Consider the following 114,340-nt stretch of genomic DNA (forward strand, 5'->3'; position numbering starts at 1 on the left):
CGGGCGCCCCTCGGGGCCGGCGGGGGGGGGGGGGGGCGCGGGGGGGGGGGGCGCCCCCCGCCCCCCCCCCCCCGCGGGGGCCCCCCCCCCCCCGCGGGGGGGGGGGGGGCCCCCCGGGGGGGCCCCCCCCCGCCGCCGTGGTCGCGCTGGCCCGGTGCTGGGCTCAGCGGGCGAACACCTCGCGGACGAGGACGTCGCCTTCGGCCGAGTGCCGCTTCATCGAGCCCGCGCTCGTCGCGGCCGAGGCGGCACGCGAGACGAGGCGCAGCTCGCGCCCGAGGGACGGGATGAGGCGCACGGCCATGTACATCCACGGGCCCTGGTTGGCCGGCTCGTCCTGCGCCCAGATGACCTCGGCGTTCGGGTACTTCGCGAGCTCCGCCTTGATCTCCTCCTCGGGCAGCGGGTAGAGCTGCTCGACCCGGACGATCGCCGTGCGCGTGTCCTTGGCCTTCGTCCGGGCGGACAGCAGGTCGTAGTACAGGCGGCCGGAGACGAGGACCACGCGGTCCACGGCGCTCGCGTCCAGCTGCTCGTGCTCGCCGATGACCGGGCGGAACGTGCCCGAGGTGAAGTCCTCGACGGTCGAGGCCGCGGCCTTCAGGCGCAGCAGCTGCTTCGGCGTGAAGACGATGAGCGGCTTGCGCGGGCGGCTGTACGCCTGGCGGCGCAGCAGATGGAAGTGCGACGCCGGCGTGCTCGGCTGGGCGACGATCATGTTCTGCTCGGCGCACAGCTGCAGGAAGCGCTCGATGCGGGCGGAGGAGTGGTCCGGTCCCTGGCCCTCGTAGCCGTGGGGCAGGAGCATGACGAGCGAACTGCGCTGGCCCCACTTCTGCTCGGCCGAGGAGATGAACTCGTCGATGATCGTCTGGGCGCCGTTGACGAAGTCGCCGAACTGCGCCTCCCACGCCACGAGCGTGTCCGGCCGCTCCACCGAGTAGCCGTACTCGAAGCCCAGGGCCGCGTACTCCGACAGCGAGGAGTCGTAGATCGCGAGCTTGGCCTGATCGTCGGAGATGTGGGCGAGAGGAGTCCACTCGTCGCCGTTGCTGCGGTCGTGGAACACCGCGTGACGCTGCACGAACGTGCCGCGGCGGGAGTCCTGGCCCGCGAGGCGGACCGGGACGCCCTCGGCGATGAGCGAGCCGAACGCCGCGATCTCGCCGAAGCCCCAGTCGATGCCGCCCTCGCGGGACATCTGCTCGCGCCGCTCGAGGAGCTGCTTGAGCTTGGGGTGGACGCCGAAGCCCTCGGGGACCGCGACGTGGGCCTGGCCGATGCGCGCGAGCGTCTCCGCGCTGATCGCGGTCGAGCGCTGCGAGGCGCCGGCGGCGTCGTCCTCCTGCTGGGCGAGGGGACGCTCGAGGTCCGAGACGGCCTTCGCGTCCCCGGTGACGATCGGGATCGGCGAGGTCTGGGCCGCGTGGGTCTCGGCGAAGACGCGCTCGAGGCGCTCCTGGTAGTCGCGCAGGAGCTGCTCTGCCTCTTCCTGCGTGATGTCCCCACGGCCGATCAGGCTCTCGGTGTAGAGCTTCCGGACCGAGCGCTTCGCCTCGATGAGGTTGTACATCATCGGCTGGGTCATCGACGGGTCGTCGCCTTCGTTGTGGCCGCGGCGGCGGTAGCACACGAGGTCGATGACGACGTCCTTGTGGAAGCGCTGGCGGAACCGGTAGGCCATCTGCGCCACGCGTACCACGGCCTCGGGGTCGTCGCCGTTGACGTGGAACACCGGCGCCTGGACCATCTTCGCCACGTCGGTGGAGTACACCGACGAGCGGGAGGCCGAGGGCGAGGTCGTGAAGCCGACCTGGTTGTTCACCACGATGTGGATCGTGCCGCCGGTGCGGTAGCCGCGCAGCTGTGAGAGGTTCAGCGTCTCCGCCACGACGCCCTGGCCGGCGAAGGCCGCGTCGCCGTGGACCAGGATCGGCAGCACCGGGAACGCCTCGCCCCGGTCGAGGCGGTCCTGCTTGGCGCGGACGATGCCCTCGAGGACCGGGTCGACGGCCTCGAGGTGCGAGGGGTTCGCGGCGAGGTAGACCTTGGTCTGCTTGCCGTTCTCCGCGGTGAAGGTCCCCTCGGTGCCGAGGTGGTACTTCACGTCGCCGGAACCCTGCACGCTCTTGGGGTCCTGGGTGCCCTCGAACTCGCGGAACACCTGGGCGTAGGTCTTGCCGGCGATGTTCGTCAGGACGTTGAGGCGGCCGCGGTGGGCCATGCCGATCGCGACCTCGTCGAGGCCGTCCTCCGCTGCCTCGGACAGCGTCGCGTCGAGCAGCGGGATGAGGGACTCGCCGCCCTCGAGGGAGAAGCGCTTCTGGCCGACGAACTTGGTCTGCAGGAACGTCTCGAACGCCTCGGCGGCGTTGAGCCGCGACACGATGCGCAGCTGCTCCTCGCGGCTGGGCTTCTTGTACGGGTGCTCGAGCTCGTCCTGGAACCACTTGCGCTCGGCGGGCTCCTGCAGGTGCATGTACTCGATGCCCGTGGTGCGGCAGTAGGCGTCGCGGAGCACGCCGAGGATGTCGCGGAACTTCATCTTCGGCTTGCCGCCGAAGCCGCCCGTGGGCCACTCGCGGTCGAGGTCCCACAGCGTCAGGCCGTAGGTCAGCACGTCCAGGTCCGGGTGGCGGCGCTGGACGTACTCGAGCGGGTTCGTGTCCGCCATGAGGTGCCCGCGCACGCGGAACGCGTGGATGAGCTGCTGGATGCGCGCCACCTTGTTGATGGCGTCCTCGGGGTTGACCTGGAGGTCGGGGCTCCAGCGCACCGGCTCGTAGGGGATGCGCAGCGACTCGAAGATCTCGTCGTAGAAGCCCTGCTCGCCCAGGAGGAGCTGGTGCACGATCCGGAGGAACTCGCCCGAGCCTGCGCCCTGGATGACGCGGTGGTCGTACGTCGAGGTCAGCGTGATGATCTTGCCGACCGCCTGGAGCGCGAGGATCTTCTCCGAGGCGCCCTGGAACTCCGCGGGGTACTCGAGGGCGCCCACGCCGATGATGGCCGCCTGGCCCTTGGAGAGGCGCGGAACCGAGTGCACCGTGCCGATGCCGCCGGGGTTGGTCAGCGAGACGGTCGTGCCGGCGTAGTCGTCGGCCGTGAGCTTGCCGTCGCGGGCGCGCTTGATGAGGTCCTCGTAGGTGTGCCAGAAGTCCGAGAAGTTCAGCGTCTCGGCCTTCTTGATGTTCGGCACCACGAGCAGGCGGCTGCCGTCCGGCTTGGGCAGGTCGATCGCGATCCCGAAGTTCACGTGCGCATGCTGGATCGCGGCGGGCTTGCCGTCCACCACGTCGTAGGAGACGTTCATCGACGGCATGAGCTTGAGCGCGCGGATCACGGCGTAGCCGATCAGGTGCGTGAAGGAGACCTTGCCGCCGCGCACACGGGTGAGGTGGTTGTTGATCACGATGCGCTGGTCCATGAGGAGCTTCGCGGGCACGGCGCGCACGGTGGTCGCGGTCGGGACCTCGAGGCTCTGGACCATGTTGGTCGCGATGGCCTTGGCCGGGCCGCGGAGCGTCGAGACGACATCCTCCTCGATCGTCTCGTCCTTGGCCGTCTTGGGCAGCTGGGCGGGGATCAGGCCGGTCGTGGACGGGCGGGCACCGTCGCGCACGACGGCGGCGGCGCCCTTCTTCGGGGCCGCTTCCGGCTGCTTCGGGGCCGGTGCAGGAGCCTGCTTCGGCGCTGCCGGCGCGGGCTGGGCTGCCGGGGCCTGGGCAGCCGGCGCCGCCGGGGCCTGGGCTGCCGGCGCAGGAGCCTGCGCCGCGGAGGCCTGGACCGCCGGAATCTGCCGGGTCAGCGTGTCAACGGCCGGCCCCTTCGCCGGCCCGTTGGACGTGTGGCCGCTGTCCGAGTCGAAGGACTCGAACAGCGGCCACCACTTGGCGTCCACGGAGTTCTTGTTCTGCTGGTACTGCTCGTAGAGCTCGTCCACAAGCCACTCGTTGCCGCCGAATTCCTCGGGCAGGCGGTGGGTTGGCAGTTCTGGCACTGGAGATACGCCTCTTCCATCGATACTTAGGCCCGCGTGTCAGCGGCTCCGCGCCTCGGCCCCGTACCGCGCGCCCGCGTGCTCCACCGGGCGATACTCGGGGGCTGGCCGTATCCGCCGACCGCCGTGGGCGCCGTCAGGAGCCCACACTCAAGGGTCCAGTCTAGTAAAGACCGGCGCGAATCGGGCGATTGTGAGTCCGCCGTCACACGCGGGTCGCCCCGCCGGCGCGCTCGGGAGGCGCTGATAGGCTGGACTCACTATGGACGGCACCTCTAGATGCCGGCCTGGTCGCGGGGGCCTCACTGGCGCCCGCCGCCCCAGAGCCGGCATGCACCGTGTACTTGCCCACCTGGTTCCCGCGCGAGCGGCCATGTCATGGCGCGAGGAGCTCGAGCACTGACGTGGAATGGCTCCTGCTGGCTGCCGGCCTGCTCCTCATCCTCGGCACGGGCTTCTTCGTCGCCGTCGAATTCTCCCTCGTGGCGCTCGACCGCGCCACGGTCCAGCGCAGTGCCGACGCGGGCGAGCCCGGTGCCGAGGCCCTCCTGCGCTGCCTCAAGACCCTCTCAACCCAGCTCTCGAGCTGCCAGCTCGGCATCACCCTCACCACGCTCCTGACGGGCTACGTCATGGAGCCCTCGGTGGGCAGGCTCCTTGAGGGGCCGCTGCGCGCGCTGGGGGTGCCCGGGGCCACCGCGGTCTCCCTCACGGTCGCCATGGTCTTCGCGACCCTGCTGTCCATGCTCATCGGCGAGCTCGTGCCCAAGAACCTCGCGATCGCCCGGGCGCTTGCGGTGGGGCGCGCCGTCGCCCGTCCCCAGCTGGTCTTCACGGCGGCCTTCAAGCCTGCGGTGATCCTCTTCAACGGCTTCGCCAACCGCGTGCTCGGGCTCATGGGCATCGAGGCCAAGGAGGAGATCTCCGGGGCCCGCTCGCCCGCCGAGCTCTCGTCCCTCGTGCGGCGCTCCGCCGAGCTCGGAACGCTCGATGCCGGCACGGCGCGGTTCGTGTCCAGGACGCTGCGCTTCTCCGAGAAGACGGCGGCGGACGTCATGACCCCCCGCATCCGCGTGACGACCATCGACGCCGACGAGCCCGTCGACGCGATCGTCGAGGCGGCCCGGACCACCGGCCATTCCCGCTTCCCGGTGATCGGCGACTCGCCGGATGACGTGCGCGGCGTCGTCCACGTGAAGAAGGCCGTGGCGGTGCCGGCGAGGAAGCGCCGCGGCGTCCCCGCGGCCGCCATCATGACCGACATCCTCCAGGTGCCCGAGACGATTCACCTCGACGCGCTCATCTCGCAGCTGCGGGACGGGAACCTCCAGCTCGCCGCCGTGCTCGACGAGTACGGCGGCACCGCGGGGATCGTCACGCTCGAGGACCTGGTGGAAGAGATCGTCGGCGAGGTCGCCGACGAGCACGACCGGCGCGCACCCGGGGTCCTGCAGAGCTCCGCGGGGGACTGGTACTTCCCCGGACTCATGCGGCCCGACGAGGTCTCCGAACAGGTCCCCGGCCTCCGGGTCGTGGACAGCCCCGCGTACGAGACGGTCGGCGGCTACGTCATGAGCGCGCTGGGCCGCGTCGCGCAGACGGGAGACTCCCTCGAGGTCGGGGGCGGGACCCTCACGGTCGTGCGCATGGACGGCCGCAGGGTGGACCGCCTCCGGTTCACACCGCCGCCGCCCGAGCCGGGCGACGCCGAGGCGGCCGGCACCCGGGACGCCTCCGGCCGTGGCTCGGGGAGGGCAGCCTGATGGGGGACTGGGCAGGAATCCTCTGGCTGGCGGTGCTGCTGCTCGGGAACGCCTTCTTCGTCGCGAGCGAGTTCGCGATCATGAGTGCGCGGCGCAGCCAGATCGAGCCGCTCGCGGACGCCGGGTCCGGGCGGGCGAGGACCACGCTCCACGCGATGGAGAACGTCTCGCTCATGCTGGCCGCCGCCCAGCTGGGCATCACCGTGTGCTCCCTGCTGATCCTCCAGGTCGCCGAGCCGGCCATCCACCACCTCATCGGCGACCCGCTGCACTCTGTGGGACTGCCCGTCGAGCTCGCTGACACCGTGGGGTTCGTCGTCGCGCTCGCAGCGGTCACGTTCCTGCACGTCACGATCGGCGAGATGGTGCCGAAGAACATCTCCGTTTCGGCGGCGGATCGCGCCGCTGTGCTCCTCGCCCCGGTGCTGCTGAGCATGGCCCGCCTCGTCCGGCCCGTGATCTTCTTCCTCAACGGCAGCGCCAACGCCGTGCTCCACCTCCTGCGGGTCGAGCCGAAGGACGAGGTGACCTCGAGCTTCACCCTCGAGGAGGTCGCCTCGATCGTCGAGGAGTCGACCCGCAGCGGCCTGCTCGACGACGAGTCGGGCCTGCTCTCGGGCGCGCTCGAGTTCTCCGACCAGACGGCGGAGTCGATCATGGTCCCGGTCGCGGACCTCGTCTCGCTCCCGACCAGCGCCACCCCTGCGGACTTCGAGAAGGCCGTCTCGCACACGGGCTTCTCCCGCTTTCCCATGGTCGACGACGACGGCGAGCTCGTGGGCTACCTCCACCTCAAGGACGTCCTGGCCATCGGGCCGGACGGGCGCGGGAAGCCGATCGGGGAGAGCCGCGTGCGCTCGCTGGCGAACCTCGGGCTCGACGACGGAATCGAGGACGCCCTCTCTGCGATGCAGAAGTCGGGCTTCCACCTCGCCCGGGTGATCGGGCCCGAGGGGTCGACCCGCGGGGTGCTGTTCCTCGAGGACGTCATCGAGAAGCTCGTGGGCGAGATCCGGGATGCGACACAGAGCCAGGCCTTCCGCCGCCAGCGGGGCTGAGGGCGCGAAGGCCGCGACCGCGGGCAGTGACCCCCGGGGTGCCCCCCCCTGGGCTGACGAGCGGTCCTGATGGGAATTGTTCGCAAGAGGCGCTACAGTGGTCCTATTGCGACCGGTTCTCACCGGTGGCCCGTGACAATCCGCAGAACTGAGGCCCCCTTGCGCTCGATCTCCTCTGCCCGCGCCGTGGTGCGGACCGCCGCCCGGGGCGCCGTCGCCGTGGCGGCGGTCGCCCTGGCCGCCTGCTCGTCGGGCGGCCAGGGGGCCCCGGCGGCGTCGGGGCAGGGCGGGGCCGTCCGCATCGTCGCCTCGACGAACGTCTACGGCGACCTCGCCAGGGCCGTGGGCGGTGACCGCGTCACGGTCACCTCGATCGTCTCCACGACGAGCCAGGACCCCCACTCCTACGAGGCGACGACGCATGACAGGCTCGCGGTGTCCAAGGCCAGCCTCGTGATCGAGAACGGCGGCGGCTACGACCCGTACGTCGACCCTCTGGTGCGCGAGGCCAACCTCGGTGCGGACAGCGTCATCACCGCGGTGAAGACCGCCGGGCTCGAGGGCGGCGGGTCCGCCGGCCGCCCGGCGTTCAACGAGCACGTCTGGTATGACGTCAGCGCCATGAAGAAGGTCACGGACGCCATCGCCGGACGCCTCTCTGCCCTCGACCCGTCCGGAACCGAGGGCTACACGAGCAGGGCGAAGGATGTCGACGCCCGCCTCACCCAGCTCGAGTCCACCCTCGCGGCGATCAAGGCGGCCGGCCCAGGCAAGAAGGCCGTCATGACCGAGCCGGCCCCCCTCTACCTCTTGGCCGCCGCGGGCGTGCAGGACGCCACGCCCGAGGCATACACCTCGGCCGTGGAGGAGCAGCAGGACGTGCCGCCGGCGGCGCTCAGGGCGACCCTTGACCTCGTCTCCTCCCGGTCGGTCGCGCTCCTGGCCTACAACCCGCAGACCGAGGGCCCGCAGACCCAGCAGCTGCGGAACGCCGCCGAGGCGGCCAAGGTGCCGGTCGTCGACTTCACCGAGACCGTGCCCGACGGCGAGGACTACCTCGGCTGGATGCAGGAGAACGTCGCCGCGCTGAAGAAGGCGCTCGCATGACGCCGCCCGCTGTGCGGCTCCGCTCGGCGGCGCTCGCGTTCGGCCCGCGGACCCTGTGGTCCGGCCTCGACCTCGACATCCGCCCGGGCGAGTTCTTCGCCGTGCTGGGCCCGAACGGCAGCGGCAAGACCTCCTTCCTCAAGGCGCTGCTCGGCCTCGTCCCCCTCAGCGAGGGGACGGCGGAGGTCGCGGGCCGCCCACCGGGCCACGCCGGGGCCGGCATCGGCTACATCCCGCAGCAGAAGTCCTTCGCCCCGGACACCCCACTGCGCGCGCGGGACCTCGTCTCGCTCGGCGTCGACGGTCACCGCTGGGGCGTCCGCCTGCACCGGCGCGCCGTCGACGCCCGCGTCGACGACCTCCTGGCCACCGTCGGAGCCTCCGACTACGCGAAGGTCCCCGTCGGCCAGCTCTCGGGCGGGGAGCAGCAGCGGCTCCGCGTCGCCCAGGCCATCGCCGGGCACCCCAGGGTCCTCCTGTGCGACGAGCCGCTGCTCTCGCTCGATCTGGGCCACCAGCAGGCGGTCAGCGGCCTCATCGACCGCCAGCGGCGCGAGGAGGGGAGCGCCGTCGTCTTCGTCACCCACGAGATCAACCCGATCCTGGACTACGTCGACCGGGTCCTCTACCTCGCCGACGGACGCTTCCGCGTCGGCACCCCCGAGGAGGTCATGACCACGGCCGTGCTCTCCGAGCTGTACGGCTCGCCGGTGGAGGTCTCCCAGGTCCACGGCCGGATCGTCGTCGTCGGCCTCCCTGACGCCACGACGCACGGCCACCGCGGTGCGCACCACCACGAGGAGGACACCCCGTGACCATCGATGACTTCTGGGCCAGCGTGTTCTCGTTCCAGGACTACGGGGAGATCCTCGCGCTCGTCCAGAACTCGGTGTGGGCAGGGGCTGTCCTGGGCCTCCTCGGGGGCGTCGTGGGCACCTTCGTCATGAAGCGCGACCTCGCCTTCGCCGTCCACGGCATCTCGGAGCTGTCCTTCGCGGGGGCCTCGTTCGCCCTGCTGGTCGGCGCCGACATCGTGACCGGCTCGCTCGTCGGCTCGGTCGCCGCGGCGCTCCTGATCGGCCTCATGGGCGGCCGGGCGCGCGAGAAGAACTCGGTCATCGGCGTGATCATGCCGTTCGGGCTGGGGCTCGGCATCCTGTTCCTCGCGCTGTACCAGGGACGGGCGGCGAACAAGTTCGGCCTGCTCACCGGCCAGATCGTCGCGGTCGACACGGTCCAGCTCCAGCTGCTCGCCGTGACCGCCGCGGCGGTCATCGCGGTCCTCGTCGCCGTGTGGCGCCCCCTGACGTTCGCGAGCGTCGACCCCGAGATGGCGCACGCCAGAGGTGTTCCGACCCGGGCGCTCTCGATCCTGTTCATGGTGGTGCTCGGGGTGAGCGTGGCCCTGTCGCTGCAGGTGGTGGGCGCACTCCTGGTCCTCGCCCTGCTCATCACACCGGCGGCCGCCGCGCTGAAGGTGACCTCCGCCCCGCGCCTCGTGCTCCTGCTCAGCGTGCTCTTCGCGGTGGCGGCCACGGTGGGCGGGATCATGCTCGCCCTCGGCGGACGGCTGCCGATCAGCCCCTACATCACCACGCTGTCGTTCCTCATCTACGCGGTGTGCGCGATCCTCGGCTGGATCCGGCGCCGCCGCGGCGGGAACGGGAGGGTGCTCCGGTCCGGATCCGCGCAGGGCGAGCGGCGCACGACGTCGGCCGCCGCCTGAGGCGGGACCCCCGCCGCCGGGGGGCTCACCCGCCCTCCTCAGCCTTCCTGGGGAGAGCCGCCGTCCGCGTCCGCGGCGCCCGCGCCGAGGGCTGTGCACTCGGGGCAGAGCCCGAAGACCTCCACCGTGTGCTCGACCGCCGTGTAGCCGTGCTCCCGGGCGACGCGGCTGGCCCAGGTCTCCACCGCGGGCGCCTCGATGTCCACGGCCTTGCCGCACCGGCGGCAGACGAGATGGTGGTGGTGGCCGGTGGCCTCGCAGCGGCGGTACACCGCCTCGCCGTCGTCGCTGCGCAGCACGTCCACGAGCCCGTCCTCGGCCATGGACTGCAGGATGCGGTACGTCGTCGCGAGTGAGACGGATGCCCCCTCGCCCCTCAGGAGCCGATGCAGCTCCTGGGTGCTCACGAAGTCCTCGAGGCTGTCGAGGGCTGCCGAGACAGCGACCCGCTGCTTCGTCACGCGCTGCTCGCGCGGCTTCTCGGCCAACGACTCCTCCTGCACCTGCCTATCGGGTCTTCTAGCCTAGCAAGAGGCGGTCCTAGACTGGCGCCATGCGCCTGACCAAGTTCACGCACGCCTGCGTCCGCCTCGAGAAGCCCGCCGACTCGGGGACGGGGCAACGGGTCCTGACCATCGATCCGGGCAACTTCTCGGAAGTCGAACAGGCCCTGGACGGCGCCGAGGCGTTCCTCGTCACGCACGAGCACGCGGACCACATCGACATCCCGCGCGCCGCCGCGGTCCTCGAGGCCAGCCCGCGGCTCGAGGCGTGGGCGCCCTCCGCCGTGGCCGCCGCGCTCGCGGAGGCCGCGCCGTCCGCCGCGGGCCGCATCCACACCGCCGAGACCGGCACCGAGTTCGAGGCCGCGGGGTTCCGCATCCGCACGTTCGGGAGCCAGCACGCCCTGATCCACCCCAGCGTGGCGATGGTCGCCAACCTCGGCTACCTGGTCGACGGCAAGGTGTTCCACCCGGGCGACTCGTTCACCGTCCCGCCCGGGGCCGAGGTGCCGACCCTCCTCGTTCCGATCCACGCGCCCTGGAGCAAGGTCGGCGAGGTGCTCGACTTCATCATCGCCGTCGGGGCCCAGCGCGCCTACCCGATCCACAACGCCCTCCTCAACGAGCGCGGCACCGGGATCGTGGAGAAGCACGCCCAGCGCATCGGAGACCTCTACGGGACCCGCTACGAGCACCTCGACCCCGGGGACGCGGTAGACCTCTGAGGCCTCAGCCGCCCCAGCGTCCGGTCGCGAAGAACTCCTCGAGCACCTGCGCGTGCGGTGCGGGGTCCAGGCCCTGTTCGGCGAGCCAGCCCTCGTCGCCGTAGGACCCCCGGTAGCGCGAGCCGGCATCGCACATGAGCGTGACGATGCTGCCCCGCTCCCCGGCGGCCGCCATCTCCGCCACGAGCTGCCAGACGCCCCACAGGCTGGTGCCCGTCGACGGCCCCGCGTCGAACCCGAAGCGCGCGGCGAGGTCGCGCATCGCGGCGACCGAGGCGGCGTCGGGCACGCGGAACATGCGGTCCACGATCCTGGGGTTGAAGCTCGGCTCGAGCCGCGGCCGGCCGATGCCCTCGATCCGCGACGCCCCGCCCTCGGCGGGGGCGCCGGAAGCCCAGCTCGGATAGAACGCGGAGTTCTCGGGGTCCACCACGACGAGCTGGGTCGCGAGCCGCCGGTACCGCACGAAGCGCCCGATCGTGGTGCTCGTCCCCCCGGTCCCCGCACCGACCACGATCCAGCGGGGCACCGGGTGCGGCTCGAGCTGAAGCTGGTCGAAGATCGTCTCGGCGATGTTGTTGTTCCCGCGCCAGTCCGTGGCCCGCTCGGCGAACGTGAACTGGTCCAGATAGTGGCCGCCGCAGGACTCCGCGAGCCGTGCCGCCTCGCCGTACACCTCGGCGGGCGAGTCGACGAAGTGGCACGAGCCGCCGTACTGCTCGATGAGCGCGATCTTCTCCCGGCTGGTCCCGCGGGTCATCACTGCAGTGAACGGGACCCCGATGAGACGGGCGAAGTAGGCCTCGGACACGGCGGTGCTCCCGCTCGAGGCCTCGACCACGCGCGTCCCCTCGCGGATCCATCCGTTGACCAGGGCGAAGAGGAACAGGGACCGCGCCAGGCGGTGCTTGAGGCTGCCGGTGCGGTGGGTCGACTCGTCCTTGAGGTACACGTCGACGCCCCACTCCTCGGGGAGGGGGACGCGGTGCAGGTGGGTGTCGGCGCTGCGGCGCCCGTCCGACTCGAGCCGGCGGATGGCCTCGTCGGCCCAGGCCCGGGCCCCGACGCCCGGCCCACGGGGGGCGTCGGTGGTGCTTGCGTCCATCCGGCCAGCGTACGCGGCGCTAGGGTGTGGCCATGAACGCAGAACAGGTCCTGATTTCGGCCGCGGAGCTCGCCGGGCGCCTCGAGCGGGCCGAGCGCATCGTCCTGCTCGACGTCCGCTGGGCCCTCGGCGGCCCGGACGGTCGCGAGGAGTATGCGGCGGGGCACCTGCCCGGCGCCGTGTTCGCGGACCTCGAGACGGAGCTCGCGGTGCCGGTGGCCCCGGGCAGCGCGGAGGAGGCGGCGGGCGGCCGGCACCCGCTCCCGTCGAGGGCGGTGTTCGAGGAGGCCGCGCGCGCCTGGGGCATCGACGACGGCGACGCCGTGGTCGTCTACGATGCGACCTCCGGGCAGGCCGCCGCGCGGGCGTGGTGGATGCTCCGGGATGCGGGCCTGGAGTCGGTGCGCCTCCTCGACGGCGGCCTGGCCGCCTGGACGGCGGCGGGTGGGCCCCTCGAGCAGGGCGTCACTGTCCCGGACCGGGGGAACGTCACCCTGGGGGAGGGCCGCCTGCCCCGCATCGACGCGGACCAGGCGGCCTCGTTCTCCCAGCCCCGGCCGGAAGCCCCCGCCGGAGGCGTGCTGCTGGACGCCCGGGCTGCCGAGCGGTACCGCGGCGAGGTCGAGCCCGTCGACCCGCGTGCCGGCCACATCCCCGGCGCGAAAAGCGCACCGACGGCCGCGAACCTGGCCGCGGACGGCACCTTCCTGCCGCCGGCGGCCCTGCGGGAGCGCTTCGCCGCGCTCGGCGCCGACGGCCGCCGCCCGGTCGCCGTCTACTGCGGGTCCGGCGTCACAGCGGCCCACGACGTGCTCGCCCTGGCCGTCGCCGGCATCGACGCGGCCCTCTACCCGGGCTCGTTCTCCCAGTGGTCCCGGGACCCGTCCCGTCCCGTCGCGGTGGGCAGCGAGCCCTCCGCGGCAGGGGCGGGTCGGGCTGACCTGTCCGAGAACAGCACGCGGGCGTGAGCGGCCGGCATGCGATAGCGTCGGTGGCATGACCCCCGGACGCCCCGTCATGCCGAGTGCGGACAAGATCCGCGCGAACCTCGTCGAGGAGCTGCGCGCCGGCACCGAGGGCGGCGACGGATCCGAGGTGCGCGCGTACGGCGCCACCTCCGCCTCGAGCGGCCTCGTGCCCCTCACTGTCGCACGCCGCGAGCCGGGGGCCGACGACGTCGAGATCGACATCGAGTTCTGCGGCCTGTGCCACTCCGACGTGCACGCGACGCGCGGCGAGTGGGGGGAGCGGCCGTGGCCGCTCGTCCCCGGCCACGAGATCGTGGGGCGCGTGCGGCGCGTCGGCTCCGCCGTCCACGGGTTCGCCGTCGGGGACCGCGTGGGCGTCGGGTGCATGGTCGACTCGTGCCGGGAGTGCGCGCACTGCCGGGCCGGGCTCGAGCAGTACTGCGAACGCGGCATGGTCGGCACCTACGGTGCCCGGGACCCGCGTCACGGCGGGGAGGTCACCCAGGGCGGCTATTCCGAGAGGATCGTGGTCGCCGCGGCCTACGTCCTGCGGATCCCGGCGGCCCTCGACCCCGCTGCGGCCGCCCCGATCCTGTGCGCCGGCATCACGACCTACTCGCCCCTGCGGCGCTTCGGGGTGGGCCCCGGGCGCAGGGTGGGCGTCGTGGGGCTCGGCGGGCTCGGGCACCTGGCCGTCAAGCTCGCCGCCGCCATGGGGGCAGAGGTCACCGTCTTCACGCGCACCGCGGCCAAGGCCGCGGATGCCGCCCAGCTCGGTGCCCACCGCGTCGTGGTGACCACCGACGCGGCCCAGCTCGAGGCAGCGGCGGGGACGCTCGACGTCGTCCTCGACACCGTCGCCGCGCCGCACGATCCGAACGACTACCTCTCCGCGCTGCGCTTCGACGGCACCCTCGTGGCCCTCAGCCTGCCCTCCGGCGACATGCCGCCCGTGCGGCCCGGGGCGCTCATCCGGCGGCGGCTGACGTACACGGGCTCGCTCATCGGCGGCATCGCCGAGACCCAGGAAGCCCTGGACTTCTGCGCCGAGCACGGGGTGGCCCCGCAGATCGAGATGGTCACGGCGGATTCGCTGAACGAGGCCTACGACCGCATGGTCGCCTCCGACGTCAAGTACCGGTTCGTCCTCGACGCCGCGAGCCTGCGCGGCCCGGGGGCCCCATCGAGGAGAGAGCAATGAGCACGCTGTTCACGCGCATCATCGAGGGCGAGCTGCCCGGCCGCTTCGTGTGGAAGGACGACGACGTCGTCGCGTTCCTGAGCATCGGCCCCCTCGCTGAGGGCCACACGCTCGTGGTGCCCCGCGAGGAAGTCGACCGGTGGACGGACGCGTCGCCCGAGCTCATGACGAAGCTCACGCTCGTGGCCCAGACGATAGGGCAGGCGCAGGTGGAGGCCTTCGGGGCGCCGCGCGCCGGGATGATCATCGCCGGCTTCGAGATCGACCACCTGCACCTGCACGTCTGGCCGTCCCGCAGCGAGGCCGAGTACGACTTCAAGCGCGCGCAGCAGAACCCGGATCCGGCCGTCCTGGACGCCGCAGCCGAGCGCATCCGCGAGGCGCTCCGCGCAGCCGGCCACGGCGAGCACGTGCCCGCCGCCTGACGCCGAGGTCGCCCCGTGGGTGGGCGAGGTCGCCCCGTGGGTGGGCGAGGTCACCCCGTAGGTGGGCTACGCCGGAGCGAGCGCCTCGTTGAGCGCCTGCCGCACCCGCTTCTCCGAGACCTTGCCGGCGGTGCCGAGCTCGACGGCGAAGAGGCTCACCCGCAGCTCCTCGATCATCCACCGCACGGTGGACAGCTTGGCCTGGTTCCGGCCCGTCGGGGCGAGCGCCGCCACGGCGTCGTCGTAGTCGTCCTCGAGCCGCTGGACCGTGGCCATCGAGACGGCGTCGCGCTGGACGTTGGTCGGGAGCTTCTCGAGCCGGCGCTCGATCGCCCGGAGGTAGCGGGGGAGGTGCTCGAGCTGCGCGTAGCCGGTCCTCGCGACGAAGCCCGGGTAGACGAGCTGCTCGAGCTGGGCCTTGACGTCGTTCAGCGCGCTCACGAGCGCGAGGCTCGTGGAGCCCTTGAGGGCCTTGCCGATCCGCAGCGAGGACGCAAGGACCTGCTCGACGATCGCGGTCACCTTGAAGACCGTGTCGATGAGCTCGGCGCGCACCTGGTCGTAGAGCGCGTCGAAGGCGGCGCGGTCCCAGGGCAGCTGGGCCGGCACGAGCCTGTCGATTGCGGCGACCGCGCAGTCGGCGATGAGGTCCGCGACCGAGCCGTGCGGATTCTGGCTGAACGTGAGCTTCTCGCGGTTGTTGAGGTGCTCGAGCACGTACCGGTCCGGCGCCGGGATCCGTAGCGCGAGCAGGCGGATGACCCCGCCGCGGTGCGCCCGCAGCTGGTCCTCCTCGGTCTGGAACACGCGCAGCCCGGCGGTGCCGCGCGGCGCCGTCGCGGTGCGCTGCTCGTCGACGAGGGCGGGATAGCCGGTCACGGTGTGGCCGGCGACGACGGTGCTCGCCGTCCGCGGGATCGTCCCCACGCTCCACTCCGTCAGTCCGCTGCGCTCGGCCAGGCCAGAGCCGCCGCCGGCCGGGCCGCCCGAGGCGCCCGCCGCCGTCGTGCCTCCACGGGGTGACGTCGCGTGTCCACCGGGTGACGTCTCGGTCCCACGGGGTGACTTCGCGCCTCCGCGGGGTGACTTCGCGCCTCCGCGGGGTGACTTCGGCGACGTGGTGGCGGGGGTCGCGCCGAGGGACTCGGCGATCGCGCGCCGGGTGGCCGGGGCGAGCTGCTCCTGCAGGGCGGCGAGGTCCTTCCCGGCGCCGAGCACGGTGCCCTTCGGGTCGACGACGTTGAAGGACATGAGCAGGTGGGGCGGGACGGCGTCCCAGTTCCACGAGCCCGGCGGGATGATCTGCCCCTTGAGCCGGCGCAGGACGAGCTCGAGCGACTCCTCGAGCGCGTCCGTGTCCGGGTCGAAGTCGGCGTCGAGGGCCGCGACGGCCTGCCGCGCCACGTCGGGGGCCGGCACGAAGCCCTTGCGCACCTGCTTGGGCAGCGACCTGATGAGCGCGGTGACGAGCTCGGTGCGCAGCCCGGGGATCTGCCAGCGGAACGGCTCGGGGTCGAGCTGGTTGAGGAACAGCACGGGGACCTCGGCGGTCACGCCGTCGGCCGGGTCCGGGGTCCCGCCGGGGGCGACGGGATGGAACTCGTAGGCCAGCGGCAGGTCGAAGCCGCCCTGCCGCCACGCGGTCGGGTAGGCGGTGTCGGCGGCCGCGGCCGAGCCTTCGGCGTCCTCGCCCAGCAGCAGCGCGCGGTCGAAGTCGAGCAGGTGCTCGTCCTCGTGCCGGGCCTTCTTCCACCACGCGTCGAAGTGCCGCTCCGAGACCACGGACGCCGGCACCCGCGCGTCGTAGAACTCGAACAGCGCCTCGTCGTCCACGCGCAGCCCGGGGCGGCGCATGCGCGTCTCGAGCTCCTCGACCTCCGTCAGGAGCGCCTGGTTCCGCTTGAAGAAGTGGTGCCGCGTGTGCCAGTCGCCCTCGACGAGCGCGTGCCGGATGAACAGCTCGCGCGCGAGCGCCGGGTCGATGCGGGCGTAGTTGACGCGGCGCTGCGCGACGAGGGTGACGCCGTAGAGCGTGACCTTCTCGTACGCCATGACCGAGCCCGAGCGCTTGGACCAGTGCGGCTCGGAGTAGGTGTGCTTGACGAGGTGCGGGGCCACGAGCTCGGCCCAGGCCGGGTCCATCTTCGCCGCGGTCCGGGCCCACAGGCGGCTCGTCTCGACGAGCTCCGCGGCCATCACGTACGTGGGGCTCTTCTTGAACAGGGCCGACCCCGGGAAGATCGCGAACCGGGTCCCGCGCGCGCCGACGTACTCGCGCTTGCGCTCGTCGAGGAGCCCGATGTGGCTCAGGAGGCCCGCGAGGAGGGCCTGGTGGACGGCGTCGTGCCGTCCCACCGGATCGGTGTCGCGCCCCTGCCACAGGGAGATCCCCAGCGGCCGGGCGAGCTGGCGCAGCTGCTGGAACAGCTCCTGCCACTCCCGCACCCGCAGGTAGTTGATGAACTCGGCCTTGCACAGGCGCCGGAACGCCGAGGAGGACAGCTCGCGCTGCTGCTCCTGGAGGTAGTTCCAGAGGTTCAGGTAGCCCGTGAAGTCGGAGTTCTCGTCCTTGAACCGGGCGTGCTTCTCGTCGGCGGCCTGCCGCTTGCCGGTCTCCTGCGAGGGGCGCTCGCGGGGGTCCTGGATCGTCAGGGCCGCGGCGAGGACCATCACCTCGCGGACGCAGTCGCGCCGCGCCGCCTCGACGATCATGCGGCCCAGCCGAGGGTCCACCGGCAGCTGGGCGAGCTGGTGGCCGACGGCGGTCAGGCCGCCCCGCGCTGTGCTCCCACCTGCCGTACCCCCGCCCGGGGTGCGGTGCCCGCGGCGGCCGCGCCCGCCGTCGTGCGCAGGTTCCGCGGAGGGCGCACCACCGGCATCCTGGTCCTTGCCGTCGGCGAGGGCGCCGAGCTCGCGCAGGAGGGTCACGCCGTCGTTGATCGCGCGCGACTCGGGCGGCTCCACGAAGGGGAAGGCTGCGACGTCCTTGGGCCCGCGGGCGATCCCCATCGCGGTCATCTGCAGGATCACGGCGGCGAGGTTGGTCCGCAGGATCTCGGGGTCGGTGAACTCGGGGCGGGAGAGGAAGTCCTCCTCGGAGTACAGGCGGATGCAGATGCCGTCCGAGACGCGCCCGCAGCGGCCGGCGCGCTGGTTGGCCGAGGCCTGCGAGACCCGCTCGATCGGCAGGCGCTGGACCTTGGTGCGGTGCGAGTAGCGCGAGATGCGGGCCGTGCCGGTGTCGATGACGTACTTGATGCCGGGGACGGTCAGCGAGGTCTCCGCCACGTTCGTGGCCAGCACGATCCGCCGCTTCCCGCCGGGCGTGAACACGCGGTGCTGCTCGGCGAGCGAGAGCCGGGCGAACAGGGGCAGGATCTCCGCCCCGGCCATGCGGGGGTTCTTCTGGATCGAGCCGGCCAGGGCCTCGGCCGCGTCGCGGATCTCCCGCTCGCCCGAGAAGAAGATGAGGATGTCGCCGGGCGCCTCCCGGGAGAGCTCGTCGACCGCGTCGCACACCGCGTCGACAGGGTCCCTGTCCTCCTCGAGGGCGTCGTCGCTCCGGGCGACGGAGTCGTCCTCATCCTCGGGGCCGGCCGGTTCGGCAACGAGCGGGCGGTAGCGGATCTCCACCGGGTACGTGCGGCCCGAGACCTCGACGATGGGGGCGGGCTCGGGCTCTGCCCCTGGCACCTCCCGCGCGAAGTGCCGGGCGAAGCGCTCCGGGTCGATGGTCGCGGAGGTGATGATGACCTTCAGGTCCGGCCGCTGGGGGAGCACCCGCTTGAGGTAGCCGAGGATGAAGTCGATGTTGAGGCTGCGCTCGTGGGCCTCGTCGATGATGATCGTCGAGTAGCGCCTCAGGAGCCTGTCGCGCTGGATCTCGGCGAGCAGGATGCCGTCGGTCATGAGCTTGACCTTGGTCTCGGGCCCGACCTCGCCCGTGAAGCGGACCTGGAAGCCGACCTCGGCGCCGAGCTCGACGTCCAGCTCCTCGGCGATGCGCTCGGCGACGGTGCGCGCGGCAAGCCTGCGCGGCTGGGTGTGGCCGATCAGGCCCTTCTCGCCCAAGCCGAGCTCGAGGCACATCTTGGGGATCTGCGTGGTCTTCCCCGAGCCGGTCTCGCCGGCGATGATCGTGACCTGGTTCGCGGCGATGGCCTCCATGAGCTCGTCGCGGCGCTCGGAGACCGGGAGGGCGGCGGGATACGTGATCGTCAGGGCCATGGCTGACCCAGTCTAGTGCTGCCGGTCCCGTGGGCCGCTGCGGACATGCCCTGTCCGCAGGGCGCCATAGCGTGGCGGCATGGAGACGGAATCTGGACGTCAGAGTGCACCGCCGGCCGAGGGCGGCCGCGGCCTGCGGGTGCTGGTCTATCTGCCCGAGGGCATGGCCGACTGGGAGGTCGGGCACCTCATGAGCGAGCTGCGCCAGCACGGCGTCACGGCGCTGCCCGCCGTCGTCGTGACGGCCACGGCGGCCGGGGAGGCGGTGACGAGCATGGGCGGCCTCCGGGTGGGGCCCGACGCCGCGCTCGCGGACGTCGCCGACGAGCCGTTCGACGCGCTCGTGCTCTGCGGCGGGACCTCGTGGTACGACGATGACGCCAACGGTGCCGCCCTCGCGCTCGCCGCACGGCGCAAGGAGCAGGGCGCGCTCGTGGCGGCCATCTGCGGCGCCGTCGACGCGCTCGGCGGCGCGGGGCTCCTCGACGACGTCGAGCACACGGGCAACGACCTGGGCCAGCTCGAGCGCTGGCCCGGCTACGGCGGCAGCTCGCGCTTCACGGCGCTTCCGCACGCCGTCCGCGGCAGCACCCCGGAGGGCGGGACGATCGTCACGGCGGGCTCGTGGGCGCCGACGGACTTCGCCGCCGCGGTCATGGCCGAGCTCGGCGCGCTTTCGGACGCCCGGGCCCGCACCTGGCTGCGGTTCTGGCGGGACCGCGACCCGGCCGCGGTCCCGGAGCTGTTCGGCTAGACCGGGCCCCGGGCTCGCTCGTCTTGGACGGGCGGGGACGGGGGACACAACAGAGCACCCCCGGTCCATCGGACCGGGGGTGCAGCGGTGCCCTCGATAGGATTCGAACCTACGGCCTTCTGCTCCGGAGGCAGACGCTCTATCCACTGAGCTACGAGGGCAACTCGTGTTCCCTCGCGGGAACTCACCGAGCTTATCAGGTGCTGTGGGGCGCCGCGCAAACCGGGGCGGCCGGCGCTACTCCTTGTAGTTCTCCACGACGTCCGCGGGGCGCACGCTGGCCTCGTCGGGGTCCTCGCCGAACTCGCGCTTGGCGCGGCGCTGGCGCAGGAGGTCCCAGCACTGGTCGAGCTGCGCCTCCACCTCGCCGAGGCGGCCCGTGCCCCTCTCGGCGCTGCCCGCCCCCGGCGTGCCGCGGAGGGAGTGCTCCTCGTCGATGAGCTGGCGGATGCGGTCCTGGATGTCCTTGTCCATGACCAGCACGATAGCGTCAGGGGGTGGCAGAAGAACATGGGGGGACCCGGGGGCGCAGGCCCTGGCGGGGCCGCATCCTCGTCCTCGTCGGCCTGCTGGCCGTGGCATTCACCCTCCGCATCGCCGTGACGAGCGTGCCGGCGCTCACCGACCGCATCGCGGGGGAGATGTTCCTGCCCTCGTGGCTCGTGGGCATCCTCGGCATGCTCCCCACCGCGCTGTTCGGCGTCGCCGGCCTCCTCACGCCGCTGCTCATGCGCGCCTGGACCGTCGAGGCCATCGCGGTCGCGGCGATGGCGGCCGCGGCGGCCGGCCAGGTCATCCGGGCAGTGGCCCCCGGGACGGGGCTGTTCCTCACGGGGTCCGCGCTCGCGCTCGCCGGCATGGGCGCGGGCAACGTGGTCCTGCCCCCCATGGTGCGCAAGTACTTCCCCGACCGCGTCGGGCTCCTCACGGCCCTGTACGTGACGGTCATCAACGTCGGGACCACCGTGCCGCCGCTGCTCTCGGTGCCCGTGGCCGACGCGGCCGGATGGCGGGCCTCCCTGGGCTGGTGGGCGGCCGTCAACGTCCTCGCGGTCCTGCCCTGGCTGACCGTCTGGCCCGCCCGCCGCGGGGGCGGGGCGAGGGCGGCCGCCGCCGGGGCTGCCGCTGCGGCGACCCCGGCGGGGGCCGCGGACGACGGCGGCCGCCCGCCGCGCGCGGTCGTCCGCCCGTGGCATTCGCCCGCCGCCTGGGCGCTCGCCCTGCTGTTCGGCTGCACGTCGCTGAACACCTACGCGATGTTCGCGTGGCTGCCCTCGATCGTCGGCGCCGCGGGGCTGGACGCCGCGGCCGCGGGGTTCCAGCTCTCGCTGTTCGCCGGGCTCGGGCTGCCGCTCAGCCTCGCGGTCCCGGTCCTGGCGGCCAGGCTCCGCAACCCGTTCCCGGTCGTCGCCTTCGGCGTCGCGACGTTCGCCGCCGGCTACCTGGGCCTGGCCCTCGCCCCCGGCGCCGCGACCTGGCTGTGGTCCACGCTCGCAGGGCTGGGCCCCGCCACGTTCCCTCTCGCGCTCGTCCTCGTCAACCTGCGCACCCGGTCCCACCAGGCGGCCGGCGCCGTGTCGGGCTTCGCCCAGGGGGTCGGCTACGTCGTGGCCTGCGCGGGCCCGCTCGCCGTCGGCCTCCTCCACGACGCGACCGGCGCCTGGACGGCCTCGTTCGCGTTCCTCGGCCTCACCCTCGCGGTCCTCGGCGTCTCGGGCTGGGTCATCAGCCGCCCGCACTTCATCGACGAGCACCCCGGCGTGGTCGTCCGGCGGGGAACCGAGCCCGCGGCCTCCGGGCGCGGACGGCCGGGACCATGACGGGCGCAGTTTCAGCGCGGACACGCCGCGCCGGTAGGCTAGGGGGGTGACTCCCGAAGAACTTTCCTCCGCCATTTCTGCCTGCCTCGCCGACGCCGTGCGCGCCGGCGAGATCTCTGTGGACGTGCCGGAGGAGATCCGCGTGGAGCGCCCGAAGAACCGCGACCACGGGGACTGGGCCACCAACATCGCGCTCCAGCTGGGCAAGCGGGCCGGCATGCCTCCGCGGCAGCTCGCCGAGCTCATCGCCGGGCGCCTCGCCACGGTGGAGGGCGTCGCCTCGGTCGACATCGCCGGGCCGGGCTTCCTCAACGTCACCCTCGACGCCGCCGCCGCCGGCGCGCTCGCCAAGGCGATCGTCGAGGCCGGCGCCGCCTACGGCACGAACGAGGCGCTCGCGGGCCACGTCATCAACATGGAGTTCGTCTCCGCCAACCCCACCGGCCCCCTGCACATCGGGCACACCCGCTGGGCGGCCCTCGGCGACTCGATCGCGCGCGTCCTGCGGGCCTCGGGAGCGGACGTCACCCGCGAGTACTACATCAACGACGCGGGCAACCAGATGAACGTCTTCGCGAACTCCGTGCTCTCCCGCCTGCACGGGCGCGACGTCCCCGAGGGCGGCTACCCGGGCCAGTACATCGTCGATCTCGGCCACGAGGTGCTCTCTGCCCATCCGGACGTGCGCGAGCTGACCGACGAGGCCGCGCTGCCGATCGTGCGCGAGGCGGCCTACGCCGCGCAGATGAAGGACATCAGGGCCACCCTTGCAGAGTTCGACGTCACGTTCGACGTCTACTTCTCCGAGAGGGAGGGGCTGCACGGGTCCGGCGCGATCGAGACCGCCGTCAAGCGCCTGCGCGAGCAGGGCCACGTGTTCGATGCCGACGGCGCGGTGTGGCTGCGCACCACCGACTTCGGCGACGACAAGGACCGCGTCCTCATCCGGGCCAACGGCGAGCCGACCTACTTCGCCGCCGACGCCGCCTACTACCTCTCGAAGAAGGACCGCGGCTTCGCCGAGAAGGTCTATCTCCTCGGCGCCGACCACCACGGCTACGTCAACCGGCTCAAGGCCATTGCGGCGTGCGCCGGCGACGACCCCGAGGCGGCCATCGAGGTGCTCATCGGCCAGCTCGTCTCCGTCAACGGGGCCAAGCTGTCCAAGCGCGCGGGCAACATCATCGAGCTCAAGGACCTCATCGAGTGGCTCGGCAAGGACGCGGTGCGCTACTCCCTCGCCCGCTACCCCGCAGACTCGCCCCTCACCCTCGACCCCGAGCTGCTGAAGAAGAACTCGAACGAGAACCCCGTGTTCTACGTCCAGTACGCCCACGCGCGCTCCCGCGGCGCAGCCCGTAACGCCGAGGCCGCCGGGGTGGCCCGGACCGTGGACGGGACGGATGTGTTCGACGCCGCCCTGCTGACCCACCCGAGCGAGAACGACCTCCTGGCCCACCTCGCGGCGTACCCGTCGATCGTGGCCAAGTCCGCGGAGTTCCGCGAGCCGCACCGCGTGGCGCGCCATCTGGAGTCGATCGCGAGCGCCTACCACTCGTGGTACGACAACTGCCGGATCGCGCCCCAGGGCGACGAGGAGGTCACCGACCTCAACCGCACGCGCCTGTGGCTCAACGACGCCACGAGCCAGGTCCTCGCCAACGGGCTCGGCCTCCTGGGCGTCTCCGCACCGGAGAGGATGTAGCCCGTGGCCGAGACGACGGCCGCCGGCGCCGCCTCGCCGCTCGCCCCCTCCTGGCTCGGGGTCCCCGACGACCCCAACCGGCTCGTCCCCGCGCTGTGGGCGCACGACGCCGAGCGCGGCCCGGACGGCCAGCTCACCGTGGCAGGGCTTCCGGTGGGGAAGATCAAGGCCGCCCACGGCTCCCCGGTCTTCGTCCTGAGCGAGGCCGATTTCCGGGCCCGGGCACGCGCCTTCAAGAACGCCTTCGACACCGCGTTCGCCGACCTCTGCGGGGGAGTGGACGTCTACTACGCGGGCAAGTCCTTCCTGTGCACGGCCGTGGCCACGTGGGTGCGCGAGGAGGGCCTGCGCCTCGACACCGCCTCTGGCGGCGAGCTCGCCGTCGCCGCCCGCGCCGGCACGCCGGGCGAGCTCATCGGGCTGCACGGCAACAACAAGTCCGACGCCGAGATCGCCCGCGCCCTCGAGCTGGGCGTGGGCCGCATCATCGTGGACAGCCTCGACGAGCTCGAGCGCGTCGCGGCGATCGCGGCGGCCCGAGGCACCGACACCCCCGGCAGCGAGGCCCCGCGCGCCAAGGTCATGCTCCGGCTCACCCCGGGGGTGCACGCGCACACGCACGAGTTCATCGCCACCGCCCACGAGGACCAGAAGTTCGGCCTCTCCATGGCCCCGGGGACGGCCAGCGCGGACTTCGCCGGCGCAGCCTCCGAGGCGGCCGCGAGCATGGCCGAGGAGGCCGTCGCGGCCGCGGCCGGCCACGACAGCATCGAGCTCCTCGGCGTCCACTGCCACATCGGCTCGCAGATCTTCGAACCCGAGGGCTTCGAGGCAGCGGCCGTGCGGCTGCTCGAGTTCGTCGCCGCGATGCGCGCGGCGTACGGGGTCGCGCTGCCCGAGCTCGACCTCGGCGGCGGCTACGGCATCGCCTACCTCCCCGGGGACGCGCCGCGGCCGGCGGCCGAGATCGCCCAGGCGCTGGCCGGCGTCGTGCGCGCCACGTGCGAGCGGCTCGCCATCGCCGTCCCGCGCATCTCGATCGAACCGGGCCGTGCGATCGTCGGGTCCACGACCTTCACCCTCTACGAGGTGGGGACCATCAAGGACGTCGTCGTCGATCGTCCCGAGGGCGGCGGCACGGCCGTGCGCCGCTACATCTCGGTCGACGGCGGCATGAGCGACAACGCCCGCCCCGTCCTGTACGACGCCGACTACTCCGTGGTCCTCGCCAACCGGACCTCAGACGCCCCGGCGCAGCTGGCCCGGGTGGTGGGCAAGCACTGCGAGAGCGGCGACATCGTGGTCCGCGACGCCTACCTGCCCGCGGACGTGCGCGCCGGCGACCTCCTGGCCGTGCCGGGGACCGGGGCCTACTGCTGGGCGCTGTCGAGCAACTACAACTACCTCGCGCGCCCCGGCGTGCTGGCCGTCCGTGACGGCGCGGCCCGCTGGATCGTGCGGGGCGAGACCGAAGAGGACCTGCTCTCCCGCGACATGGGAGCATGACCGCCGCAGGCGGGAAAGCGAGGCCAGGAACCGTGGGAGAGACGACGATGGGAGCGACCATGACGGAGATCAGCGAGGCCCCCCAGCCCGGACTGCAGCCGGAGGCCGGGACGCGGCGGGTGCTGAAGGTGGCGCTGCTGGGCGGAGGCACCGTGGGCTCCCAGGTGGCCCGCATCCTCCTGGACGACGCCGAGGCGCTCGCCGCCCGCGCCGGGGCAAGGCTCGAACTGGTCGGCATCGCCGTGCGCAACGTGGACGCGCCCCGCGACGTCGAGCTCCCGCGCGAGCTCTACACGACCGACGCCGAGGGCCTCGTGGGCTCCGCCGACCTCGTGATCGAGCTGATGGGCGGTATGGAGCCCGCGCGCACCCACATCCTCGCGGCCCTGCGCCGCGGCGCCTCCGTCGTCACCGGGAACAAGGCCCTCCTCGCGCAGGACGGCGCAACGCTGTTCGACGAGGCCGACGCCAACGGGGCCGAGCTCAACTTCGAGGCCGCCGTGGCCGGGGCGATCCCGATCATCCGCCCGATCCGGGAGAGCCTCTCCGGCGACCGCATCACGCGCGTGCTCGGGATCGTCAACGGCACCACGAACTTCATCCTCGACGCGATGGACACGACCGGCGCGCAGTTCGCCGACGTCCTGGCCGAGGCCCAGCGCCTTGGCTACGCCGAGGCGGACCCGACCGCCGACGTCGAGGGGCTCGACGCCGCGGCGAAGGCCGCCATCCTCGCATCGCTCGCGTTCCACACCCGCGTCTCGCTCGACGACGTGCGCTGCGAGGGCATCACGAACGTGAGCGCCGCCGACATCGCCGCAGCCCAGGACGCCGGTCTGACCATCAAGCTCCTCGCGATCGCCGAGCTCGTCCCGCTGGAGCCCGCGGGCAGTGCCGAGCGCGCGGCCGACGGCGCCGCCCCTGCCCCGCGCGAGGGCGTCAGCGTGCGCGTCCACCCCACACTGCTGCCCCGCACCCACCCGCTCGCCGCCGTCAGAGGGGCGTACAACGCAGTGTTCATCGAGGCCGAGAACGCCGGCTCGCTCATGTTCTACGGCGCCGGCGCCGGCGGCGCCCCGACCGCGTCCGCGATCATGGGCGACGTCGTCACCACGGCGCGGCGCCTGCTGGCCGGCTCGCCCGGCCGGACCGGCACGGCCACCCGCACGCTCCCGCTCGTCGGCCCTGAGGCCGTGACCACCAGCTACAGCATCGGCCTCGAGGTCGCCGACCAGCCGGGCGTCCTGGCCCGCGTCGCCGCCGTCTTCGCCGAGCACGGCGTCTCCATCGAGACGATGCGCCAGCGGATCGACGGGGCCGAGCCCGCCGCCGAGGGCGCCGACGGGCGGCAGGGCCGCCGTGCCGAGCTGCGCTTCGTGACCCACCGTGCCTCGGAGGCCGCACTCGCGGCGACCGTGGCCGACATCAAGAACCTGGACGTCGTCGAATCCGTGACGAGCGTCCTGCGAGCCGAAGGAGTCTAGTGGCCCACCAGTGGCGCGGAGTCATCCGCGAGTATGCAGACCGCCTGCCCGTCACCGCCTCGACGCGCGTGATCACGCTCGGGGAGGGCGGCACCCCGCTGGTGCACGCCCAGAAGCTCTCCGAGCTGACCGGATCGACGGTCTACCTCAAGGTCGAGGGCATGAACCCGACCGGTTCGTTCAAGGACCGCGGCATGACGATGGCGATGACGGCCGCCGTCGAGGCCGGGGCCAAGGCCGTGGTGTGCGCATCCACCGGCAACACGTCGGCGTCCGCCGCCGCCTACGCCACCTCCGCCGGACTCACGTGTGCGGTCCTCGTGCCCGAGGGCAAGATCGCGATGGGCAAGCTCAGCCAGGCGATCGCGCACGGCGCCACCCTGCTCCAGGTCGACGGCAACTTCGACGACTGCCTCGAGATCGCCCGCAAGCTCGCCGACTCCTACCCGGTCTTCCTCGTGAACTCGGTGAACCCGGCCCGCATCCAGGGCCAGAAGACCGCGGCCTTCGAGATCGTCGACGCCCTCGGCGACGCCCCGGACATCCACGTCCTCCCGGTGGGAAACGCGGGCAACATCTCCGCGTACTGGAAGGGCTACAAGGAGTACGCCACGGCGACGGAGTACGCCTTCGACGGCGGGGCCCCGCGCACGCTGGAGGCCGTGTCGACGAGGCTGCCCGTGATGTGGGGCTTCCAGGCCGCCGGCGCCGCGCCCTTCGTGGCCGGGCACCCCATCACGCACCCCGAGACCATCGCCACCGCGATCCGGATCGGCAACCCGGCCTCGTGGGAGACCGCTGTCGCCGCCCGCGATGAGTCCGGCGGCCTCATCGACGCCGTGACCGACGAGGAGATCCTCTCCGCGCACCGCTGGCTCTCGGCGCGCGAGGGCGTGTTCGTCGAGCCCGGGTCCGCCGCGAGCGTCGCGGGCCTGATCAAGATGCAGGCGGCCGGCCGCGTCCCGACGGGGAAGACCATCGTCTGCACCGTGACCGGGCACGGCCTCAAGGACCCGCAGTGGGCCCTCCGCACCGCCGACGGCGGCGAGGTCGAGCCCGTCAAGGTGGGCAACGACGTCGTGAGCGTCGCGGCCGCGCTGGGCCTGGCCTAGGTCCGCCGATGACGGCACCGACGACGGCGGCCGCCGAGTCGCTGCGCACCGTCGCCGCCGGGCAGCGCGTCACCGTGCGCGTGCCGGCGACGAGCGCCAACCTCGGCCCGGGCTACGACAGCCTCGGCCTGGCCCTCGCGATGTACGACACCGTGACCGTCGAGACGACCGACGGCGGCGGCCTCGCCTTCGAGCTGCGCGGCGAGGGTGCCGACACCCTCCCGCGCGACGAGACCCACCTCGTGGTCCGCACACTCGAGGCCGCGCTCGCGCGCCTGGGCTACCGGCACGGTGGACTGGCGCTGACCGCCGAGAATGTGAGCCCGCACGGCCGCGGCCTCGGCTCGTCCGCCTCGGCCACGGTCGCCGCTGTCCTCGCGGCCGCGGCGCTCGTCGCCCCCGAGGACCGCCCGGACCGGGCCTGGGCGCTCCAGCTCTGCAGCGAGATCGAGGGGCACCCCGACAACGTCGCGCCCGCGATCCACGGCTCGCTCGCCCTGTCGTGGCAGGACGGAGAGGCCTTCCGGACGGCCATCGCCGAGGTGGCGCCCAGCGTGGTGCCCATCGTCGCGATCCCCGACTTCGAGCTCTCGACCGAGCTGGCCCGCTCGCTCCTGCCGTCCTCGGTCCCGCATCACGCCGCCGCGGCGAACGCCGGCCGCGCGGCCCTTCTCGTGCACGCGCTCACGAAGGACCCGTCGCTGCTCCTGCCGGCTACGGAGGACTACCTCCACCAGAGCTACCGCTCCAGCGCGATGGAGCCGAGCGCTCGGCTCATCGCCGCGCTGCGGGCTGAGGGCCACGCCGCCGTCGTCTCGGGCGCAGGGCCGACCGTGCTGGCCCTCGCCGACGGCGAGGACGAGGCCCGCGAGGTGCAGGCCGCCGTCGAGCGCTTCGCCCACGGCGTGCTCGACGCGGAGCAGGGCGCGGTCTCAGTGACACGCTGGCGTGTTGCGCGTCTGGCCGTGGACCGCGAAGGTGCTAGAGTGGACGTGCACCCACGGTAAATCTGTTCAGCGGTAAAATTTCCATCGGTGAAATTTCCAGTGGTGAATCTGCCCTCGGCGACTAGGCCCGGGCACTGCGCGCCGCCTCCGTGATCCAGCTTCGTGCCAAGGGTGCCGCCCCTCCAGCTCTGTGCCTCGGTCCTGCTGCCCGCGCCTCTCCGCGCGCCAGCAGCGGCATCGACGGCAGCTCATGCTCGGGGCGGGCTGAATGACTACGACGCTGCCCGGCCATCTGGCCTCGCAGCGCCACAGCCTGGCCGCCGCTCTCGTCGGCGGCCACGACCACGATGCGCCGGCCCATGAGAAGCCGGCGTCTCGACTCCGGAAGGACCATCCGTGACACAGACCACTGAGCTGAACCCAGCAGTGGAAGCCTCCTCCGCGTCCGAGTCCAAGGGGATCGCCGGCCTCAAGCTCGCGCAGTTGCAGGCCTTGGCGTCCCAGCTGGGCATCACCGGTGGGTCCCGCATGCGCAAGGGCGACCTTGTCGCCGCGATCACCGCCCACCAGAAGGGCGAGCCGCTGGGCCGTCCCGCCGAGCGCCGCCGCCCAGCCGCGAAGGCCGAGGCCACCGCCGAGCTTCCCCTGCCCGAGACGCAGGCCCCCGCCCCCGCTCAGGAGGCCCCTGCGGCCGAGGCCCCCGCCGAGGCTGCTGCCCCGGCCCGCGGCCGTGGGCGGACCCGCCGCCGCGCGGGCAGCGACGGGGTCGTGACCCCCGCCGCCGGCGAGCAGGCCGCCCAGCCCGAGGCCGCGCCGTCGGCCGCTGCCCCCGAGGCCGCGCCGTCCGCCCCGGAGGCCGCCCCCGCGCCGCAGGAGGCCCCCGAGGCCGGCACCCGCCCGAGCCGCACCCGCAACCGCAACCGCCGCGCCGAGGCCGTGCAGGGGGCCGCCGAGGGCGCCCAGCCCGCCCGCGAGGAAGCCGCGGCCGAGGCCGCCGCCCCCGAGCGCGCCGAGGCCGGCCAGGCCGCACCGGCGGAGACCGCCGGTCGCCCCGAGGAGGCCGGCGAGGGCCGCGGCCGCCGCGAGCGCGGCCAGCAGGACCGTTCCGAGCGCCAGGAGCGCCAGGAGCGCCGCCGCGACGAGGGCGAGCGCCAGCAGGACCGTTCCGAGCGCCAGCAGGACCGCCGCCGCGACGAGGGCGAGGGTGACGAGGGCGGCTCGCGCCGCTCGCGCCGCAACCGCCGTGGCCGCGACCGCGACGAGGCCCAGCAGGGCGGGCGCAACGACCGCTTCCGCGACCGCAACGAGCGCCGCCGAGGCCGCAGCGCCGGCCCCGAGTTCGACGAGACCGAGGTGACCGAGGACGACGTCCTCCTTCCGGTCGCCGGCATCCTCGACGTGCTCGAGAACTACGCCTTCATCCGCACCTCCGGCTACCTCCCGGGTCCGAACGACGTCTACGTCCCGCTCACCCAGGTCAAGAAGTACGGCCTGCGCAAGGGCGACGCGGTGGTGGGCGCGATCCGCGCCCCGCGCGAGGGCGAGGAGAACCAGGGCGGCGGCCAGGCCGGCGGCGGACAGGGCGGCCGGCACGGCAACCGCCAGAAGTTCAACGCCCTTGTGCGCGTCACGAGCGTCAACGGCAAGAGCCCCGAGGAGATGAAGAACCGGGTCGAGTTCACCAAGCTCGTCCCGCTCTACCCCTCGGAGCGCCTCCGCCTCGAGACCGACCCCAAGAAGATCGGCCCCCGCGTCATCGACCTCGTGGCGCCGATCGGCAAGGGCCAGCGCGGCCTCATCGTCTCCCCGCCCAAGGCCGGCAAGACGCTCATCCTGCAGTCCATCGCGAATGCGATCACCATCAACAACCCTGAGGTCCACCTCATGATGGTGCTCGTGGACGAGCGGCCCGAAGAGGTCACGGACATGCAGCGCTCCGTCAAGGGCGAGGTCATCGCCTCGACCTTCGACCGTCCGGCCGACGACCACACGACGGTTGCCGAACTGGCGATCGAGCGGGCCAAGCGCCTCGTCGAGATGGGCATGGACGTCGTGGTGCTCCTCGACTCGATGACCCGCCTCGGCCGCGCCTACAACCTCGCCGCGCCGGCCTCGGGCCGCATCCTCTCCGGCGGCGTCGACTCGGCCGCGCTCTACCCGCCGAAGCGCTTCTTCGGCGCGGCGCGCAACATCGAGAACGGCGGCTCGCTCACGATCCTCGCCACCGCGCTCGTGGAGACCGGCTCCAAGATGGACGAGGTCATCTTCGAGGAGTTCAAGGGCACCGGCAACATGGAGCTCCGCCTGTCCCGCGCCCTCGCGGACAAGCGCATCTTCCCGGCCGTGGACGTCAACGCGTCCGGCACGCGCCGCGAGGAGAACCTGCTCTCGCCGGAAGAGGTCAAGATCATGTGGCGCCTGCGCCGTGTGCTCTCGGGCCTCGACACGCAGCAGGCCCTCGAGCTGCTCACCACGAAGATCCGCGAGACCGGGTCCAATGTCGAGTTCCTCCTGCAGGTGCAGAAGACGACGCTCGCCGGCAAGGGCGAGAGCGACCGGCACTAGCGCCCACCACGGCGGCCGGGCCCGGGAGTCCCCGGGCCCGGCCGCCGTCGTCGTCCCTCCTCGAGCCGGCACCGGCTCCCCAGACCAGTTGCACCGTCCCCAGAAAGGCCCCTGACATGTTCGAGTCCGTGCAAGGACTGCTGGACGAGCACGCCGAGATCCAGAAGCAGCTCAGCGACCCCGCGGTCTACCAGGACCAGGCGCTGGCTCGGAAGCTCGGGCGGCGCTCCGCCCAGCTCAACGGCATCGTCGAGGCCTACAACCGCTGGAAGCAGCTCGGCGACGACCTCGAGGCGGCCGAGGAGATGGCCGAGGAGGACCCCGACTTCGCCGCCGAGGTCCCCGTCCTCAAGGAGGGGCACGAGAGCGCCCAGGAGAAGCTGCGCCGGCTCCTCATCCCGCGCGACCCCAACGACGCCCGCAACGTGATCCTCGAGATCAAGGGCGGCGAAGGCGGCGACGAGGCGGCACTCTTCGCCGCCGACCTCACGCGCATGTACACCCGCTACGCCGAGTCGAAGGGCTGGAAGACGGAGGTCCTCTCCTCGACCGAGTCCGACCTCGGCGGGTACAAGGACATCCAGATCGCGGTCAAGGGCTCCTCCAACGACCCGGCCGAGGGCGTGTTCGCCCACCTGAAGTACGAGGGCGGTGTGCACCGCGTCCAGCGCGTGCCCGTGACCGAGTCGCAGGGCCGCATCCACACCTCCGCGGCCGGCGTCCTCGTCTTCCCCGAGGTGGACGAGCCCGAGGAGATCGAGATCAGCGCCAACGACCTCAAGATCGACGTCTACCGCTCATCGGGCCCCGGGGGCCAGAGCGTCAACACGACCGACTCCGCCGTGCGCATCACCCACCTGCCCACGGGCATCGTCGTGGCGATGCAGAACGAGAAGTCCCAGCTGCAGAACCGCGAGGCCGCGATGCGCGTGCTCCGCTCACGCCTGCTCGCGCACCAGCAGGAGCAGATCGACGCCGAGAACGCCGAGGCGCGCAAGTCCCAGGTGCGCACCATGGACCGCTCCGAACGCATCCGCACCTACAACTACCCCGAGAACCGCATCGCCGACCACCGCACGGGATACAAGGCCTACAACCTCGACACGGTGATGGACGGCGAGCTCGGCCCGGTCATCCAGTCCTGCATCGACATGGACGAGCAGCACCGGCTCGAGGCGCTCGGCGAATGACCGACGCCGCCGGGAGCAGGGCGGGCGGGGGAGTGCGGCCGGGGACGGAGGACGACCTCGGCGCCGCGCTGCGCCGCGCGGCCGCGGTCCTCGCCGAGGCCGGCGTGCCCAGCCCGCGCGTCGACGCCGAGCTCCTCGCGGAGCACCTCCTCGCCCACTCTCCCGTGGGCGACCAGCTGGGCGGCGGCGGCCTCGGGCGCCTGCGGGCTCTCGCGATCTCCGGCCATCCCGTCCCGGAAGGGTTCTGGGACCTGGTCGCGGAGCGCGCCCGGCGCGTGCCGCTGCAGCACCTCACCGGGACGGCCCACTTCCGGCACCTCACCCTCGCCGTCGGCCCTGGCGTATTCGTCCCCCGGCCCGAGACCGAGGGCGTCGTCCAGGTCGCCCTGGACTGGATCGGGGAGCACTTCCCGGCAGCGCTCGCCGCGGAGCCTGCGGGGACGGCCGACGCCGCCGGGCCGGCCCGGGCGCGTCGGCGCCCCGTCGTCGTCGACCTCGGCACCGGATCGGGGGCGATCGCCGCATCGGTCGCGCACGAGGCGCCCGGCGCCGTCGTCCACGCCGTGGAGCTGTCCGAGCTCGCCCACGCGTGGGCCGCGCGGAACCTCGCGCTGCCCGAGGTGGGCGGGCGCGTCCGGCTCGTGCGCGGCGACCTGCGCACCGCGCTGCCGGAGCTGGACGGAACCGTGGACGTGGTCGTGACGAACCCGCCCTACATCCCCCCGGACATGGTGCCGCGGGACCCGGAGGCAGCCCTGCACGACCCCGAGATGGCGCTCTACGGGGGCGCGGACGGCGGCCTCGAGCTCCCGCTCGCCGCTGCGGCCACGGCCGCGCGGCTCCTCGTCCCAGGCGGGTTCCTGGTCATGGAGCACGCCGAGGTGCAGGCCGGGCGCATCGCCGAGCGCCTGTCGTCGAGCCCGGACTGGACCGCGGTGCGCTCCCATGCCGACCTCAACGGGCTCCCGCGCGCCACGAGCGCCGTGCGGCAGTGAGGCACGGACGGGACACGGCGGAGCCCGTGGAAGAATGGTCGCCGTGACGACCGCGACCTACAACTGCACCGATCCCCAGCAGCGCGCCGAGGGCCTCGCCCACGCACAGCGCGCGATCGCCCAGAAGCAGTGCATCGTGATGCCGACGGACACGGTCTACGGCATCGCCGCCGACGCCTTCTCCGCCCAGGCCGTCGCCACGCTCCTGGCCGCCAAGGGCCGCGGGCGCTCCATGCCGCCGCCCGTGCTCATCCCGCGGCTGCAGACCATGGACGGCCTCGCGACCGAGGTCCCGGCCGCCGGCCGTGCCCTCGCCGAGAGGTTCTGGCCCGGGCCGCTCACGCTCATCTTCCACGCCCAGCCCTCGCTCACCTGGGATCTGGGGGAGACGAAGGGCACGGTGGCCCTGCGCATCCCGGACGACGAGCTCGCCCAGGCACTCCTGACCATCACCGGCCCGCTCGCCGTCTCGAGCGCGAACCGCACCGGCCACCCCGCGGCCCAGACCGCCGCGGAGGCCCGCGAGCAGCTGGCCGAGAGCGTGGAGGTCTACCTCGAGGAGGGCTTCCGCCCGGCGGACGGAGGCTCCGGCGCCTCCGCAGGGCTGCCCTCGACGATCATCGACTGCACCGGCGATCACCTGCGCGTCGTGCGCCAGGGTGCCCTGAGCCTCGAGGCGATCCGCGAGGTCGCCCCGGGCGTGCTCGGCCTGGGCGAGGAGCCGGCCGGCGCACCTGCCGAGGAAGCACCTGCCGAGGCACCGGGGGAGCCCGTCGAGGCCGCCCGCGACCAGGCAGACCTCCCGCCCGCATGAGCGCCACGGAATCCGCCCCCGCGCACCGTCCGGCCGAGACGGCGGAGGCGCCTCCGCGCGTCGTCGCCGTCGTCGTGAGCTTCAACCGCCGGGAGCTGCTCGGGCGCACCCTCGCGGGCCTCGCGTCCGGGACCATGCTGCCGGCGGCGGTGGTGGTCGTGGACAACGCCTCGACGGACGGCTCGGCCGAGTTCGTCCGCACGCTCGAGACTCCGCTGGCGATCGACCTCGTGGAGCTGGGCGCCAACGTGGGCGGCGCCGGCGGCTTCACCGTGGGGATCGAGCGGGCCGTGCTCGACCACGATGCGGACCTCGTCTGGGTCATGGATGACGACACGGAGCCGCACGCCGACACCCTCGCTGCGGCCGTCGACGCGTGGACACGGTACGCGCAGGCTCCGGAGCACCGGCCCACGGTGCTTGCCAGCCACGTCGTCTGGACCGACGGGCGCGAGCACCCCATGAACTCCATGCGCGAGCGGCTCGGCGTGACGGCCGCGCAGCGCCGCCGTGCCGCGGCCGTCGGAGCGCGCCCGATCCGCAGCGCGTCCTTCGTCTCGTGCTTCCTCGCCGGCGACGCGGTGCGGGCGCTCGGGCTGCCGGTCGCGGACTACTTCCTCTGGGGCGACGACTTCGAGTACACGACGCGCCTCGCCCGCTTCCACGACGCGATCCAGGTCCCGGCCTCGGTGGTCACGCACCACACCAAGAAGTTCGGCACGACCGACGTCGACCCGGGACCGCGGTTCTACTACGAGGTCCGCAACCGGTTCTGGCTCTACGGGCGCACGCACTCCCTGGCTCCGTGGGAGCGGCTCGCGTACACGTACGCGACCGCACGGATCTGGGCCCGGACCTTCGCCAAGTCCGCCGATCGGCGCCTCCTCGCCGGATGCCTCGCACGGGGCATGCGGGACGCGCTCCGCGCGCCGCGCAGCAATGCCGAGGTCCTCGCGGGCGTCTACCCGCTCCGCCCCGTGCCCGCGCTCCCGCCCGCGGCGCCGCTCGCGGCGGGGGAGCCGTTCAGCCTGCTGCTGCCGGTGTACGACGGCGACACCGCCGACCGCTTCCGGCGCGCCCTCGCTTCGAACACCGCCGAGCAGGAGCGGCCGCCGGCGGAGGCCGTCATCGTGCGCGACGGACCGGTGCACGCCGAGCTCCAGGGCGCCCTCGACGACGCGCAGGCCATCGCCGGGCCGGCCACCGCGGTCAGGGTGCTGGCCCTGCCGGCCAACGTCGGCATCACCGCCGCCCTCGACCTCGGCCTGGCGGCGTGCAGCCACGCGGTCGTGGCCCGGGCCGACGCGGACGACATCTCCCTGCCGCGCCGGTTCGCGGCCCAGCTGCCCGTCATCGAAGCCGGCGCCGACCTGGTCGGCAGCGCGATGGAGGAGATCGGCGACGACGAGGCGGTGGTCCTCGCGACTCGGTCGGTCCCCACCTCGCCGCCCCAGATCCGCGCCGCCGCCCGGGCTCGGAACCCGATCTCGCACCCCACCGTGGTCTTCCGGCGCGCCGCTGCCGAGGCGGTGGGCGGGTACCAGTCGGTGCCGGCTGCCGAGGACTACTGGCTGTGGGCCCGCATGATCGCCGCCGGGGCCTCGGTGCGCAACCTCGCCGAGCCGCTCGTGCGCTACCGGGTCTCGGGGGGTGCCTACGAGCGGCGCGGCGGCCTGCGGGTCCTCGCGAACGACGTCGCCACCCAGGACCAGCTCCTGGCAGGCGGCTTCATCACCCGTTCCGACTGGCTGCGCAACGTGGGCATCCGCGCGGTCTACCGCTTCCTGCCCACGTCCGTGCGCGCCGGCCGCTACCGGCGCATGGTCGCGCCGCGCAGCTGAGGCTGAACGCGCCGTCCGGCACGGCAGAGTATCTTGGACACGCACGCGGGGCACACGCCGGACGCCCCCATGGAAGAGAGTCACTGAAACGCGCATGAGCTTCTCCGCAACAACGCCGGAGGCCCCGAGGCCGGTGCTGTGGCGCTGGATCCAGTTCGTCCTGGATGCCGGAGCATGGACGCTGGCCATCCTCGTCGCCGTCGTCCTCCGCTACGAGCTCACCGAGCAGACCCTCACGCCCAACGGCGTCGCGGCGTTCAGCCTGCTCGCCATCCTGTGCCAGGCAGTCGTCGGGTTCAGCATGGCCCTGTATCAGGGGCGGTACAGCTTCGGCTCGTTCGAGGAGGCCCGGCTCCTCGTCTCGGTCACGCTCATCGTGGCGACGATCCTCGTGCTCCTGAGCACATTCCTCGGCTTCAGCCTCCAGATCCCGCGCAGCACGGGCGTCATCGCATTCCCGTTCGCAGCGCTGTTCATGGCGGCGAGCCGGTACGCGAAGCGCATGTTCGTGGAGAGCCGGCAGAAGCCCGGCGAGAACGCCCAGCAGGCCCTCGTCTACGGCGCCGGCTTCCTCGGCTCGAACCTCGTCACCCGCATGATGCAGGACCCCAAGTCGCCGTACTACCCGGCCGGCTTCATCGACGACGACCCGGCCAAGAAGCACCTGCGGGTCTCCTCGGTCCAGGTCCTCGGGACCGGCGAGGACCTCCCCGAGATCATCCGCCGGACGCGGTCGACGGCGCTCATCCTCGCCTTCGCCTCGGCTGACGCGGCCTTCATCCGCGGGGTCTCCGACCGCGTCGCCGGGCTCGGCGTGAAGGTGCTCGTGCTCCCGCCGCTGAAGGACATGCTCGGCGGCGGTGCGCACAGCGTCACCGACTTCCGCGAGGTCGCGGTCGAGGACCTCATCGGGCGCCGGCCCGTGGACATCAAGGTCGAGGAGATCGCCGGGTACATCACGGGCAAGCGCGTCCTCGTCACCGGTGCGGGCGGCTCGATCGGCTCCGAGCTGTGCCGCCAGATCCACCCGTTCGCCCCGGCCGAGCTGATCATGGTCGACCACGACGAGACCGCCCTCCAGGCCACCCAGATCTCCCTGACCGGCAGGGGCCTGCTGGACGGCCGGGACACCGTGCTCGTGAGCATCCGCGACGCCGAAGGCCTCACCCGCGTCTTCCGCGACCGTCGCCCCGAGGTGGTCTTCCACGCTGCCGCGCTCAAGCACGCGCCCCTGCTCCAGCAGTACCCGGCCGAGGCGTGGAAGACCAACGTCGTCGGCACGCTCAATGTCCTGCGGGCGGCCGAGGCGGTAGGAGTCGAGGCGTTCGTGAATGTCTCCACCGACAAGGCCGCGGCGCCCACCACCGTCCTGGGGCACTCCAAGCGGATGGCGGAGCGCCTCACCGCCTGGATGGCGGGGCGCACCGGCCGGCGCTACGTCTCGGTCCGGTTCGGCAATGTCATGGGCTCGCGCGGCTCGATGCTCCCGCTCTTCTCCGAGCAGATCCGCACCGGGGGTCCCGTCACGGTCACCCACCCCGAGGTCACGCGCTTCTTCATGACCATCCCCGAGGCCTGCCAGCTCGTCATCCAGGCGGGTGCGATCGGCAGCGGGGGAGAGGTGCTCATCCTCGACATGGGCGAGCCGGTCCGCATCCTCGACGTCGCCGAGCGCATGATCGCGATGTCCGGCAAGGACATCGACGTCGTGTTCACGGGGCTGCGCCCCGCAGAGAAGCTGCACGAGGACCTCGTGGACCCTGACGTGGCGGACGTGCGACCCCTCCATCCCAAGATCTCCCACGCGACCTCGTCCGGCATCGCCCCGGACCGCCTCGACTACGACCGCTGGCTCGCCGAGTGCGCGCGCACCGAGGAGGCGATGATCGAGGCCCAGGTGCAGGAGGAGACAGAACTCTCGCACGAGGCCGTCCCGGGGTCGGGGGCGGCGTGATCGTCGTCGCCGCGGCGCTGGCGTTCGCCGTCAGCGCGGCGCTGCCCGTCCTCGCCCGGCCCGTGCTGACGCGCCTCGGCGTCATCGACGTCCCGGGGGAGCGCTCCTCCCACACCCGCCCCACCGTGCGCGGGCTCGGGCTGACCATCGGGATCGGCCTCCTCGCGGGCTGGGCCGTCGCGTTCGCAGCGGGCCTCGCGGCCGACGGCGCCGCCCTGGCCGCGTGCGTCGTGGCGGGCACCGTCGCGGCCGCCGCCGTGGGGTGGGCTGAGGACCTGAGGGGCCTGCGCATCGCGAGCCGGGCCGGGCTCCAGCTGGCGGTCGGGTTCGCGGGCACCCTGGCGATCATCCTCGCCACGGGCAAGGGCCTGTGGTGGCTTCCGCTCGGCATGGTCGCCGTGGCCGCCTACATCAACGTCGCCAACTTCATGGACGGCATCAACGGCATCTCGGGGCTGCACGCCGTCGCCGTGGGCGTCCTCTACGCGGCGGCGGGCGCCGCCAGCGGCCACGGCTGGCTGGTCGTCGCGGGCGTCCTGCTCGCGGCCGCCTTCGCCGGGTTCCTCCCGTGGAACCTCCTGCGCGGATCGATGTTCATGGGGGACGTGGGCAGCTACCTCCTCGGTGCGGGGATCTCGTTCACCGCCGTCGCCGCATTCCTCGCCCAGCTCCCGCTCGAGTACGTCTTCTCACCCGTGCTCGTCTACCTCGCGGACACGTTCGCGACGCTCGTGCGGCGCACGCTGCAGGGCAAGCGCTGGTACGCCTCGCACCGCGAGCATGTGTACCAGCGGCTCACGGACAACGGCCTGGGGCACCTCGAGGTCTCGCTCGTGGTCACCGCCGCGTCCGTCCTGACCGGGCTCGCGGGCTTCTACGCGGCCACTGCGCCGTCGGGCGGGGTGTTCGCCGCACAGATGGTGACGGCCGCCGTCCTCCTGGCCTACCTGACCTCCCCGACCTGGCTCCGGGCCCGCGGTGCGCGGCGGGTCCCCTGACGGGAGGTCCCCGGACGGCAGCCCCGTCCTCCGCAGGCGCGGCAGGACCCTCTTCTATCCTGTGTAGAATAGAGGAGCACCCACCCCCGCCGGCCTCCTGGCAGCAGGCCGCCGACGAATTGGCATGAAATGGACCCCATGACGCACCGGCACGGCTTCTTCGGCCGTTCCCGCGTCGGCCGATCCGACCCCGGACGCACCCCGTGGCTCGGCCTCGCCGGCACCTGCACGGCGGCGTCCGCCGCCGCAGCGGTCCTGCTCGCGGTGGCGGCCCTGGCCTTCACCGGCCCCGCGGCCGCGGCCAGCGTCGCCTTCGCAGCAGTGATCGTGATCGCCTTCTTCGCACTGAGCCTCCTCGCGGGACATCTCGTGGGGCGGCGGAATCCGTCCGGGGCCATCGGCGTGTTCGCCGTCGTCTACGTGCTCAAGATCGTCGGCTTCGCCGCGATCCTGCTCTGGATCGGCACCCCGGCCTGGATCGACCGTCCGTGGTTCGGCGCCGCCGGGATCGCGAGCGTCGTCGTGTGGCAGGCCGCCGAGCTCTACGGGTTCAGCAGGCTCCGGCTGCAGATCTTCGACGACGCCCCGGCCGGCCACGACGCAGGCGGCGACGCCGCGCCGTCGTCCGGGCAGGAGGGTCCCCATGCGTGAGGACACCCCTGGCCGGCAGGTCCCCGCGGAGCCCGAGGGCGACGGCGGCTACAACTCTGGAATGGCCGTCTTCAGCTACGTGATTGGCGGGATCGTTGTCTGGAGTTTGATAGGGTGGGGGCTGGACAATCTCCTGAAAACGCGCTGGCTTGTGCTCGCTGGCGCTCTGGTGGGGATTGCCGGCGGCATCTACCTGACCATGAAGCATGGGCTCTTCACGCACCGAACGGGCCCCGCTGAGCCTCAGGGCCCAGGCGATGACGCCGAGGCGGACCGTCGCTGATGGAGCACCCGAAAAATTTCACATGTGGGGGTCGAAGCCACTCGCCCCAGCATCTGCCCGACGATGGACACTGCAGAGAGGAATCGCGTTGACCCCGCTCACGCTTCCGGCCGAAGACTCCGGCGCCTTCACCCCGCCCACCCTCGAGGACATGCACCTCCCGGCCATCTTCCCCTGGGGCGCGCACGAGGGCTTCTCGAAGCAGATGCTCATGGTCCTGCTCTCCGTCGTCTTCATCGCCTGGTTCTTCATCGCGGCCTCCCGCAAGGGCCAGCTGGTCCCGGGCAAGCTCCAGTTCGCCGGTGAGTACCTGTACGGGTTCGTGCGCAACTCGATCGGCAAGGACATCATCGGCGGCAAGGACTTCATGAAGTTCGTGCCCCTGCTCTTCGCGCTGTTCTTCTTCATCCTGGTGAACAACATCTACGGCGCGATCCCGTTCTTCCAGCTGCCCACGATGTCCCACGTCGGCGGCGCGTACTTCCTCGCGGCGCTCGTCTACGTGACCTGGATCGGCGTCGGCCTGAAGAAGTTCGGCCCGCGCTTCATCAAGCTCACCGTGGTCCCGGCCGGCGTGCCGTGGTACATCCTCCCGATCGTCGTCCCGATCGAGATCATCTCGAACTTCATCGTCCGCCCGATGACGCACAGCCTCCGTCTCTTCGCGACCATGCTCGCCGGCCACCTCGTGGTCGCGCTCGCCGGGTCCGGCATCGCGTTCCTCATCGCCCAGGAGAGCGTGGTCCTCAAGGGCACCTCGCTGCTCGTCCTCGTCGGTGCCACCGCGATGTACATGCTCGAGGCGCTGATCATGGTGCTGCAGGCGTACGTCTTCACGCTTCTTACTGCCATCTACATCCAGGGCGCGCTCCACGCGGACGCCCACTGAGACTTCCCCCTCCATGGGGGATGAACCGATCACTCAATCCGCCCTCCAGGGCAGCCTGAAAGGAACACAATGACCGGCAACCTCAACCTCGTCGGCTACGGTCTCTCCGCCATCGGCGGTGCCATCGGCGTGGGTCTCGTCTTCGCGGCCTACATCAACGGCGTGGCCCGCCAGCCGGAGGCGCAGCGCGTGCTCCAGCCGATCGCCTTCCTCGGCCTTGCGCTCACCGAGGCGCTCGCGATCCTCGGCCTCGTGTTCGCCTTCGTTCTCTGACCCAGAGCACGGCATACACAGCCAGAACCGAGTAGATAGGAGGGGTGCAACACATGCATCAGTTCATTGTTAGCGCCGCCACCGAGGGCGCCCAGAGCCCGCTCATGCCGAGCTGGTGGGAGATCCTGGTCGTTGCCGTCGGCTTCGCCGTCCTGCTCTTCATCGTGGTCAAGTTCGTCGTTCCGGCGTTCGAGAAGACGTTCGCGGAGCGGGCCGAGGCCATCGAGGGGGGCATCGCCAAGGCAGAGAAGGCCCAGGCGGAGGCGTCCGCAGCCCTCGAGGAGTACAAGCAGCAGCTCACCGACGCCCGCACCGAGGCCAACCGCATCCGCGAGGAGGCCCGGGCCGAGGGCGCCCAGATCCTCGCCGAGCTCAAGGAGAAGGCTGCCGCCGAGGCCGCCCGCATCACTGAGCAGGCGCACGTCCAGATCGAGGCCGAGCGCCAGCAGGCTGTTGCGTCGCTCCGCTCCGAGGTGGGCACCCTGGCCACGACCCTGGCCGGCCGGATCGTCGGCGAGTCCCTCGACGACGATGCGCGCGCCGCCCGTGTGGTGGACCGCTTCCTCGACGAGCTGGAGTCCCAGAACGCAGGTGCGGCGAAGTAATGGCAGGAGCATCGAGCGAATCGCTGTCCGCCGCGCTGGCGGACCTGGAGACCACGCTGCCCACGGCCTCGCTGTCGCTGGCGCGGGAGCTCTTCGGCATCCTCGCCGTCCTTGACGGCTCCGCCGGGCTTCGCCGCGCGCTGACCGACCCGTCCCGTGAGGGCGCGGAGAAGTCGGCCCTCGTGCACAGCCTGCTGGACGGCAAGGCCTCGGGCGACGCCGTCGAGATCACGGCCAAGCTCGCCGCCTCGCGGTGGGCCGACGCGCGCGACATCAGCGATGCGCTCGAGACCATCGCCTCGACCGTGGCGAGCGCCGTGGCCGAGCAGGGCGCGGGGACCGCGAGCGGGCTCAGCGGGCTGGAGAAGCTCCAGAACGACCTGTTCGCGTTCAACAACACCGTCGAGGGCAGCCACGAGCTCCAGGCTGCACTGACCGACCAGCAGGCCTCCCCGGAGGCCCGGCGCACCCTCGCCCTCCGGCTTGTCCCGGGGGCGTCCGAGGAGGCCCGGCTGCTCATCGGCCAGGCGGTGTCCTCCCCGCGCGGTGCCAAGCCGACGGCGCTCGTGGAGAAGTTCGCGTCCCTCGCGGCTGCTCGCCAGAAGCGCTGGATCGCCGACGTTGCCGTCGCGCGTCCCCTCAGCCAGGCGCAGCTGACGCGGCTCCAGGACGGGCTCAATACCCTCTACGGGCGCGAGCTGAAGATCAACACGACCGTGGAACCGTCGCTCGTCGGCGGCCTCCGCGTGACGGTCGGCGACGAGGTGCTCGATGCCTCGACCGTGACGCGGCTCGGCGAGCTGCGACGTCAGCTGGCCGCCCAGGCACGCTGAGGCATCAGCACACTCCGTACAAGACAATCCGGTCATCGCAGCAGTACCGCTTTCGATGACCACGAGATCAAGAGAGCAGGACTGAAGATGGCCGAATTGACCATCAATGCCGACGACGTCCGCAGCGCGCTGAACGACTTCGCGGCTTCCTACCAGCCCGGCACGGCTGAGCGCGTCGAGGTCGGCCGTGTCACGGCCGCCGGCGACGGCATCGCCCGTGTCGAGGGCCTCCCCTCGGTCATGGCGAACGAGCTCCTCCGCTTCGAGGACGGCACCCTTGGCCTCGCCCAGAACCTCGACGTCCGCGAGATCGGCGTCATCGTCCTCGGCGACTTCGGCGGCATCGAGGAGGGCCAGGAGGTGCACCGCACCGGCCAGATCCTCTCCGTGCCGGTCGGCGATGCCTTCCTCGGCCGCGTGGTGGACCCGCTCGGCGCGCCCATCGACGACCTTGGCCCGATTGCGGCCGAGGGAACCCGCGCGCTCGAGCTCCAGGCTCCCGGCGTGACGCAGCGCAAGTCGGTCCACGAGCCGATGCAGACCGGCCTCAAGGCCATCGACGCGATGATCCCGATCGGGCGCGGCCAGCGCCAGCTCATCATCGGCGACCGCCAGACGGGCAAGACCGCCATCGCTGTCGACACCATCATCAACCAGAAGGCCAACTGGGCCTCGGGCGATGCGACCAAGCAGGTCCGCTGCATCTACGTCGCGATCGGCCAGAAGGCCTCGACGATCGCGGCCGTGCGCCAGACCCTCGAGGACCACGGTGCCCTCGAGTACACGACGATCGTCGCGTCTCCGGCGTCCGATCCCGCGGGCTTCAAGTACCTCGCCCCGTACGCCGGCTCGGCCATCGGCCAGCACTGGATGTACGGCGGCAAGCACGTCCTCATCATCTTCGATGACCTCTCGAAGCAGGCCGAGGCGTACCGCGCCGTGTCCCTCCTCCTGCGCCGCCCGCCGGGCCGCGAGGCGTACCCGGGCGACGTGTTCTACCTGCACTCCCGCCTGCTCGAGCGCTGCGCGAAGCTCTCGGACGACCTCGGCGCGGGCTCGATGACCGGCCTGCCGATCATCGAGACGAAGGCGAACGACGTCTCGGCGTACATCCCGACCAACGTCATCTCCATCACCGACGGGCAGATCTTCCTGCAGTCCGACCTGTTCAACGCCAACCAGCGCCCCGCGGTCGACGTCGGCATCTCGGTCTCCCGCGTCGGCGGCGCCGCGCAGGTGAAGTCGATGAAGTCGGTTTCCGGCACGCTCAAGCTGGACCTCGCGCAGTACCGCGACATGCAGGCGTTCGCGATGTTCGCGTCCGACCTCGACGCGGCGTCCCGCCAGCAGCTCACCCGTGGGGCGCGCCTCATGGAGCTGCTCAAGCAGGGCCAGTACTCGCCGTACCCGGTCGAGGAGCAGGTTGTGTCCATCTGGGCCGGCACGCGCGGCTACCTGGACGACGTCCCCGTCGAGGACGTGCGCCGCTTCGAGGCGGACTTCCTCGACTACCTCAAGCGCAAGACGTCGATCCTGACGACGCTGGCCCAGACGGGCAAGCTCGAGGACGACACCGTCGAGGCTCTCAAGACCGCCGTCACGGAGTTCAAGAAGGGCTTCTTCGGCGAGGGCGACAGCCTGCTGGTCGGCGCCGGGCACGAGGAGCACGATGCTCTTGCCGAGGGCGACGTCAACCAGGAAAAGATCGTCAAGCAGAAGCGCTGATTCCCTGCAGCTGATCGGCCGGGCCGGAGCCCACGGCTCGGGCCCGGCCGGTCGGCGAGGGTGAGGAAAGGACAAGAATGGGAGCCCAGATCCGGGTCTACCGCCAGAAGATTGCCTCGACGTCGTCGATGCGCAAGATGTTCAAGGCGATGGAGCTGATTGCTACCTCCCGCATCGGCAAGGCGCGCGCCCGTGTGGCCGCCTCCCTGCCGTACGCGAATGCCATTACCCGCGCCGTTTCTGCTGTCTCCTCTTCGTCCGAGATCGACCACCCGCTGACCACCGAGCCCACCCAGGTGCGGCGCGCGGCAGTGCTGGTCCTCACGGCAGACCGAGGCCAGGCCGGCGCCTACTCGGCCAGCATCATGAAGCAGGCCGAGTCCCTCGCCGAGCTCCTCCGCTCCGAGGGCAAGGAGGTCGCCGCGTTCCTGGTGGGCCGCAAGGGCCAGGCCTACTTCGACTTCCGCAACCGCCCCTATGAGCGGGTGTGGACCGGCAACACGGACAACCCCGAGTTCGCGACCGCCAAGGAGATCAGCCGCGTGCTGCTCGACGCCTTCGCGACTCCCTACGAGGACGGCGGGGTCGACGAGATCCACGTCGTCTACACCCAGTTCAAGTCGATGGTGGTGCAGGTGCCCACGGTGATCCGGCTGCTTCCCCTCGAGGTCGTCGAGGAGGAGGCGAAGGACGCCAAGGAGATCCTGCCCCTCTACGAGTACGAGCCCGAGCCCGAGCAGGTGCTCGACGCGCTGCTGCCGCGGTACATCGAGTCGCGGATCTTCGCGGCGATGCTCCAGGCCGCGGCGAGCGAGCTCGCGTCGCGCCAGCGGGCCATGAAGAACGCCGGGGACAACGCGACCGAGCTCATCAAGAAGTACACGCGCCTGCGCAACACCGCCCGCCAGGCGGAGATCACGCAGGAGCTGACGGAGATCATCGCCGGCGCCGACGCACTCAACGCGTGAGCCCCCGGGCGCACTCGTACACACCACCTAGACTGAATCCACGCCATCTACTGAAGAAGTGAGAGAGATGACTGCCACTGCCTCTGAAGCGGTTGCGACCGCTGGCGCGACGGGCCGCATTGCCCGCGTGATCGGGCCGGTTGTCGACGTCGAGTTCCCGGCCGACGCGATCCCGGAGATCTACAACGCGCTGACGACCACGATCACCCTCGGCGACCACACCCGCGAGATCACGTTCGAGACCGCCCAGCACCTCGGCGACAACCTCGTCCGCGCGATCTCCCTGCAGGCCACCGACGGCCTCGTGCGCGGCACCAAGGTCGTCGACACCGGCGCTCCGATCTCGGTCCCCGTCGGCGACGGCGTCAAGGGCCACATCTTCAACGTCCTCGGCAAGCCGCTCGACGTCGCCGAGTCGGAGATCCAGGCGGCCGACCACTGGCCGATCCACCGCAAGGCGCCTTCCTTCGCCCAGCTCGAGGGCTCGACCGAGATGCTCGAGACCGGCATCAAGGTCATCGACCTGCTCACCCCGTACATCAAGGGCGGCAAGATCGGCCTGTTCGGCGGGGCCGGCGTCGGCAAGACCGTGCTCATCCAGGAGATGATCACCCGTGTTGCGCGCAACTTCGGCGGTACCTCCGTGTTCGCCGGTGTGGGCGAGCGCACCCGCGAGGGCAACGACCTCTGGGTCGAGATGGACGAGGCAGGGGTCCTGAAGGACACCGCCCTCGTGTTCGGCCAGATGGACGAGCCGCCGGGCACGCGCCTTCGCGTCGCGCTCTCGGCCCTGACCATGGCCGAGTACTTCCGCGATGTCCAGAACCAGGACGTGCTGCTCTTCATCGACAACATCTTCCGCTTCACCCAGGCGGGCTCCGAGGTGTCGACGCTGCTGGGCCGCATGCCCTCCGCCGTGGGCTACCAGCCGAACCTCGCCGACGAGATGGGCCTCCTCCAGGAGCGCATCACCTCGACGCGCGGCCACTCGATCACGTCGATGCAGGCCATCTACGTCCCGGCCGACGACTACACCGACCCGGCCCCGGCGACGACGTTCGCGCACCTCGACGCCACGACCGAGCTCTCGCGCGAGATCGCGTCCCGCGGCCTCTACCCGGCCGTCGATCCGCTCACGTCGACCTCGCGCATCCTCGACCCGCAGTACATCGGGCAGGACCACTACGACACCGCGGTGCGGGTCAAGCAGATCCTCCAGAAGAACAAGGAGCTGCAGGACATCATCGCGATCCTCGGTGTCGACGAGCTGTCCGAAGAGGACAAGATCGTCGTGGCCCGTGCGCGCCGCATCCAGCAGTTCCTCTCGCAGAACACCTACACCGCGAAGCAGTTCACGGGTGTCGAGGGCTCGACCGTGTCGATCAAGGACACGATCGAGGGCTTCAAGGCCATCTGCGACGGCGAGCTGGACCACATCGCCGAGCAGGCGTTCTTCAACGTCGGCGGCCTCGACGACGTCGAGCGCAACTGGGCGAAGATCCAGGACCAGACCAAGTAGCATGGCTGAGCTCGAGGTCGAGATCGTCGCGGCGGACCACTTCGTGTGGTCCGGCCCGGCGAAGATGGTCAAGGCCCGCACGGCGGACGGCGAGATCGGGATCCTCCCCGGCCACACGCCCGTCCTGGCGATCATGCACGCGGGTGACATTGTGATCGAGCCGGTCTCCGGCTCGCGGATCACGGCGGCGGTGGACGGCGGATTCTTCTCCGTCGATTCCGACCGGGTCGTGATCGTCGCCGACAACGCCCAGATCGGCGAATCGGCCGCGGGGACTCGTTAGCCAGACCTCGATGGACGACTCCGCCATTCCGTTCATCGTCCTGGCAGTGGTCTTCGTTCTCCTCGCAGCCCTGCTCTGTGCCCTCGGGGTGCGCCGCGTCGTCCTGCGGCGCACCCTGGGCACGGTTGATGCCTCCATCTCCATGGCCACCGGGCCTTGGCGGATGGGGGTATGCCGTTATCAGGACACCGAGCTCGAATGGTTCAATCTCCTCTCCCTCAGTCCGCGCGCGCGGCACCGCTTCACGCGCAGCTCGCTCGAGCTCCTCGGGCGGCGATCGCCCACCGAGGCCGAGCGCACGAGGGTGCAGGCCGACGTCGTGATCGTCGAGCTGCAGTACCAGGGCGCGAGCGTGCGCTTCGCGATGGACTTCAACGCCTATGCCGGCCTCGCCTCGTGGCTCGAGGCCGGACCCGTCATCGGCATCGGGACGTGGCGCTGAGCTCCGGGGCCTGTTCCCGCCACATGGCCGCCGTGCCGAGGCCCGTCCGGCCCGAAGTGCCCGCGTCGCGGCGGAGGCAGCCGTGAGCGGGACCGGCAGGGCGGTCCGGGCCGCGCGCGCCGCCGTCCGCGGCGCCCGCCGCATCCCCTTCACGCTCGCGGTCATCGCCGTGCTGTGGATCGCCGGAATCGCCACCGGAAGCATCCTGTCCGGCCCCCCGCCCGCGGTGCTGGACGTGGTGGGCGGCGACCTCGGGTCGCTGCGCTCCGGCCAGTGGTGGGGCGCCGTGACCTCGATCTTCTTCGTCACGAACCCCGTCGCCTACCTTGCGGCGACCGTGGTGGTGGGGGTGCTGGTCGCCGTGGCCGAGACGGCCTACGGCTCCCTCAGGGCGGCCGCCCTGTTCTTCCTCGGCGACTTCGCCGCCGTCACCGTGTTCTTCGCGGTCACCCAGTTGGCCCGGATCGGGGGCGACGGGTGGCTCGGCTCGATGGTCGGCGACCCGGTGCTCGGGCCCTACCCCGCGGCCCTGTTCGCTGCCATGGCGGCCGCTCCCGCGCTCGGCGTGCTCTGGCGGCGCCGCCTGCGCATCGCCGTGGTCGGCATCGCCGCCATGCTCACGCTCTACGTGGGCCACTCCGAGACCGTGCTGGGCCTCATCGGTGCCCTGCTCGGCATCGCCGCCTCGTGGTGGTCCGCGGGCTGGCGGCACGACTCGCACCTGGCGCTGCCGTCGATGCGCGAGCGGCGCAACATCGTCGTCGTCGTCGTCACCCTCGCCGCGGTGGGGCCGGTCCTCACGGCGCTGACCCGCAGCCCGTCCGGACCGCTCGCCCTCGTCCGGGACATGGTCCTCAACCCGATGCCCGTGTTCGCCCAGCTCGAGCAGGACTGCGGCGGGATGGTCGACACCGCCTGCCTGCAGGCCGCGCAGCCGGCCTTCCTCTCGCCCGAGGGCTACGTGACCTCCCTCGTGCCGATGGCCATCCTGCTGATCTGTGCCGAGGGCCTGCGGCGGGGCCGGAAGGTCGCCCTGCGCCTCGCGATCGCCGTGCAGCTGGCCGTCGGTACGCTCGCGGTCGGCTACCTTGCGCTGTTCCTCAGGATGCCGCCCGCGCCCCGCGGGCCGCGGTTCACCGTGCTGGCCTCCGGGTTCGTCCACCTTCTCCCCATCGCCCTGACAGCGGTGGCCCTCGTGGCGATCCTGTGGGTGAACCGCGGCCTCTTCCCGGTGGAGACGGAGCGCGGCATGCGCAGGCGCCTCGGGGCCGTCGGCGGCGCCGTCGCCGGCGGCCTCCTCGTCGCCTACACCCTCCTGTGGTGGCAGGGCGGGGGACTCGGCCGGCGGGAGTCGGCCTGGGGGCTGCTCGCCGAGCTCGTCCGCCAGTACCTGCCCTCGCCCATTCCCAGCAGCTACGGCACCCTCTTCCGGAACCGGAGCGGTGCTGAACTCTGGCTCTTCACCCACAGCGGGCTGATCCTGTGGCTCGTCGCCCTCGTCCTCGCCGCCGTCGTCGTGCTCCGCGGGCGGCAGTCGGTGGGGGCCGGGGACGGCAGCCTCCAGCTGGCCCGCAGGCTCGTGCGGCGGGGCGGCGGGTCTCTGTCCTGGATGACGCTGTGGCCGCCGAACCGCTTCTGGTTCGACGAGCACGAGACCGCGGGGCTCGCCTTCCAGCTCCACGGGAGGGTCGCGCTCTCGGTGGCCGGGCCGATCGGGGTGCCGGGGCGCGGCGCGGCGGCCGTGACGGAGTTCATCGCCCACTGCGCCCGCACCGCGCTCGTGCCGTGCTTCTACTCGCTGTCCGACGACCTGTGGCCCGTGCTCCGGGCCCGCGGCTTCCACCGCGTCGAGGTCGCCCAGGAGACCCGCCTGAAGGTCCGGGAGCTGGAGTTCGTCGGCAAGGAGTGGCAGAACGTCCGGACGGCGGTGAACCGGGCCTCGAAGCTGGGTGTGAACGCCGTGTGGACGAGGTACCACCTGCTCAGCCCGTCGCAGCGCCAGCAGCTCAGCGCCCTCTCCGAGGAATGGTCGGCGCAGAAGGCCCTCCCGGCCATGGGGTTCACCCTCGGGGGCCTCGACGAGCTCGATGACCCGGAGGTGCTCGTGTGCCTCGCCGTCGATGCGGACGGCCGGATCCACGGCGTGACGAGCTGGCTGCCCGTGTACGAGGAATCGCGGATCGTCGGATGGACGCTCGACTTCATGCGCCGCGGGCCCGGCGCCTTCCCCGGCGTCATGGAGTTCCTCATCGCCTCGGCCGTGACGGAGCTCAGGAGCAGCGTCGAGTGGATCTCGCTGTCCGGCTCTCCGCTGGCTGCCGATCCCGCGGGCGAGCGGGCCGAGGTGGAGGCTGGGGACGAGCTGCTCTCGAGGCTGCTCAACGCCGTGGGCCAGGCCCTCGAGCCGGTCTACGGATTCCGCTCGCTCGCGAAGTTCAAGTCGAGGTTCCAGCCCGAATACCACGCGCTCTACATGTACTACCAGGACCCGCTGCAGCTTCCCGCCATCGGGCAGGCCCTCGCCCAGGCGTACCTCCCCGGGCTCACGATGCGCCACCGGATGCGCATCCTGCGGCAGATGGTCGCCTAATTCGGCACGCGCGATGAATATTTACAGCGCCCGTCAGTAATCGGTCAAGAAAAAGGAGGGGCCCCGAGTTCCGGAACCCCTCCCGCGCTTCACGCGCCGGCGTGCAGCTGCTCAGATGGCGCTGACACCGGTGGCCTGAGGGCCCTTGGCGCCCTGGCCGATCTCGAACTCCACGCGCTGGTTCTCCTCGAGCGTGCGGAAGCCGTTCGCCTTGATCTCCGAATAGTGGACGAAGACGTCCGATTCGGCGTTATCCGGGGTAATGAAGCCGAACCCCTTCTCGGCGTTGAACCACTTGACGGTCCCCTGTGCCATGTCCTGCGTTCTCCTGTGGATTGCAACGAGACGCCGGCACTTGTGTGCCGGCCGGGTTACTCCGCGGGGAGGCCGGTGTTGGCCGGAACTCCACGCTCGCAACGGTCTTGCGAGCCTGCATTGCATGGAAAACACTGCTACCTACATCAAGACTGGCTCTAGCCAATCATGCCGCGCATTCACGGTCAACGGCATAGGCCGTTTCGGGCGCGACAGCGGGGAGAAATTCAGGAGAACGGACGGAAAACGTCCCGCGGCCGACATAGGGCGGGCATTGAATGGCGAATTGGTCCGTTCAGAGGGGGCAGGGGCTCGGTGGGCCTCAGCGCACCGAGGTGAGCACCGCGCCCGCCCGGACGACGGCGGCCAGGCCGAGGTCGGCGTCCGTGGCGACGATGTCCGCCCGCAGTCCGCGGCGCAGGCTGCCGAATTCGTCCGATCGGCCGAGGACCGCCGCGGGCACGGCCGTGGCGGAGAGCACGGCGTCGGCGAGCGGCACCCCGGCGGCGGCGGTGCGCGCCACGACCTCGAGCAGGGTGGCGGTCCCCCCGGCGATCGATCCGTTCGCATCGAGGGTTGCCACGCCGCCGGCCACGGTCACGGGGGAGGGGCCGAGCATGTAGTGGCCGTCGCTGAGCCCGGCCGCGGCCATGGAGTCGGTCACGAGGGCGATGTTGGCCGAGCCGACGAGCTCGAACACGGTGCGGACGGTCGCCGGGGCGAGGTGCACGCCGTCGGCCACGAGCTCGACGACCGCCGCGCCGGCTGCGGCGGCGCGCAGGCAGGCCGCGACGGGGCCGGGGGAACGGTGGTGGAGCGGCGGCATGCCGTTGAAGAGGTGCGTGACGGTGGGCACACCCTCGGCGCCGTCGAAGCCCGCGGCGGTGAGTCCGTCCCGCGCCTGCTCGAGGGACGCCTCCGCCGTGGCGTCGTCACAGGCGGTGTGCCCGAGCGACGGCGTGACGCCGTGCGCCGTGAGGAGGTCGACGAGATCGGCCGCGCCCGGCAGCTCCGGCGCGTAGGTCATGGTTGCGAGCGAGCCCTCGGAGGCCTCGATGAGCTCCATCGCGAAGTCGACGTCCGGCTCGAGCAGGAAGTCAGGGTTCTGGGCGCCGCAGCGTGCGTGCGAGAGGAACGGCCCCTCGGCGTGGACGCCCGCGACGAGGCCCTCGTCGTCGAGTTGCGAGAAGAGCCCGACGCCGCGGAGCAGGTCATCGCGCGAGGCGGTGACCAGGCTCGCGAGGAGCGTGGTCGTGCCCCGCCCGTGGAGGAACGCCACTGCCCGGCGAGCCTGCTCCTCATCCGCGCCGGGGAAGTCCACGCCGTCGGCGCCGTGGCAATGCAGGTCCACGAGCCCGGGGAGCAGCAGCGCGCCGTCCGGGACGGGCACCGATTCGCCGCCGAAGGCCGCGGCGTCGAAGTCCGCGGCGGCCCCGGCGTACTCGATGCGGTCGTCCTCGACGGCGACGAGGCCGTCTTCCTGGACGGTGCCGTCGCTCACGATCCGGCCCCGGAGGGTGAGCCGGGTCGGGGCGGTGGGATCCGGGGCAGCAGAGGCGGCGGTGGTCATGCCACTACCTTAGGCGAGCCCCGGCGGGGTCAGAACAGGCGGGACTCGACGTCGTCCACGCCGCGCATGGCGTCGTAGTCCAGCGTCACGCAGTCGATCCCGCGGTCGGCTGCCAGGACCCTCGCCTGCGGCTTGATCTGCTGCGCGGCGAAGATGCCGCGCACGGGGGCGAGCAGCGGGTCGCGGTTGAGGAGCTCGAGGTAGCGCGTGAGCTGCTCGACGCCGTCGATGTCGCCGCGGCGCTTGAGCTCGACCGCGACGGTGGCGCCGGTCGCGTCCCGGGCAAGGATGTCGACCGGGCCGATCGCGGTGAAGTACTCGCGCCGGATGAGGCTGTAGCCGGGCCCGAGGGTCTCGATCTGCTCCGCGAGGAGCCGCTGGAGATCGGATTCCACGCCGTCCTTGATAAGGCCGGGATCCACGCCGAGCTCATGCGAGGAGTCGTGCAGCACCTCGTGGACGTTGACGATCAGCCGGTCGTCCGTCTTGGCCGACTGCACGGTCCACTGCTCGAGGACGCCGTCCTCAAGCTCGGACTCCTCGGGGGAGGCGACGCGCATCGTGGCCGGCGGGCTCATCCAGTTCAGCGGCTTGTACGACCCGCCGTCCGAGTGGACGAGCACCGAGCCGTCCGCCTTCACGACGAGCAGGCGGGTCGCGAGGGGCAGATGGGCCTTCAGGCGGCCCACGTAGTCGACGGAGCACCGGGCAATGACGAGTCGCACCCGAGCACTCTACCGTGGCGCCCGGGTCCGGCCGGGGCCCCGGCAGGGCCGGTGCGGGCGCCCGGCACGGCAGAATGGACCCATGCCGCGTTCGAACCGCCCCCGACGCCGCCCTGCCGCCTCCCGCAGCGACAGGGACGCCGCGGATGCCCGCGAGGGCCGGGACGACTTCAACCCCGAACGCGTGCTCGCCGGGTTCGCCCGCCTCGAGTCCGCGCCGGACGGCGACTGGCGCGTCCGGCAGGTCACCACGCGCACCGCGGCGAAGGTGTACACCTGCCCGGGGTGCTCGCGCAGCATCCCGCCGGGGACGGCCCACTTGGTGGTCTGGGCCGACGACCACCTGTTCGGCGAGGAGGCCGGCATCGCCGAGCGCCGGCACTGGCACACCCACTGCTGGCGCACCCGGACGTACCGCTACCGGTAGTCCGCCTTTCGCTACTGTGGGGACCATGACCTTCGACCCCTCCTCCTACGTGTTCACCGAGCCCGACAGGCCCGCGGCGATCCGCGCCAACACCGTCCTGCCCGCGCGGCGCGAGAACATCGAACTGCGCACCGAGGACGGGCTCACGCTCGTCGGGGAGCTCGCGCTGCCGCAGGACACGGAGCCGGTGGCGACGCTCATCACGCTCCACCCGCTGCCGACCCACGGCGGCTTCATGGATTCGCACGTGTACCGGAAGGCCTCGTTCAGGCTCCCTGCGCTCGCCGGCATCGCCGTCCTGCGGTTCAACACCCGCGGAACCTCGAGCCCGCGCGGGACGAGCGAGGGCCGCTTCGAGGAGGGGGTCGGCGAGAGGGCCGACGTCGAGGCCGCCGTGCGCTTCGCCGCCGAGCGCGGGCTCCCGCGCCGGTGGCTCGTGGGGTGGTCCTTCGGCACCGAGCTCGCGCTAAAGTACGGGGCCGTACCCCCGGTCGTGGACCAGATCGAGGGCGCGGTCCTGCTCTCGCCCCCGCTGCACCGCGCGGGCGACGCCGACCTCGACGCATGGGCCGCGTGCGGCAAGCCGCTGACGGTGCTCGTCCCGGAATTCGACGACTACCTGCGCCCTGCCGAGGCGGTCCAGCGGTTCGCACGCGTGCCCCAGGCGCGCGTGGTCGGGGTGGACGGCGCGAAGCACCTCTGGGTGGGGGAGAAGTTCGTCCAGCGGGTGCTCGGCGAGGTCCTCGACGACGTGCTCGGAGGCTCCGCGGAGCTCCCCGAGCTGTGGGAGGGGCCGACGGCGACCGCGTCCTAGCCGGGGCGGCCCGCCGTCCGCGGGGCTCGCCGTCCCTTGGGCTAGTGCTGGTCCTGCCTGATGATGAAGACCTCCCGCATGAGCAGCATGACCGAGGCGGCGGTCGGGATCGCGATGAGCGCCCCGAGCACGCCGAGGAGGCTTCCGCCGGCGATCACCGAGATCACCGCGACGGGGCCGGGTACCGCCACGGCGCGCTGCATGATGCGTGGGGAGATGAAGTACGCCTCGAACTGCAGGTAGGCGAAGTAGGGGGCCGCCACCCCGAGCGCCGTCTGCCAGCCGCCCGTGAGCGCGACGAGCGAGATGATGGTGCCCGCCACGACGCCGCCCACGAGCGGGATGAACGCGAGGAAGCCGACCATGAACGCCAGGAGCGCGGCGAAGGGCACCTTGAGGATCGTCATGACGATGAAGGCGAAGGCCGCGTTGAGGGCCGCGACGCAGACCTGCCCGATGACGTAGTTGCCCACCGACCGGGTGATCTCCTCGCTGAGCGCCTGCACCCGTACCCGGCGGGAGCGGGGTGCGAGCCGGTAGGCCCAGCGCTTCATGGCCGGCATGGCCGAGAGGAAGTACAGGCTGAGCACGACGACGATGAGTACCCCGAACAGGGAGTTGGCCACGGTCGTCCCGAAGCCGAGGACCCCGCCGAACAGGTTCGTGACGGCGGTGGAGTCCTGGCCGAACTTCTGCAGCTCCTCGGTCACCCGGGTCTTGATGCCGAACTGCTCGTCGATGCTCTTGTAGAAGTCGGAGGCCAGGAAGTCGTTGATCCACGTCGGGACGTTGTTGACGAGCTGCGTGATCTGGTCGACCATCGTCGGGATGAGCGTGCCGAAGAAGGCGCCCAGCACGGCCAGGAGCGCGAGGATCGTCGCGGCGATCCCGAGCGCGCGCGGGATGCGGTGCGACTCGAGCCAACGCACCACGGGGTCGAGCCCGAGGGAGATGAACAGGGCCGCGAGGATCCAGAGCAGCAGCTGGGTGGTGTGCGCGGCGATGTAGTAGAGCGCGAGGGCGATGCCCACGCCGACCGTCCCCATGAACCCCACGTAGACGGGGTTCCGGTTCGAGACCCTGGGCCCCGGCTCGCCGAGGCCCCTGTCCTTCGACAGGGGAGCGAGGGGGCTGCCCTCTTCCGCGTCCGCCAGGGGCGGCATCTCGAAGCGCACGCGCGGCTGGGCGCCCGGCAGCGGCGTCCGCAGCCGCTGGGCGACGCTGCGCATGAAGTCCCTGCCGCCGTGGTGCTCGGCGGGGTGCTCGCCGCCGAGCACCGGATGCTTCACCGGCGGGTTCGTCCCTGCGGCGGAGGGAGACTCCGGCTCGACTGGTTCGGGCTGGTGGTTCTCTCCCACGCCTCTGCCTTCTTCTAGGGTCCGGACGGGCCGGAGGACGACGGGCGCCGAGGGGTCGGCTGCAGTAGGCCGCGGGCCCCCCGGGCCCACTGCGCACACCCTACCAGCCGGCCCGATCTGACCCGATGGTCACGATTTGGTTACCATGGACAGGTTCCCTTTCCCCGACGTGAGGTATTCCTGTGCGATTGAAGACCGCAGCCGCGCTCCTGCTGCTCGGCCTTGTAGCCCTCGTGGCCGGCATCGGCCAGCTCAGCTGGTGGGCGCCCGCCGACCAGGTGACCGCCACGGTCCCGGCCGGCACCCCGGCCTCCCCGCTGACCGTGATCGATGCGAAGCTCAAGGACCTCCGCGGAGGAGAGGCGACCCTGACCGTCCACGGCAACGGCAACTACGTGCTCGCCGCCGCGCGGCCCGACGACATGGCCGCGTGGGTCGGCAAGGCCGCGCACACGACGATCGACGGCGCCTCCGACGACGGCAAGGTCCTCAAGGCCACCCACACGGACGGCGAGGCCACTTCGCCCAACCCCGCCGGCGCCGACCTCTTCGCCACGGCCCAGAACGCGAACGGCACCCTCGAGTACCACTGGGACCTCCCGGACTCGGGCGACTGGCAGCTCCTTCTCGCAAGCGACGGGAAGGCTCCGGCGCCCCAGGACGTCACCATCACGTGGCCGAGCCACGCGAGCATGCCCTGGGCCGTCCCGCTCATCGTCATCGGCGCACTCCTGATCCTCGCGGCCGCCGCCCTGGTGTTCCTGGGGCGCCTGCGGGGCGGCTCGAGCCGTCCCGGCGGCAAGGGCCCCGGCGCCGGCGGCCCCGACGCGGGCAAGCCCGACGCGGGCGGGCCGGACGCCGAGGGCCGCGACCGGCGTCCTGCGCCCGCCGGCGACGTCTCCGGGCCCGCGACCACGGCGATCCCCCCGGTGCCCGGCCAGGCACCCGGCACCGCACCCGGCAAGGCAGAGCGCGCCGCCGACCGTGGCGGCGTGTCCGCCGCCTCCCGCGGTGCGCGGCGGGCGCCGGCGGCCCGCGCCTCGGCGGCGCTCGCCGTCGTGCTCGGCGTGGGTGGCCTCGCCGCAGTGCCCGCGCAGGCCGCGACCGCGCCCGCGCCGAGCCCCGCCGAGTCGGGGACCCGCGTGGTGGTCGAGGACCAGCTCACCCGCATCCTCGACCAGACCGCCAACGCCGTCCAGGCCGGCGACGACGCGAAGGACGCCGGCAAGCTCGGCGCCCGGGTCGACGGCTCGGCGCTGCTCGCGCGCCAGCAGAACTACAAGGTGCGCGCGGCGGTCTCGAGCGCCCCGGCGATCGCCCCCGTGCGCTCGTCCAAGCTGCTCACCACCGTGGTGACGACCCAGCGGTCCTGGCCGCGCACGATCGTCGCCGTCACCCAGGGCCAGGGCAACACCACCCCCCAGCTCCTGACGCTGCGCCAGGCGTCCGCCCGCGAGAACTACAAGCTCATCGAGGCCGCGCCGCTCCTTCCGGGGGCGACCTTCCCGGGGACGCCGAAGTCCGGCGCAGAGCAGATCGCGCTGGACGACAAGGCCGGCCTCGCGGTGAGCCCGAAGGACGCGATCGCGGGCGTGGCCGACAGGCTCTCCAACGCCAACAGTGCGTGGAAGGGCAGGATCCCGGACAACGCCTACATCAAGGACACGTTCGGATACCAGTCCGACATCGCCAAGGCCGCGGACGCGACGTTCACGTTCAAGCACACCCCCGTGGGCAACGAGGCCACCGCCTTCCGCGCGGCCGACGGCGGCGCGATCGTGATCGCGCCCCTGGACTTCACGGTGGAGGGCACGCCGAAGGCCTCGGGGGACAAGGTCACCCTCCAGGACGACGCCGCGGCGCTCGCCGGCGGCAAGGAGGCCACCAAGAAGGCGACCCTCACGTTCCGCGAGTCGGTCATGCTCTACCTCCCCAAGGACGGCGGCCCGCAGCAGGTCACCCTCATCGGGGCGACCCGGAACCTCTCCGGGGCCAGCGTGAGCTGACGCCGGAGCCAGCGCGAAGCGGGCGGGGGCGGGGCTGCACCGATGCGGTGCGGCCCCGCCCTCGCCCGTTCCGGCCCTTCGCTAAGCTGGACCCATGAGCGTTCCCGGTTCCCGCCAGCCCCAGCCGCAGCTGAACTTCCGCGGCGCCGTCGACCTCTCGGCCCTCAAGGCGCGTGCGACGGCGGCCCCGCCCGCCTCTGCCGCGCACCCGGCGCCCGCCTCCGCAGCCCAGGCCGCGGGCCAGGCCCCGCCGGCGGCCGACGCACCCGTCCCGGGGCGGATCGACCTCGACGAGCGGACCTTCGGCGAGGTCGTCCAGCGTTCGGCGACGGTGCCCGTCGTCGTGCTCCTGTGGGCCTCCTACTCGCCCGAATCCCAGCGGCTGCGCGACGAGCTCGGCACGATCATCTCCTCCTACGCCGGCCGCCTGCTCTACACCGCGGCGGACGTCGAGGCGTTCCCCCAGCTCGCCCAGGCCTTCCAAGCCCAGGCTGTTCCGACCGCGGTCGCGATCCTCAAGGGCCAGCCGATCCCGCTGTTCCAGGGCGCGGCGGCCGAGCAGCAGACGCGCCAGCTCCTCGACGAGCTGCTGCGGGTCGCCGCGGCCAACGGCGTCACCGGCACCGCCGACGGCGTCCCCGTGGCCGAGGCCGAGCCGGAGCTGCCCCCGCTGCACCAGGAGGCCTTCGACGCGATCGACCGGGGGGACTTCGCCGCCGCCGAGGCCGCGTACCGCAAGGCGCTCGCCGAGCAGCCCGCGGACCGCGAGGCCAAGGCCGGGCTCGCCCAGGTCCAGCTCATGGCCCGGGTGGCCGGTGTCGACCAGCCGGCGGCCGAGGCCGCCCGGGCCGCCGCCGCGGCATCGCCCGACGACGTCGCCGCCCAGCTCCTGGTCGCCGACCTCGACGTGGCCGGCGGGCACGTGGAGGATGCGTTCTCCCGGCTCGTGGGACTCATCTCCCGGACGGGGGGCGAGGACCGGGAGGCCGCGCGCGTGCGGCTGCTCGAGCTCTTCGAGGTGATCGGCGCCGCCGACCCGCGGGTGGCCGCGGCCCGGCAGCAGCTCGCCCGCGCGCTCTTCTGAGCCCGCACGATCTTCTGAGCACAGTCCTCTCCTGAGAAGGGCGCACGGCCGAGGCCCGTGGCGGGGATCATCCTCAAGGCTGAGCCGATCCTCATCCTCGGGGCTCATCCGCTGCGGGGGGCGCCTTGCTAGCGTGGTGGCATGGATGCTCCCAGCCCGGCCGCGCCCGCCGCGCTCTCCCTCAGGGGCCTCGTCAAGACGTTCGGCGGCAAGCCTGCCGTCAACGGGATCAGCCTCGACGTGCCAGCCGGCTCGTTCTACGGCCTGGTCGGGCCGAACGGCGCCGGCAAGACGACCACCCTCTCGATGGCCACCGGGCTCCTCCGCCCTGACGCCGGCACGGCCGTCGTGCTCGGGGTCGACGTGTGGGCAGACCCGCTCGGCGCCAAGCGCCTGCTCGGGGTGCTCCCCGACGGGGTCCGCCTCTTCGACCGGCTCAGCGGGGAGCAGCTGCTGACCTACGCGGGGCTCCTGCGCGGCATGGACCGCGCGACCGTCGCCGGGCGCGCCCGCGACCTGCTCGAGGCGTTCGACCTCACCGACGCGGGCCGAACGCTCGTGGTGGACTACTCGGCCGGCATGACGAAGAAGATCGCGCTCGCCGCGGCGCTCGTCCATGCGCCCCGGGTCCTCGTCCTGGACGAGCCCTTCGAGTCGGTGGACCCCATCTCGGCCTCGGGGATCCGGACCATCCTGGCCGACTTCGTCCGCTCGGGCGGCACCGTCGTCGTCTCGAGCCACGTCATGGACCTCGTGCAGCGCATGTGCGACCACGTCGCCGTGGTGGCCCAGGGCCGGATCCTCGCGGCGGGAACGGTGGACGAGGTCCGCGCGGGCGCCTCGCTCGAGGACCGCTTCGTCCAGCTCGTGGGTGCGCCGGGACGCACGGGGGGACTGTCGTGGTTGCACACCTGATCCGGCTCAAGCTGACCCTCCTGCGCAACGGCCTGCGCCGCAGCCCGTGGCAGCTCGTGGGCGTGATCGTCGGGGCCCTGTACGGGCTCTGGATCCTCTCGCTCGCGCTCGTGGGGCTCGTGGCCCTCAGGGCCGCCCCGGCGTCCCTCGCCGAGACCGTGCTCGTGCTCGCCGGCTCCCTCCTCGTCGTGGGGTGGGCGCTCACCCCGATCCTGCTCTCGGGGATCGATCTCACGCTGGATCCGGCTAGGTTCGCGCTGTACCCCATCCCGCTGCGGCAGCTGCTCGTCGGCCAGGCGGCCGCGGGGCTCATCGGCGTGCCGGGGGTGTGCACCGCGCTCGCCCTCGCCGGGACGACCGTGACGTGGGCACGCGGCGGTCTCGTCGTCGCCGTGGCCGTCCTGGGCGCGCTGCTCGCACTCGCGCTGTGCGTGGTCACGAGCCGGCTCGTGGCGAGCGTCGTGGCGGAGCTGGCCTCCTCGCGCCGCTTCCGCGACGTGAGCCGCATCCTGTTCATCGTGCCGATCATGTTCCTCGGCCCCGGCCTCTCGCTCCTCGCCCGCGGCATCGGCGAGGGCGGCACCACCGCCGTCTCCCGGGCCGCAGACGTCCTCGCCTGGACGCCCCTCGGCTCGGCCTTCTCGGCGCCCGCCGCCGCGGCCGAGGGCCGGCTGGGCGAGGCGGCCGCGAAGCTGCTGATCACTGCCGCGGCGCTGCTCCTCGCGGCCTGGGGATGGTCCTGGGCGCTCGCGCGCGCCCTCGAGAACCCGGGCAGCAGGGGGTCCGGGCGGGCGCCCGCGCCGCGGCGCGGGCTGGGCGCCTTCGGGTGGATGCCCGCCTCGCCGGCGGGCGCCGTGGCGGCCCGCGCGCTCACCTACTGGATCCGCGACCCCCGGTACACGACCGGTCTCATCGTGGTGCCGCTGCTGCCCGTGGTGCTCTATGTCGCCTCCGTGGCCGGCCGGCACACCTCCGGGTCGGTGCTCGAGGGGCCGTTCCCGCTCGCCGGGCCGATCTCCGCCTTCGTCCTGGCCTGGTCCATCTCCGCGGACGTCTCCTATGACTCGACGGCCTTCTCGATGCACCTCGCGGCGGGCGTGCGCGGCTGGGCCGACCGGCTCGGGCGGGCGGCGGCCCTGCTGCTGTTCGCCCTGCCGGCCGCGGCGCTCATCACCGCGCTCCCGTTCGCCCTCGCGGGGGACTGGGCCCTCTTCCCTGCCCTCCTGGGGCTGGCGCTCGGGGTGCTGCTCAGCGGCGTCGGGCTCTCCTCCGTGGTCTCGGCGCGGTACACCATGGCGGTGCCGCTGCCCGGGGAGAGCCCGTTCAAGAAGCCCGCCGGCAACAGCGCCCAGACGTTCCTCGTCCAGTTCGGCGGCATCGCGGCGCTCGGGATCCTCGCCGCGCCCGAGATCGTCCTCACGGTGCTCGCGGCGGCGACCGGCGCCGCGGCCTTCGCGTGGGCGGCCCTCGGCGCGGGCGTGCTGCTCGGCGTAGCGCTGCTCGCCGCGGGAGTGCTCCTCGGCGGTCGCCTCATGGACGCGCGCGGCCCCGAGCTGTACGCGAGCCTCGTGCGGGTGCGCTGAGGCGCGTCCGCGGCGAGCCGGCGCACGACGGCGGGCGCCCGCCGTCGTGCGCGGACTCGCCCCAGGCCAGATATAGGACGTAGGATAACCGGAGCCGGAGATGCGCCGTCCGGCGGGGAACGTGCCAGCGACGCGACGGGAGAGCCCAGCATGGAAGTTGTCATCCTCAAGGACGCACACGAGGTCGGCAGGACCGCCGCGTCCGCCTTCGCCGCCCTGCTGGAGCGCCGGCCCCACGCCGTGCTCGGCCTCGCGACCGGGTCCTCGCCGCTGCCCGTCTACGACGAGCTGGCCCGCCTCCACGCCGAGGAGGGACTCGACTTCTCCCGGGCCTCCGGCTTCGCGCTCGACGAGTACGTCGGCCTGCCGGCCGACCACCCCGAGTCCTACCGCTCCGTGGTCAGCCGCGACTTCGCCGGGCGGGTCAACATCGATCCGGCGCGCGTCCACACGCCCGACGGTGCCGCGGCCGACCTTGAGGCCGCGTGCGCGCGGTACGAGCAGGCGATCCTCGACGCCGGGGGAGTGGACCTCCAGATCCTCGGCATCGGCACCGACGGCCACATCGGCTTCAACGAGCCGGGGTCCTCGCTGGCCTCCCGCACCCGCATCAAGACCCTCACCGAGCAGACCCGCCGCGACAACGCGCGATTCTTCTCCTCGATCGACGAGGTCCCCCACCATGTGGTCACCCAGGGTGTCGGGACCATCATGGATGCGCGGCACGTGGTGCTCGTGGCGACCGGGGCCGTCAAGGCCGAGGCCGTGCACGGGCTCGTCGAGGGGCCGGTCACCGCGATGTGCGTCGCCTCGGTGCTGCAGTTCCACCCGCACACGACGGTGATCGTGGACGAGGCCGCGGCCTCGGCCCTGAACCTCGCCGACTACTACCGCCACATCTACGAGAACAAGCCCGCATGGCAGGGCCTGTGACTGGGGCGCCCCCGCCGCCCGGGGCTAGCATGGACCCCATGAGCACCATGCCCCCGGACCCGTTCGCCGACGACCCCCGCGACCCCGGCCTCGGCGGCTCCACCGCCACGATCGAGCGCGAGGAGCTCCGCGAGGAGCTCGAGCCGGGCGACCGCGAACGCTTCTCCCACTACGTGCGCAAGGAGAAGATCATGGAGTCCGCCCTCACCGGCGAGCCCGTGATCGCGCTGTGCGGCAAGGTCTGGACGCCCGGCCGCGACCCCAAGAAGTTCCCCGTGTGCCCCACGTGCAAGGAGATCTACGAGGGCCTGCGCCCGAGCAACGACGACAACCAGTCATGACCCCGTGACGGCGCCTGTGGGGGAGGGGCCCCACGGGCCCCACGGCGCTGGCGGGGCCCCGGCGCGCCCGCACGGGCTCCTGTCCGCCGCCTACCGGGGGCTCGTGGTGGGCCTCCTCGCGATCGTCACGTGCAGCGCCTTCGAGGCCATGGCCGTGACGACCGCGATGCCGGTCGTCGCCGCCGACCTCGGCGGCGAGCGGGCCTACGGCCTCGCGTTCTCCCTGTTCCTCACCGCGTCCCTGGCCGCCACCGCCGCCGCCGGGCCCTGGTGCGACCGCGCCGGGCCGCGGCCCTCGCTGCTGGTCGGGCTCGTCCTCATGACCGGCGGCCTCGTCCTGGCCGGCGGCGCAGGGGACTTCGGGGTATTCACCCTCGGACGCATGGTCTCCGGTGCCGGCACCGGCTTCATGATCGTCCCGCTCTACGTGATCATCGGGCAGGCGCTGCCCTCCGCCCTCCAGCCCGTGCTGTTCAGCTGGTTCTCCGCCGCCTGGGTCCTGCCGTCCCTCGTGGGTCCCTACATCTCCGGCCTGCTCGCCCAGCACGCGAGCTGGCGGTGGGTGTTCTTCGGCGTGGCCCCCATTGTCATCGCGGCGGTCGTGCTCACGTGGCCGCGGGTGCGCGGCCTCGGCGCGCCGGAGGAGACCACCCTCGTACCCGGCGAAGGACGACGCCGGGCCCTCCTGGGCGTGCTCCTCGCCGCGGGCGTCGCGGCCGCACAGTGGGCCGCCCAGTCCTGGAGTGACCCCGGCGCGAGGGCCACCGTCCCCGCGGCGGTGCTCGCCGCCGTCGTGCTCTGCGGGGTTGCCGCGGTCGCGGCGACGGCACCCCGCCTCATGCCGCGCGGGGTGGCCCGCGTCGCGCGGGGGCTGCCCGCGGTGATGGTGGTGCGCGGCCTCCTGACGCTCGCGTTCTTCGGCGCCGAGGCGTTCATTCCGCTCATGCTGGTCGACGCCTACGGGCTCGAGCCCTCCGTCGCCGGGCTGGCCCTCACCGGCGGCGCGCTCGGCTGGACGGTCGGCTCGTTCGTGCAGGCGCGCGGATGGCTCGCCAAGCCGACGTTCCTCGTGCTCGGATCCGTGGTCCTCACCGTGGGCCTCGGCTCGATCGCGGCCGTGGTCGCCGCCGCCGCGGCGCCGTGGCTCCTGGCCATCGCGTGGTTCCTCGCGGGCGCCGGGATGGGGCTGGCCACGACCACGACCTCGGTGCTCGTCCTGGACCTGAGCGAGGCCGTCGACCGGGGACGGAATTCGGCCTCGCTGCAGATGGCCGATATGCTCGGTGGAGTGATGGGAACCGCCGGAGCTGGAACGCTGTACTCGCTGCTGCTGACGCCGGAGGCGGTTCCCGGACCCGGCGTCTTCGCCCTCCTGGCCGGTGCTCTGACCCTGTCGGCCTTCCTGTCCGCCTTCGCCGGCGCGAGGTCCGCTGCGCCGGCGGCCGCTACCTCCACTGCAGCAGACGAGGACCTCGCGTGAGGGAAACGCTCTTCGGCGACCAGTCGTCGTCGAACGCCGGATCCTCCGCGTCCGACGGCGGCCCGGCGGCCCCGCAGGCCTCTCCCGCGGCGCTTCCCCCCGCCTACCCCGAACGCGCCGCCTGGGGCACCGCCCCCAAGCTGCGCGCCTGGCAGCAGGAGGCGCTCGAGAGGTACCTCGCGCTCGCGCCCAAGGACTACCTCGCCGTCGCGACGCCCGGAGCCGGCAAGACGACGTTCGCGCTGCGCGTCGCCTCGACCCTGATCGAGCGCGGGCAGATCAACCGCGTCACGATCGTCGCCCCCACCGACCACCTCAAGCGGCAGTGGGCGGACGCCGCGGCACGGGTGGGGATCGCGATCGATCCCAACTTCAAGAACGCCGACGGCCAGCACGGGCGCGGCTTCATGGGCGTCGCCGTCACGTACGCCCAGGTCGCGAGCAAGCCGCTCCTGCACCGGGCCAAGACCGAGGCGGCCCGCACCCTCGTCATCCTCGACGAGATCCACCACGGCGGCGAGTCCCTCTCGTGGGGCGACGGCCTGCGAGAGGCCTTCGACCCCGCCGTGCGGCGCCTGGCCCTCACGGGTACCCCGTTCCGCTCCGACACCTCGCCCATCCCCTTCGTCGAGTACGCCGAGGACAAGGACGGCATCCGCCGCTCGAAGGCGGACTACACGTACGGCTACGGCCAGGCCCTGCGGGACCACGTGGTGCGGCCCGTCATCTTCATGGCCTACTCGGGCCAGATGCGCTGGCGCACGAGCGCCGGCGAGGAGATGGCGGCCTCCCTCGGCGAGGCCGCCGTGACGAAGGACATCACCGCCCAGGCCTGGCGGACCGCGCTCAACCCGCAGGGCGAATGGATTCCCGCCGTCCTCGCCGGTGCCGACCGCCGCCTCACCGAGGTGCGCCGCACTGTGCCCGACGCCGGCGGCCTCGTCATCGCGACCGACCACGAGGATGCCCGCGCCTACGCCGGGCTCCTGAAGAAGATCACCGGCGAGTCGCCCTCGGTCATCCTCTCCGACGACGCGAAGGCCTCGGGGAAGATCGAGGAGTTCTCGGCCGGGACCCAGCGCTGGATGGTCGCGGTGCGCATGGTCTCGGAGGGCGTCGACGTGCCGCGCCTCGCCGTCGGCGTCTACGCGACCTCGACCTCGACCCCGCTCTTCTTCGCCCAGGCCGTGGGGCGCTTCGTCCGCGCCCGGCGGCGGGGTGAGACGGCGTCGGTCTTCCTCCCGTCCGTGCCGCAGCTCATGGCGCTCGCCAACTCGATGGAGGCCGAGCGGGACCACGCCCTCGACCGCCCCTCGAGCGGGGAGGACGGGCTCATGGACCTCGAAGAGTCCCTCCTGGACGAGGCCAACCGGGAGGAGAAGGCCTCGGACACCCTCGCGAAGGGCAAGTACGAGGCGCTCGAGTCCCAGGCAGCGTTCGACCGCGTGCTCTTCGACGGGGGCGAGTTCGGGATGGGCGGCGACGTCGGCTCCGACGACGAGCTCGACTTCCTCGGCATCCCCGGGCTGCTCGACGCCGACCAGGTCGCCACGCTGCTGCGGCAGCGGCAGCAGGAGCAGGTGTCACGGCGCGGCTCGAGGCCCACGGCAACGTCTGGCCCCTCGGGCGTCCCCGACCACCGCCGGCTCATGGACCTGCGCAACGAGCTCGCCAAGAACGTCTCGGCATGGAGCGCGCGGACCGGCACCCCGCACGGCGTGGTGCACAACAAGCTGCGCGAGCTGTGCGGCGGGCCGGCCGTGGCCCAGGCGGACGAGGCGCAGCTGAAGGCGCGGCTGTCCAAGCTGGCCGACTGGTTCGTGGGCCGCACCTGACGCCCGCCCACCGGCCTTCTGGGGGGGGGCCTTCTGGGGGCCACCTGCTGGGGGCGCATCTTCCGTGCGTCACGTCCTGCGGGTCTTCGGCGCGCCGAAGGGCCACAATGGTGCCATGGGCACATCCCGCGCACTCGTGATCGTCGATGTCCAGAACGACTTCTGCGAGGGGGGATCCCTCGCGGTGGACGGCGGAGCGGCCGTCGCCTCCCGGATCACCTCGTTCCTCGCCGAGCACGCGTCCGACTACGACGCCGTGGTGACAACGCAGGACTGGCACATCGATCCGGGCCACCACTTCTCCGACCACCCCGACTTCGTCGACTCCTGGCCGCCGCACTGCGTGGCGGGAAGCGCCGGCGCCGAGTTCCACCCGGACCTGGACGTCGCAGGGGTCGATGCGATGTTCCGCAAGGGGCAGTACGCCGCCGCCTACTCCGGGTTCGAGGGACACCTTGCCCAGTACGGCGACGCAGCCGGGGCCTCGGACGACTCGGCGACCCTGGACGAGTGGCTGCGCGGGCACCACATCGGTGCCGTCGACGTCGCCGGGATCGCCACGGACTACTGCGTGCGGGCCACGGCGCTCGACGCCGCGCGGTCCGGCTACGCGACCCGGGTGCTCCGCGGGCTGTGTGCCGGGATCGCCGACGACCTCGGGCCGACGTACCGAGAACTCGAGACGTCCGGGGTTGCCGTGGCCTGACCCGGGTCGACGATGGTGACCCCCGGATGGGGTCAGGAGGTCAGGACTCCTCGTAGACGGTGGGGATCGCCGCCTCGCCGCGGTGCATGCGCTGGACCGACGAGGGCAGCTCGGCGAGGGAGGCCGCGTGCCGCTCGCGCGCGCGGGCGACGCCCTCGGGCCCCGTCCAGCCGGGCTTGAGCTCGCCGCCGGCGATGAAGTGCTCGAGCAGCGGCCGGTCGTTGCCGTCGTCGTGCGGCCGGTGCCCCACGCCGATGATCTCCTGTGTCGCACGCCCCCGCTCGTCGAGCCGGCGGAGGGCATACTTGCGGCCGCCGACGCTGGCCTTGTTCTTGGACGCCTTGGCCACGGACACCTCGTGCCCCGCCTCGTCGGTGTGGCTCACGAGCTTGTACACCATGGACGCCGTGGGCGCCCCGGAGCCCGTGACGAGGGAGGTTCCGACGCCGTAGGCGTCCACGGGCGCGGACTGGAGCGCAGCGATCGCGTACTCGTCCAGGTCGGACGTGACCATAATCCGGGTGTTGGCGTTGCCCAGCTCGTCGAGGAGCCGGCGCACCCAGTGCGCCTGCTCGATCAGGTCCCCCGAGTCGAGGCGGACGGCGCCGAGCTTCTCCCCGGCGATGTCGACGGCGGTGCGGACAGCCCGCTCGACGTCGTAGGTGTCCACCAGCAGCGAGGTGCCGGGCCCCATCGAGGCGATCTGGGCCTCGAACGCGTCGCGCTCGGTGTCGTGCAGGAGGGTGAACGAGTGGGCGGCGGTGCCCACGGTCGGGATGCCGTAGCGGAGCCCGGCCTCGAGGTTGGACGTGCTCGCGAACCCGGCGATCACGGCCGCCCGGGCCGCGGCGACCGCGGACTCCTCGTGCGTGCGCCGCGAGCCCATCTCGATGCAGGGGCGGCCGCCGGCCGCCGTCGTCATCCGCGAGGCCGCGGAGGCGATCGCGGAATCATGGTTGAGCACCGAGAGCACGTAGGTCTCGAGGATGCAGGCCTCGGCGAAGGTGGACTCGACGATGAGGATCGGGGAGTTGGGGAAGTACGCCTCACCCTCGGCGTAGCCGTAGACGTCGCCGGAGAACCGGTAGCCGGCGAGGTAGTCGAGCGTCTCGCTGTTCACCACTTTGGCGCGCTCGAGGAACCCGAGCTCCTCGTCGGTGAAGCGGAACGCCGTGATGCCCTCGAGAAGGCGCCCGGTGCCGCCGACCACGCCGTAGCGCCTCCCGTCCGGAAGCCGGCGCGCGAAGGCCTCGAAGACGCAGCGCCGGTGGGCGGCGCCGGAATGGAGGGAGGCCTGGAGCATCGTGAGCTCGTAGTGGTCCGTGAACAGGGACGTGCGGGGCGGGGCCCAGGGACTCGGATCGGTCACGGTGCCACTCTATATGGCGGCCCCCGGGCCGGTCCGGCGGCGGTGGCCGCCGGGGCGTCGGAGGGCCTGCCTAGAATGGAGCGCATGAGCATCAGCGTCGCCACCGAGCCCTCCCAGGAGGTCGCCGGGCAGATCGAGGCGCGGGAGGATGCCGCACGGCTGACCCCGTGGAACCTCGTGGTCTGGAATGATCCGGTCAACCTCATGAGCTACGTCAGCTACGTGTTCCAGTCCTACTTCGGCTACTCGGAGGCCAAGGCCGATGCCCTCATGATGCAGGTCCACAGAGAGGGCCGCTCGATTGTGAGCCACGGATCGAAGGAGACGGTCGAGCAGCATGCGGTCGCGATGCACACCTACGGCCTGTGGGCCACGGTGGAGAGGTCCGGCGAGCATGGCTGAGCCGTTCACCTATGGCCGCCGAGGCATCACGGGCAGGCTCGAGGAGCCCGAGCGGGAGCTCCTGCGGGGGCTCTTCAACGACGTCATCGGCATGCTCGATCCGGGCACGGGGAACCAGGATCCCCTCGAAGCGCTCGTGGGGCTCTCCCCGCACGCCACCGAGCCGGAGGACCCCGCCCTCGCCAGGCTGCTGCCCAACGCGTTCAAGGACGACCCCGAGGCGGCGCTCGACTTCCGGCGCCTGACCGAGCGGTCCCTGCGCGAGAGCAAGACCGGCGCCCTCCGCGCCGCGTCCCTCTCCCTCGAGTCGCGCCACCTCGTGCTCGACGACGCCGGCGCGCAGCACTGGTCGACGGCGCTCAACGACGTCCGCCTCGTCCTCGCCTCCCGCCTCGGGATCCGCACCGAGGAGGACGCCGAGAAGGTCCACGCGGTCACCGACTGGTCCGCGGCGGAGGACGTCGAGGCGTACCTTGCTCTCGTGTACAACTTCGTGACATGGCTCCAGACGACCCTCATCGAGGCGATGCTCGACGCCCGGCGCGTGCGCTCCCGGGGGAGCGGCCATGAGTGAGCCGGCAGCGCTGAGCGAGCTCGGCTCCGCGGAGGAGCTCCCACGCTCGGAGCGCCCCATCGGCATCTTCGACTCCGGCGTGGGGGGCCTCACCGTCGCCCGTGCCGTCATCGACCAGCTGCCCCAGGAGTCGATCGTCTACGTGGGCGACACCGCCCACGGCCCTTACGGGCCCCTGCCGATCGCGGAGGTGCGGGCGTTCGCGCTCGGGGTCATGGACGAGCTCGTCGACTCGGGCGTCAAGGCCCTGACCATCGCCTGCAACTCGGCGACCGCGGCCGTGCTGCGGGACGCGCGGGAGCGCTACACGGCCCGCTACGGGATCCCCGTCATCGAGGTGATCCAGCCCGCGGTGCGCGCCGCCGTCACCGCCACCCGCAACGGCCGCGTCGGCGTGATCGGGACGAGCGCCACGGTGGGCTCCCGCGCGTACGAGGACACCTTCGCCGCCGCGCCGGACCTGAAGATCACCTCGGCGGCGTGCCCGGACTTCGTCCCGTTCGTCGAGGCGGGCGTCACCACTGGGCCGGAGCTCCTCGAGGCCGCCGAAGGCTACCTCGCCCCGCTCAAGTCGGCCGGGGTGGACACGGTCGTGCTCGGCTGCACCCATTACCCTCTCCTGACGGGGGTCATCTCCTACGTCATGGGCGAGGGCGTCACGCTCGTCTCGAGCGCCGAGGAGACGGCCAAGGACGTCTACCGGGCGCTCATGCGGCACGACCTCGTCCGCACCGGGAGCACGCCGCCCGTGCACCGCTTCGTGGCCACCGGGGACCCCGCGCAGTTCGAGACGCTCGCGCGCCGCTTCCTGGGCCCCGAGGTCCAGGGCGTGGAGCACGCGGACCACGTCGCGGCCCGCTACCCCACCGCGAGCCTGGCCACCATCACGCCGGCCATGCTCGAGGAGGCCCGGGCGCGCGGCGGGTCGGCCCGGATCTCCCACTTCGCCCTGCGCGACGCGGGCAGGATGGCACCGTGAAGCTCACCATCGTCGGCTGCTCGGGTTCGTTCCCCGGCCCGAGTTCGCCCGCCTCCTGCTACCTCCTGACGGCCAACGACGGCGAGCGGGACTGGCGGATCCTGCTCGACCTCGGCTCGGGCGCGCTCGGCGTGCTCCAGCGCTACGTCGACCTCAGCGACATCGACGGCGTCCTCCTCAGCCACCTCCACCCGGACCACTGCATGGACCTCACGGGCCTGCACATCGCGGTGCACTGGGACCCGAACGGCTGGACCGCCGGGCGCATCCCGGTGTGGGGCCCGGCGGCGACGAAGAAGCGCATCACCATCGCCCTCGACATGGAGCCTCCGACGGACCTGGCCGAGGACTTCGAGTTCCACGAGTGGGCGGCCGGCGAGCCGGTCGAGCTCGGCCCCTTCCGCTTCACCGCCTTCCAGGCGCGGCACCCGATCGCCGAGGCCTACGCGCTGCGGGTCGAGTCGGCCGAGCCCGACGGGGCGGGCGGCGTCGAGCGGCGCGTCCTGACCTACTCGGGCGACACCGACACGTGCGCCGGGCTCGTCGAGGCGGCGCGGGAGAGCGACCTCTTCCTCTGCGAGGCCGCCTACCACGAGGGCCGCGACGACGCGATCGACGGCGTCCACCTCACCGGCCTGCGGGCCGGCCAGGCCGCGCACGACGCCGACGCGAAGCGCCTGCTGCTGACCCACCTTCCGGTGTGGAACGACGCGAACCGCTCCGTCGCCGAGGCCCAGCAGGCCTATGGCGGCCCGATCGCGGTCGCGGTCGCGGGCGTGCACTACACGGTCTGAGCGCGGCGCCGCCGGGGCCGGCGGCCTAGAGCATCTCGAGCGGGACGGGCCCGCGCGGCGGCGGGAACGCTGCGTCGAGCGCGGCGAGGTCCGTGGCATCGAGCACCACATCGAGCGCCGCGCGGTTTGCGAGCACGTGCTCGGCCGTGCCCGCCTTCGGGATCGCGATGACGCCGGGGCCCCGCAGGACCCAGGCCAGCGCGACGGCCGCCTCGTCCACCCCGTGCCGGGCCGCCACGGCGCCGAGGGCGGGGTGGCCGAGCAGCCGGGCCTGCTCGATGGGGGAGTACGCCATCACCGGCACGCCCTCGCGGCGCAGGCGCGGCAGCAGGTCTGCCTCGATCCCGCGGCGGCCCAGGTTGTACAGGACCTGGTCGGTCTGGACCCCTGCCGGGCCTCCGGCGCCCGGGAGGGCGGCGAGCTCGTCGAGGTCGTCCGGGTCGAGGTTGCTCACGCCCCACGCGAGGATCTTGCCCTCCTCCTGGAGGCGCTGGAGCGCCGCGACGCTCTCGGCCAGCGGCGTGCTGCCGCGCCAGTGGTAGAGGTACAGGTCGAGGCGGTCCGTGCCGAGCCGGCGGAGGCTGGCCTCGAGCGCGGCGGCCGTGCCGCGGGCGGTCGCGTTCCACGGCAGCACCTTGCTGACGAGGAACACCTCGTCGCGGCGCCCGGCGATGGCTTCGCCGACGAGCTCCTCGGCCCGCCCGTCCCCGTACATCTCGGCCGTGTCGATGAGCGTCAGGCCCGCGTCGAGGCCGGTGCGGAGGGCCCGGACCTCCTCGGCCCTGCTCGAGGACGAGTCCCCGAGGTACCAGGTGCCTTGGCCGAGCACGGGCACTTCGGTTCCGTTGGGCAGCGCGACGGTGGGGACTTCGGTGACCATGCGGCGAGTCTATAAGCTGGTCCCATGACCCCAAGCACCCCTGGAAGTCCCTCCGCCGCGCGCGCCGACGGCCGCACGCCCGACCAGCTCCGGCCCATCTCGATCACCCGCGGCTGGTCGAAGCAGGCCGAGGGATCGGCCCTGATCGAGTTCGGCAACACGCGCGTGCTGTGCACCGCGTCGTTCACCGAGGGCGTGCCGCGCTGGCTCAAGGGCGAGGGCCGGGGCTGGGTCACGGCCGAGTACGCGATGCTCCCGCGGGCCACCAACACCCGCTCCGACCGCGAGTCGGTCAAGGGCCGCATCGGGGGCCGCACGCACGAGATCTCGCGGCTGATCGGCCGGTCGCTGCGCTCCATCATCGACACGAAGGCGCTTGGGGAGAACACGATCGTCCTCGACTGCGACGTGCTCCAGGCCGACGGCGGCACCCGCACCGCCGCGATCACCGGCGCCTTCGTGGCGCTCGCCGAGGCGGTCCGCTGGGCGAAGGAGCAGGGCCTCGTGGAGCGCGGCGCGGAGCCGCTCGTGGACACCGTCTCCGCCGTGTCGGTGGGGATCATCGACGGCGTGCCGATGCTGGACCTGCCCTACGTCGAGGACGTGCGCGCGGAGACGGACATGAACGTCGTGGTCACCGGCTCGGGCAAGTTCGTCGAGGTGCAGGGCACCGCCGAGGGCGCCCCGTTCGACCGCGACGAGCTCGACAGCCTGCTGGACCTGGCCCTGCTGGGCACGGCCCAGCTGGCAGACATCCAGCGGGAGACCCTGGCCGAGGCACTGCGGTGAGCGCTGCCGGCGCCGGCGGAGCCGGCGCGGAGGAGCACAGCGGCACTGCGGCGAGCGCTGCCCAACCCCGCGCCGCGCACGGCGCCGACCACTCGCCGTCGTCCGTCCCCGCACCCCGGCTCGTGCTCGCCACCCACAACCAGGGCAAGCTCAAGGAACTGCGCGACCTGCTGCGCGACCAGGTTCCCGGCCTGGACGTCGACACCCAGGTGGTCGACGCGGGCGCGGTGGGCGGCCCCGACGTCGTGGAGGACGGCGTGACGTTCGCCGAGAACGCGCTGAAGAAGGCGCGCGCGGTGGCCGAGGCGACAGGCCTGCCGGCGATCGCGGACGATTCGGGCCTCGCCGTGGAGGTCCTCGGCGGCGCGCCCGGCATCTTCTCGGCCCGCTGGGCCGGCCGCCACGGCGACGACCAGGCGAACCTCGAACTGCTCCTGGCCCAGCTCGGCGACGTCCGGGACGAGCACCGGCAGGCCGCCTTCGTGTGCGCCGCCGCGCTCGCCGTGCCCGGGGAGGAGGGCACGCGCTACGAGACGGTCGAGCTGGGCGAGATGCCCGGCACGCTGCTGCGCGAGCCCCGCGGGGAGGGCGGCTTCGGCTACGACCCGATCCTGCTGCCCGAGGGCCTGGCGCTGAGCGTCGCCGAGCTCAGCCGCGAGCAGAAGAACGAGATCAGCCACCGCGGGCACGCATTCCGGGCGCTGCTGCCGGCCATCGTGGAGGCACTGCGCGGCTGACGCCCTGCAGGTCAGGCCCGGCGGGTCCGGGCGCTGCACGGCCGAGCCGGGCAGCGCCGGGGCCGGCTACTTCCAGTCGGGGTTGGTCTTGCGCTCCTCGACCGGCTCGTGCTCCTCGATGAACTCGTCCACCGGGTCCGTGCCGAAGGCCTCGGCCTGCCGGCGCGCGGAGCGGCCGCGGAGGAACTCGATGGCGATCGGGAGCACCGAGGCGAGCACGATCACGACGAAGATGAGGTCGATGTTCTTGCCCACCCACGCGTACTGGCCGAGCCAGGCGCCGAGGAGGGTGACGCCGCCGCCCCAGAGCACGGCGCCGATCACGTTGTAGAGGAAGAACCGGGTCCGGTTCATGCCGGCCACGCCCACGATCACGGGCACGAAGGTGCGGATGATCGGCACGAACCGGGCGAGGATGAGCGCCTTGCCGCCGTGCTTGGCGAAGAACGCGTGGGCCTTCTCGACGTTCTCCCGCTTGAACAGCCTCGAATCGGGCCGGTTGAAGAGGGCGGGGCCGGCCTTGGAGCCGATGAGGTAGCCGCACTGGTTGCCGATGATGGCCGCGACGACGACGAGGAGGGCCAGGAGCCACAGGTTGAACCGGATCGCGCCCGTGGCCACGAGCAGACCGGCCGTGAAGAGCATCGAGTCGCCGGGGAGGAAGAACCCGACGAGCAGGCCCGTCTCGGCGAAGATGATCCCGCACACCACGAGCACCACCCAGGGCCCCAGCGGCGAGTCGCGCAGGAACACGTCCGGGTTGAGCCAGTCGGGAAGGAACGAGGCGGTCTTGGGCTGGACGGCGAGCGTCAGGACGGAGGCGGCATCGGCCAGGGCAGCAGGGATCACCCTCCAAGGGTACCGGCCGGGGCGCCTGCCGGCGGGGGAGTGGGGCAGCCCACAGGGGCCCTGGGTCCGCCGGGGCGTGGCGGTCGCCGGCGCGCAGGCGCGCTCCGGCTAAGCTCTCTGCGTGGCCCTGGACTTCACCGCGATCGACTTCGAGACGGCCAATGGTTTCCGGGGCTCCCCGTGCTCCGTCGGCCTCATCAGGGTCCGCGGCGGGCGCGTCACCGAGCGCGCCTCGTGGCTCATGCGCCCCCCGGCCGGCCACGATGCCTTCGACCCGCGCAACGTGGCCATCCACGGCATCACGCCGGACATGGTGGCCGGGTCCCCGCGGTTCGGGGACCTCTTCGCCGAGATCGGCGGGTTCATCGGCGAGGACGTCCTCGTGGCGCACAACGCGGCCTTCGACCTCGGCGTGATCCGCTCGGCCCTCGAGGTCAGCGGCCTCGAGGCCCCCGCCTACGACTACGCCTGCACCGTGGTCCTCTCCCGCAAGACCTACCGCCTCGTCTCCCACTCGCTCCCGTTCGCCGCGAGGGAGGCCGGGGTGCCCCTCGAGCACCACCACGACGCCACCGAGGACGCGGCGGCCTGCGCCGGCATCCTCGTCGACATCGCACGCCGCCATGGCGCCGAGTCCGTGGCGGAGGTGTACGGCGCCGTCGGGCTCTCCCTCCCGCGCCAGGCCGGGTACGTGCCGGGGGATCCCTACTCCCCGGCCACGGTCCGCGCCCTCGAAGGACTCTCCTCCGGGGCAGGGAGCACGACGGCGGGCGGCGGCTCCCGCTCGGGCCGCACCTGGGCGCCCTGGCCGCAGGAGGGGGCGAACCCGCCCGCGAACGCGGCCGCCGACCCGCACCATCCGCTCTTCGGGCACCGGATCGTCTTCACCGGGAGCCTCGGGATGCCGCGCAGCGAGGCGAAGTCCCGGGCCGCCGAGCTCGGGGCGCAGCCGGCCAGCTCCGTGACGCGGGCGACCACGCTCCTCGTCGTGGGCGACGGGTTCGTGGCCTCGGACCTCGCCTCCGGGCGCGTGACCACCAAGGCCCGGCGCGCCCTGCAGCTGCAGGAGAAGGGGCAACGGGTCGAGGTGCTCTCCGAGGGCGAGTTCCTCCAGATGCTCGGGGGGCGCTGGCCCGCCGCGAGCGCCTGAACCAGGCCTCTCTCCGTCATCCGGGGCAACATTCCTTCGTGTGCTGGCCCCTCAGTTCCTAGCATGATCCGCATGGCTGCCCCCACGTCCCCCGCCGCCCCGTCAGTCTTCGACGCGCCGCAGGGCGGTCAGTTCATCGCGCCCGTGGAGGCGCGCCCCTCCCTCCTGGCGCGGGCGTTCGCCTTCCCGAACCCGGTCAACGAGTACGCCGCGAGGTCCACCGCGGGCATCATCGTGGTGCTCAGCACTGCGGTGCTCGCCGCAGGGCTCGCCACCGGGGCCGGCTGGGGGCTGTGGGTCATCGCGGCAGGGTTCTGGCTCAGGGTGGCCGGCGGCCCGCGCTACTCGCCGGCCGGGCGCCTCGCCGTGCATGTCATCGCACCGCGCCTCGGGCCCGCGCGGCTGGTCGCCGGGCCGCCCAAGCGCTTCGCCCAGGGCATCGGGGCGGTGGTCTCGACGGCCGCTGCGGTGCTGTCTGCGTGCGGGCTGGCGGGCGCCGCCTGGACAGCCCTCGGCGTCCTGATCGTCGCGGCCTCCCTCGAGGCGTTCGCCGGGTTCTGCCTCGGCTGCTGGATCTTCGGCAGGCTGCAGCTGGCAGGCCTCGTCCCCGCCTCGGCCTGCGAGGCCTGCAGCGACATCGCCCTGCGCCGCAAGGCCTGAGGCGCAAGGCCTGAGGCACAAGGCCTGAGGCGGGGCCAGGGCCTCGCCGGTCAGGCCCCGGTGGCTTTGGCGAGGCGGGCCGCGAGGCCCTCTGCCGCGCCCATGCCGGCCGTGCAGGACACCCACGGGGCCGGGACCGCATCGGCGCCCCAGCGGGTGCCCAGCAGCGCCCCGGCGATCGCGGCCGCGTCGTGCCCCCGGACTGCCGCGAGCTCGATGGCGGCGGCGAAGGCGGCCTGCTCGGAGTCGCCGGCCTCGGCGGCGCTCTCGGCCGCGAGCACCGCGCCGAGTGCCGCGGCCAGGGCGGCTGCGGCGTCCGTCCCGCCGCCCGCGGCGGCGGCAGCATCGGCGTCGAACGCGTCCAGCAGGCCGGCGTCGGGGGTGGGCAGGGAGGCGATCTGGGCCCGCGCCGACCCGGCCGCGGTCGCTGCGTCCGCGCCCAGCGACAGGAAGTGCGCCATCGACGCCACGGCGACTGCCGCCTGGACGGCTCGCGGCGTCCCGTGCGTCAAGAAGGCGCAGTCCGCGCTCATCTTCACCACGGCGGCCGCGGGGATGTGGGGGACGAGGCCGAAGGGGGCGGCGTGGGCGGCGGCGCCGGCGTCGTCGAACGCCTCGCCGACCGGGCGCGAGGGGGAGCCCATCTGTCCGCCGGCGAGCGAGCGGATCCACTCCGGCCGCACGGCGGCCGGGACCCCGACGCCGTCCTGCCCATCGAGCCAGCGGGGCTGCGCGAGGGGCGCCGCGGGGGACAGCGGGACTCCCTGGGCGGCGGCCCAGCGCAGGGAGGCGAGCCACACGCACGCGGCCTCGTCCGCGGCCACGCCGTCGTTGGCCCATTCGATCGCCTCGAGCAGCGCGTCGGCGGTGAAGAGCGTGAGCTGGCCCGCTGGCCCCAGCGGCCGCGCAGACGGCTGATCGGGCAATGCGCCGGCTCCCTCCGCCCCGAATCCGGCGAGGGCCGCGGCCTCGGCTGCTGCCGTGCCCGCGAGGCAGCCGAGGATGCGGGAGGCGGGGGAGGGGACGTCCATGCAGACAGCGTAGTGGGCGCCGATGCCGCCCGCACCGCGGCGGGGGATGCGCGCGGGGGCCGCCGACCTTAGAATAGTTCTATGACAGAACTTCTTTGGCCGAGCGGTGGCCGCTGATGGTGCTGCCGTGAGCGTCGACGGAGTCCGCCGGGAGGGCGGCCGGCTGCTGCGTCTGGCCGCGGTCGTCGTCTCGGTGGGCCTCGGCGCAGGCGTGGTGGGGATCGCCGTCGACCTCGCCCTGCAGGGCCTCGAACACCTCGCGTTCGGCTATTCGCACGGGACACTCCTGGACGGCGCGACCCAGGCGCCGCCGTGGCGGCGGCTGGCGGCGCTCCTCGTCGCCGGCGTGATCGGCGCCGTGGGCTGGTGGGCGCTGCGGACGTGGGCGAAGCGGGTCGTCGCGGTCGAGGACGCCGCGAAGGGCACCCCGATGCCGTGGTTCACCACCGTGGCGAACGCCGCGCTGCAGGTGGTCATCGTGGGGCTCGGCGCCTCGATCGGCCGGGAGGCGGCGCCGCGCGAGCTCGGTGCGCTGCTCGCGGACAAGGTCTCGCGCGCCGCCGGCCTCTCGCCCCGCGAGGTGCGGATCCTCGTGGCCTGCGGTGCCGGCGCCGGGCTCGCGGCGGTGTACAACGTCCCCTTCGGCGGGGCGCTCTTCGCCGTGGAGGTGCTGCTCGCCGAGGTGAGCTTCGCGGTGCTGCTACCCGCGTTCGCGACGTCCGCGATCGCCGCGACCGTGGCCCGGCTGGTGGTGCCCACCGATCCCATGTACGCGCTGCCGCCCGTGGAGCTCACCCCCGCGCTCGTGGGCTGGTCCTTCGCGGCGGGCCCGGTGATCGGCCTCGGCGCGGCCGGCTTCACCTGGCTCGCCCGCCACTCCTCACGCACGCGCCCCCGCGGCCGTTCGATCCTGTGGACGATGCCCCTGCTCTTCGCCGCCGTGGGCGCCGTCGCGATGGTGCTGCCCGAGGTGGTGGGCAACGGCAAGGCCGCGGCGCAGACCGCCTTCTCGGCGATGGCGCCGCTCGCGCTCGTCGGGATCCTCCTCGTGGCCAAGACGGGAACCACGCTCGCCACCATCAGGGCCGGCGCCGCGGGCGGCACGCTCACGCCGTCGGTCGCCGTCGGCGCGATGCTGGGAATCGTCCTCGGGAGCGTCGTGAACGCGTTCGCCCCCGGGACCTCCGTGGCCGCGTTCGCGTTCGTCGGCGCTGCCGCCTTCCTCGCGAGCACCATGAGGGCGCCGATGACCGGACTGATCCTCGCCTCCGAGTTCACGGGGATGAGCCCGGAGATGCTCGTCCCCGCCATGCTGGCGACGGCCGGGGCGCTCGCGGTGGTCTACTTCCTGGAGCGCACGCGGCTCTCCGATATCGCCTGAGAGCGGGGGCGCCGGCGGCAGTGCACCTAGGCCTCTTCTGCGGCCTCGGCCTCCATGCGGGACGCGAGGGCCCGCAGGGCCGGCAGCGCGCGGTTGATCGTGTCCTGGTCCTCGGCGGCGAGCGAGGCGAGCGCGCGCCGGATGCGCCGCTCGTTGGCCTGCTGCCAGTGGGCCAGCCGGCTGTGGCCGTCGGCGGTGAGGCTCAGCACCACCGCCCTGCGGTCCGCCTCGCTCGCCCGCCGCTCGAGCAGCCCGGAGGAGGCCATCTGCGCCACCAGATTGCTGACGGTGTTCTTCGCGAGGTGCTGCCGCTGGGCGAGCTCGCTCACCCCGAGGCCCGGCTCGTCGGCAAGGCGCTGGAGGAGCTCCACCTGCGCCATCGGCAGGGCCTCCCAGGGCAGCTCGTCCCGCACTCCCGCGCGCAGTGTGCGGCGCAGCCGAGTGATGACGTCGGTGAGGCCCCACGCCTCGCTGCGGCCGGTGTCCAGGGAGTCCATGGGTCCAGACTAAGTTCGCCGGGACCCGCTGGCCGTCATGCCGGCCGGCGCCGGACGCTTTTCGGGGCAGCACTCTCGAGGCGATAGTCTGCTGGAGGCCTGCCCCCGGGGCTGGCGCGCCCGCTCAGGCATCCACGTGAGCACTTCGACACTCCACGAAAGAGGACCCCCATGACCACAGACGTGGCTGCGCCCACGCCCGTGAAGGCGCCGGCCGAGTTCAGCGTCGTCGCCAAGCTCGTCGCCGAGGCGTTCGGCACCTTCCTGCTCGCGTACGCGGGGCTCGGCGTGGCGCTGTTCAGCAGCCCCTCGTCGGCGCCGATCCCGACTCCCTTCGCCGTCGGCCTCAGCATCGCGGTGGGCATCGCGGCCGTGGGGCACGTCTCGGGCGGCCACTTCAACCCGGCCGTGACCCTCGGGCTCGCGGTGGCCGGGCGCACCAACTGGCGGCTGGTGCCGGGCTACATCGCCTCGCAGCTCGTGGGCGGCCTGGTCGGCACGCTCATCCTCTGGGTCACCATCCGCACGCTCCCGAGCCTGAGCAGCGGCAACAGCTCCCAGACGATCTTCACCCAGCTCTCCAACGGGTTCGACGACCTCTCGCCGAGCAAGTTCCCGATGGCCGCCGGCCTCCTGGCCGAGGTCGTCGCCACCGCCGCGTTCGTGGCCGTCATCCTCTTCGTCACCAGCAAGCGCGCGGTCAAGGGCATGGCGCCGTGGGCGATCGGCCTGGGCCTGGCGATCCTCGTGCAGGCGATCGCCCCGATCACCAACGCCTCGCTCAACCCGGCCCGCTCGACCGCGACCGCCGTGTTCGCCCAGGGCAACGCGTTCGGCCAGCTGTGGCTCTTCTGGGTCGCCCCCCTCCTCGGAGCGGTCCTCACCGGCCTCATCTTCCGCGGCTTCGGCTCCCCGGACGAGCTCCACGGGGCCACTGCCGGCGGCGTCGAGGACCTCACCGCAGAGGCGACGCGCGACGACGGCACGCGCGTCTCCGAGACCGCGGTGGCCGTGGCCGACGCCGAGCAGGGCAGGGCCGCGGCCCGCCCGACCGAGGGCGGCGAGGCCAGCGGTGCTGCGGCCGCGCCTGAGGAGCCCGGGCGCGAAGAGGCCGGGCGCGAAGAGGCCGGGCGGGCGCCCGAGCGCACCGCCGAGGACGACGCGCGCGAGTTCTTCGACAAGGACCGCTGAGAGAGAGGCGGTGGCATCGCGAGAATTGTCGGTGCCACCGTCTAGCGTTGACGACCATGAAGATCCTCCACACCTCGGACTGGCACCTGGGCCGGTCCTTCCACGGCGTCGGGATGCTCGACGCGCAGCGCGAGTGGCTCGATGCCCTCGTGGCCCACGTGGAAGCCGAGGAGGTCGCCGCGGTCCTCGTCGCCGGGGACGTCTACGACCGGGCGCTGCCCGCGGTCGACGTCGTCGAGCTCCTCGACGAGACGCTCGTGCGGCTCACCGCCGCGGGCGCGCAGGTCATCATCACGAGCGGGAACCACGACTCGGCGGTGCGGCTGGGCTTCGGCTCGAGGCTCCTCGAGCGCGGCGGCGTGCACCTGCGCACCCGCGTGGACCAGATCGGCGATCCGGTCCTGCTCCCGCTCGGCGAGGACGCCCAGCTGGCCGTCTACGGGCTCCCGTACCTCGAGCCCCGCCTCGTCGGTGAGGCGCTCGGGGCATCCGCGCCGGGCCACGCCTCCGTGACCGCGGCGGCGCTCGCGAGGGCCAGGACGGACCTGGAGGCCCGGCAGGCCGCCGGCACCGTGCATTCGATCGTCATGGCCCACACGTTCGCCGGCGGCGGGGTGTCGAGCGAGAGCGAGCGGGCGCTGTCGGTAGGCGGCCTCGACGTGGTGCCGCTGGCGCTCTTCGAGGGCTTCGACTACGCGGCCCTGGGCCATCTGCACGGGCGGCAGGAGCTGGCTCCGTCGATCCGGTACTCGGGATCTCCGCTCGCCTACTCGTTCTCCGAGTGGCGGCAGGCGAAGGGGGCCTGGATGCTCGACGTCGGGCCGGGCGGCATCGCGTCGGTTGAACCCGTCGACTGGCCGAGCCGCCACCGGCTCGCGGTCCTGCGGGGACCGCTCGAGGACCTTCTGTCCGACCCGTCCCACAGCGGTGCCGAGTCGGCGTACTGCCATGTCACCCTCACAGACCCGGACCGCCCGCGGGCCGCCATGGAGCGGCTGCGCGGCCGCTTCCCCCTCACCGTTGCGCTCGCGTTCGACCCCGCAGGGCGGGAGGAGACGGCCTCCGCGACCTACAGCGAGCGGCTCGCCGCCGCCCGCAGCGACCTGGACCTGTGCTGCGGATTCCTCGAGCACGTCCGCGGCCGCGACGCCGACGCCGCCGAACGGGAGGCCCTGGGACTGGCTCTCGAGTCGGTGCGCCTCGCGGAGGTGGGCGCGTGAGGCTGCACCGGCTCGAGATCAGCGCCTTCGGCCCGTTCGCCGGCCACGAGGCCATCGACTTCGACTCCCTCGCCGAGCACGGGCTCTTCCTCCTCAACGGGCCCACCGGCGCAGGGAAGACCAGCATCCTCGACGCCGTCTGCTTTGCCCTCTACGGCAGCCTCCCCGGAGCCAGACAGGGAACACGCTCGCTCAAGAGCCACCATGCCGCAGCCGAAGCGGAACCGGCGGTCATGCTCGAGTTCACGGCCCAGGAGCGCCGCTTCGAGGTCCGCCGGACCCCGGAGTGGACGCGTCCGAGCGCGCGATCCGCGGCCGGCTGGGTCCAGCAGAAGGCCGCGACCCATGTCCGCGAGCTCGTGGACGGGGCGTGGCGCCCCCTCACCTCGCGCAACGACGAAGCGGGCGCGCTCCTGGGCAGCGTGCTCGGCATGGCCCGCGAGCAGTTCACCCGGGTCGTGCTCCTGCCCCAGGGCGAGTTCGCCTCCTTCCTGAGGGCCAGGGCCTCCGAACGCACCGAGCTCCTCGAGAAGCTCTTCGGCACCCGCCGCTTCTCCGACGTCGAGGCCCAGCTCGCCTCCCTCGCCCAGACGGCCCGGGCCGAGGCAGAGGCCGCTGAACGCGCTGCGGCCCAGCCTGTCGCCAGCCTCGAGGCGGAACTCGCTGCCCTCATCGAGGAACTGCCGGAGAACCTGGGCCGCCTGATCGCCGAGCGCGGCGCCGACGCCGCGGACCGGGCAGCAGATCGCCGCGCCGGTGCCGCCGCCGTGGACGGACAGCAGGCCGACGGGCACCAGCACGGGCACGAGGACTCCGTGGCAGGGCGCGAGCCAGGCCGGGACCAGCGGACGGACCGGGTCTGGGACCCCGACCAGCCGCTGGACCCCGAAGGGGCCGGGGCCCTGTTCGCGTGGGCCGGCGCGGCGCTCGACGAGCTCAGGGACCGTGCGCTCGAAGACTGCGAGGCGGCGAGGGCAGCACTCGGGGACAGCCGCCGCACGGTGACCGCGGCCGCCCGTGCCTTCGAGGACGCCCGGGAACTGGCGGCAGCCCGCGAGCGACGGGCCGCCTGGGAGTCGGCGGCGGAGGGCCAGGCTGCCCGGCTCGAGGCCCTCGCCTCGCACCGCGCGGCGGCCGTCCTCGGCCAGCCGCTCGCCGAGGCAGAACGCACTGCGCAGGCGGCGGCACGGGCGCGCGCCGACGCCTCGGCCGCCGCGGAAGCCGCCGCTGCGACCGGGTGGACCCCATCGCGGACAGAGCCGGGCACCGGGCTGCCCGACGCCGAAGACGTGAGGGGAGCGGCCTCCGCCGAGGAAGCGGAGGCGGCAGTCCTCGCCGAGCGCATCGCGGCCGAGCGCGAACTCGCGGACCTCGAGCGCCAGCTCGCGGACGCCGCGACGGCCCTCGAGGCGCACCGCGCCGCCGCCGACACCTCGGGCGCGGAGGCCGAGCGGCTCGGCCGCGAACTCGACGAACTCGAGGCAGAGCGTTCGCGGCTCGGGGCCGAGGCCGCCGCCCTCGGCGCCGCCACGATCGAGGCCGACGCGGCCGAGGACATCGTGAAGGCCGTCGAAGACCACGCCCGCGCACTGCGGACGCTCGCCGATGCCGCGTCCGAGCACGAGGAGCGCCGGGCCCGGGCCCTCGACGCGAAGGAGTCATGGCTGGGCCTGCGCGAACTCCGGCTGGGCCAGGCTGCCGCCGAGCTCGCCACGCACCTCGACGAGGGATCGCCGTGCCCGGTGTGCGGCTCGGCGGAGCATCCCGCGCCCGCCCGGGGGACTGAGGACCCGCTGCTCCTCGTCGACGCCGAACGCGCGGCCGCCCGGTCATCCGAGGAGGCTGCGGCGCGGGAGCGCGACGCCCACGAGGCCGTGGCCGCGGCGCGCGCGCGGCTGGCTGCCGTGGAGGCCCGCGGGGGAGCGACCGATCCGGACAAGGCCGTCCGCGTGCGCGAGGAGAAGCTCGCCGCGCTCAGCCACGCCCGCCGGGCCGAGGCCCGCCTCACCTCCGTCCTGGAGCGCGCCCGCACCCTTTCCCGTCGCCGTGAGGCCTCCCTTGCCGCCCGCGAGGAGGCCACGAGCGACAGGATCCGTGCCGAGGAGGCGCTCCGGGGCCGGGGAGAGGAGCGGGACCGCCGGCAGGCCGAGGTCCTCCTCTGGCGCGGCGGCTTCCCCAGCGTTGCCGCCCGGCAGGCGGACGTCGCAGCTCGGGCCCGCACCCTCGCTGCCCTCGGGGGCTCGCTGGGCGCCTGCCGCGCGGCCGAGGAGGCCCGCTCTGCGGCCGCCCACGTCCTCGCAGAGGCCCTCGAGGCCTCCCCGTTCGCCGACGCGCCGAGCGCACAGGCGGCGCTCCTGAGTCCGGCCGCGGCGGCACGCCTCGAGGCCGAGGCCGCGGCGCACGGGGCCGAAGGACAGCAGCTGAGCGGCCTGTTCGCCTCGGCGGGCGTCCAGCGGGCCCTCGCCGCGGAGCAGACCGGCGCGGCGACGACCCAGAGCGGCCTTGAGGCGCTGCAGGCCGAGGAGGCCGCTGCCGAGCACCGGGCGCGGGGCGCCGAGTTCGCGGCCCAGCGGGCGGCCGCGGCCTGCACGCGCCTGGCCACCCTCCGCACGGCGTTCGAGGGCTCCAGACCCCTGCTCGAGCAGACGCGCGCCCGCTTCCGGACCCTCGCCGAACTGGCCAGGACCGCGCGGGGCCAGGGGGAGAACGAGCGGCGCATGTCGCTGCACAGCTACGTCCTCGCCGCCCGCCTCGAGCAGGTCGCCATCGCAGCCACCGAGCGGCTCCTCGCGATGAGCGACGGCCGCTTCAGTCTCGAGCACACTGATGCCCTCGCCGCCCGCGGGGCGGCCTCGGGCCTCGGGCTCGACGTCGTCGACGGGTGGACCGGCCAGCGGCGCGATCCCTCCACGCTCTCCGGCGGGGAGACGTTCATGGCGTCCCTCGCCCTCGCGCTGGGCCTGGCCGACGTCGTCCAGCAGGAGGCCGGCGGCATCGACATCGAGACGCTGTTCGTCGACGAGGGGTTCGGCAGCCTCGACGAGCAGGCCCTCGAGCAGGTCATGGACGCCATCGAGGGCCTGCGGGCCGGCGGCCGCGTGGTCGGCCTCGTGAGCCACGTCTCAGAGCTCAAGCAGCGCATCCCGGCCCAGATCCGTGTGAGCAAGGGCCGCGACGGATCCCGCATCGCCTCGGTGGGGCTCGTCCCCCAGCTGGCCCAGTAGGATGTGATCGCTACCGGGTCCTGCACGGCGGGTGGCAGGGACGCCGTGCCTGTCGTCGAGGTGTCCCGTGGCCGTGCGCGTCTCCCTTCTTGCCCGCTACTCCGCGCTCCCGTCTCTCGCGGGAGCGGCCTTCATCCCCATCGCCCTCATCGCGAGGCTTCCGCTCGCGATGCTGACGATCGGGACCCTGGCCCTCGTCTCGGTCGCCTCCGGCTCGTATGCGCTCGGCGGCCTTGCCGCCGGAGCAGTCGGCGTCGGCTCGGCCGCGGGCGCGCCCGCGCTCGGCCTGCTCGCCGACCGGTACGGACAGCGCCGGACTGTCCTCATCGCAGGCGTCCTGAACACGGTGGCAACCACTGCCGTCGTCGTCGCGACCTACCCGCCCGGCGGCCTCCACGCGTCGGGGCCGCTGCCGCTCCTGGCTGTCTCCCTCGTGGCCGGACTGACGCTCCCGCAGGTCGGCCCCCTCGCCCGGGCCCGGTGGATGGCGCTCACGGAGCGGCGCCCGCTGCGCGAGCTCGAGCGTGACGCGGCGTTCTCCTACGAGAGCACAGCCGACGAGCTGACGTTCGTCCTCGGCCCCGCCCTCGTCGGTGCCCTCGGGGCAGCCGTCGCGCCGTGGCTCCCGCTCGCCCTGGCCGTCCTCCTCACCGCCGTGTTCGTGACGGCTTTCGCGCTGCACCCCACCGCGACCGCGGTGCACCGGTCGGCGGGGGCCGTCCGCCCAGCCGCCGTCAGGGCGCCTGCCGCAGCACCGGGCTTCGGCGGCTGGGGGCTCGCCGCACTCCCGGTCGCCGGAATGCTCGCGATGGGCGGGTTCTTCGGGAGCACGCAGACGGCCCTGACCGCCTTCGCGGGCGAGCTCGGCGCCGCGGAGACCGCCGGACTGCTCTATGCGGCGCTGGGCCTGACCTCCGCGGTCGCGGCGCTCACCGTTGCCGCCTGGTCTGCGAGGTTCACCCTCGCGGCACGGTGGACGGCCTGCGCAGGTGCGCTCACGGCGCTCGCCTTCCTCATGCTCGTGCCCCACTCCCTCGGCGCGATGGCGGCCATGATGCTGCTGATCGGCGTGCCCGTCGGCCCGATCATGGTCACGGTCTACGGCCTCGGCGGACGGCTGGCGCCCGCCGGGCGCATGGGCACCGCCATGACCGCGCTGGCGAGCGGCCTCGTCGCGGGAGTGGCCCTGGGCGCCGGCATCGCCGGGGCGCTGGCGGAGGCCGGCGGGGCGTCCGCCGCGTTCGCCGCGCCCCTTGCCTCGGCCGGCATCCTGCTGCTCCTCGGCTCGGCAGCCCTGCTCGTGCCGCGCGGGCGCGTCCGCGTCGCCGCCTGAGCGACGGGCGTCCCAGCGGCTGCCGCCCAGGCCTTCCGAGGGCACCCAGGATGGCGTGCCTAGCCGACGGCGCGGGCGATCCGGCCGGCCGCAGCGATGAGGGCCGCCCCGATGGGCGCCGGGTCGACGGCTGTGCCGAGGTAGACCACGGCCAGGGCTGCCGGCCGGTGGTGCGGCAGGATCAGGGGGACGGCGACGGAGGACAGGCCGGGGATCACCTCGTCGTGGCTGAGCGCGTAGCCCCGCTCGCGGGACTCGTCCGACTCGGCGCGGTAGGGGACGTCGGGCACCCTCTGCTGCCACTCCTCGCGCCCGAGGGCGGACTGGATGGCGATGCCCGGCCCGCCGCGGTCCAGCGGGTGCCGGGTCCCCGGGTGCTGGGCGAGGGTCGCGCCGCTGTGCTGGGGCTCGACCGTGGCGAGCGTGATGCAGTCGGAGCGGTCCCAGACCGCGACGAACGCAGTCATGTGCAGCTCGGCGGCGAGCCGGCCGAGCTCGGGCAGCGCGGCCGCCTGGAGGTCCCGAGAGACGGAGCGCGCCAGCACCGCGAGGCCCGCTCCGGGCTGGAGCCGGCCCGAGTCGTCGCGGGTCACGAGCGCGTGGTCCTCGAGCGTGCGCACGATCCGGTAGGCGATCGAACGGTGGACGTCGAGCGCCGCGGAGAGCTCGGCGATGGTCAGCGGGGTGCGCGCCTCGGCGAGGACCTCGAGGGCCCGGATGCCCCGGGAGAGCGTCTGGGAGTGGGGGCCGGTCTCGGCGGTGCGTGGCATGGGATCCTCTGGGGCTGGCTCGGTCGCGGCGTCCCGCGCACGGTGCTGTCCGATATCAGCACCACATGTTCCATTATCGAACGATGCCTCCCCAGTATCGGGCATGGCGGCCGCGCGGGGCAACGCGACGTGCCGCTCGGCGCGCTGCGGGCACCGTTCGTCGCATCACGGCACGCCGTCCGCTGCAAATGCGTGTGCGCCATCTCACATCTCCTGTATCCTCCCTTTTATTGACCGACCAATCGGTAGGTAAATCGAGCGGTCGGGGCGCCCGCGGGCCGCCCCCGTCAATGGTTCGCCCCGCACGGGGCATTCGCACCCTAGAACCACGGAGTCCCAATGACCCAGGCAGTCAACGCCTCCCAGCCCACCTCCGCGATGTCGCGCGAGGAGCGTCGGGTCCTGGCTGGCACCCTCGTCGGCACCACCATCGAGTGGTACGACTTCTTCATCTACGCCCAGGCGGCCGGCGTCGTGCTCGGTCCGCTCTTCCTGGCCCCCGTCGCGAAGGAGAACCCGGGCCTGTCCCAGGTGATCGCCTTCGCGACGATCGGCATCTCGTTCCTCTTCCGCCCTCTCGGCGCGATCGTGGCCGGCCACCTCGGCGACCGGCTCGGCCGCAAGAAGATGCTCGTGTTCACGCTCATCATGATGGGCCTGTCCACCTCGCTCATCGGCGTCCTGCCCACGTACGCCCAGGTCGGCGCGCTCGCACCGCTCCTGCTCATCCTCCTGCGCGTGCTCCAGGGCTTCTCCGCCGGCGGCGAGTGGGGCGGCGCCGCCCTCATGTCGGTCGAGCACGCACCCAAGGGCCGCCGCGGCTACTTCGGCGCCTACCCGCAGATCGGCGTCCCGATCGGCATGATCCTCGCGACGTTCACGCTGTGGATCCTCACCACCGTGATGGGCCCCGCGTTCGTCCAGTGGGGGTGGCGCCTGCCGTTCCTGTTCTCGATCGTCCTCATCGCTGTCGGCTACCTGATCCGCCGCGCCGTCGAGGAGAGCCCGGTCTTCCTGGCGCTCCAGGAGCGCCGCAAGGAGTCCTCGGCGCCGCTCGGGCAGCTCTTCCGCTACAACTGGAAGGAAGTCGCGCTCACGGCGGTCATCTTCATCGCGAACAACGCCGCCGGCTACCTGCTGATCGCCTACTTCGCCACGTATGCGGTGAAGAACCTCAAGATGGACCAGCCCACCGTGCTGCTGGCCACCACGCTCGCGTCCTTCGGCTGGCTCATCTTCACCCTGTGGGGCGGCATCGTCTCCGACCGGCTCGGACGCATCCGCACCTTCCAGATCGGCTACGCCTTCCTCGCGCTCTGGGCGGTGCCGATGTGGTTCCTCATCGACACGAAGAACATCGTCTGGTACTTCGTGGCCCTCTTCGTCATGACGTTCGGGCTCGGCCTCTCCTACGGGCCCCAGTCGGCCCTCTACGCCGAGATGTTCCCGGCGAAGGTCCGGTACTCGGGAGTCTCGATCGGCTACGCCCTCGGCGCGATCCTGGGCGGCGCGTTCGCCCCGATGATTGCCGAGATGCTCATGAACCAGTTCAAGATGTCCTGGACGATCGGCGCCTACATCGCCATCGCCGCCGTGATCTCCCTCGTGGGCGTCTCGCTCGTGAAGGAGACCAAGGGCGTCGACCTCCATGTCGCCGAGGCGCACGAGGAGTACGTCAAGGAGCACCCCGAAGCCGCTCGCTGAGTGACGCACGACGGCGGGCCCTCCCCATGCGGGAGGGCCCGCCGTCGCGCTGTGCGCGGGCCGTCAAGGACAGTGCGCTGTGGCCGAAGCCGGCGCCGCCGCCTCCTTGGGATCCTCGGGACATGGACATGAGGACGATCCCCGCGCGGACCTCCGGCCGCTGGGCCGCCGCGGCAGCCGCCATGGGCGGGGCCGCCCACCTCGCCATGGTCCCCGGCGGTGGGTGGATGGCGGCCCTCGGGGCCGCAATGGCCCTGGCCTGCCTGCCGTGCGCGTGGCACCTCTGGCGCCGTCCGAGCCTGCGCGCGGCCCGCACCGTGATCGGGATGTCCCTGGCCATGGTGCTCGTGCACGGCGCCCTCGTGCTCTCCGGCGGCCACGGGGGCGGCCACGCGCACGCCCACCAGCCGTCCTCGGGAGCGGCGGACGGCCACGCGGCGACCATGCTCGCCATCATCGCGGTCGAGCTCGGCACCGCCCTCCTCGCTGCCGCGTGGGTGCGGCGGCAGCGGGCGGCGCGTCCCGCCGTCGTGCCTTGCTGAGGGGTGCGCCACAGCGGGGCCGCACCGCGGCCCCGCGGCGGTAGGGTGTGCCGGTGAGCACGACCGCGAACCCCGCCGACGGCACCGAGATCGCCTACGACACCGCCGGGGACGGTCCCGCCACCGTCCTCCTCCACGGCTCCGCCCTGTCCAAGGCCATCTGGCGCGGACTCGGCTACACCAAGGCGCTCGAGGGGTTTACCCTGGTGCGGATCGACCTGCGCGGCCACGGCCGCAGCGGGAAGCCTGCCGTCCCAGATGCGTACCGCATGGACCTGCACACCTCCGACGTGCTCGCCGTCCTCGACGCCGAGGGGATCGGCCGCGCCCACCTCGTCGGCTACTCGCTCGGCTCGCGGGTCGCGTTCTCCCTCGCCGCCACCGCCCCCGGCCGCGCCGCCTCGCTGACGGCCCTGGGCGGCACGTACCGGCCCCAGCGCGGCGAGGTGGCCAAGGTCTTCTTCCCCGGCTACCTCGAGGCCCTGCGCTCCGGCCGCATGGAGGCGTTCGTCGACGGGATCGAGGCCGCCGGCAAGACGGTGGACCCCGCCACGCGCCAGGCCTTCCTCGCGAACGACGCCGAGGCGCTCGCCGCGTGCTTCACCGGAACCGAGGAGGACCCGGGGCTGCCGGAGGCCGTCCTCGCCCAGCTCGCGCTGCCCGCCCTCCTCATGGCGGGCACCCGGGATCCGCAGCGGCTCGAGGACTCACGGCGTGCCGCCGCGATCATGCCGGACGCCCGGTTCATCGAGCTGCCGGGCCGCACGCACGCCGGCACGCTCGCCCCGGCGGGGCCGGTCCTGCAGGTGCTGGTGCCGTTCCTGCGCGCCGCCTCCATCTCCGGAGGGCGCCCCTCAGCGGCTGCCGGCTAGCCCTCGCCCGCGCGGTAGGCGGTCGGCGGCAGCCCGTAGGCGGCGCGGAAGATGCGGGAGAAGTGGGCCGAGTCCGTCAGTCCCCAGCGCGAGGCGATCGCGGTCACCGGCCGGTCGGCGAGGACCGGGTCCCGCAGATCCCGGCGGCACCTTTCGAGGCGGCGCTCGCGGATCGACGCCGACACCGTGGTGCCGAGCTCCCGGAAGAGGTCGTGGAGGTGCCGGGTAGAGATGAAGTGCGCGGCAGCGATGGACCCGGGGGAGAGGTCCGGGTCGGGCAGGTGCCCCTCGATGTAGTCGTGGATCCGGGCGAGGAGCATCTGGTGCGGGTCGCGGGAGGCGGCCGACCGGGCGTCGAGCTCGCCGTTGAACAGGGTTGTGACGAGGTCCAGCGCGTTGCCCACAAGGCGCGAGCCGTTGGGTCCGGCCACCGCGGCCAGGTTCTCCGAGAGCCGGATGAGGAAGGGCGCGACGAGGGCGCCGAGACCCTCCGAGCCGCTGATGGTGGACGCGGTGACCTGCGCCATCGCGTCGGCCGGCAGGTCCAGCGCGGCGTGCGGGAACATGAGCACGAGCGAGCGGAAGTCGCCGTCGAACGCGAGCGTGTACGGGCGGTCCGTCGAGTAGATGGCGAGGCTGCCCGGGGTGAGCACGGCCTCCCGGCCGTCCTGCAGGAGCAGCCCGGTGCCGGCGAGCTGGATGCCGAGCTTGAAGTACTTCCGGTCCGCCGCGGCGATGAGCTCGGGCGTGCGCATGACGGCGTGGCTGCTCGCGGCGATCTCGATCATGCTCGTCTGCTGGGCCGCGAGGTGGCGTCCGCGCATGCTGCCGGTGAAGGAGGAGCGCCGGTCCGCCTCGACCGCCAGCGGGACGAACGAGGCGGACACGGCCCGCCGCCACGTGTCGAAGTCCCGGGCGACCGTGACCTCGAGCCCCCCAGCCTGGCCGGCAGCGGCTTCCAGGTGGGTGGGCGCCGCCGTCACGCCTGCCCTCTGTGCAGGAGCGCATCGAGCAGGAGGTCGAGCTGGGCGACGAGCTGGTCGGCGCCGTGCCGCGTGGGGGAGAGGGTCGCTGTGATCTGGGCGCCGAGCACGAGGTCCATGACGGCGCCGACGGCGGGCTCGAGCTCGGCCGCGCCGCCGGAGAAGCCCGCCGCGCGCAGCAGGTCCGCGAGGGCCGAGCGCCACTGGTCCATGGAGCGCTCATGGAGGGCCGCCTTCTCCCGGTCCCTGACCGCCTTGCTCCAGAACGCGATCGCCACCCGCGCCTCGGCGAGCCGGTCGTCGTCGAGGGGGAGGATCTCGTGGCAGTAGGCCCGCAGGGCGGCGCGCCCGGACAGGCCGGCTGTCGCGGCCTCCATCCGGCGGTTGGTCCGGGCGAAGACGTGCCCGAACGCGAAGTCGAGCAGCCCGTCCTTCGAGGTGAAGTAGGGCTTGAGCGCCCCGTTGGCGAACCCGGCCGCGGAGGCGATCTCGCGCATCGTCGCGGCGTCGAGGCCCCGTTCGGCGATGACCCGCCACGTCGCATCGACGAGTTCGAGCCGACGCTGGTCGTGGTCGACGATCTTCGGCATCTCCACCTCGCAGTCTCCGCCCCGCGGCCTTGGCGTCCGCGGTCTTTTTTCTACAACCGTTGTGATTCAGCTTACAGGCGGTTATTCTCTACGTCCATAGAAAAAAATTCCCCCGCCGACCCCTGGAGGACCCGATGAGCATGGACACCACATCCCGCGAGCACACGTGCCACGAGCCGGCGTCCCCGGCGGAGGGCCCCGCCGGGCAGTACGCGCTGGCCACCGCCGAGGAGATCGAGGCGGCCCGCGGCATCCTCGAGAGCGCGGGCCTGTGGCGCGAGACGACGCGCATCGCCTATCTCGGCCTCGTCGACCCGCCGCGGGGGAGCGGCAGCGCCGGGGAGGGTGCGGCCGTCGACCGCCGGTTCCGGGCCTTCCTGCACGACGTCGGCGGGGCCCGCCCGCTCGACGTCACCCTCTCGGTGACCCGCGGCCAGGTCGACGCCGCCATCGAGCTCGACACCACGGCGACCGGCGAGCTGCCCGTGCTCGAGGAGGAGTTCGAGGTGGTCGAGGCGATCCTGGGCGCCGACCCGCGCTGGCTCGAGGCCCTCGCCGCACGCGGGCTCGACCCGGCGACGGTCCGCGTCGCCCCGCTCTCCGCGGGCGTCTTCGAGTACCCGGAAGAGAAGGGCCGCAGGATCCTGCGCGGGCTGGCGTTCGTCCAGGAGCACGGCTCCGACAGCCCCTGGGCGCACCCCGTCGACGGCCTCGTGGCCTACGTCGACGTCGTCAGCCGCAGCGTCGACCAGGTCCTCGACTTCGGTGCCGTCCCCGTCCCGGCCGAGCACGGAAACTTCACCGACCCGGAGCTGACCGGGCCGATCCGCACCAGCCAGAAGCCGATCGAGATCACCCAGCCCGAGGGCCCCAGCTTCTCGGTCGCCGGCGGCAACCACGTCGAATGGGAGCGCTGGAGCCTCGACGTCGGCTTCGACGTGCGCGAGGGCCTCGTGCTGCACAACATCGCGTTCGACGACGCCGCGGCGGGCGACCCCGGCGACCGGAAGCCGACGCGCCGCCGCCGGATCCTCGACCGCGCCTCGATCGCCGAGATGGTGGTCCCGTACGGGGACCCGTCCCCCGTGCGGTCGTGGCAGAACTACTTCGACACCGGCGAGTACCTCGTGGGCCAGTTCGCGAACTCCCTCGAGCTCGGCTGCGACTGCCTCGGCGAGATCACCTACCTCAGCCCCGTGGTGGCCGATGCGTTCGGCAACCCGCGCACCATCGCCAACGGCATCTGCATGCACGAGGAGGACGCCTCGATCCTGGCCAAGCACTCGGACCTGTGGAGCGGGGTCAGCTACGTGCGCCGCAACCGCCGGCTCGTCATCAGCTTCTTCACCACGATCGGCAACTACGACTACGGCTTCTACTGGTACCTCTACCTCGACGGCACGATCGAGTTCGAGGCCAAGGCCACCGGGGTCGTGTTCACGTCCGCCCAGCCCTCGGCGGACTACCCGTACTCGTCCGAGATGGCCCCCGGCCTGGGCGCGCCGTTCCACCAGCACCTCTTCAGCGCGCGCCTCGACTTCGCGCTCGACGGCGGCCCGAACCGCGTCGAGGAGGAGGACGCCGTCCGCGTGCCCCTCGGCCCGGGGAACGAGCGCGGCAACGCGTTCACGCGCCGGCGCACGCTCCTGGCCCGCGAATCCGAGGCGGCGCGGGAGAACGACATGGCGGCCGGCCGCTCGTGGGTCGTCTCCAACCCCGGCTCGCTCAACCGCCTCGGCGAGCCCGTGGCCTACAAGATCCACCCGCAGGGCCAGCCGACGCTCCTGGCCGACCCGGCGTCGTCGGTCGCGGGCCGCGCCGCCTTCGCGACGAAGGCGCTCTGGGTGACCCGCTACGACGAGGCTGAGCGCTACCCGACCGGCGACTTCGTCAACCAGCACCCCGGGGGCGCCGGGCTGCCCGCCTACCAGGCCCAGGACCGCGACCTCGACGGGACGGACCTCGTCGTGTGGCACACGTTCGGCCTGACCCACTTCCCGCGGCCCGAGGACTGGCCCATCATGCCGGTGGACCACGTGGGCTTCAAGATCCGCCCCGAGGGCTTCTTCGACCGCAGCCCCGTCCTCGACGTCCCCGCCCCGGCGGCCGGCGGGGGCCACTGCCACCGGTAGCCCGTGCTGCCGGAAGCCCTGCTGCCGGAACCCCCTGCTGCCCGAAGTGCTGCGCAGGTAGCGCTCAGGCAGACAAGAGGCGTTCACTGTGGGACAAGTCACGCAGAGGGCGCCCATCGCACGATGGTGGGGCGGCCGCACCGGCCGCCCCACCTCATTGACCTTGGAGGACCCATGAGCATCCCGACGAGCTCCCCGCGTCGGACGAAGGAGGCCACCGTGGCGCAGGCCGCAGCCTCCCCGCGCCCGCGCCGCCTCGGAGTCGCCTCCGTGACCCTGATGATCATCGCGGCCTCCGCGCCGCTGACAGTCCTGGCCGGAGGCGTGACGACGACGTTCGCCGTGACCGGCCTGCTGGGCGTCCCGCTGTCCTTCCTCATCCTCGGCGCCATCCTCACGGTCTTCGCGGTCGGCTACGCCGCCATGAGCCGCCACGTGACCAACGCCGGCGCCTTCTACGCCTACGTCTCGCAGGGCATCTCCCGGCCCGCCGGCGTGGGCGCCTCCCTCACGGCGCTCATGTCCTACAACCTCATGCAGGTGGGCATCTACGGGATCTTCGGCTTCACCGTCTCCTCGTTCATCTCGGAGCGGTTCGGCGCGGACGTGCCCTGGTGGGTCCCGATCCTGGTGTGCATCGCGGTCGTCGCGGCGCTCGGCGTCAACCGGGTGGACCTCTCGGCGAAGGTCCTCGGCGCGCTGGTGGCGCTCGAGTTCCTCGTGGTGATCGTCTACGACGTGGCCTCGTTCGCCGTGGCCCCGGAGGGCCTCACCGCCGCTCCGCTCGCGCCGTCGAGCCTCTTCGTGCCCGGCATCGGCGCCGTGCTCTCCTTCGGCGTCGCGGCCTTCATGGGCTTCGAGTCCGCCGCGATCTACGGCGAGGAGGCCAAGGAGCCCCACCGCACCATCCCGCGGGCCACCTACACCGCCGTCGGCATCATCGCCGTCTTCTACGCGGTGTCCTCCTGGGCCATGGCCGTGGGCGCCGGGCCGTCCCAGCTCTTCGATGCCGCGGGGAAGCAGGGCCCGGACCTCGTCTTCTCCTTCCTCGGTGCGCACGTCGGCCAGATCGCAGCGGACATCGCCCAGGTGCTGTTCATCACGAGCCTCTTCGCCGCACTCGTGAGCTTCCACAACGCCGTGGCGCGCTACTTCTTCTCCCTCGGCCGCGAGCGGGTCCTGCCGGGCTGGCTCGAGGCGACGAGCCACCACGGCGCCCCGAAGGCCGGCTCCCTCGTGCAGACCGGCATCGCCGTGCTCGTGACGGCCGGCTTCGCGGTCGCCGGCCACGGCTCCGAGCTCGGCCCGCTCTACCCGGTCCTGACGATGTTCACGTGGCTCACCAACGCTGGCGCGATGGGCCTCGTGCTGCTCATGGCCATCGTCTCCGTGGCCGTCATCGGCTTCTTCCGGCGGCGCCCCGCCCTCGGCGCCGGCGCCTGGACCGCCGTGGTAGCCCCCGCCCTCGGCGCCGTGGCGCTCGCGGTCGTGTTCGGCCTCATCGTGGCGAACTTCGACGTGCTGCTCGGCCTCACCGAACCCAGCGCGCTGAGCTGGGTGCTTCCCGCGATGGTGGTCGTCCCGGGCCTGGTCGGCATCCTCTGGGCCCTCCGGCTCCGCCGCGTGGACCCCGCGCTGTACGCGAGGATCGGACACGGCGAGGAAGGGCGGGCGCACCACCTCGGCGACGAGGAGGCCTGATCCGCCGCCTCCCGCCGGGAGCTGCCGTGACTGCAGGTGCCGTCACGTCCTACCGTGGACGTGGCGGCACTGTGCTGTACGCAGTGCCGTGGTGGGCGTCGGGACAGCCGCGGGACGAGGCGATCGGGAGGTGGCATGGGAGGCCGAGGCGAGGAGGAGCTGCGGCGCAGGATCGAGCGCGCCGCCGAGCTGCGGGCCGGCAGGATCGCCCACACGCCCGAGGAAGCCGAGGAGATCGAGCGGGAGGACGAGCTCAACCGCAGGCGCCGGGAGGTCGATGCGGCGCGGCGGGCCGACTACCTCGTCCGCGACGCGATGGCGCGCGGCGAGTTCGACCACCTCAAGTATGCCGGAAAGCCGATCCCCAACCTGGACAATGTCAACGACCCCGACTGGTGGCTCAAGGGCCTGATCCAGCGTGAGCAGCTCACCGGCCTCGGCCCCGAGGCGCTCGTCCTGCGCGTCGAGGACGCCCGGCTGGAGTCCACGCTCGACGCGCTCTACACCGAGCACCAGGTCAGGGACAGCCTCGAGGCCTTCAACCGCCGCGTCATCGAGGCCCGCCGCCAGCTCCTGGGCGGCCCGCCCGTCATCACCAGGACCCGCGACGTCGAGCGCGAGGTCGCACTCTGGCACGAGCGCCGCGCCGCAGCAGAGGCCGCCCGCGTGGGCGAGGAGCCGGACGACGCCGGCGACCGCCCGCCGCCGTTCTGGCGCCGCTGGTTCGGCCGCGGCAGGGGAGGCTGAGGGCGGCCGGGCATATCGCCATCATTGGGGGCAGGTTCGGGGCGGAAGCGTCCCGAATCCCGTGCGAGTTGTGTCGCTATGCCCGCGCAGGCGCGGAAGCGGAGCCGGAACCCGAAGGTCCCGACTCCGCTTGGCGTTCCGGTGCCCGCGCGGCCGAGGCTCAGTAGCTCGCCGGCCGCCCGCCGTCGTCCGTGGATTCCCCCGAAGGCGTCGCGAAGCGGGAGGCGAGCTCCTCGCTCGAGCGGGCCAGGATCGCCACGTCGGCGCCCACGAGCACGAACCGCGCGCCGCGCTCGATGTAGTGCCGCGCCGTCGCCTCGACGAACGCGTTGACCCCGGCCGGCTTCCCGGCCGTCCGGGCGGCGTCGAGGCAGCGCTCGACGGCGGACCGCACCTCGGGGTGCTCCTGCTGGCCGAGGAGGCCCATCGACGCGGCGAGGTCCGACGGGCCGATGAAGATCCCGTCGACGCCGTCCACCGCGAGGATCTCCTCGACGTTGGCCACGGCCTCGCCCGTCTCGATCTGCACCGTGAGCGAGATCGTCTCGTCCGCGCGCGCCAGGTAGTCCGGGATCCGGTTCCACCGGGCCGCGCGGGCGAGGGCCGAGCCGACGCCGCGGACGCCGTGCGGCGGGTACCGCACGGCCGCCACCGCCGCCCGGGCCTGCTCGGCGTCGTTGACCATGGGGATCAGCAGGTTCTGGGCTCCGAGGTCGAGGTACTGCTTGATGAGCACCACATCGTTCCACGGCAGGCGCACCATGGGCAGCACGTCGTAGCCGTGCACGGCGTGCAGCTGGGCGAGGACGGACTCGAGCGAGTTCGGGCTGTGCTCGGTATCGATCAGCAGCCACTGCGCGCCGGAGCCCGCCATGATCTCGGCGACCAGCGGACTGCCGGAGCAGACCCACAGGCCGATCTGCGCCCCGTTCCCTGCCTCGGCGGCCGCGGCCAGGGCGTGGCGGAATGTCCTCTCGGGCTCTAGACGAAACGGCATGTCACCGTCCCCAGGGGCCCGTAGTCCGCGTACACCGTGTCGCCCTCGTAGACCCACATGGGCCGCGTGAACGAGCCGGCGAGGATGAGGTCGCCCGCGCGGAGGTCCTGCCCGTGCTGGGCGAGCTTGTCCGCGAGCCACGCGACGCCCGTCGCCGGGTGGTTGAGGACGCCGGCGGCGACGCCCGTCTCCACGATCTCCTGGTTGCGGTAGAGGAGGGAGGACACCCAGCGCAGGTCCACCTCGTGCGGGCGCACGGGGCGCCCGCCCACCACCATGGCGCCCAGCGCGGCGTTGTCCGAGATGGTGTCCACGATGGTGCGGCCCTCCATCTCGATCCGCGAGTCGAGGATCTCGAGGGCGGGGACCACGTAGTCCGTCGCATCGAGCACGTCGAACAGCGTCACCCCGGGCCCCTTGAGGTCGCGCCCCAGGCGGAACGCGAGCTCGACCTCGATGCGCGGGTGGGTGTAGCGCTTCCACTCGACCACCGCGCCGTTGGCGAGGACCTGGTCGTCGAAGATGACGCCGTAGTCCGGCTCGGTGATGCCCGTGGCCGCCTGCATGGCCTTGGACGTCAGGCCGATCTTCCGTCCGGCCACCCGCCGTCCCTCCGCCTCGAGGCGGCTGGCCCACAGCTTCTGCACGGCGTACGCGTCCTCGACGTCCATGCCCTCGTAGCGGGTGTGGAGGAGGGGCACCGGCGTGCGCGTGCGCCCCGCCTCCACGAGTTCGTCGGCAATTGCCGCAATGGTCTCGTCGTTCAGCATGGCTTAGAGCTGGTTGCCGATCTTGAAGCCCTTCGACGCTTGGCCGTGGTACGAGCCGGACTCGTCGTTGGCCCGCGTGTAGGAGAACCCGTCGGCGCCGATGGTCACCTCCATCTCCGAGGAGTCGGTGCGCTCGATGACAGGCTGCGGGTTGCCGTCGAGGTCGAGCACGAGCGAGGCGTCGGTGTACCAGCTCGGCACGACCGGGTTGCCCCACCAGTCGCGGCGCTGGTTGTCGTGGACGTCCCACGTGACGACGGGGTTGTCCGGGTCGCCGGTGTAGTAGTCCTGCGTGTAGATCTCGACGCGGTGGCCGTCGGGATCGAGGATGTAGAGGTAGAACGCGTTGGAGACGCCGTGGCGGCCCGGGCCGCGCTCGATGTGGTCGGACATGCGCAGGGCACCGAGCTTGTCGCAGATCGCGAGGATGTTGTGCTTCTCGTGCGTCGCGAACGCGACGTGGTGCATGCGGGGCCCGTTGCCGCCGGTCATCGCCGTGTCGTGGACGGTCGGCTTGCGGCGCATCCACGCGGCGTAGACCGTGCCCTCCTCGTCCTGGATGTCCTCCGTGACGCGGAAGCCGAGGTCCTGCATGAACTTCGTGGCGCGCGGGACGTCCGGGGTGACCTGGTTGAAGTGGTCGAGGCGGACGAGCGAGCCGGGCGTGTGCAGGTCGTAGCGCCACGCGAGGCGCTCGACGTGCTCGACGTCGTGGAAGAACTCGTAGGGGAACCCCAGCGGGTCCTCCACGCGCACGGAATCGCCAATGCCCTTGGTGAAGCCCTCCGCACGGCGCTCGACGCGGCAGCCGAGCTCGGTGTAGAAGGCGACCGCCCTGTCGAGGTCCTCCGGGGTGCGGACGCGGTAGGAGAAGGCGGCCACGGCGGCCACGGGGCCCTTGCGCAGCACGAGGTTGTGGTGGATGAACTCCTCGAGCGAGCGGAGGTAGACGGCGTTCTCGTCCTCCTCGGTGACCGTGAGCCCGAGGACGTCCACGTAGAAGTTGCGCGAGCGCTCCAGGTCGGTGACCACGAGCTCCATGTACGCGCAGCGCAGGATGTCCGGGGCGGGCACCGACGGGGTGGGGACGGGGTTGGCGCAGGAGATCGGGGCCTCCTGGGAGACGTAGAAGCCTGAGGAGGTCAGGGTCATGTCGTCGCGGTGGGTCATGGCAGCGTCCTTGCTTTCAGTGAGAGGGAGGGTGGTTGCGGGGCCGCCGGCTCAGCGGGGATCCGGGTCGTCGAGGTCGGTGGGGGTGTTCTCCTCCACGGGCGCCTCCTGCTTGCCGAAGGTCGGGTTGTGCACCTTGCCGAGGGTGATGTGCACCGCCTGCTGGTCGGTGTAGAAGTCGATCGAGCGGTAGCCGCCCTCGTGCCCGAGGCCCGAGGCCTTGACACCGCCGAACGGGGTGCGGAGGTCGCGCACATTGTTGGAGTTCAGCCAGACCATCCCGGCCTCGACGGACTGCGCGAAGTTGTGCGCCCGCTTGAGGTCGTTGGTCCACACGTAGGCGGCGAGGCCGTACTTGGTGTTGTTGGCGAGCTCGAGGGCTTCCTGGTCCGTGTCGAACGGCGTGATCGCGACGACGGGGCCGAAGATCTCCTCTTGGAAGATCCGGGCGTCCGGCTTGACGTCGGCGAACACCGTGGGGGCCACGAAGTTGCCGAACTCGAAGCCCTCGGGCTGGCCGCCGCCGGCCACGAGGCGGCCCTCCTCCTTGCCGAGCTCGACGTAGCCCATGACCTTCTCGAAGTGCTCCGGGTGCACGAGGGAGCCGACCTCGGTGGCGGGATCGTGCGGGTAGCCGACCTTGACGCGCTTGGCCTGCGCGGCGTAGCGCTCCACGAACTCGTCGTAGATGCCGCGCTGGACGAGGATGCGCGAGCCCGCGGTGCAGCGCTCGCCGTTGAGGGAGAAGACGCCGAAGATCGTGGCGTCCACGGCCGCGTCGAGGTCGGCGTCGGCGAAGACGACCGCCGGGCTCTTGCCGCCGAGCTCCATGGAGAGGCCCTTGAGGTACGGGGCGGCGTTGGCGAAGATGATCTGGCCCGTGCGGCTCTCGCCCGTGAACGAGATGAGCGGGACGTCCGGGTGCTTCACGAGCGCGTCGCCCGCGTCCTCGCCGAGGCCGTTGACGAGGTTGAAGACGCCCTTCGGAAGGCCCGCCTCCTCGAAGATCCCGGCCCACAGGGAGGCCGAGAGCGGGGTGAACTCGGCCGGCTTGAGCACCACGGTGTTGCCCGTGGCCAGGGCGGGTCCGAGCTTCCAGGACTCGAGCATGAACGGGGTGTTCCACGGCGTGATGAGGCCGGCGACGCCGATCGGCTTGCGGTTGACGTAGTTGATCTGGCGGCCGGGGACCTTGAACGTGTCGTCGGCCTGGGCCACGATCAGGTCGGCGAAGAAGCGGAAGTTCTCCGCCGCGCGGCGGGCCTGGCCGAGGGCCTGGGTGATGGGCAGACCCGAGTCGAAGGACTCGAGCTCGGCCAGGCGGGCGTCGCGGGACTCGACGATGTCGGCGATGCGGTGCAGGACCCGCGAGCGCTCGCGGGGGAGCATCTTGGGCCAGGGGCCCTCCTCGAACGCGCGCTTCGCCGCGGCGACGGCGCGCTCGATGTCCGCCTTCTTGCCGGCGGCGGCCTTGACGTAGACCTCGTTCGTGACGGGCTCGAGCACGTCGAACGTGTCGCCGTCGACCGAGTCGACGAACTCGCCGTCGATGTAGTGCTGGATGCGCTCGGGCAGGTTCTCCGGGACGGAATGGCTGGTCATCAATGGATCCTTCGATCGGTGAACGTGTGGACGCGCTGCGTCCGGGACGAGGGGACTAGAGGGTCGGGAAGCCGGGGTTCTCGCCCGTGTGGGCGAGGTAGGCGTCGAGGGTCGCCGAGCGGTGCCGCCGCGCGGCGAGCTCGATCTCGGCGGTGGGCGCCTTGCGCTCGATCAGGGCAAGGAGCGCTTCGTGCTCCTCGATGGACTGGCTCGCGCGCTCGGGCACGTAGCTGAACGTCGAGCCGCGCAGGGCCTTGAGCCTGTTCCACCCGCGGTGGACGAGGTCCAGGATGTGGGGGTTCGGGCAGCGCTCGAACAGGACGGAGTGGAATTCGCGGTTGAGCGCCGTGAAGGCCACGGAGTCGAAGTGCAGCGGGTCCGGGGCGAGGAACTCGCGCATGCGCTCGTTGACTGCGCGCGCCGCGGCGAGGTCCTCGGCGGTCACCTCCGGCGCCGAGAGCGCGGTGGCGGCGCCCTCGACGAGGCTGAGCGTCTGCATGGTGTACAGGTACTCGGTCGGGTCGATGCCCGCCACCGTGGCACCGACGTTCCGCTCGAACGTCACGAGGCCCTCGGCCTCGAGCCGGCGCACCGCCTCGCGGACCGGGACCACCGAGACGTCGAGCTTCTCGGCCACCTGGGACAGGACCAGCCGGGCCCCGGGCGCCAGGCCGCCGCTGACGATCTGCTCGTGCAGCCACTCGTAGGCGAGCTCGGACTTGCTCGTGCTGCGCTCGGCTGCCGGCGCCGGGGCGCCGCCGTGGACGGAGGCGCTCACTTCGGGTCCTGGGTGCCCTGCTCGGCGAGGTGGGCCTCGTACTTCGCCTTCCACTCGGCGTTCATCGGGAACAGCCCGTCGACGGGGTGGCCCTCGGCGACGCGGTCCGCGACCCAGGCCTCCATGCGCTCCTGGACCACGGCGTCCTCGGCGACCTCGGCCACGAGGGCCGGGGGGATGACCACGAGGCCGTCCTCGTCGCCCACGATCACATCGCCCGGGACCACGGCGGCCCCGCCGCACGCGACCGTGTCGTCGACGCTCCACGGCACGTGCCGCCGCCCGAGGACGGCCGGGTGCGCGTTCGCGCCCCAGGCGGGGATCTCCATCGCGGAGACCGGACCGAAGTCGCGGATGCCGCCGTCGGTGATGACGGCCTCGGCGCCGAGCACCTGGGCACGCAGTGCGAGCACGTCCCCGAGCGTGCCCGTGCCCTTCTCGCCGCGGGCATCCATGACGAGGATGTCACCGGGCCGCAGCGAGTCCACGGCGCGCTTCTGCGCGTTGTACCCGCCGCCGAACTCCTTGAAGAGGTCCTCGCGCGCCGGGATGTAGCGCAGGGTCCGGGCCGTGCCCACGACCTTGGCGCCCGGGTGCGTGGGCGTGAGGCCCTCGATGTGGCAGTTCTGCATGCCGCGCTTGCGCAGCTGCACGCTCAGGGTCGCGGTCCCGACCGAGCGGAGCTTCTCGGTGAGCTCCGGGGTCAGGACGCTCGTCGGGCGCGTGTCCGCCGCCGGCGCAGACGCGCCCGACGCCGCGTGGTCGGCGTCCGCGGCCTGGCCGCCGTCCGCCTGGCCGCCGTCCGCCTGGGCGAGCCCCGCGGCTTCGGCCGAGCCCCAGGCGTCGATGCGGTCCGCGTCGGTGAGCTTGGGGAGCGCGCCGTAGGGCTCGAGGACGAGGCCGGAGTCGACCACCTTGTTGGTGAGCCGCCCGGTGGTGAGGGTCGCGCCGTCGGACGCCACGCCGTCGACCTCGACCTCGACGACGTCGCCGGGCCGGGCCACCGTGGCTCCGGCCGGGGTGCCGGTGAGGATGATGTCGCCGGGCTCGAGGGTCATGAGGCGGGAGAGGTCCGCGATCAGCTGCGCGAACGGGAACAGGAGGGTCGCGGTCGAGTCGTCCTGGACGGGCGAGCCGTTGATCCACATCCGCACCCGCAGGCCGGCGGGGTCGAGCTCCTGGGCCGGCAGGAGGGCCGGGCCGATCGGGGCGATCCCGTCGGCGCCCTTCGAGCGGAGGTTCGAGCCCTTGTCCGGCCAGCGCAGGTCGGCGAGGCCGGCGTCGTTCGCGGCGGTCACCGACCCGACGTGGGCCCAGGCGTCCTCGGGGGAGACGTTGCGGGTGCGGGCGCCCATCACGAGGGCCACCTCGCCCTCGACCGTGAGGAGCTCGACGCCCTGCGGGCGGCCCAGCTCGGCGCCGTCCAGGGCGAGCGAGGTCGCGGGCTTGAGGAAGTAGGAGGGCACCGCGGGGGTGCGGCCGCGCTGCGCGGCACGGCTGGGGTAGTTCAGGTGGACGGCGATCACCTTGCCGGCGCCCGTGATGGTGTCCTGGCGCAGCTGCTCGCGCTGTTCTGCTCGCTCCACGTGTCCCTCTCCCTTGAGTCGGCAGCTCCCCTGAAACAGGAACTGGATCGTATACGATCATCGTATACGATCCAGTGTGCCGCGCAACACGCGGGCCGTCAACCCCCGCCGCGGCCCTGCTGAAGGCCAGCTTGCGCCGCCGGGGGGGGCGGGGCGGCGGCCCGGGATGGCGGGGGCCCGGGGCAGGCTAGGCCTGGGCGAGGAACTCGAGGGCCGCCTGCTTGAACGCGCGCGCCGTCACCACGTTGACGTGGTTCCGCCCGGGGACCACGACGGTCGTGGCGGCCGGGGCGAGCCCGGCGAGGACCTCGAGCGCCGCGACGCGCTCGTCCTTCTCGCCCGAGACCAGCAGGAGCGGCTGCTGGGGCACGGCCTCGGCGGCATCGAACGGCTCCTCCTTGATCCCCTCCACGAGGGAGAGGAGGGCGTACATGTCCGACCCCGGCGAGGCGAGGGCCATCGTGACCAGGCGCGCCGTCGAGGCGTCCTCGATCGGGGTCCCGTCGGCGAGGAACCGCTGGGCGGCGGCGAGGTCGAACTCGGCGAGCGGGTCGCGGCTGCTCGGGCCTCCGAGCACGATCCGCCGCACGAGCGCGGGCTGGGTGGCCCCGAACTCCCACGCGAGCCGGGACCCGAGCGAGTACCCGACCACGTCGAGGCCGCTCTCGGGATGGCCGGCGGCGAGCGGCCGGGCGCCGGAGTCGGTGACGATCTGCAGGAGGTCGGCCCGGATGCGCCCGGGCGTGTAGGAGTCGACGTCCTCGGGCGCCTGGCTCGCGCCGTGGCCTGGGAGGTCGACGGCGATCACGCGCCGCCCCGCGCCGGTCAGCGCCCCGACCCATCCGCTCTGCTCCCAGTTGAGGGCCACGGAGGAGGCGAAGCCGTGGATGAGGAGGACCGGCGGCAGGGCCGCGGGGTCCTCGGGCTCGGCGACGACCACGTGCAGGCCGGGGTCGGTGCCCTCGACCGTGTGGTGCGCCGCCTGCCCGGCGTGCTGGCCTGCCATCATGTGCGCCATCCTCTCCTCGTCAGCGACTGCGGCGGCCGCCACCCTCGAGCCTGCCGGTGCCACTCCTGCGCTCAATCCTCGTCGAGGTTGGCGCTCAGCCGCACGCGGCGCTTCGGCGCGCCCTCGGACGGCACCGTGCCGACGATGCCCGCCGTGTCGTCCGCGACCTCGAAGACGATGAGCGGCTCGCCGACCTTGATGACCTCGCCGGGGGCGCCGTGGACCTTCTTGACGACGCCGGCCTGCGGGCTCGGCAGCTCGAGGGCCGACTTCGTGGTCTCGACCTCGACCATCGGCTGGTTGCGCTCGACCTGCTCGCCCTCGGCGACGAGCCACTCGAGGACGGTGGCCTCGATGAGGCCCTCGCCGAGGTCGGGGAGGGGGAAGGAGATCTCAGCCACGCTTGTACTCCAATACTCGCTGGATGCCGAACAGGATGCGGTCGATATTCGGGATGTACTCGTCCTCCAGGTCCCCCGACGGATACGGTACGTCGAAGCCTGTGACGCGCTCAACGGGCGCCTTGAGGGTTCCGAAGCAGCGCTCGGTGATCCGCTGGGCCACCTCCGCGCCGAGGCCTGCGGTGAGCGGGGCCTCATGGACGACGACGGCGCGCCGCGTCTTCGCGACGGATCTCGCCAGCGTCTCGGTGTCGATCGGCTTGAGCCAGCGCAGGTCGACGACCTCCACGTCGATGCCGTCCTCCGCGGCGAGCTCCGCGACCTGCAGGCACCGGGCCACCATGGCCCCCCAGGCGACGAGCGTGAGGTGGCGGCCCTCCTTGGCGATCCGCGCGCCGGTGGCGCCGGAGTGCCCCTCTTCGGGCATGGCATCGCCCTCCGTGAGGACCTCGCCCTTCTGCCAGTAGCGGGACTTGGGCTCCATGAAGATCACCGGGTCGTCCATGCGGACGGCGGCCTTGAGCAGCGTGTACCCCTGCTGCGGGTCCGCGGGGGAGACGACCTTGAGGCCGGGCACGTGCGCGAACACGGCCTCGAGGCTCTCGCCGTGGTGCTCGGGGGCGCGGATCCCGCCGAAGCTCGGCACCCGCAGCGTCACGGGCACCCGGAGGGCGCCGCGGGAGCGGTAGTGGATGCGGCCCAGCTGGGTGACGATCTGGTTCATGGCGGGGTAGGCGAAGCCGTCGAACTGGACCTCCGGAACCGGTCGGAAGCCGGCCATCGCGAGGCCGATCGACATGCCGAGGATCCCCGACTCGGCCAGCGGCGTATCGAAGACGCGTTCGGCCCCATGGGCCGCGGCGAGCCCGCTCGTGACGCGGAAGACGCCGCCGAGGGTGCCGACGTCCTCGCCGAGCACGAGGACCTTCTCATCCTCGGCGAGCAGCTCGTCGAGGGCGAGGTTGAGGGCGCCCTGCAGCGAGAGCGTGCGGGGCTCCGCGGTCGCGGCGGCCGGCGCTCCGGCGGTGGACAGGATCTCAGGCATGCTCGGACTCCTCGCGCCACGCAGCCTTCTGCTGCAGCAGCTCGTCGGTGGGCTCGGTGAAGACGAAGTCGAACATCTCGGCTCCCGGGCGCGGGCCCAGCGCGAGGACGCCCTCGCGGACCGCCTCGGCCTCGGCGGCCCCCGCCGCGTCGGCGGCGTCGAGCGCTGCCTCGTCCGCGATGCCCTCTCCCGTGAGGCGTTCGCGCAGCCTGACCAGCGGGTCCGCGCCGCCGTCGGCGCGCTCCTGGTCCAGGGTGCGGTACCGGCCGGGGTCGTCGCTCGTGGCGTGCGGGCCGCGCCGGTAGGTCATCGCCTCGACGATCACGGGCCCGTGGCCCGCACGGGCATGGGCGACGGCCCGGCGGGTCGCCTCGAGCACGGCGGCGGCGTCGTTCCCGTCGATCTGGAGGGCCGGGATGCCGTAGCCGGCCCCGCGCGCGGCGACGCTGCCGCCGGCGACCTGCCGCTCCGTCGGCACCGAGATGGCCCAGCCGTTGTTCTGGACGAAGAAGACCACCGGAGCCTTGAAGACGCCGGCGAAGTTCATGGCCTCGTGCACGTCGCCCTGGCTCGAGGCGCCGTCGCCGAGGTAGGTGATCGCGACGCCGGGTGCCCCCGCGAGGGTCTGCCCATGGGCCCAGCCGACAGCGTGGAGGACCGAGCCCGCGACGACGGCCTGGATCGGCGCCACGTGCGTCGCCGCGGCGTCCCAGAGGCCGCCGTGCCATGTGGCCAGGTGGGTGGACATGTAGTCGACCATGTCGACGCCGGCTGCGCGGGCCACGCCCAGCTCCCGGTAGGTGGGGAAGACGAAGTCCCTCGAGAGGTCCAGGGCGAGGGCCGAGCCCACCTGGGCGGCCTCCTGCCCGAGCTCGGGAGCATAGGCGGGGAGGATGCCCTGGCGCTGCCACGCGACGGCCGCGAGGTCGAGCTGCCGGACCGCCGTCATGAGGCGGTAGAGCTCGCGCAGGTCGGCGTCGGTCGCAGGGGCCGCCGGGGGAAGCTCGGGCAGCGGCTGCCGTTCTGCCCCGGCGAGCCCCGCGCGGCCGGGCGCGGCCTGTGCTGTCGGTGAAGTCTGCATAGCAGGACCGTACGGCGAGGGGGCAGTGTGTGCAATCTATCGCATTTAAAACTAACAATTTGTCCACGGTGAGGAGTCTGTGGTCTGGATCACTGCACACAATGTGCAAGTGTCCGGCTGCCGGCGCCCCACGCCGTGCCCCCGTGCTCCCGGCGGTACGACGGCCGCGGGCCCGGACCGCGCTGGGGTGCGTGGTCCGGGCCCGCGGCCTGAGGGAGTTCGGATCAGCCCTCGGCGTCACCCGAGCGGGCCGGGTCGCCCGAGGCCGCCGTCGCCGGCCGCGCGGCGAGGCTGCGGCGGCGCAGCCAGGCGCCGGCGGCGATGGCGGCGACGAGCACGAACGTGCTCAGCAGCTGGGCGCGACTGTCGGCACCGATGAGGCCCACCGCGAAGATCGCGGCGAGCAGCACGACGCCGAAGGCGGACAGCCACGGGAAGCCGGCCATGCGCAGGGGCAGGGCGGTGCCCTCGGCGTCCGCGCGGCGCCGCAGAACGATCTGCGAGACGAGCGCCGAGCCCCACACGATCAGGCACGTGGAGCCGACGAAGTTCAGCAGCAGCGGCAGGACATGGTCCGGGAACAGGAGCTCGAGGACCGTGGCGATGAAGCCGAACGCGACCGACGCCGCGACGGCCGCAGCGGGGACCCGGGCCTTGGTCAGCGTCTTGAGCGCGCGCGGCGCCTCCTGGCGCTCGGCGAGGGAGAAGATCATCCGCGAGGCGCCGTAGAGGTTGGCGTTGAGCGCCGACAGGAGCGCGACGACGGCCACGAGCGTGATCACCGTCGCGGCGCCGGGAAGGCCCGCGAGGTCGAGGACACCGGCGAACGGGCTCTTGAGCTCGGGGGAGTTCCACGGGATCACGGCGGCGATGACGAAGATCGAGCCGATGTAGAAGACGAGGATGCGCCACACGACCGTGCGGACGGCCCGGCCGACGCTGCGGGCGGGGTCGCGCGTCTCGGCCGCGGCGACGGAGACGATCTCGGTGCCGCCGAAGGCGAACGCGACGACGAACAGCCCGGTGGCGATGCCGCCCATGCCGTGGGGCGCGAATCCGCCGTCGGCCGTGAAGTGGGACAGGCCCGGGGAGGCCGCGTGCGGGAGCCAGCCGAGCAGGAGGGCGGCGCCCACGAGGAGGAAGATGACGATCGCGGCGACCTTGAGCAGCGCGAACCAGAACTCGAACTCGCCGAAGTTGCGCACGCCGGTGAGGTTCACCGCGGTGAACGCGCCCATGAAGAGCAGGGCCATGAGCCACACGGGGAGCGCGGGGAAGACCGTGGCGAGGAGGCCGGCCGCGCCGAGCGCCTCCGCGGCGATCACGACGACGAGCTGGCACCACCACAGCCACCCCACCGTGGCGCCGGCGACGCCGCCGAGGGCCTTGCCCGTGTAGACCGAGAACGCGCCGCTGTTGGGGTTGGCCGCTGCCATCTCGCCCAGGGCCCACATGACGATGATGATGAGCGTGCCGGCCACGAGATAGGAGATGAGGACCGCGGGGCCCGCGGCCTGGATGCCCGCTCCCGAGCCGATGAACAAGCCGGCCCCGATGGCGCTGCCGAGGCCCATCATGGTGAGCTGCCGTGGCGACATCGAGGGCCCGAGCCTCGGCTCCTGCGTCTTCGTTGACGCGGTTCCGAGGCCGTCTGACGTTTGCATAGCTGTCATTTCCGTCTTTCGGAGGATCGGTGGCCGCGGTCGCGGGGATGGGCGCCGTCGGCCAGAGGACCCCCTGACCATAGCGCCTTTGCCGCACGGCTGTGTGGTGCACCTCACGCCCCTGCGCAGGATGTGCAGGAAGACGCGGAGTTGCGGCGCGGAAGTTGACAGAATGCCCAGTGCATGCGCTTCGGATCATCAATCTGTAGCATTCGATCTGATCCGCAGACCCTTTCGCTCCGACCCTGATCTGGAGGCCCGCATGAAGGTCGACGAGCTCGACGCCAGGATTGTCCGGCTGTTCACCGACGAGCACCGCATGAACGTGCTGGAGGCATCGCGGATCCTCAAGGTGGCCCGCGCCACGGTCCAGGCGCGGCTCGACCGGATGCTGGCGAGCGGGGTCATCGGCCAGTGGGCACCGCACCCGGAGCCGCGGGCCTTCGGGTTCCCCGTGGTGGCCTTCTGCTCCCTCACCATCAACCAGGACTCCGGGCACGACGCGGTCGCGGCGGCCCTCGCCGAGATCCCGGAAGTGCTCGAGGTCCACACCGTGTCCGGGGACAGCGACCTGATGGCCCGGGTCGCGGCCCGCTCGAACTCCGACCTCCAGCGCGTGCTCGATGCGGTCACGGCCACCCGGGCCGTGGTCCGCTCCTCCTCCGTGATCGTGCTGAATACCCACTTCGAGGGGCGCACGCTGCCCCTGCTCGAGGCTGCCGCCAAGGGCTGAGCCGCACGACGCCGGCCCGTCACCTTTTGGCGCCCCCGGCGGACGGGCGTATCATCAGTTAAAGTCATCGTGACTCTAACTGGCATCGGGATGCGCCTGGTGCCGGACCCTGACTGCCGGAGGTGCGCATGAGCGGGATCTTCCCGGCCTCCGGCGCGCCGGGCGCCGTGGCACCTTCGGTCATCGGCGCGAACGTCTCGGAGCGGGCCCAGCTCCCGCCGTCACTGGCGATCTCGACCGTGATCTTCGCCCTGACCCCCGAGTCCACCCGGGGAGAGGCCGGGGGCGGCCCCACGCTGTGGATCCCGCTGGTCCGCCGGGTCAAGGAGCCGTTCAAGGGCCGCTGGGCGCTGCCCGGAGGGCCGCCCGCGCCGACGGAGTCGCTCGAGGACGCGGCGCGCCGCAACCTCCGGGAGACCACCGGCCTGGAGCCCGAGTACCTCGAGCAGCTCTACGCGTTCGGGGGACTCAATCGGTCGAGCCGCCCCGAGCGCGGCAGCCAGCGGGTCGTCTCCATCGTCTACTGGGCCCTCGTCCGCCCCACCGAGGCCGAGCTCCTCGGCGAGGAGGACGAGAATGTCGCCTGGCACCGCGCCGACACCGCGGGCGAAGAGGACGGCGGCCTCGCCTTCGACCACCGCGAGATCGTCGACTACGCGCTCTGGCGCCTGCGCAGCAAGCTCGAGTACGCCCAGATCGCCTACCACTTCCTCGGCGAGAAGTTCACGCTCGCGCAGCTGCGCGAGGTCTACGAGGCGGTGCTCGGCCGCGCGCTCGACCCCGCCAACTTCCGCCGCCAGCTCAAGGGCATGGCCGAGATCGAGCCCACCGACGAGGTCCTCGAAGGCGGCCGGCACCGGCCCCCGAGGCTCTACCGCTACACCGGGGCCCGCGGGCGGATCGACGCCACGACCGCCCCGCCTCCCGTGCCGGCCTCCCACGAGGCCGGCGGTCCCCGGCCGGACTCCTCCGGCCTGTCCCCAGCAAGCCCCCCAGCCCCAGCAGCATCCACCAGGAGCACGCCATGACATCTGTCGCCACCGCCATCAGCCTCGTCACCCGCGCGGAGGCCGAGGCCGCCGCGGGCACGTGCAGCGCCGACCTCGCGAAGGGGCCGTGGGAGTTCGACGCCGCGGAGGCACTCCGGGGCATGCCCGCCTACGGGCCCGGGGCGTCCGTCGCCGACCGCGCCCCCGCGTCGACGCCGCGCCAGGGCCAGCTCCCCGAGGAGTACAAGCAGGCGAGCGACGATGAGCTTCATGCCCGGATCACCGCCGCGAAGGAGAAGCTCGGCGACCGCGTGGTGGTCCTCGGCCACTTCTACCAGCGCGACGAGGTCGTGGAGCACGCCGACTTCGTGGGCGACTCCTTCCAGCTTGCCAATGCCGCACTCACCCGGCCCGAGGCCGAGGCGATCGTGTTCTGCGGCGTCCACTTCATGGCCGAGACCGCGGACATCCTCTCCCGCCGGGACCAGGCCGTCATCCTCCCGAACCTCGCCGCGGGCTGCTCGATGGCGGACATGGCGGACATCGACTCGGTCGAGCAGGCCTGGGCGCAGCTCGAAGAGCTCTTCGGCACCGAGCCGGACGCCGAGGGCCGCGTCCCGGTCATCCCCGTGACCTACATGAACTCGTCCGCGGCCCTCAAGGGCTTCTGCGGCGAGCACGGCGGGATCGTCTGCACCTCCTCCAACGCCGCGACGGTGCTCGAGTGGGCGTTCGAGCGAGGCCAGCGCGTGCTCTTCTTCCCGGACCAGCACCTGGGCCGCAACACCGCGAAGGCCATGGGCGTCCCGCTCGAGCAGATGCCGATGTGGAGCCCGCGCAAGCCTCTGGGCGGCAACGACGCGGCCACGCTCCGGGACTCCCGGGTGATCCTGTGGCACGGGTTCTGCTCCGTCCACAAGCGCTTCACCGTCGCGCAGATCGAGAAGGCCCGCACCGAGTACCCTGGCGTGCGGGTGATTGTGCACCCGGAGTGCCCCATGGAGGTCGTCGACGCGGCCGACGAGCACGGCTCGACCGACTACATCCGCAAGGCGATCGCCGCCGCGACGGAGCCCACCGTCTTCGCCATCGGCACCGAGGTCAACCTCGTGAACCGGCTCGCGGCCGAGTACCCGCAGCACACGGTCTTCTGCCTCGACCCCGTGATCTGCCCCTGCTCGACCATGTACCGGATCCACCCCGGCTACCTCGCCTGGGTCCTCGAAGGCCTCGTCGACGGCGAGGTGCGCAATCGGATCGAGGTCCCCGCCGACGTCGCATCGACGGCGCGCGTGGCGCTCGAGCGGATGCTGGCGGCGCGGCCGTGACACCCCGGGCCGTGGGCGCATCCGCGCCCGTCCGGCTGGGGCGGCAGCTCGTCGTCGTCGGCAGCGGCGTCGCCGGGCTCACGGCGGCGGTGTCGGCGGCGGAGGCAGGCGCCGACGTCGTGCTCCTGACCAAGGCGCACCTCGCGGACAGCAACAGCATGCTCGCCCAGGGCGGCTACGCCGCGGTGCTGCCCGAGGGCCTGCGCGCCCCCGGCGACACCATCGCCAGCCATGTGGCCGACACGCTCGCGGCCGGCGCCGGGATCGGCTCCCGCGAGGCCATCGAGCTGATGTGCAGGTCCGCCGCGGACTCCGTCACTGGCCTCGAGGGCCGGGGCGCCCCCTTCGACCTGGGCCCGGATGGGCGGCCGCTGCTCGGCCTCGAGGCCGCGCACTCGTTCCCGCGGATCCTCCATGCCGGCGGCGATGCGAGCGGAGCAGGCATCACCAGCGCCCTGATGCGCCGCGTGCGCGCGCTCGAGGCCGAGGGGCGCATCGCCGTGCATGAGGGGGCCATGGCCACCGGGATCCTGCTCGACTGCGGTGCCGTCGCCGGAATCGCGTTCTCCCGCGCCGCCAGCCGGGACGTTGAGCGCAGTCGGGTCGTTGAGCGCAGTCGGGTCGTTGAGCGCAGTCGGGACGTTGATCTTGTCCGGGCCGACGCCGTGGTGCTCGCCACCGGGGGAGCGGGGCAGCTGTTCACCCAGACCACCAACCCGGCGGTCGCGACCGGCGACGGCGTCGCCCTCGCGTTCCTGGCCGGCGCCGCGCTGCGGGACCTCGAGTTCTACCAGTTCCATCCCACGGCGCTGCAGGTCGCGGGCCCCGACGGGACGCTGCGCTCGTCCCTCATCTCGGAGGCCGTCCGCGGAGAGGGCGCGGTGATCCGCGACGCATCGGGACGCCGCTTCGTGACCGACTACCACCCGCTCGGCGAGCTCGCCCCGCGGGACGTGGTCTCCCGGGCCCTCGCGCTGCACGCGCGCTCGGGCGGCGGCCAGGCGTATCTGGACGCCACCGGGCTCGAGGGCGTCCACGGCGACGGCTTCCTTGCCCGGCGCTTCCCAGGCCTCGACGCGATGACGCGCGCCGCCGGGTTCGACTGGCGCCGGGAGCCCCTGCCCATCGGCCCTGCCGCCCACTACTGGATGGGTGGGGTCGCGACGGATCTGGACGGAGCCACGAGCGTCCCTGGCCTCTACGCCGTCGGGGAGGTGGCCTGCACCGGCGTGCACGGTGCCAACCGGCTCGCCTCCAATTCGCTGCTCGAGGGTGTCGTCTTCGCCGGGCGTGCCGTGCAGCACGCACTCTCGGCCGGCCGCACCGGCCGGTGGGAGGGCCCGGATGCCGCCGAGGTGCGCGAGGTAGACGCCGCCGCGGCCGCGGACGCCCGAGTGCTCCCAGCGGAGGTTGGACGGACGCTTGTCGCAGATGCGATGCAGGCGGACGGCGGGGTCATCCGGGACGGCTCCGGCCTCGCGCGCCTGTCCCGCACGCTGCGCGGATGGACCTCCGACGACCCGGAGACCGCGCACCTGCTCCTCCTCGGGCGTCTCATCGCTGCCTCTGGGGCCGTCCGGGAGGAGTCGGTGGGGGCGCACTTCCGGCTCGACTTCCCAGATCACCGCCTTCCCGCCGCCCTCGGTGCCGCGGCGGACGAGTGGCCGCGTCCCGGCGTCGTGCGTCGCCCCGGAGGCGCCGCCGCCGGCGAGCCGACCGCCTCCCAGCCAGTACTCCTCGGAAGGACCGCCTGACATGACCCACACCGCAGAGGCCACCGGCGCTGCCACGGCCCAGGAGCAGACCGCGATCCAGGAGCACCCCCCGATCCAGGAGCACCCCCCGATCCAGGTTCCCCCAGCCCAGATTCCGCCGATGCCGCTTCCACCGATCCCGCTTCCGCCGATCCCGCTTCCACCGGCGGCGGTGCGGCGGGTGCTCGAGGCGGCGTACGCCGAGGACGCCCCGAGCGGAGACCTCACGTCCCTGCTGCTGATCCCCGCCGACGCGTCGGCGACAGCCGAGCTGCGCGCGCGGGTGCCGGGCGTCTTCTCGGGCGGTCCCGTCGTGGAGGCGGGCTTCCGCCTCCACGACCCCGGCGCGGTCGTCGAGCTGCTGGTCAGCGAAGGCGAGGCGTTCGCCGCCGGCGCCGTCTTGGCGCGGGTGACCGGCCGCGCGCAGGCGATCCTCACCGCCGAGCGGGTGGTCCTCAACCTCGTCCAGCGCATGAGCGCCATCGCGGCCCTCACAGCCCGGTACGTGGCCCGCACCGCCGGGACCCGTGCGCGGATCGTCGACACCCGCAAGACGACCCCGGGTCTGCGGGAGCTCGAGCGGTACGCCGTGCGATGCGGCGGCGGCCGCAACCACCGGTTCAGCCTCTCCGACGCCGTCATGGCCAAGGACAACCACCTCGCGGTCCTCACCGGCGGTGATCCGGCCAGGCTCACCGAGGCCCTCCGCGGCGTCCGGGCCCGGCTCGGGCACACGACCCACATCGAGGTCGAGGTGGACCGCATGGAGCAGATTGAGCCAGTCCTCGCCGCCGGGGTGGACACGGTCATGCTGGACAATTTCAGCCTCGAGGACCTGCGCGCGGGCGTCGAGCTCATCGCCGGGCGAGCGATCGTCGAGGCGAGCGGGGGCGTCTCCCTCGAGACGGTCGGCGCCGTTGCTGCCACCGGGGTCGACGTCATCTCGGTCGGGGCGCTCACCCACTCGGTGGTCAACCTCGACCTCGGGCTCGACGTGGTGATCGGCACGCCATGATCTACCTGGACGCCGCCGCGACCACCCCGGTGCGCCGCGAGGTGCTCGAGGCCATGTGGCCCTTCCTCACCGGCGACTTCGGCAACGCGTCGAGCCACCACGAACTCGGGGCCCGCGCGCGCGACGCGCTCGAGGCCGCCCGCGACGAGGTGGCCGGCCTGCTCGGGTGCAGGTCCGCGGAGGTCACCTTCACCTCGGGCGGCACGGAGGCGGACAATCTGGCGGTGAAGGGGATCGCGCTCGGCCGGCGTGCCGTCGATCCCCGCCGGACGCGCGTGGCAGTCAGTGCGATCGAGCACCCGGCGGTCCTCGAGTCGGCGCGGGCGCTCGCCCGGCTGCACGGCTTCTCCGTCGACGCGCTGGCGGTCGACGGCGAGGGGCGGGTCGCGCCCGAGGTGCTCGCCGCCGTCGTGGGTCCCGAGACGGCGCTGGTCTCGGTCATGGTCGCGAACAACGAGGTGGGCACCGTGCAGCCGGTCGTCGAGCTCGCGCGCGTTGCGCACGAGGCCGGGGTGCCGTTCCACACCGACGCGGTGCAGGCCGCCGGCTGGCTGCCACTCGACGTGCGGGCGCTCGGCGTGGACGCGCTGAGCATCTCCGGGCACAAGCTCGGGGCGCCCAAGGGCATCGGCGCGCTCTACGCTGCCGGGCGTCTTGCGCTCGAGCCCGTCCTCGACGGCGGCGGGCAGGAGCGCGGCCGGCGCTCTGGCACCGAGAACGTCGCCGGGGCTGTGGCCCTCGCCACCGCCCTGCGTCTCGCCGAGTCCGAGCGCACGACGGCGGCCGCCCGCCTCGCGTCCCTGCGCGACGCCTTCATCGCCCGCGTCCTGGAGCTCGTCCCGGACGCGATCCTGACCGGGCATCCCACCGAGCGGCTGCCGGGCAGCGCCTCGTTCTGCTTCCCCCGGGTCAGCGGCGAGTCGGTGCTGCTCGAACTCGAGCGGCGCGGCGTGGTGTGCTCGTCCGGGTCGGCCTGCGCTGCCGGCTCGAGCGAGCCCTCCGCGGTGCTGCTCGCCATGGGCATCGATCCCGAGGTCGCCCTGACGTCGGTCCGGTTCACGCTGCCCGGCTCCGTCGGCGCCCCGGAGCTGGAGCGGGCCGCAGCGGCCGTGGGGGAGGCCTACGCGGCGGTGGCCGGCATCGCACAGCGGTAGGACCGGATCGCGGGGCACGGGGAGCAGCGGCAGCCGCCGGATCCGCGCCAGCTCAGGTCCCCGTGAGCGCAGGCCCAGCGCCCATCAGAACGGCGGCGGAGGATCGGGTTCGGGGTAGCTGACGTGCCGGTGACCGGTCGGGGAGGTCCACTCCAGGACCCCAGACCGCCGGTGGGCGGGGGCCGTTCGGTCAGCCCCGCGCTCGGGCGGGTGGCGGTCCGCTCTTGCGGCCGTGGTGCGATGCCGTTGCGCCGGGACGGGCGGCCCGACCTGCCGGAGCTTCCAGTACCCCAGAGACTTGAGGCGGTGGTGCTCCCGGCACAGCAGGGCCAGGTTGTCCACATCGGTGCTTCCGCCGCTGGCCCATTCCGCCGTGTGGTCTGCCTCGGCGGCGGCGGAGGGGACGTCGCAGCCGGGGAATCGGCACGTTGCATCGCGTGCCCCGAGCTGGCGGCGCATGGCCAGGGTGGGCTTGTAGCGCCGACGACCCAGCGCGACTGGCATGCCGTCCACGGGG

At 72.8% G+C, this 114,340-nt stretch carries 100 protein-coding genes and 1 tRNA gene (1 of these 101 cut by a window edge); 71 read left to right on the plus strand and 30 right to left on the minus strand.

Features of this window, described 5'->3' with window-relative positions; genetic code table 11:
* Positions 1–163: 163 nt before the first annotated feature.
* A complete protein-coding gene (locus J2W21_RS05485; protein ID WP_307113511.1) occupies positions 164–4,000 on the minus strand; it encodes a multifunctional oxoglutarate decarboxylase/oxoglutarate dehydrogenase thiamine pyrophosphate-binding subunit/dihydrolipoyllysine-residue succinyltransferase subunit in 3,837 nt (1,278 codons plus the stop codon).
* Positions 4,001–4,404: 404 nt separating this feature from the next.
* Between J2W21_RS05485 and J2W21_RS05490 the strand changes: the two genes are divergently transcribed.
* The 5 genes from J2W21_RS05490 to J2W21_RS05510 all read left to right on the plus strand — a co-directional run bounded on the left by J2W21_RS05490 (position 4,405) and on the right by J2W21_RS05510 (position 9,654).
* Complete coding sequence (locus J2W21_RS05490; protein WP_307113512.1) at positions 4,405–5,763, plus strand: hemolysin family protein; 1,359 nt, start codon at positions 4,405–4,407, stop codon at positions 5,761–5,763.
* Positions 5,763–6,821, plus strand: coding sequence for a hemolysin family protein (locus J2W21_RS05495; protein ID WP_307113513.1), 1,059 nt, complete (start codon positions 5,763–5,765; stop codon positions 6,819–6,821). Before J2W21_RS05490 ends, J2W21_RS05495 begins: the two co-directional genes overlap by 1 nt.
* Before the next feature lie 132 nt (positions 6,822–6,953).
* Complete coding sequence (locus J2W21_RS05500; protein ID WP_307113514.1) at positions 6,954–7,928, plus strand: metal ABC transporter solute-binding protein, Zn/Mn family; 975 nt, start codon at positions 6,954–6,956, stop codon at positions 7,926–7,928.
* Positions 7,925–8,743: a metal ABC transporter ATP-binding protein gene (locus J2W21_RS05505; protein WP_307113515.1), complete on the plus strand. Its 819-nt coding sequence runs from the start codon at positions 7,925–7,927 to the stop codon at positions 8,741–8,743. The genes J2W21_RS05500 and J2W21_RS05505 overlap by 4 nt, the downstream gene beginning before the upstream one ends.
* On the plus strand, positions 8,740–9,654 hold the full coding sequence (locus J2W21_RS05510) for a metal ABC transporter permease (RefSeq protein ID WP_307113516.1): 915 nt from the start codon (positions 8,740–8,742) through the stop codon (positions 9,652–9,654). Before J2W21_RS05505 ends, J2W21_RS05510 begins: the two co-directional genes overlap by 4 nt.
* 38 nt (positions 9,655–9,692) lie before the next feature.
* On the opposite strand, the gene J2W21_RS05515 is transcribed toward J2W21_RS05510, so the two are convergent.
* On the minus strand, positions 9,693–10,142 hold the full coding sequence (locus J2W21_RS05515) for a Fur family transcriptional regulator (RefSeq protein ID WP_307113517.1): 450 nt from the start codon (positions 10,140–10,142) through the stop codon (positions 9,693–9,695).
* Between the two features lie 65 nt (positions 10,143–10,207).
* Between J2W21_RS05515 and J2W21_RS05520 the strand changes: the two genes are divergently transcribed.
* Complete coding sequence (locus J2W21_RS05520) at positions 10,208–10,882, plus strand: MBL fold metallo-hydrolase (RefSeq protein ID WP_307113518.1); 675 nt, start codon at positions 10,208–10,210, stop codon at positions 10,880–10,882.
* Between the two features lie 4 nt (positions 10,883–10,886).
* Here J2W21_RS05520 and J2W21_RS05525 read toward each other — a convergent pair whose 3' ends face one another.
* On the minus strand, positions 10,887–11,987 hold the full coding sequence (locus J2W21_RS05525; protein ID WP_307113519.1) for a PLP-dependent cysteine synthase family protein: 1,101 nt from the start codon (positions 11,985–11,987) through the stop codon (positions 10,887–10,889).
* Between the two features lie 32 nt (positions 11,988–12,019).
* On the opposite strand from J2W21_RS05525, the gene J2W21_RS05530 reads away from it, so the two are divergent.
* The 3 genes from J2W21_RS05530 to J2W21_RS05540 are packed head-to-tail and all read left to right on the plus strand — an operon-like array spanning position 12,020 to position 14,581.
* On the plus strand, positions 12,020–12,955 hold the full coding sequence (locus tag J2W21_RS05530) for a sulfurtransferase (RefSeq protein WP_307113520.1): 936 nt from the start codon (positions 12,020–12,022) through the stop codon (positions 12,953–12,955).
* A 28-nt stretch (positions 12,956–12,983) separates the two neighbouring features.
* Positions 12,984–14,156 (plus strand): NAD(P)-dependent alcohol dehydrogenase, encoded by a 1,173-nt coding sequence (locus tag J2W21_RS05535; RefSeq protein WP_307113521.1) that lies wholly within the window; start codon positions 12,984–12,986, stop codon positions 14,154–14,156.
* Positions 14,153–14,581, plus strand: coding sequence for an HIT family protein (locus J2W21_RS05540; RefSeq protein WP_307113522.1), 429 nt, complete (start codon positions 14,153–14,155; stop codon positions 14,579–14,581). Before J2W21_RS05535 ends, J2W21_RS05540 begins: the two co-directional genes overlap by 4 nt.
* A 66-nt stretch (positions 14,582–14,647) precedes the next feature.
* Here the strand turns inward: J2W21_RS05540 and hrpA are convergent, their stop codons facing one another.
* Positions 14,648–18,808: an ATP-dependent RNA helicase HrpA gene (hrpA, locus tag J2W21_RS05545; protein ID WP_307113523.1), complete on the minus strand. Its 4,161-nt coding sequence runs from the start codon at positions 18,806–18,808 to the stop codon at positions 14,648–14,650.
* 79 nt (positions 18,809–18,887) lie between these two features.
* Between hrpA and J2W21_RS05550 the strand changes: the two genes are divergently transcribed.
* On the plus strand, positions 18,888–19,562 hold the full coding sequence (locus J2W21_RS05550) for a DJ-1/PfpI family protein (protein WP_307113524.1): 675 nt from the start codon (positions 18,888–18,890) through the stop codon (positions 19,560–19,562).
* Between the two features lie 88 nt (positions 19,563–19,650).
* Here the strand turns inward: J2W21_RS05550 and J2W21_RS05555 are convergent.
* Both J2W21_RS05555 and J2W21_RS05560 read right to left on the minus strand, forming a co-directional pair.
* Positions 19,651–19,723, minus strand: a tRNA-Arg gene (locus J2W21_RS05555).
* 76 nt (positions 19,724–19,799) lie between these two features.
* On the minus strand, positions 19,800–20,036 hold the full coding sequence (locus J2W21_RS05560) for a DUF2630 family protein (protein ID WP_307113525.1): 237 nt from the start codon (positions 20,034–20,036) through the stop codon (positions 19,800–19,802).
* Between the two features lie 23 nt (positions 20,037–20,059).
* Here J2W21_RS05560 and J2W21_RS05565 point away from each other — a divergent pair, with 23 nt between their 5' ends.
* The 25 genes from J2W21_RS05565 (at position 20,060) to J2W21_RS05685 (ending at position 49,554) form a co-directional block, all read left to right on the plus strand.
* Positions 20,060–21,382 (plus strand): MFS transporter, encoded by a 1,323-nt coding sequence (locus tag J2W21_RS05565; RefSeq protein WP_307113526.1) that lies wholly within the window; start codon positions 20,060–20,062, stop codon positions 21,380–21,382.
* Between the two features lie 46 nt (positions 21,383–21,428).
* Positions 21,429–23,087 (plus strand): arginine--tRNA ligase, encoded by a 1,659-nt coding sequence (argS, locus tag J2W21_RS05570; protein ID WP_307113527.1) that lies wholly within the window; start codon positions 21,429–21,431, stop codon positions 23,085–23,087.
* A gap of 3 nt (positions 23,088–23,090) precedes the next feature.
* A complete protein-coding gene (gene lysA / locus J2W21_RS05575; protein ID WP_307113528.1) occupies positions 23,091–24,593 on the plus strand; it encodes a diaminopimelate decarboxylase in 1,503 nt (500 codons plus the stop codon).
* Between the two features lie 59 nt (positions 24,594–24,652).
* Positions 24,653–26,077, plus strand: a complete 1,425-nt coding sequence (locus tag J2W21_RS05580; RefSeq protein ID WP_307113529.1) for a homoserine dehydrogenase — start codon at positions 24,653–24,655, stop codon at positions 26,075–26,077.
* Entirely contained in the window at positions 26,077–27,189 is a 1,113-nt protein-coding gene (gene thrC / locus J2W21_RS05585; protein WP_307113530.1) for a threonine synthase, read from the plus strand. The genes J2W21_RS05580 and thrC overlap by 1 nt, the downstream gene beginning before the upstream one ends.
* Before the next feature lie 8 nt (positions 27,190–27,197).
* Positions 27,198–28,196 (plus strand): homoserine kinase, encoded by a 999-nt coding sequence (gene thrB, locus J2W21_RS05590; RefSeq protein WP_307113531.1) that lies wholly within the window; start codon positions 27,198–27,200, stop codon positions 28,194–28,196.
* Between the two features lie 336 nt (positions 28,197–28,532).
* Positions 28,533–30,701: a transcription termination factor Rho gene (rho, locus tag J2W21_RS05595; RefSeq protein WP_307113532.1), complete on the plus strand. Its 2,169-nt coding sequence runs from the start codon at positions 28,533–28,535 to the stop codon at positions 30,699–30,701.
* A 116-nt stretch (positions 30,702–30,817) separates the two neighbouring features.
* Positions 30,818–31,891, plus strand: a complete 1,074-nt coding sequence (gene prfA / locus J2W21_RS05600) for a peptide chain release factor 1 (protein ID WP_307113533.1) — start codon at positions 30,818–30,820, stop codon at positions 31,889–31,891.
* Positions 31,888–32,886 carry a N5-glutamine methyltransferase family protein gene (locus J2W21_RS05605; RefSeq protein WP_307113534.1) on the plus strand — a complete coding sequence of 333 codons (999 nt, stop codon included), beginning with the start codon at positions 31,888–31,890 and terminating at the stop codon, positions 32,884–32,886. Before prfA ends, J2W21_RS05605 begins: the two co-directional genes overlap by 4 nt.
* Before the next feature lie 43 nt (positions 32,887–32,929).
* Positions 32,930–33,700 (plus strand): L-threonylcarbamoyladenylate synthase, encoded by a 771-nt coding sequence (locus J2W21_RS05610; protein ID WP_373423074.1) that lies wholly within the window; start codon positions 32,930–32,932, stop codon positions 33,698–33,700.
* A complete protein-coding gene (locus tag J2W21_RS05615) occupies positions 33,697–35,541 on the plus strand; it encodes a glycosyltransferase (RefSeq protein ID WP_307113536.1) in 1,845 nt (614 codons plus the stop codon). The genes J2W21_RS05610 and J2W21_RS05615 overlap by 4 nt, the downstream gene beginning before the upstream one ends.
* A gap of 94 nt (positions 35,542–35,635) precedes the next feature.
* Positions 35,636–37,495 (plus strand): polysaccharide biosynthesis protein, encoded by a 1,860-nt coding sequence (locus J2W21_RS05620; RefSeq protein WP_307113537.1) that lies wholly within the window; start codon positions 35,636–35,638, stop codon positions 37,493–37,495.
* Positions 37,492–38,493 carry an MraY family glycosyltransferase gene (locus J2W21_RS05625; RefSeq protein WP_307113538.1) on the plus strand — a complete coding sequence of 334 codons (1,002 nt, stop codon included), beginning with the start codon at positions 37,492–37,494 and terminating at the stop codon, positions 38,491–38,493. The genes J2W21_RS05620 and J2W21_RS05625 overlap by 4 nt, the downstream gene beginning before the upstream one ends.
* Before the next feature lie 129 nt (positions 38,494–38,622).
* Positions 38,623–39,144 (plus strand): hypothetical protein, encoded by a 522-nt coding sequence (locus J2W21_RS05630; RefSeq protein ID WP_307113539.1) that lies wholly within the window; start codon positions 38,623–38,625, stop codon positions 39,142–39,144.
* Positions 39,137–39,427, plus strand: coding sequence for an AtpZ/AtpI family protein (locus J2W21_RS05635; RefSeq protein WP_307113540.1), 291 nt, complete (start codon positions 39,137–39,139; stop codon positions 39,425–39,427). Before J2W21_RS05630 ends, J2W21_RS05635 begins: the two co-directional genes overlap by 8 nt.
* An 88-nt stretch (positions 39,428–39,515) precedes the next feature.
* Positions 39,516–40,316, plus strand: coding sequence for a F0F1 ATP synthase subunit A (gene atpB, locus J2W21_RS05640; protein ID WP_307113541.1), 801 nt, complete (start codon positions 39,516–39,518; stop codon positions 40,314–40,316).
* A gap of 69 nt (positions 40,317–40,385) precedes the next feature.
* The gene (gene atpE, locus J2W21_RS05645; RefSeq protein ID WP_066498570.1) at positions 40,386–40,589 is read left to right on the plus strand and encodes an ATP synthase F0 subunit C; all 204 of its coding nucleotides are present in this window, start codon (positions 40,386–40,388) and stop codon (positions 40,587–40,589) included.
* A gap of 53 nt (positions 40,590–40,642) precedes the next feature.
* Positions 40,643–41,194, plus strand: coding sequence for a F0F1 ATP synthase subunit B (locus tag J2W21_RS05650; RefSeq protein ID WP_066498562.1), 552 nt, complete (start codon positions 40,643–40,645; stop codon positions 41,192–41,194).
* Positions 41,194–42,027 carry a F0F1 ATP synthase subunit delta gene (locus J2W21_RS05655; protein WP_307113542.1) on the plus strand — a complete coding sequence of 278 codons (834 nt, stop codon included), beginning with the start codon at positions 41,194–41,196 and terminating at the stop codon, positions 42,025–42,027. Before J2W21_RS05650 ends, J2W21_RS05655 begins: the two co-directional genes overlap by 1 nt.
* A gap of 87 nt (positions 42,028–42,114) precedes the next feature.
* Positions 42,115–43,752, plus strand: a complete 1,638-nt coding sequence (gene atpA, locus J2W21_RS05660) for a F0F1 ATP synthase subunit alpha (protein ID WP_307113543.1) — start codon at positions 42,115–42,117, stop codon at positions 43,750–43,752.
* Between the two features lie 77 nt (positions 43,753–43,829).
* The gene (locus J2W21_RS05665) at positions 43,830–44,720 is read left to right on the plus strand and encodes a F0F1 ATP synthase subunit gamma (protein ID WP_307113544.1); all 891 of its coding nucleotides are present in this window, start codon (positions 43,830–43,832) and stop codon (positions 44,718–44,720) included.
* A gap of 67 nt (positions 44,721–44,787) precedes the next feature.
* Positions 44,788–46,239 (plus strand): F0F1 ATP synthase subunit beta, encoded by a 1,452-nt coding sequence (gene atpD, locus J2W21_RS05670; protein ID WP_066498546.1) that lies wholly within the window; start codon positions 44,788–44,790, stop codon positions 46,237–46,239.
* Between the two features lies 1 nt (position 46,240).
* Entirely contained in the window at positions 46,241–46,522 is a 282-nt protein-coding gene (locus J2W21_RS05675) for a F0F1 ATP synthase subunit epsilon (RefSeq protein WP_307113545.1), read from the plus strand.
* A 10-nt stretch (positions 46,523–46,532) separates the two neighbouring features.
* On the plus strand, positions 46,533–46,964 hold the full coding sequence (locus J2W21_RS05680) for a DUF2550 domain-containing protein (protein ID WP_307113546.1): 432 nt from the start codon (positions 46,533–46,535) through the stop codon (positions 46,962–46,964).
* A gap of 82 nt (positions 46,965–47,046) precedes the next feature.
* Positions 47,047–49,554: a bifunctional lysylphosphatidylglycerol flippase/synthetase MprF gene (locus J2W21_RS05685; protein ID WP_307113547.1), complete on the plus strand. Its 2,508-nt coding sequence runs from the start codon at positions 47,047–47,049 to the stop codon at positions 49,552–49,554.
* Positions 49,555–49,665: 111 nt separating this feature from the next.
* On the opposite strand, the gene J2W21_RS05690 is transcribed toward J2W21_RS05685, so the two are convergent.
* The 3 genes from J2W21_RS05690 to nucS all read right to left on the minus strand — a co-directional run bounded on the left by J2W21_RS05690 (position 49,666) and on the right by nucS (position 52,164).
* Complete coding sequence (locus J2W21_RS05690) at positions 49,666–49,869, minus strand: cold-shock protein (protein ID WP_066498529.1); 204 nt, start codon at positions 49,867–49,869, stop codon at positions 49,666–49,668.
* 322 nt (positions 49,870–50,191) lie between these two features.
* Positions 50,192–51,439: an N-acetylglucosamine-6-phosphate deacetylase gene (locus J2W21_RS05695; protein WP_307113548.1), complete on the minus strand. Its 1,248-nt coding sequence runs from the start codon at positions 51,437–51,439 to the stop codon at positions 50,192–50,194.
* Positions 51,440–51,468: 29 nt separating this feature from the next.
* Positions 51,469–52,164, minus strand: a complete 696-nt coding sequence (nucS, locus tag J2W21_RS05700) for an endonuclease NucS (protein ID WP_307113549.1) — start codon at positions 52,162–52,164, stop codon at positions 51,469–51,471.
* An 82-nt stretch (positions 52,165–52,246) separates the two neighbouring features.
* Here nucS and J2W21_RS05705 point away from each other — a divergent pair, with 82 nt between their 5' ends.
* On the plus strand, positions 52,247–52,591 hold the full coding sequence (locus J2W21_RS05705) for an ATP/GTP-binding protein (RefSeq protein ID WP_307113550.1): 345 nt from the start codon (positions 52,247–52,249) through the stop codon (positions 52,589–52,591).
* 25 nt (positions 52,592–52,616) lie between these two features.
* The gene (locus J2W21_RS05710) at positions 52,617–53,405 is read left to right on the plus strand and encodes an alpha/beta hydrolase (RefSeq protein ID WP_307113551.1); all 789 of its coding nucleotides are present in this window, start codon (positions 52,617–52,619) and stop codon (positions 53,403–53,405) included.
* Positions 53,406–53,446: 41 nt separating this feature from the next.
* Here J2W21_RS05710 and J2W21_RS05715 read toward each other — a convergent pair whose 3' ends face one another.
* Positions 53,447–54,763, minus strand: coding sequence for an AI-2E family transporter (locus J2W21_RS05715; RefSeq protein WP_373423075.1), 1,317 nt, complete (start codon positions 54,761–54,763; stop codon positions 53,447–53,449).
* A 182-nt stretch (positions 54,764–54,945) separates the two neighbouring features.
* On the opposite strand from J2W21_RS05715, the gene J2W21_RS05720 reads away from it, so the two are divergent.
* The 9 genes from J2W21_RS05720 (at position 54,946) to J2W21_RS05760 (ending at position 65,646) form a co-directional block, all read left to right on the plus strand.
* Positions 54,946–56,769, plus strand: a complete 1,824-nt coding sequence (locus J2W21_RS05720) for a hypothetical protein (RefSeq protein WP_307113552.1) — start codon at positions 54,946–54,948, stop codon at positions 56,767–56,769.
* Between the two features lie 94 nt (positions 56,770–56,863).
* Positions 56,864–57,853: a co-chaperone YbbN gene (locus J2W21_RS05725; RefSeq protein WP_307113553.1), complete on the plus strand. Its 990-nt coding sequence runs from the start codon at positions 56,864–56,866 to the stop codon at positions 57,851–57,853.
* Positions 57,854–57,994: 141 nt separating this feature from the next.
* Complete coding sequence (locus J2W21_RS05730) at positions 57,995–58,768, plus strand: ABC transporter ATP-binding protein (protein ID WP_307113554.1); 774 nt, start codon at positions 57,995–57,997, stop codon at positions 58,766–58,768.
* Positions 58,753–60,351, plus strand: a complete 1,599-nt coding sequence (locus J2W21_RS05735) for a transporter (protein ID WP_307113555.1) — start codon at positions 58,753–58,755, stop codon at positions 60,349–60,351. The genes J2W21_RS05730 and J2W21_RS05735 overlap by 16 nt, the downstream gene beginning before the upstream one ends.
* A gap of 150 nt (positions 60,352–60,501) precedes the next feature.
* Complete coding sequence (nagB, locus tag J2W21_RS05740; protein WP_307113556.1) at positions 60,502–61,284, plus strand: glucosamine-6-phosphate deaminase; 783 nt, start codon at positions 60,502–60,504, stop codon at positions 61,282–61,284.
* A 29-nt stretch (positions 61,285–61,313) separates the two neighbouring features.
* Complete coding sequence (locus tag J2W21_RS05745; protein WP_307113557.1) at positions 61,314–61,625, plus strand: DUF3039 domain-containing protein; 312 nt, start codon at positions 61,314–61,316, stop codon at positions 61,623–61,625.
* A 4-nt stretch (positions 61,626–61,629) separates the two neighbouring features.
* Positions 61,630–63,105, plus strand: a complete 1,476-nt coding sequence (locus J2W21_RS05750) for an MFS transporter (protein ID WP_307113558.1) — start codon at positions 61,630–61,632, stop codon at positions 63,103–63,105.
* Complete coding sequence (locus J2W21_RS05755) at positions 63,102–64,940, plus strand: DEAD/DEAH box helicase (RefSeq protein WP_307113559.1); 1,839 nt, start codon at positions 63,102–63,104, stop codon at positions 64,938–64,940. The genes J2W21_RS05750 and J2W21_RS05755 overlap by 4 nt, the downstream gene beginning before the upstream one ends.
* A gap of 115 nt (positions 64,941–65,055) precedes the next feature.
* Positions 65,056–65,646 (plus strand): isochorismatase family protein, encoded by a 591-nt coding sequence (locus tag J2W21_RS05760; protein WP_307113560.1) that lies wholly within the window; start codon positions 65,056–65,058, stop codon positions 65,644–65,646.
* 40 nt (positions 65,647–65,686) lie between these two features.
* Here the strand turns inward: J2W21_RS05760 and J2W21_RS05765 are convergent, their stop codons facing one another.
* Positions 65,687–66,976 (minus strand): nicotinate phosphoribosyltransferase, encoded by a 1,290-nt coding sequence (locus J2W21_RS05765; protein WP_307113959.1) that lies wholly within the window; start codon positions 66,974–66,976, stop codon positions 65,687–65,689.
* A 123-nt stretch (positions 66,977–67,099) separates the two neighbouring features.
* Here J2W21_RS05765 and clpS point away from each other — a divergent pair, with 123 nt between their 5' ends.
* Genes clpS through J2W21_RS05785 form a run of 4 tightly spaced genes read left to right on the plus strand, consistent with a single transcriptional unit; the run spans position 67,100 to position 69,764 of the window.
* Positions 67,100–67,417 carry an ATP-dependent Clp protease adapter ClpS gene (gene clpS / locus J2W21_RS05770; protein ID WP_307113561.1) on the plus strand — a complete coding sequence of 106 codons (318 nt, stop codon included), beginning with the start codon at positions 67,100–67,102 and terminating at the stop codon, positions 67,415–67,417.
* Positions 67,410–67,991: a DUF2017 domain-containing protein gene (locus tag J2W21_RS05775; RefSeq protein ID WP_307113562.1), complete on the plus strand. Its 582-nt coding sequence runs from the start codon at positions 67,410–67,412 to the stop codon at positions 67,989–67,991. Before clpS ends, J2W21_RS05775 begins: the two co-directional genes overlap by 8 nt.
* Positions 67,984–68,970, plus strand: a complete 987-nt coding sequence (murI, locus tag J2W21_RS05780; RefSeq protein WP_307113563.1) for a glutamate racemase — start codon at positions 67,984–67,986, stop codon at positions 68,968–68,970. Before J2W21_RS05775 ends, murI begins: the two co-directional genes overlap by 8 nt.
* Positions 68,967–69,764 (plus strand): MBL fold metallo-hydrolase, encoded by a 798-nt coding sequence (locus J2W21_RS05785; RefSeq protein WP_307113564.1) that lies wholly within the window; start codon positions 68,967–68,969, stop codon positions 69,762–69,764. Before murI ends, J2W21_RS05785 begins: the two co-directional genes overlap by 4 nt.
* Before the next feature lie 25 nt (positions 69,765–69,789).
* Here the strand turns inward: J2W21_RS05785 and J2W21_RS05790 are convergent, their stop codons facing one another.
* The gene (locus J2W21_RS05790; RefSeq protein WP_307113565.1) at positions 69,790–70,644 is read right to left on the minus strand and encodes an aldo/keto reductase; all 855 of its coding nucleotides are present in this window, start codon (positions 70,642–70,644) and stop codon (positions 69,790–69,792) included.
* A gap of 24 nt (positions 70,645–70,668) precedes the next feature.
* Between J2W21_RS05790 and rph the strand changes: the two genes are divergently transcribed.
* Complete coding sequence (gene rph, locus J2W21_RS05795; protein WP_307113566.1) at positions 70,669–71,433, plus strand: ribonuclease PH; 765 nt, start codon at positions 70,669–70,671, stop codon at positions 71,431–71,433.
* Between the two features lie 122 nt (positions 71,434–71,555).
* Positions 71,556–72,170, plus strand: coding sequence for an RdgB/HAM1 family non-canonical purine NTP pyrophosphatase (rdgB, locus tag J2W21_RS05800; RefSeq protein ID WP_307113960.1), 615 nt, complete (start codon positions 71,556–71,558; stop codon positions 72,168–72,170).
* A 66-nt stretch (positions 72,171–72,236) separates the two neighbouring features.
* On the opposite strand, the gene J2W21_RS05805 is transcribed toward rdgB, so the two are convergent.
* Positions 72,237–73,016, minus strand: a complete 780-nt coding sequence (locus J2W21_RS05805; protein ID WP_373423082.1) for a DedA family protein — start codon at positions 73,014–73,016, stop codon at positions 72,237–72,239.
* 124 nt (positions 73,017–73,140) lie between these two features.
* On the opposite strand from J2W21_RS05805, the gene J2W21_RS05810 reads away from it, so the two are divergent.
* Both J2W21_RS05810 and J2W21_RS05815 read left to right on the plus strand, forming a co-directional pair.
* Positions 73,141–74,169, plus strand: a complete 1,029-nt coding sequence (locus J2W21_RS05810; RefSeq protein WP_307113567.1) for an exonuclease domain-containing protein — start codon at positions 73,141–73,143, stop codon at positions 74,167–74,169.
* Between the two features lie 72 nt (positions 74,170–74,241).
* On the plus strand, positions 74,242–74,829 hold the full coding sequence (locus tag J2W21_RS05815; RefSeq protein WP_307113568.1) for a DUF4395 domain-containing protein: 588 nt from the start codon (positions 74,242–74,244) through the stop codon (positions 74,827–74,829).
* 50 nt (positions 74,830–74,879) lie between these two features.
* On the opposite strand, the gene J2W21_RS05820 is transcribed toward J2W21_RS05815, so the two are convergent.
* Positions 74,880–75,860: an ADP-ribosylglycohydrolase family protein gene (locus J2W21_RS05820; RefSeq protein WP_307113569.1), complete on the minus strand. Its 981-nt coding sequence runs from the start codon at positions 75,858–75,860 to the stop codon at positions 74,880–74,882.
* A 127-nt stretch (positions 75,861–75,987) separates the two neighbouring features.
* On the opposite strand from J2W21_RS05820, the gene J2W21_RS05825 reads away from it, so the two are divergent.
* On the plus strand, positions 75,988–77,241 hold the full coding sequence (locus tag J2W21_RS05825) for a chloride channel protein (protein WP_307113570.1): 1,254 nt from the start codon (positions 75,988–75,990) through the stop codon (positions 77,239–77,241).
* A gap of 26 nt (positions 77,242–77,267) precedes the next feature.
* Here J2W21_RS05825 and J2W21_RS05830 read toward each other — a convergent pair whose 3' ends face one another.
* Positions 77,268–77,738 carry a MarR family winged helix-turn-helix transcriptional regulator gene (locus J2W21_RS05830; RefSeq protein ID WP_307113571.1) on the minus strand — a complete coding sequence of 157 codons (471 nt, stop codon included), beginning with the start codon at positions 77,736–77,738 and terminating at the stop codon, positions 77,268–77,270.
* A gap of 171 nt (positions 77,739–77,909) precedes the next feature.
* On the opposite strand from J2W21_RS05830, the gene J2W21_RS05835 reads away from it, so the two are divergent.
* The 4 genes from J2W21_RS05835 (at position 77,910) to J2W21_RS05850 (ending at position 84,706) form a co-directional block, all read left to right on the plus strand.
* The gene (locus J2W21_RS05835) at positions 77,910–78,929 is read left to right on the plus strand and encodes an aquaporin (RefSeq protein ID WP_307113572.1); all 1,020 of its coding nucleotides are present in this window, start codon (positions 77,910–77,912) and stop codon (positions 78,927–78,929) included.
* Positions 78,930–78,985: 56 nt separating this feature from the next.
* Positions 78,986–80,149, plus strand: a complete 1,164-nt coding sequence (locus tag J2W21_RS05840) for an exonuclease SbcCD subunit D (protein WP_307113573.1) — start codon at positions 78,986–78,988, stop codon at positions 80,147–80,149.
* Complete coding sequence (locus J2W21_RS05845) at positions 80,146–83,373, plus strand: AAA family ATPase (protein ID WP_307113574.1); 3,228 nt, start codon at positions 80,146–80,148, stop codon at positions 83,371–83,373. The genes J2W21_RS05840 and J2W21_RS05845 overlap by 4 nt, the downstream gene beginning before the upstream one ends.
* Before the next feature lie 73 nt (positions 83,374–83,446).
* Positions 83,447–84,706, plus strand: coding sequence for an MFS transporter (locus J2W21_RS05850; protein WP_307113575.1), 1,260 nt, complete (start codon positions 83,447–83,449; stop codon positions 84,704–84,706).
* Between the two features lie 59 nt (positions 84,707–84,765).
* Here J2W21_RS05850 and J2W21_RS05855 read toward each other — a convergent pair whose 3' ends face one another.
* Positions 84,766–85,476 (minus strand): IclR family transcriptional regulator, encoded by a 711-nt coding sequence (locus J2W21_RS05855; RefSeq protein WP_307113576.1) that lies wholly within the window; start codon positions 85,474–85,476, stop codon positions 84,766–84,768.
* 339 nt (positions 85,477–85,815) lie between these two features.
* Between J2W21_RS05855 and J2W21_RS05860 the strand changes: the two genes are divergently transcribed.
* From J2W21_RS05860 to J2W21_RS05870, 3 genes are all read left to right on the plus strand, one after another.
* Entirely contained in the window at positions 85,816–87,180 is a 1,365-nt protein-coding gene (locus J2W21_RS05860) for an MFS transporter (RefSeq protein WP_307113577.1), read from the plus strand.
* A 122-nt stretch (positions 87,181–87,302) separates the two neighbouring features.
* Entirely contained in the window at positions 87,303–87,722 is a 420-nt protein-coding gene (locus tag J2W21_RS05865) for a hypothetical protein (RefSeq protein ID WP_307113578.1), read from the plus strand.
* A 53-nt stretch (positions 87,723–87,775) separates the two neighbouring features.
* On the plus strand, positions 87,776–88,594 hold the full coding sequence (locus tag J2W21_RS05870; protein ID WP_307113579.1) for an alpha/beta fold hydrolase: 819 nt from the start codon (positions 87,776–87,778) through the stop codon (positions 88,592–88,594).
* Here the strand turns inward: J2W21_RS05870 and J2W21_RS05875 are convergent.
* Together J2W21_RS05875 and J2W21_RS05880 are read right to left on the minus strand one after the other, a co-directional pair.
* Positions 88,591–89,556, minus strand: coding sequence for a helix-turn-helix domain-containing protein (locus J2W21_RS05875; RefSeq protein ID WP_444965506.1), 966 nt, complete (start codon positions 89,554–89,556; stop codon positions 88,591–88,593). The genes J2W21_RS05870 and J2W21_RS05875 overlap by 4 nt on opposite strands.
* Positions 89,557–89,573: 17 nt before the next feature.
* A complete protein-coding gene (locus tag J2W21_RS05880) occupies positions 89,574–90,167 on the minus strand; it encodes a TetR/AcrR family transcriptional regulator (protein ID WP_307113962.1) in 594 nt (197 codons plus the stop codon).
* A 140-nt stretch (positions 90,168–90,307) separates the two neighbouring features.
* On the opposite strand from J2W21_RS05880, the gene J2W21_RS05885 reads away from it, so the two are divergent.
* From J2W21_RS05885 to J2W21_RS05895, 3 genes are all read left to right on the plus strand, one after another.
* Positions 90,308–92,299, plus strand: a complete 1,992-nt coding sequence (locus tag J2W21_RS05885) for a primary-amine oxidase (RefSeq protein ID WP_307113581.1) — start codon at positions 90,308–90,310, stop codon at positions 92,297–92,299.
* A gap of 174 nt (positions 92,300–92,473) precedes the next feature.
* The gene (locus tag J2W21_RS05890; protein ID WP_307113582.1) at positions 92,474–94,000 is read left to right on the plus strand and encodes an APC family permease; all 1,527 of its coding nucleotides are present in this window, start codon (positions 92,474–92,476) and stop codon (positions 93,998–94,000) included.
* A 135-nt stretch (positions 94,001–94,135) separates the two neighbouring features.
* Positions 94,136–94,747 carry a DnaJ family domain-containing protein gene (locus tag J2W21_RS05895; protein ID WP_307113583.1) on the plus strand — a complete coding sequence of 204 codons (612 nt, stop codon included), beginning with the start codon at positions 94,136–94,138 and terminating at the stop codon, positions 94,745–94,747.
* 160 nt (positions 94,748–94,907) lie between these two features.
* Here J2W21_RS05895 and J2W21_RS05900 read toward each other — a convergent pair whose 3' ends face one another.
* The 11 genes from J2W21_RS05900 to J2W21_RS05950 all read right to left on the minus strand — a co-directional run bounded on the left by J2W21_RS05900 (position 94,908) and on the right by J2W21_RS05950 (position 106,784).
* Complete coding sequence (locus J2W21_RS05900) at positions 94,908–95,744, minus strand: HpcH/HpaI aldolase family protein (protein WP_307113584.1); 837 nt, start codon at positions 95,742–95,744, stop codon at positions 94,908–94,910.
* Positions 95,729–96,514, minus strand: coding sequence for a 2-oxo-hept-4-ene-1,7-dioate hydratase (hpaH, locus tag J2W21_RS05905; RefSeq protein ID WP_307113585.1), 786 nt, complete (start codon positions 96,512–96,514; stop codon positions 95,729–95,731). Before hpaH ends, J2W21_RS05900 begins: the two co-directional genes overlap by 16 nt.
* A 3-nt stretch (positions 96,515–96,517) precedes the next feature.
* Positions 96,518–97,684 (minus strand): 3,4-dihydroxyphenylacetate 2,3-dioxygenase, encoded by a 1,167-nt coding sequence (gene hpaD / locus J2W21_RS05910; RefSeq protein ID WP_307113586.1) that lies wholly within the window; start codon positions 97,682–97,684, stop codon positions 96,518–96,520.
* 51 nt (positions 97,685–97,735) lie between these two features.
* Positions 97,736–99,286, minus strand: coding sequence for a 5-carboxymethyl-2-hydroxymuconate semialdehyde dehydrogenase (hpaE, locus tag J2W21_RS05915; protein WP_307113587.1), 1,551 nt, complete (start codon positions 99,284–99,286; stop codon positions 97,736–97,738).
* 55 nt (positions 99,287–99,341) lie between these two features.
* Complete coding sequence (locus tag J2W21_RS05920; RefSeq protein ID WP_307113588.1) at positions 99,342–100,064, minus strand: GntR family transcriptional regulator; 723 nt, start codon at positions 100,062–100,064, stop codon at positions 99,342–99,344.
* Entirely contained in the window at positions 100,061–101,650 is a 1,590-nt protein-coding gene (locus tag J2W21_RS05925; protein WP_307113589.1) for a fumarylacetoacetate hydrolase family protein, read from the minus strand. Before J2W21_RS05925 ends, J2W21_RS05920 begins: the two co-directional genes overlap by 4 nt.
* Positions 101,651–101,837: 187 nt before the next feature.
* Complete coding sequence (locus J2W21_RS05930) at positions 101,838–102,656, minus strand: alpha/beta fold hydrolase (RefSeq protein ID WP_307113963.1); 819 nt, start codon at positions 102,654–102,656, stop codon at positions 101,838–101,840.
* Between the two features lie 74 nt (positions 102,657–102,730).
* A complete protein-coding gene (locus tag J2W21_RS05935; RefSeq protein WP_307113590.1) occupies positions 102,731–103,060 on the minus strand; it encodes a biotin/lipoyl-containing protein in 330 nt (109 codons plus the stop codon).
* Positions 103,053–104,105 carry an alpha-ketoacid dehydrogenase subunit beta gene (locus tag J2W21_RS05940; protein ID WP_307113591.1) on the minus strand — a complete coding sequence of 351 codons (1,053 nt, stop codon included), beginning with the start codon at positions 104,103–104,105 and terminating at the stop codon, positions 103,053–103,055. The genes J2W21_RS05935 and J2W21_RS05940 overlap by 8 nt, the downstream gene beginning before the upstream one ends.
* Positions 104,098–105,054 carry a thiamine pyrophosphate-dependent enzyme gene (locus J2W21_RS05945; RefSeq protein WP_307113964.1) on the minus strand — a complete coding sequence of 319 codons (957 nt, stop codon included), beginning with the start codon at positions 105,052–105,054 and terminating at the stop codon, positions 104,098–104,100. Before J2W21_RS05945 ends, J2W21_RS05940 begins: the two co-directional genes overlap by 8 nt.
* A 356-nt stretch (positions 105,055–105,410) precedes the next feature.
* On the minus strand, positions 105,411–106,784 hold the full coding sequence (locus J2W21_RS05950) for an amino acid permease (RefSeq protein ID WP_307113592.1): 1,374 nt from the start codon (positions 106,782–106,784) through the stop codon (positions 105,411–105,413).
* A gap of 328 nt (positions 106,785–107,112) precedes the next feature.
* Between J2W21_RS05950 and J2W21_RS05955 the strand changes: the two genes are divergently transcribed.
* From J2W21_RS05955 to J2W21_RS05980, 6 genes are all read left to right on the plus strand, one after another.
* On the plus strand, positions 107,113–107,583 hold the full coding sequence (locus tag J2W21_RS05955; RefSeq protein ID WP_307113593.1) for an Lrp/AsnC family transcriptional regulator: 471 nt from the start codon (positions 107,113–107,115) through the stop codon (positions 107,581–107,583).
* Positions 107,584–107,711: 128 nt separating this feature from the next.
* A complete protein-coding gene (locus J2W21_RS05960) occupies positions 107,712–108,611 on the plus strand; it encodes an NUDIX hydrolase (RefSeq protein ID WP_307113594.1) in 900 nt (299 codons plus the stop codon).
* A complete protein-coding gene (gene nadA / locus J2W21_RS05965) occupies positions 108,608–109,900 on the plus strand; it encodes a quinolinate synthase NadA (RefSeq protein ID WP_307113595.1) in 1,293 nt (430 codons plus the stop codon). The genes J2W21_RS05960 and nadA overlap by 4 nt, the downstream gene beginning before the upstream one ends.
* Positions 109,901–109,911: 11 nt before the next feature.
* Positions 109,912–111,654: an L-aspartate oxidase gene (gene nadB / locus J2W21_RS05970; protein ID WP_307113596.1), complete on the plus strand. Its 1,743-nt coding sequence runs from the start codon at positions 109,912–109,914 to the stop codon at positions 111,652–111,654.
* Positions 111,655–111,775: 121 nt separating this feature from the next.
* Positions 111,776–112,669 carry a carboxylating nicotinate-nucleotide diphosphorylase gene (gene nadC / locus J2W21_RS05975; protein WP_307113965.1) on the plus strand — a complete coding sequence of 298 codons (894 nt, stop codon included), beginning with the start codon at positions 111,776–111,778 and terminating at the stop codon, positions 112,667–112,669.
* Complete coding sequence (locus J2W21_RS05980; protein ID WP_307113597.1) at positions 112,666–113,823, plus strand: cysteine desulfurase family protein; 1,158 nt, start codon at positions 112,666–112,668, stop codon at positions 113,821–113,823. Before nadC ends, J2W21_RS05980 begins: the two co-directional genes overlap by 4 nt.
* Before the next feature lie 84 nt (positions 113,824–113,907).
* On the opposite strand, the gene J2W21_RS05985 is transcribed toward J2W21_RS05980, so the two are convergent.
* Positions 113,908–114,340 carry the final stretch of an HNH endonuclease signature motif containing protein gene (locus J2W21_RS05985; RefSeq protein ID WP_307113598.1) on the minus strand. Its footprint extends 1,073 nt past the window's final position, so the window shows 433 of its 1,506 coding nt (coding positions 1,074–1,506); its start codon lies off the right edge, out of view; its stop codon occupies positions 113,908–113,910.

It is taken from the genome of Sinomonas atrocyanea, assembly GCF_030811715.1.
Lineage (GTDB): Bacteria > Actinomycetota > Actinomycetes > Actinomycetales > Micrococcaceae > Sinomonas > Sinomonas atrocyanea_A.

What these genes read in the sequence shown, in the direction of transcription:
- atpA (WP_307113543.1), top strand. Translation starts at nt 42,115, where the DNA reads ATGGCCGAATTGACCATCAATGCCGACGACGTCCGCAGCGCGCTGAAC.
- J2W21_RS05605 (WP_307113534.1), top strand. Translation starts at nt 31,888, where the DNA reads ATGACCGACGCCGCCGGGAGCAGGGCGGGCGGGGGAGTGCGGCCGGGG.
- J2W21_RS05520 (WP_307113518.1), top strand. Translation starts at nt 10,208, where the DNA reads ATGCGCCTGACCAAGTTCACGCACGCCTGCGTCCGCCTCGAGAAGCCC.
- J2W21_RS05855 (WP_307113576.1), bottom strand. Translation starts at nt 85,476, where the DNA reads ATGCCACGCACCGCCGAGACCGGCCCCCACTCCCAGACGCTCTCCCGG.
- murI (WP_307113563.1), top strand. Translation starts at nt 67,984, where the DNA reads ATGAGTGAGCCGGCAGCGCTGAGCGAGCTCGGCTCCGCGGAGGAGCTC.
- clpS (WP_307113561.1), top strand. Translation starts at nt 67,100, where the DNA reads ATGAGCATCAGCGTCGCCACCGAGCCCTCCCAGGAGGTCGCCGGGCAG.
- J2W21_RS05945 (WP_307113964.1), bottom strand. Translation starts at nt 105,054, where the DNA reads ATGACGGCGGTCCGGCAGCTCGACCTCGCGGCCGTCGCGTGGCAGCGC.
- J2W21_RS05865 (WP_307113578.1), top strand. Translation starts at nt 87,303, where the DNA reads ATGGACATGAGGACGATCCCCGCGCGGACCTCCGGCCGCTGGGCCGCC.
- J2W21_RS05890 (WP_307113582.1), top strand. Translation starts at nt 92,474, where the DNA reads ATGAGCATCCCGACGAGCTCCCCGCGTCGGACGAAGGAGGCCACCGTG.
- J2W21_RS05495 (WP_307113513.1), top strand. Translation starts at nt 5,763, where the DNA reads ATGGGGGACTGGGCAGGAATCCTCTGGCTGGCGGTGCTGCTGCTCGGG.
- J2W21_RS05675 (WP_307113545.1), top strand. Translation starts at nt 46,241, where the DNA reads ATGGCTGAGCTCGAGGTCGAGATCGTCGCGGCGGACCACTTCGTGTGG.
- J2W21_RS05550 (WP_307113524.1), top strand. Translation starts at nt 18,888, where the DNA reads ATGGAGACGGAATCTGGACGTCAGAGTGCACCGCCGGCCGAGGGCGGC.
- J2W21_RS05540 (WP_307113522.1), top strand. Translation starts at nt 14,153, where the DNA reads ATGAGCACGCTGTTCACGCGCATCATCGAGGGCGAGCTGCCCGGCCGC.
- J2W21_RS05950 (WP_307113592.1), bottom strand. Translation starts at nt 106,784, where the DNA reads ATGTCGCCACGGCAGCTCACCATGATGGGCCTCGGCAGCGCCATCGGG.
- hpaD (WP_307113586.1), bottom strand. Translation starts at nt 97,684, where the DNA reads ATGACCCACCGCGACGACATGACCCTGACCTCCTCAGGCTTCTACGTC.
- J2W21_RS05535 (WP_307113521.1), top strand. Translation starts at nt 12,984, where the DNA reads ATGACCCCCGGACGCCCCGTCATGCCGAGTGCGGACAAGATCCGCGCG.
- J2W21_RS05830 (WP_307113571.1), bottom strand. Translation starts at nt 77,738, where the DNA reads ATGGACTCCCTGGACACCGGCCGCAGCGAGGCGTGGGGCCTCACCGAC.
- J2W21_RS05690 (WP_066498529.1), bottom strand. Translation starts at nt 49,869, where the DNA reads ATGGCACAGGGGACCGTCAAGTGGTTCAACGCCGAGAAGGGGTTCGGC.
- J2W21_RS05960 (WP_307113594.1), top strand. Translation starts at nt 107,712, where the DNA reads ATGAGCGGGATCTTCCCGGCCTCCGGCGCGCCGGGCGCCGTGGCACCT.
- J2W21_RS05900 (WP_307113584.1), bottom strand. Translation starts at nt 95,744, where the DNA reads ATGCCGTTTCGTCTAGAGCCCGAGAGGACATTCCGCCACGCCCTGGCC.
- prfA (WP_307113533.1), top strand. Translation starts at nt 30,818, where the DNA reads ATGTTCGAGTCCGTGCAAGGACTGCTGGACGAGCACGCCGAGATCCAG.
- J2W21_RS05895 (WP_307113583.1), top strand. Translation starts at nt 94,136, where the DNA reads ATGGGAGGCCGAGGCGAGGAGGAGCTGCGGCGCAGGATCGAGCGCGCC.
- J2W21_RS05680 (WP_307113546.1), top strand. Translation starts at nt 46,533, where the DNA reads ATGGACGACTCCGCCATTCCGTTCATCGTCCTGGCAGTGGTCTTCGTT.
- J2W21_RS05835 (WP_307113572.1), top strand. Translation starts at nt 77,910, where the DNA reads ATGACCACAGACGTGGCTGCGCCCACGCCCGTGAAGGCGCCGGCCGAG.
- J2W21_RS05530 (WP_307113520.1), top strand. Translation starts at nt 12,020, where the DNA reads ATGAACGCAGAACAGGTCCTGATTTCGGCCGCGGAGCTCGCCGGGCGC.
- J2W21_RS05820 (WP_307113569.1), bottom strand. Translation starts at nt 75,860, where the DNA reads ATGGACGTCCCCTCCCCCGCCTCCCGCATCCTCGGCTGCCTCGCGGGC.
- J2W21_RS05815 (WP_307113568.1), top strand. Translation starts at nt 74,242, where the DNA reads ATGGCTGCCCCCACGTCCCCCGCCGCCCCGTCAGTCTTCGACGCGCCG.
- atpE (WP_066498570.1), top strand. Translation starts at nt 40,386, where the DNA reads ATGACCGGCAACCTCAACCTCGTCGGCTACGGTCTCTCCGCCATCGGC.
- J2W21_RS05840 (WP_307113573.1), top strand. Translation starts at nt 78,986, where the DNA reads ATGAAGATCCTCCACACCTCGGACTGGCACCTGGGCCGGTCCTTCCAC.
- J2W21_RS05665 (WP_307113544.1), top strand. Translation starts at nt 43,830, where the DNA reads ATGGGAGCCCAGATCCGGGTCTACCGCCAGAAGATTGCCTCGACGTCG.
- J2W21_RS05885 (WP_307113581.1), top strand. Translation starts at nt 90,308, where the DNA reads ATGGACACCACATCCCGCGAGCACACGTGCCACGAGCCGGCGTCCCCG.
- J2W21_RS05930 (WP_307113963.1), bottom strand. Translation starts at nt 102,656, where the DNA reads ATGGCAGGCCAGCACGCCGGGCAGGCGGCGCACCACACGGTCGAGGGC.
- J2W21_RS05630 (WP_307113539.1), top strand. Translation starts at nt 38,623, where the DNA reads ATGGACCCCATGACGCACCGGCACGGCTTCTTCGGCCGTTCCCGCGTC.
- J2W21_RS05650 (WP_066498562.1), top strand. Translation starts at nt 40,643, where the DNA reads ATGCATCAGTTCATTGTTAGCGCCGCCACCGAGGGCGCCCAGAGCCCG.
- nagB (WP_307113556.1), top strand. Translation starts at nt 60,502, where the DNA reads ATGGAAGTTGTCATCCTCAAGGACGCACACGAGGTCGGCAGGACCGCC.
- J2W21_RS05725 (WP_307113553.1), top strand. Translation starts at nt 56,864, where the DNA reads ATGAGCGTTCCCGGTTCCCGCCAGCCCCAGCCGCAGCTGAACTTCCGC.
- J2W21_RS05955 (WP_307113593.1), top strand. Translation starts at nt 107,113, where the DNA reads ATGAAGGTCGACGAGCTCGACGCCAGGATTGTCCGGCTGTTCACCGAC.
- J2W21_RS05880 (WP_307113962.1), bottom strand. Translation starts at nt 90,167, where the DNA reads ATGCCGAAGATCGTCGACCACGACCAGCGTCGGCTCGAACTCGTCGAT.
- hpaH (WP_307113585.1), bottom strand. Translation starts at nt 96,514, where the DNA reads ATGCTGAACGACGAGACCATTGCGGCAATTGCCGACGAACTCGTGGAG.
- J2W21_RS05635 (WP_307113540.1), top strand. Translation starts at nt 39,137, where the DNA reads ATGCGTGAGGACACCCCTGGCCGGCAGGTCCCCGCGGAGCCCGAGGGC.
- nadA (WP_307113595.1), top strand. Translation starts at nt 108,608, where the DNA reads ATGACATCTGTCGCCACCGCCATCAGCCTCGTCACCCGCGCGGAGGCC.
- J2W21_RS05560 (WP_307113525.1), bottom strand. Translation starts at nt 20,036, where the DNA reads ATGGACAAGGACATCCAGGACCGCATCCGCCAGCTCATCGACGAGGAG.
- J2W21_RS05760 (WP_307113560.1), top strand. Translation starts at nt 65,056, where the DNA reads ATGGGCACATCCCGCGCACTCGTGATCGTCGATGTCCAGAACGACTTC.
- nadC (WP_307113965.1), top strand. Translation starts at nt 111,776, where the DNA reads ATGCCGCTTCCACCGATCCCGCTTCCGCCGATCCCGCTTCCACCGGCG.
- rph (WP_307113566.1), top strand. Translation starts at nt 70,669, where the DNA reads ATGACCCCAAGCACCCCTGGAAGTCCCTCCGCCGCGCGCGCCGACGGC.
- J2W21_RS05940 (WP_307113591.1), bottom strand. Translation starts at nt 104,105, where the DNA reads ATGCCTGAGATCCTGTCCACCGCCGGAGCGCCGGCCGCCGCGACCGCG.
- thrB (WP_307113531.1), top strand. Translation starts at nt 27,198, where the DNA reads ATGACGGCACCGACGACGGCGGCCGCCGAGTCGCTGCGCACCGTCGCC.
- J2W21_RS05710 (WP_307113551.1), top strand. Translation starts at nt 52,617, where the DNA reads ATGACCTTCGACCCCTCCTCCTACGTGTTCACCGAGCCCGACAGGCCC.
- J2W21_RS05860 (WP_307113577.1), top strand. Translation starts at nt 85,816, where the DNA reads ATGACCCAGGCAGTCAACGCCTCCCAGCCCACCTCCGCGATGTCGCGC.
- J2W21_RS05730 (WP_307113554.1), top strand. Translation starts at nt 57,995, where the DNA reads ATGGATGCTCCCAGCCCGGCCGCGCCCGCCGCGCTCTCCCTCAGGGGC.
- J2W21_RS05525 (WP_307113519.1), bottom strand. Translation starts at nt 11,987, where the DNA reads ATGGACGCAAGCACCACCGACGCCCCCCGTGGGCCGGGCGTCGGGGCC.
- J2W21_RS05580 (WP_307113529.1), top strand. Translation starts at nt 24,653, where the DNA reads ATGACGGAGATCAGCGAGGCCCCCCAGCCCGGACTGCAGCCGGAGGCC.
- J2W21_RS05695 (WP_307113548.1), bottom strand. Translation starts at nt 51,439, where the DNA reads ATGACCACCGCCGCCTCTGCTGCCCCGGATCCCACCGCCCCGACCCGG.
- J2W21_RS05790 (WP_307113565.1), bottom strand. Translation starts at nt 70,644, where the DNA reads ATGGTCACCGAAGTCCCCACCGTCGCGCTGCCCAACGGAACCGAAGTG.
- J2W21_RS05615 (WP_307113536.1), top strand. Translation starts at nt 33,697, where the DNA reads ATGAGCGCCACGGAATCCGCCCCCGCGCACCGTCCGGCCGAGACGGCG.
- J2W21_RS05775 (WP_307113562.1), top strand. Translation starts at nt 67,410, where the DNA reads ATGGCTGAGCCGTTCACCTATGGCCGCCGAGGCATCACGGGCAGGCTC.
- J2W21_RS05655 (WP_307113542.1), top strand. Translation starts at nt 41,194, where the DNA reads ATGGCAGGAGCATCGAGCGAATCGCTGTCCGCCGCGCTGGCGGACCTG.
- J2W21_RS05505 (WP_307113515.1), top strand. Translation starts at nt 7,925, where the DNA reads ATGACGCCGCCCGCTGTGCGGCTCCGCTCGGCGGCGCTCGCGTTCGGC.
- hrpA (WP_307113523.1), bottom strand. Translation starts at nt 18,808, where the DNA reads ATGGCCCTGACGATCACGTATCCCGCCGCCCTCCCGGTCTCCGAGCGC.
- J2W21_RS05745 (WP_307113557.1), top strand. Translation starts at nt 61,314, where the DNA reads ATGGACCCCATGAGCACCATGCCCCCGGACCCGTTCGCCGACGACCCC.
- J2W21_RS05705 (WP_307113550.1), top strand. Translation starts at nt 52,247, where the DNA reads ATGCCGCGTTCGAACCGCCCCCGACGCCGCCCTGCCGCCTCCCGCAGC.
- J2W21_RS05980 (WP_307113597.1), top strand. Translation starts at nt 112,666, where the DNA reads ATGATCTACCTGGACGCCGCCGCGACCACCCCGGTGCGCCGCGAGGTG.
- atpD (WP_066498546.1), top strand. Translation starts at nt 44,788, where the DNA reads ATGACTGCCACTGCCTCTGAAGCGGTTGCGACCGCTGGCGCGACGGGC.
- J2W21_RS05620 (WP_307113537.1), top strand. Translation starts at nt 35,636, where the DNA reads ATGAGCTTCTCCGCAACAACGCCGGAGGCCCCGAGGCCGGTGCTGTGG.
- hpaE (WP_307113587.1), bottom strand. Translation starts at nt 99,286, where the DNA reads ATGACCAGCCATTCCGTCCCGGAGAACCTGCCCGAGCGCATCCAGCAC.